This is a genomic window from Peribacillus sp. QJM3NY_7, assembly GCF_056173225.1.
In genome coordinates this window covers 4,640,438-4,755,780 of sequence record NZ_CM149663.1, presented here as the reverse complement: position 1 = coordinate 4,755,780, position 115,343 = coordinate 4,640,438, and the positions used below count along the sequence as shown (strand labels likewise).

Genomic DNA, 115,343 nt, shown 5'->3' with positions numbered 1-115,343 from the left:
ACCAGCATCATCATTGATGATGGCGATAGGTAATTTATCGACATTTCCTGGAATGGCTGTATACCCAGGCAAGAAGATGCCTAGCATGGCAACTGCATAGAAAATCCCCATAAAGATTGCCGCTGTTGCACCTCTTGTTTTTAAGAATGCAGTAAATTTCATATGTTGAATCCATCCTTTTTTGTTTTAAAGTATATTACTCAATTTTAAGTACTCAGGTTAGAGTAGTTTAAATGAAGTACTTAGAATTTTATTTTATTTTTTTCATAAAGTCAATCGGAAAATTTTATTCAAAAGAAAAACCCCCGAGATTTTGTTGGGGGGAATTTGTTATTTAGATTCCTTCGGCAACCTTGTGTGCAAAAAAAATCCTTCTCTGACCAGCATATAGGATCTTGTTTTCATTCCATTATGACACCCATTTTCTCGGTGTTACTAAACGAGTTTAATACAACCTACACTAAAGCCTCTACTGAAGGAGAGTGTCATTTTCACAAATAATGACATTAGTGCAGGGTGTTTTTCATACGATATATTTGGGGTGAAAAAATGCCAAGAGTAAATTATCGAAGTTCAGACGTGGATTTAATGGCAAGGATGATGAGAGCTGAAGCCGAAGGTGAAGGACTGCAAGGAATGTTGTATGTTGGAAATGTAATTGTTAATCGCCTTAAGGCAAATTGTTTAGACTTTAAAGAGTTAAGAACAATTCCACAAGTCATTTTTCATGTACAAGGAGGAAATTATTCTTTTGAAGCTGTTCAAAAAGGGAATGTATTTTATCAAAGAGCGAGAACTGCTGAAAAAAGATTAGCAAAACAGAATTTGGATTATTGGAGGCAACACCCAGGGAAATATGCACTTTGGTATTTTAATCCATATGCTCCATGCCCACCGACTTGGTACGATCAACCTTTTGCCGGTCAATTTAAAAATCATTGTTATTATGAACCAAAACCTGGAACATGTGAAAGTGTTTATACAGGAGGTTAGGCCGTTAATTCATTTCAAGGAGCTGATTAGCAGCTCCTTTTTTTTAGGCAATAATCGGGCATTCCAACAAGGTTTTTTTGGTAAAATAAAGGGGGAAATGAGTTGTTGTTTGGGGGACTTTTAGTGAAGGCTATAATATTTTAAATTGTTGGGGTATTCATTCTCTATATAGTTATTGCAACAGCAGTGAGAAGAGGAATTAACCATTCAAATATTGGTCAATTTCTTGAAAAAAAGTATGGAATGAAGGAAGATAAAAAGTCTTTTCTTGATGATGATTTGGATAATGAAAATAAGACGGATTATTAAAACAAGGGAGGCTGCTGCAGCAACCTTTTTTTAGAGGGGAAGTTAATGTACGACCTCTTTTTATAAGACAAATTCAACAAGACAACAATGATTTTCCTCAAACAGGCTTCAGTTTGTCGGATAGCACACTTATTCAGCATCTTTCCGAGGGCGACGAAATTCGGCGTAGTAGACCTTTCTTTTTTTGGGTTCTGATTCAATATTTTCGATGAATGCTGCTTTGGCTTTCTCCAGTAACAACCCCTTTAATTCCTGAAGCTTCATTGGTCCCACTCCTTGCATCTTATCAGGTATATGTACTTCGAAATCCCTCTGGCGTTTATAAAAGCGGATGCTTGCAAGCCCCGTTCTTTCGGCTTTCCCCAAGGTATATGCAAATTCAAATCGCTGCTGAATGAATGAAGATAACTCAGGCAGCCCTAAACCTTCATAGAGGGGAGGGAATTCATGATAAACGGGAGGTTCTATGAATGATATTGAAGAAATCCTCAAATGGATACTCCTCCTTTGGCGGACAGACATACGTTGACTATATTATTGTGCTTTGGACCAATTTTTTAAACATCCATACAGCGGTCTTGCTTTCCGGTAACAAGGAACTGTCCAGCTTTTTATTAGGGCTCCTCAGCACTTTTCCTATACTGCAATATCAACATATAAAACACGATCGTTATAAATTCTATTAAATTAATTGGGTGCTAAAGCTCAATAAGTACGATCTGGGTGAAATAGCCATTATTTTGCATAGTAATTCGAAAGTATTTAATAAAAAAGGCTGTTTTCGCATACTTTGTTGCTATTTACCAAGTAGTGCGGTGTGGTTAATTTCCCCTTCAGATGCTCGCTTTCCTTGGTGCGGGCGGTGAGCCTCCTCGGCGTAAACGTCTGTGGGGTCTCACCTGTCCCGCTGCTCCCGCAGGAGTCTCGCACTTCAGCTCCAATCAACCTTAAATAGTTTCGTTTTAAAAACATCAATCTTTATGAAAAGAGCCATAAAAAAAAGCCAGGAAACCCTGCCTTTATGTTTAATTCGTTAAAGTTATTCCTTGTAAAACATGATCCCAAATGGCATTATCACTGGGATTACTGCGAGGAACATGTACAAAGCAAATCCCATCATGGGGCCAGTTCATGTCTTTAACTCCTGTTAAACCACCATCTACTGGCTGCATGATCAACAGGATAAACTTACCCGTTGTAAGTTGAGATAAAATAGATTGTAATTCGATAATATCTTCATAGTTCGCCGTTGTCCACTCATATCTGATGAATAATGTATTTTTACTTTGCTGGATTTTTGTAAGGAAATTTTGGATGCGGTGATTCAGCTTATTTTTAAATGCTGGATATTGAACAGTCCAATCTTGATTTGGTATCTTCGGAAAATCATGGACGGAATCTATCTTATAGTGGCTATCATGAATAAAATGTGCTTTTGATGGTTGAGTACCCCCTGGTTCAAGAACAACATTTCCTTCATCAACAAAATGAGCGAGTATATTTTTCTCATGCATATTTTCTAACTCCATATATCCCTCAAATTTATTCTTTAATAATCTATTTACTTCAGGGAGGAAACCAGATTGAACCCAATCCAAAGGAAATGAATTCCTTCTTAAATCATACCTCTTTGTATGGAGGGCAGGTCCGCACCAGCTGCCCAAACCAGCGATCAATTCATAAGATCCTTTTATCTCCGATAACTTCAAATAATCACTCCTCTGCTTTTTAATATTCTATAACAGAGCCAGTCTATTTGATTGGACAATTTATAAATGTGTGTAAATAAGATGTCAACTTAAATAAAAAGGTTATAAGGTTTCTACGGAAGCCTTTTTTTCATTGTTGAACTATAGGAGTAAGATACCAAACTTTCCTTCTGCCGAAGGCTTATTTGTAAAATATTGTACTTAAACTAAAGGGCACTTTATTTTTGAACACCTGGAACTGGTCGGCAATTCCTTTATTTATTGGATCAGTTATTTTAGTACAAATAATGGAAGGGAAATGGGAGCCTTTCTAAACAACACAGTTGCTGGTTGTCTAAATGTTTAGCCGTATGAGTTTTTTAAAAAAGATATGCATGTACGGGGTTCATTTAATAATTATTATATAAAACATAACAAAAAATCACGGTCCCTTTATACGGATATAAAACTCTAGAGTTATTCTTAATTTACATCTAGAGGGAGGGATCCGAAGTTGTCAAAATTTCAGGCCATAACTTCTTTGTTCATCTTGTTATTTATCATCATTTTCGTAACTTATAAAATCACAGCATTCTCATCCAATCATTCCTCAACGAATCATTCCACATCCAACCGCTACATTCAACTACAATTAATAGGCGTTAATGATTTTCACGGCCAACTAAACAAATATCAAATGGTTTCAGAAAACATGGCAGGCGGTGCTGAATACTTGGCTGCCTATTTAAAAAAGTATAAACAAGAAAACCCAAATACATTACTCGTTCATGCTGGCGATATGGTAGGAGGAAGCCCTCCAATCTCTTCTCAATTTCAAGACGAACCCACGATCGAATTTTTAAACCTCCTGCATTTTGATGTCGGGACACCTGGAAATCATGAATTGGACGAAGGCGTAAATGAAATGAAACGTCTTATTCATGGGGGATTCAATAAAAAAACAGGGTATTTTCAAGGTGCCAATACTGCTTACAGTTCTACAAATATCATCGACAGAAAGTCGGGCATTCCCTTGTTACCACCGTATGTTATTAAACAAATGGACGGAATTGATATTGGATTTATCGGTGTGGTCACAAAAGAGACCAATATGTATGTGTCCACTGAAAATCGAAAAGAAGTAGAAATTACGGATGAAGTTTCAGCTATTAACCGAACCGTAAAGCTTTTAAAGAAAAAAGGGATCAAAGTGATTATTGTACTGGCACATGATTCAGCTAAATCAGATAAGGCAGGTGCAAATTCCACTGGGGCTTTAGTGGAGATGGCTCCAAAAATCGATGATGAGGTCGATGTCATTTTTGCGGGTCACAGCCATGAATATGCCAATACGGTTGCAGCCGGTAAACTGATCGTTCAAGCTTATTCTAATGGGAAAGCCTTTTCTCAAGTAAAGCTTGAAATTGACCCGCATTCTAAAATGATTGTTAAGAAACAAGCAAAGATCATTGCCACTTCACATCACCATATAAAACCGGATGAAGAAACGGTCGCCCTTCTAAATAAATATAGAAAAAGATTGGGGAGCAATTTTAATCAGGTAATAGGGGAAATGCCGGAAGAAATCAGACGAAATCAAGATGCAAACGGTGAATCGCCATTAGCGAAAATGATTGCAGAATCTGAGCGCGAAGCCATGGGGGTAGATATTGCTTTTGTCCATCAAGGCGAAATGCGGAAAAGCTTAAAAAAAGGGAAGATTACTGTAGAAGACCTTTATACAAACGTGCCTATGGGTCATAGTGTCAGTAAGTTAATTTTAACAGGAGAGCAGATAAAACTTGCTTTAGAACAGCAGTGGACGAAAGATTATGAAAATAGGTTACAAACGGTTGGCTTATCGTATGACTGGGAAGCCAAAGCTCCAATTGGCAGCCGCGTCGTTCTGCTGAAAGACAAGAAGGGTCAAGAGATTCAGCCAAACAACGAATATGAAGTAGCTGTTAGTAATTATTTAGCTTCAGGCGGTGATAACTTCACTGCATTTGAACAAGGCAGACCCGTAGAATCCGGTCCGCAAGTTGTCACTGCACTTATACGCCATATCCAACAGAAGTATCCTCCCCATTCATTGAAAGAATGAAGGGGAAACATGACGTGTGCGTTTCTGTATTAAGCAGGAACGCCCTTTCCCTAATGTAAGCGCGTCAGTTCAACAACAAGGAATTTGCCTTCATCCTAGGGGGATATAGTAATGAACTAGAGGGGCAGTATAGTTGAAGAAGGAACTTAAAATGTAAATCTCGAATATCTAATGTAATCGGATAGATGAAAATTGGATGACAGACAGGAGTTAGATACGATGATAAAAGGTTTCGGAGGAATATTTTGGAGAACTAAGAATCTTGAATCTGTAAAAAAGTGGTACAGTGAAGTGCTGAAGCTTGAAATAGAAAATTGGAATGGGACTGTGATAAAACCGCAATTAGGAAATGAGACGATCTTTTCTTTCTTTACCGAGAATGACAGTTATTTTCCAACAGAACAACAAGTGATGTTAAATTTCGAAGTACATAATCTAAACGAGACTATTAAGCATCTTGAACATATTGGTGTCCCTCTTGCAAAGAAAAAAGAGATTAGTGAATTTGGAAAGTTCATTTGGATTGAAGATCCTGAAGGTCGACTGATCGAGCTCTGGGAGAAATAACGAGTTGTCATTCACTTGAAAGGAGTTCTACTAGATGACCGAACAGCTAATTGTAAGGGATGAGATACTCATTGAAGCAAATTCTCAGAAAGTCTGGGAAGTGCTTACTAAACCCAAGTACGTTGCAGAATGGGATGAACTACCAGAAAATTATCCTAATGAAGATATGACCGAGGGAAGTAAGGTGATTTGGGAGCTTCCTAATGGTGGGCAGTCAATCACTAAAATCATTAGAGCAGTTGTACAGAAAGAATTAAAAATCGCTTTGCACGTTTCAAATTGGGAAGTAAAGCCGAATGAAGGTGATGTCGCATATAATTATCAATTAAAAGAAAAAGGCGATAGTACTCTGCTAAAAATCGAGATTGGTGATTTCTCCCTGATTAAAGACGGAAAAATGTATTATGATGCATCTGTGGAATTTGCCTCTGATTCTAAACAAATAATTAAGAAGTTATCCGAAAATCTTGATTGAATATTTATTATAATGATTGAGACACACCTGGATTTCCTTCATGAACACACGGGTGCTTTAATTCATAAGGAGTTGCTTCGGCAGCTCTTTTTCTTATGGAGCTAAAGGCAGAATAGTTCAACAAGGGTATGTGTATATATGGTAAAGTTATACAAAGAAAGCGGAAATTGGAGGAAATAAGATTGGGAGACTTAAATATTCTTTTATCTTTTGGTGCAGGGATACTATCTTTTATATCTCCTTGCTGTTTACCCTTATACCCGGCGTTTTTATCTTATATTACAGGATTATCAATAAGTGAATTAAAAGGAGATAATAACAAATTAAACCGTAAACCAATGCTTCATACCTTATTCTTTTTGATCGGTTTTTCTATTATCTTTGTAATATTAGGGTTATCGACTTCTTTTATTTACGATCTCTTTTATGAATATATTGATTTAATTAGACAAGTAGGGGCTATTTTGATAATTATTTTTGGTTTAATGATTGTTGGGGTTTTTCAACCTAAATTCTTGATGATGGACAGAAAAATAAATTTTAAAAATCGCCCATCTGGTTATATAGGTTCTATTTTAATTGGGATAGGATATGCTGCTGGTTGGACTCCTTGCATTGGTCCCATATTAGGTGCCATCGTAACCCTTGGTTTATCGACTGGACAAGGTTTATTATATATGATTGCTTATATTCTTGGGTTTTCCATACCTTTCTTAACAATGTCATTTTATATAGGAAAATCAGGATGGATAAAAAAATATAACCACAAAATAACTCAATTTGGTGGCTATATAACAATTATTATGGGGATTGTCTTATTTTTTGATTGGATGACCAAGATTACAACTTTTTTAACAAATAATGTATTTGGTGGCTTTACGGGTTTCTAATGCTTATAGAACTAATGGGTGCTTTACTTCAATAAGGTGGGGTGCTAATGAATTACTTGTATACTTTTAATTACTTTTCATGAAATAATATGTAAATGTGGAAATGATACTGAAAAAAATCGTATAACAAAAAAAGATAACATTTTAAGCCTTTTTTAATTGGTTATCCTCCATGCTTTTAGTTAAAAAAATTACATTTTCAGTAAAATTAAGTTGAGTTATAAGATAATATTTACAAGGGGAAAAAATGAAAAATTCAAAGTTGGATTACAACCTGATTACACTTTTACTTTTACTATTTATAACAAGTTGTATAGCTATATTAAATGCTCAAGATTTTGGTCAATATGAAGGGAATTTTTTATTTAGACAAATAACCTGGTATATCGTGGGGATCGGGATAATTGCAGGAATTATGTATTTAGATTCTGAACAGATCTTTCGCTTGAATTGGTTTATATACTCATTTAGCATCATTCTATTAATCGCCTTAATTTTGGCACCTGAATCAATAGCTCGTGAAATAAATGGAGCCAAAAGCTGGTTTCAACTTCCGGGAATCGGATCACTGCAACCAGCTGAATTCACAAAAATATCTTTAATAATTTGTTTAAGTTTCTTAGTGCAAAAACATCATGAAAAATATTTGGATAAAACTTTAAAAACAGATTTGTTACTGCTAATTAAGATGGGAGCTGCTACAGCTCTTCCTATACTTTTAATTATGCTACAACCAGATTTAGGTACGTCTTTAGTATTAATATGTATTTTTACAGGGATTTTTATTATTTCGGGAATATCATGGAAAATTATCAGTGTTATTTTTATTATCATTTCCTTAATTTCTGGCATTCTTATATACTTAGTCTTTTTTAACCCTGAAATGCTTCAATCAATGGGTTTCGCAACCTATCAATTAGGAAGAATTTATGCTTGGATCGATCCAGAATCTTATGCATCAGGTGAAGGCTATAACCTGACCAAAGCATTATTAGCCATTGGTTCAGGAGGGGTATATGGTTATCTGGAAAAAGGTATATATGTTCCAGAAGCACATACGGATTTTATATTTAGCGTTATTTCTTCTAAATATGGTTTCTTTGGAGCTAGTATTTTAGTAACCATTTATTTTCTCCTTATTTCGAGTATAGTGAAGTTGGCTCTAGACGTAAAAAATAGTTTTGAATCTTACATATGCACCGGTGTTACCTCCATGATTTTTTTCCATGTTTTTGAGAATATCGGGATGAATATAGGCCTAGTACCCATAACAGGAATACCATTACCTTTTATAAGTTATGGAGGAAGCTCATTAATTGGTAATATGTTAGCGATGGGGTTAGTCTTTTCAATAAGCTATCGAAAAAAAACCTTTATGTTTGATTAAGGTGGCTAAAAATTCCAGGATTAATTAAGAAAGCTATTTATTAGACGGTAAAACCGTCTTTTTTTTATGTCTCAATCTTTGTCAACTCAATAAAGTCTTATGCAACTAAAAGGGCAGATTAGTTGAAGTAGGTATTTTATAATTGAAAATTGAATAATTAGTTACATATACAAAAAATATAAAAGTTTTAGACTTTGAGTTAAATAATATAATGGAGGAATTAAATTGAGTGAACTTAAACTAATTAATACTTACAAAAACGAGCTTCAAAATTACTCTTTGGAACAGCTAAGATATAAATCTGAAGAAACGGTTTGGTCTATTGGGCAAATGTATGACCATTTAATCCTTGTTGCCCATGAGTATCTCGATAATATGGATACATGTTTCACCTTAAATGATGAACAACCCCTTGGGAAAACGGAGTTTGGTAAGCATTTATATAAGATTGGAAGGTTTCCGCCAATTAAAATTAAATTACCGGATGAACTAAATACTCCACCTAATAATTCAGATAGCAAGGAGGATCTTATCAGCAGAATGGATCAAGTAATTCTAAGGTTAAGCCAATGGGCATCGAAAGTCGATAATATAAACCCAAATTATAAAGTCGAGCATGGAGGGTTCGGATGGCTGAATGCAAGGGAATGGTATGATTTGGTTGGTATGCATTTTCGTCATCACTTGCGCCAAAAAGATGGGTTAGAACAAAGGCTTGTTAAGTGACGGGTGATTAAGGATAGGATTGTTTTGGCGAGCTTGTTTTCTTATTCAAATAACGGGTGCGTTAGCTCAAAATCGGAACTGTCTTTAAGACAGCTTTTTTTATGCAACTAACGGGGCAGGTTAGTTGCATAAGAAATAACCTACCATCCTTAGGTACGTCTTTATGTGCTTCACTGTTAATCATTTGGTAACAACTTTTGATTTGGATAGATCATCTTGTTCATTTAACCTGCTTCATCTATAGTAGATGGATATAAAAGGTGTAGAGGTGAAGAGATGTCATTGCGGCTATTACGGTATTTTATTTTTTTTCTTGGATTAACTCTCTTTGGATTAGGGAATGCAATTGCGGTGAATGTTCAATCCTTGGGGCTCCATCCTTGGGAGGTTTTAAACGTCGCCCTGTTCGAGAGGTTCGGTTTCACAATTGGAACGTGGAGTGTCATGTGTGGTTTAGTACTTGTGTTGATCGTCTTTGTCGTGGATAGGAAGTATATTAATATTGGTACCTTTATAAATGCCTTGTCAATTGGCCCGATCATGGATTTCTTTTTGCATCTCAACATTCTTCCTCATGAAAAGGAGCATTGGTGGTTGAATATACTCATATTGTTGACGGGTATCATCATAACCGGAATTGGCGGAGGGATTTATGTGGCTGCGGGAATTGGGGCAGGTCCCAGGGATGGTTTCATGCTTTCCGTTTCGGAAAAAACCGGGTTATCGGTCAGTTGGGCAAGAATCGTTGTCGAGAGCATCATCTTGATTATCGGTTTCATCCTTGGAGGTCCAGTGTTTATTATGACGTTTGCATATACCTTTATTCAAAGCCCGGTCTTTCAGTTTTCCATGAAGCTGATGCGTTCCTTTATCGTTAGTTTGGAGAAGAAGCGTAAGGGACAATTTGAGGTTCCGTTATAATGGGAAGGAGGATGTCCATTGGTTACCTCATTTCTTGCTCTATTCCACTAACGGGTGCATTAACTGAAGATCAGAGCTGTCTTTAAGGCAGCTTTTTCTTATGCAACTAAAGGAGCAGGTTAGGAGGGAGATAGTTTAATATAAATGGAGGATTAAACCGCCACGTTGATGATGGACTTTCTGTCTGAAAGATGTAAAATATAGGTTTGATTGAAGTTCATCTTATTTACATAATGGAGCATAATGAAGGTTTAAGTGATAATACAATCAGGAGGAATTTTTCAATGGCTTTGTCCGAAATGAATAGTAATTTGTTTAGAATGATTAATAATCTAGGTAAACAATACACGGATTTAAATCCTTTCTTTGTATTCATCGCTGAGTACATGATTTTTTTCTTAGTATTGGCAGTCCTGATGTTTTTGTTTTCTCGAAGTAATAAAAATAGAATCATGGTAATCTGTGCATTTATTGCATTAGTTATCTCAGAAATATTGGCGAAAATAGCAGGGCAATTCCACTCGAATTACCAACCTTTTGCTGAGTTGCCCAACGTTAATAAGTTAGTTGAAAAAGCAGTCAATAATTCATTTCCAAGCGACCATACGATCATATTTTTTTCATTTTGCATAACCTTCTGGTTGTTCAAAAGGGGTTGGGGATTTTTATGGGGAATTTTGGCCGTTCTTGTAGGCATTTCGCGAATTTGGGTAGGTGTCCATTATCCAGCAGATGTTCTTGTCGGAGCCATCATCAGTATCGTTTCAGCGATGATCGTTTACAAAATTGTTCTTAAGTTAAGTCTGACCAAGAAATTTTTGAGAAATCAAGGGGTGGGCGAACACTCCATTCTATCTGTCCTGTCCAAACAAAAGAAAGGTCAGTCAAAGGACTATTAAAAAAGGGTTAAATAATATACAAATTAGCGGACCGTATCGGTCATTGCTTCACTTGCATTTGTTGTTTTAAGTCTTGTTTCAAGAACCGAACGGAGCAGGACAAAAAATATGTATTTATCAAAAGCTGATTTACTTCTTGAAATGTAATAATGATTAAACAGTAAGTTTTAAACAACGGTTTTTCAAATAAAAGGTCGAAAGTATAACAAAAGGTTGCTAAGGCAGCCTTTTTCTTATGGCACAAAAGGGCAGGTTAGTTGAATTAAGGGAAAAAAGAATGCAATAGTTTTCATTTTACCTAAAAGCTGTAAGTCATTATAACTAAGCATTTAAATTACATAAATAATGACATGACTGTAGGCTATTTTTCATACAATATTTTTGAGGTGGAAAAATGACAAGAGCAAAATACACAAGTTCAGACGTTGACTTAATGGCAAGGATGATGAGAGCAGAAGCCGAAGGTGAAGGGCGACTAGGAATGTTATTTGTTGGAAATGTAATTGTGAATCGTCTTGTAGCTAATTGTTTAGACTTTAAAGGTTTAAGAACAATTCCACAAGTCATTTATCAAGTACAAGGAGGAAATTATTCTTTTGAAGCTGTTCAAAAAGGGAATGTATTTTATCAAAGAGCGAGAGGTATTGAAAGAAGATTAGCAGAACAGAATTTGAAGCACTGGAGACAGCATCCGGCTAGATATGCTCTTTGGTATTTTAATCCATATGCTCCATGCCCTCCAACATGGTATGATCAACCACATACTGGTCAATTTAAAGACCATTGTTTTTATGAACCAAAGCCTGGAACATGTGATAGTGTTTATAGAGGTTAAGCTTACTCTTTGAGTAAGCTTTTTAACATATATAAAATATTTATACAAAATAAAACTTTTAGTAATAGTGTTATCTAAAAAAGTAAGATAGTGAATTATTGTACTTAAGCTAATGGTTGCGTTAGCTGAAGATCGGGGCTGTCTTTAAGGCAGCTTTTTCTTTATGGAACTAACGGGGCAGGTTAGATTAGGTACATTTCTTCGCAAAAAAGGCTGCCAATTGGCGGCCTTTTGAAAATACGGTTCTTAGCATTATCATACGGTCGCATTTAAATGAAAAACTACCCAGTTTGTGTCCACCGTTTATTCGTACTGTGACACAATCGTTATGTATTTCTCGGGTTTGTGTCTACCCTCAAATGGCATCGCTTCTGGAATAATTTCTTTAATGTAGCAAATTCTATTCATAACGTGTTGTTGGGGCCCCTTAGCAACAATTCTGGTGACCCGTGACAATTGGAATACTTGGCGTGTTTTAAATCCTAAAAACTCAGACCATACTATCTATAAGAGGTGAATTTACTTAAATGAATTTCCCTGAAATACATACAAACTTTTGGGACGCCGTGATAGCAATACCTGTTATAATGCTCCTAACTCAAATAATTAAAGTTTACTTTAATGTTTCAAAAAAAATTGTACCTTCCATAGCACTGGCACTTGGCCTGATGATTTCCATTTTCATTAGTCATAGGCACAGCTTAGTAGCAGGTATCTTTATGGGTTGGTTTTATGGTTATGCTGCGATTGGAAATTATGCTGCCCTAAAAACGGCCATAATAGCTTATAGAAATAAAGAATAAGACTACTTTCCCACAATAAGCTGTTTGAATAAAATGTCTTAAACTTAATAAATGTCCATTTTCAGGCCATCCTTTTAAAGGATGGTTTTTAGCTTTGAAAATTGTTGCACAATTTGTGTCAACTCCGCGAAAAGTTTTATAGAACTATCAGGGCAAGACAATTGGAATGGTGAATATGGTAAAATAATGTAATGGTTGGTGACGATATTGAAAAAGTATCTTGTGTTTTTAATTAGTTTCGTAATGATATATATGGTATTTCAATTAGGATCAGGTTTGATTCTTACTGCTTCTTATACTCCCGATTTTTCTTTGATAGAGGGTATTTTAAGTCAAGAAGTAGTGTTTGGTAAGACTTCAATTCCATTACTGGTTACATTGCTAACTGCTACATTAGCTTATTTTCTTTCTCAAACGAAATTTAGAATCTCAAAAAATTAAATAAATAACGGGTACGTTAGCTTAAGATCGGAGCTTTCTTTAAGGCAGCTTTTTCTTTATGGAACTAAAGGGGCTTTTTAGATAAACAAAGGTTTGGAATTTTATGGTAGTATTTTCAGAGAGGGAAGATTTTAATGGAGAATCTATACCAAAAATTTCTCTTATTTTTCAAGGTGGGACAACAACCACTAAAATAAGCCCGGGGGGTTAAAAAATATGAAACAATTGGGGACGCTATACTTTTTCTGTGGAAAAATGGGCGCAGGAAAATCAACTAAATCAAAACAATTGGCAATAGATAAACTTGCGGTACTGTTGTCTGAGGATGAATGGCTTTCATCTCTTTATCCCGATCAGATCGCATCATTTGAGGACTATCTAAAATACTCAGCGCAGCTCAAGCCGTTGGTGAAAAAGCATGTCCAAAACATATTAAGTGTCGGTACAGATGTAGTGATGGATTTTCCAGCTAACACTCAAAAACTGCGAAAGTGGTTTTTGGATATGGCGTCAGGGGCCAATGCAAACCATCAACTAATTTTCCTTAATCTAAACAACGAGCAATGCTTACGTCAAATTGCACAAAGGCGAAACGAACAACCCGAAAGAGCAGCTTTTGACACGGAAGCGGTGTTTATTCATGTTAATAAATTTTTTGAAGCACCAGAAGCATCCGAAGGTTTTAATATTTTAGAGTTTAGTGGAAAAGAATAACAAGGAGTTCAACACAGCGTTAAATGAGATGATTCGTGTGTAAAGAGTACCTTCTGTTCTTGGAGGTACTCTTTATGATATAAAATGAAATGTGAGTAAGAAAAGTTTTAATATATATATTAAAATCGATGTAACTTTGTGAAGTGTACACTTCTCGTTACCCCGTTTAAAGTTACCTGTAATTTTAGCTAACAATAACTGTAGTTCTGTTATATTATCTTCAACTTATTGATTCTTTCTATAAGACGCAGAGCCTCCCTATCCTTTAAAAATTTAATTTGTTTACCTTTGTGATAGATTACTACTGTTCCATTTTTCGTTATTCGATAAGTAAATGGTTCTTCACTTAATCTGTTTCGCTTGTCTACATCGCTCACTGCACCGTCTCCCTACTTATTATAGTTCAAAGATTATATTCAAAAAGCCAGCTGATTTTCCTGTTTTCTTTAAATATTTTTATTCACAGTCTGTGTCCAATCTGCGATAAGTCTTATAGAACTAACGGGTGTGTTCGTTAATTAGTGAGCTGTGACGATCGGCCCTTTTCTTACAGGATAGATTGAATAAGATATGAGTAATCAGCATAATTCTTATTTCAAAATAGATATATATCCGTTTCGGATCTATTCATTAGTTCATATCCTATTAAGACTAGGGAGGAGATGAATAGATTGGCATCTAATGATGAATTGATTTGTCAAAAGTTTGCTAAGATTATCGGCGGCCAAGAAGGATTTGCGGGTGGCAAATGTGTGGCAACCATAAATCGAAATGATCTCAAAGTGAAAATTTTAGGGAAACGTTTTGGAGTAACTTCTTCTTTCTCATTTGAATCTAGAGATAATCATACTGGACGGGCATTGTGCCTAGGCAGGGTAGCACTCTTGCAAAAAGAAGTCGAGAATTTTGTTGCTTCCATTCTTAAACAAGGAATAATAGTTTCATCCATACACAATGAGTGGCTTTTCGATAAACCGAATTTGGTTTACGTTAATATCGAAGCTGTTGATGATCCTTTAGTTTTTGCAAGGAAAGTCAGAAAAGCGCTACGGAACTAATTAATTTCCTTAAATTGGTAAAATGGAGCTGGCATAAACACGGTAAAAAACGAGTTTTGTTGAACGAAGGGTGTGTTAGCTGCAGGCTGGGGCTGTCTTTAAGACAGCCTTTTGTTATGGAACCATCGGGGCAGCATTCCTGTAATAACTGAAAATGCGGTTTGAATGAAAAAAGACCTCTTGATAAGATGAATATGTCCTGAGCTGGCCAGCTAAAAGGGACAAAACATCTACTCGGAGGTCTTACTATGAATTATAACCAAAATCATAAAATAGCTCAAATTACACCTAAAACCTTAGTAATTGGTATTGATATTGCCAAACATCATCACGTGGCTAGAGCACAGGATTATCGTGGTATGGAGTTAGGATCTACTTGCTTTTTTGATAATACCCAAGAAGGGTTTAGCGCATTTATTAATTGGATTAATCAAATAAAAGAGTCATGCGAAATGGAGTCTGTCATTACTGGAATGGAGCCAACAGGTCATTATTGGCTTAATTTAGCTCATATCCTAAAGGAAAAACAGATTAAATTCGTAACGGTCAACCCTTTACACGTCAAGCATAGTAAGGAGTTAGACGATAACTCTCCAACAAAAAATGATGTTAAAGACGCAAAAGTCATTGCACAACTAGTTAAAGATGGTAGATACGCTGAACCAACAATACCACAAGGGGTTTTCGCGGAACTGCGTGTGGCTAAGAAATTACGCGATTTATTAAATGTAGACTTACAAATTGTGCAGGGACAAGTACACAACTGGATTGATCGATACTTTCCAGAGTTCTTTACCGTGTTTAAAAGTTGGGAAGGAAAGGCAGCTCTTCATTTATTAAAGCTTGAAGCATTACCGGATGAACTTGTGAGATATACAGACGAAGAATTACTAGAATACCTTAGGCAGGCAGTGAAACGTAGTATAGGGATAAAGAAGATTCAGGCCTTAAAGGAAGCAGCCAATCGCTCGATTGGCATTCGTCAGGGCGCCATGATGGCTAAAATGGAATTGAGAGCGTTAATTCAAAAGTATGAACTCATTCAAGCCAAGTTCGAAGAGCTTGACCAAATTCTGGATACACTGCTTCAAGATATTCCAGGCGTTGATCAAATGTTAGAGATAACAGGAATCGGACGCGATACAGTGGCGGGTTTCTTCGCTGAAGTAGGCGATTTGAGTGAATATAATCATCCTCGTCAAATAACCAAACTGGCAGGACTCAGCTTAAAAGAAAATACATCAGGTAAGCATAAAGGGAGGACCAAAATAACGAAACGTGGTCGTAAAAAATTACGAGCCTTATTATTTCGGGCATCTATGATTCTAGTAGCGAAGAACAAAGCCTTTAAAGCCTTACATCATTATTACACAACGAGACCTGACAATCCGTTGAAAAAGATGCAGTCTTTAATTGCTTTATGTAATAAGCTCATACGCATTCTCTTTTCTATCGGGAAAAAACAGTTTGTATTCCAGGAAGAGAAAATGTTAAAGGATATCCCCCATATGCATGCATTTATTCAAGAACCAATAGCAGCTTAATCAATATAAAACTGACTTTTGACAAATATATTTAGACAGATCAACAGACAAAATCAGCATGGGATTAGTTGGCAACGAAACTAATGTAAGGACATAGATCCTGTAGGGCAGCATGACCGACATCCACCTTATGGAAAGGTTGAACGAAGGAATGTAGGAGCGTAGACTCTGTGAGACTTGGGAGGGTAGACCCCCCGTAAGATATGTGGACATCCATTGGTGCGTACATACCTAATTATCCAACTTTTTGAAATTAACCGAAGGTTGGCTGGTTTCTTGCGCTTATTTTCTTCGTAAACAGCTTGATTGTGTTCTTTTCGCTCTAACCAAATCTGTAAAGTTAAACAAGTTAGATAGCAATATTGAGAAAAACTGCGTATTTAAGAGATAAGTGTTTGTTTATTGAGGGAGGTTAGTGGAAGAAGGAATTTATTGATCAGCTAAAGAATAGTATTCGGTTAAGGTTGATTTTAATGATTAAACAAACTTAATATCAGGAGGGAAAAATGGTTGATAATAGTTATGAGAAACAACATCTGAAAAAACTCAGGATTTTTATTTATATCACGATAGCATTAATATTTTCAATGATATTTCTATTTATTAGCATTTTTCTTTTGTTTTTTTCTATGTCAGGCATTTTAGACTTTGTGTATTTTACACCCCAAATAGCCATTTTCTCATTCTTGATTTCTATTGTATTTTCTGTTTTAGCTATAAAAAATCTCTTTGGTAAGATATTGTTAGCATTAAACATATTTCTCATGCTATTTATGATTTTTTATGGTCCATAACTAGATACCATTAAATGAGGACTGCACATTTTAGATATGACTAATATGTGTAGTCCTTTTTCTATCAATTGTGGAAAAATGTTTGTTTTTTGAAGGTGATTCTCTTATTTTGTTGTATTTTTACTAAGTGATGGATTAATTAAAAATACAGCAAAAAACGGAGGGAAATCACATGTTTAACAATTGGAAAAAAACACTGATGGCTGGAGTGATCAGCTTATCCTTGTTAGGGACTGGGTATGTCAGTCATGACCTGATCTCCTCGCAGAACGTCTCGGCTGAACCGGCAGCTAATAATGCACCAGGGCATTTGAAAAAAGCGGAGTCTTCCCAGCTTGATGAAATTATCAAACGTGGATACATCCGGGTAGGAATGACGGGGGACTACAAACCATTTACCTATTTGAACCCGGAAACGAATGAGTATGAAGGCTTTGACGCGGACGCTGCCAAAGAGCTTGGCAAAGATCTTGGTGTAGAGGTGAAATTTGTCGCTACCACATGGCCTACGATGATGAAAGACCTGCAAGCGGACAAATTTGATATCGCTGTGGGCGGTGTGACCCGCAACACTGCCAGACAAAAAAGCGCTTATGTATCCCAAGGTTACCTTTCATTCGGTAAGGTGCCTTTGATTCGCAAGGAAGATAAAGACAAGTATCTGACCATTGAAGATATCAACAAGCCTTCTGTGCGCATTGGCGTAAATCCAGGCGGAACAAACGAAGAATTTGTCCGTCAGTATCTAAGCGATGCTAACGTAACGGTTGTAGAAAACAACCTTGATATCCCACATCTTGTAGCAGAAGGTACGTATGATGTTATGATCACTGACACAGTAGAAGCAATGCTGTATGCAAAAGCTGATTCAAGATTGTATGCGGCTCAAACCGACAAGCCTTTTACAAACAGCGAAAAAGGTTATATGATCCCAAGAGGTGATTTCATTTATGCAAGCTTCCTGGAAATGTGGATGGATGAAATGAAGCTCCAGGGTAAATTTGATGCCCTCTACAAAAAGTGGGTGGAATAGAATATTGAGGTGTTGCCCATTTATTGCAACACCTGTGTTAGTACCTTAAAAAAGGCCATCATTTGAAAACAAGCGTAACCCCGTTCAAAATTTGGGCGGGGTTACGCTTGTTTAATTTAACCATTATGGTAAATATAATACTTGAATTGAAAATGGGTAATCAATAATATTAAATAACAAATTAATATTATTGATTTTTTTGGTTTAATAATTTAATTTATGTATTTATATTTTTAATTTATTGTTATATAATCGAATCAACTAAAAGGGAGGAATTGCATTCCATTATGGCTTATAAAGTAATCACAGAGTGTCCTGTCTGCAGTAAAACATTGAAAATTACAAAGTTGCAGTGCTCTCATTGCCACACTACGATTGAAAATGAGTTTGAATTATCTAAGCTGGCATCCTTATCAAAGGATCAGCTTCATTTTGTGGAAGTATTTTTAACATGCAGAGGGAATATCAAAGAAGTTGAAAAGGAGCTGGGGATTTCGTATCCCACGGTTCGAGGCAAGCTAACAGACATCATTTCATCCCTTGGATATGTGCAGAAGAAGAAAAATGAAGTAGACGAGAAAAAGGTTGTCACCATGTTGGAAAATGGCGAAATCACACCAGAAGAAGCCATTAAGCTCTTAAAAGAGGAATAGGGAGGAATTTATCATGAAAGAGGAAATTACAAGAGTGTTAACAATGGTTCAAGAAGGGAAAATTGACGCAGATAAGGGATCTGAACTGATTCAAGTCTTAAAAGAGAAAGAAGAGACAGGTAATAAGCTTTTGGAAAAACCGACAAAATATTTAGATAAAACATTAAAAATTCGTGTAGTATCAGCCGAAAATGATAACGTCACGGTCAACTTGCCTATAAAACTGGTCAAGGTAGTATTAATGGCTGGACACAGCATCGCAGCGAGTATTCCTCAATCGGAAAAGTACGTTAAAGATGTAGACATAAGCCTTATCATGGAAGCAATCGAAAACGAATTAGATGGCCAAATTGTTGATATTAAATCGGCAAACGGGGATACCGTTTCAGTCATCATTGATTAGTGAGTTGTTTATGATGCATGTAAAAGTGAAAGCAAAAGACGTTCGGTTTACCATCCCAGTTCCATATGCCATTTTAAATATTGTTATTTCCATTTTATCTTCAAAATTTCTTCAGAAAAATGTAAACAAATGGACAAAAGAGCACTTCGAAAGAAAAAAACTGGACTTTACCTTTCCGCATATAGACAAAAATATGGTAAAGCCTATCGTCAAGGAACTGAAAAATTATAAAGGGATCGTGCTAGTTGATGTCAGAGCTAAGGACGGTACTGAGGTTAAGGTTAGACTATAATTTATTATAGAATACACCGACCACTGCCTGGCATTTTGAAGGGAAATCCTAATTTCTCACAAAGTTATTTAATTTTAAGGCTCTTTTCGTAAAGATTGTTGTTTTTAAAACAAAACTATTTAAGGTTGATTGGAGCGGAAGTGCGAGACTCCTGCGGGAGCAGCGGGACAGGTGAGATCCCACAGGCGTTTACGCCGAGGAGGCTCACCGCCCGCACCAAGGAAAGCGAGCACCTGGAGGGGAAATCAACCACACTGCACTACTTCGTAAATAGCAACAAAGTATGCGAAAACAGCCAATTTTAAAAGCTTAAACAAGCATAACCCCGTTCTATAGGACGGGGTTAAAAATATGTTGTTGCGCCCGATTGTTGACGGGCGCTTTTTTAATCGCGCATGGCTCCTGCCTCTCGGGAAGTCATTGCACCTTGTCCTTCGCTTACATCTTTTTGAATTTGTTGTTTTACTTTTTGTGCATCAGTTCCGGCAAATTCCGGTTTCATAATGGAGCCCGAGTTCCCTTTAGCTGGTTGATTCTGCTGCATACAATTCCTCCTCAATTTATGTTTAACACTCTTATTATTTACAAAAAGGTTCAAGAGTACTAATTGATTTTAAATGAAGTTCCCAAACTAACACCTTCAGCTCATCAGGTATGGTTTCTATATAAATGCTCTAACAAAGTTGATTGGAGAGAAAGGTGCGAGACTCCCGTGGAAAGCGAGTGCCTGTAGCGGAGATCCGCTGCAAATTGTACAAGCCATAAAAAAAACGGGAGGCAAACTCGATTTCTTCAAATTTGTCTACAGTCTCAGCAATTCCTTAATAAGAAATGCTTTTCTTAATGAACTAACAGATGCTTTAGCTGCATACGAAAAGGAGCTGTCATCAGCTCCTTTTCGTATGCAGCTAAAGGGGCAGTGCCTGCAAACAATCAATCAATAAGTGAGATTACAAAAGCAACAATGAGTTAGGTTGGGATATGTAGGTAAAAATAGAATAAATTTACTCGAAATGATAATTATGATTTAATCAGAATGTCAGTACGTTTTATAGATGACTTACTTAATAATTAGATATACAAGGAAGGTGTTATTATCAATGGAAATTAAATCGATTGTTTTACAGACTAAAAATTTAATTCAAATGAAAAATTTCTATATTGGAACGTTAGGTTTTTCTTTAATTAATGAAGATAAGAATAGCTTCCGAATGGGTATTGGTACAGGTGAAATGGAGTTTACAACAAAAGAAGTAAAAGGTGCCCCCTATTATCACTTTGCTTTTAACATACCGGCTAACAAATTTAATGAGGCAAAATCATGGGCAAAAGAAAGAGTGAGTTTACTTGTTGAAGATGGGGAAGATGAAGCTAATTTTACTCATTTACCTGCCCATGCTCTATATTTCTATGATCCTTCTGGTAATATAGTAGAATTTATTTCAAGATATGGAATTGCTGAAGATAGTATGGAGCCTTTTTCGGTTAAAAGCATTTTAAACATAAGTGAAATAGGTTTAATTGTAGAAGACACTATAAGTGTGAGCGAAAAATTAAAGGAAATTGGTGTCTACGAGCGCGACAATCATACAATAAGTAAAAAATCCCTTAATTTCATGGGTGAAAGAAGGAATGGAGTATTTATTATATTAGCCCAACCTGGGAGAAGGTGGATATTCTCCGATAAAACATCTGCCATATTTCCTCTTGAGATTACATTAAAAAATAACAATAAAATAATCATCAATTCCGATAATGAATTTCAGATATATTGAGACAGTTAAAATTTCTTGATTTAGTGAGTGTATGGTTTTGATTCTTTGAGGGGGAAAGGCAATGATGAAAAAAGTTTGTATGATATTTATATTTGTTTCTGTTTCTGTACTTTTATTTGGGTGTAGTAATGAAAAAAAAGATCTGAAAGGAGACCCTGGGCTTGATAAATCCGAAAAGATAGAAGTATCGTCAGAAGAAAATCCAGAATTGGTTTTAAGCGTTATAGACAATCAAGATGAAGTAAATGAATTTGTTAATACACTTGAAATTAATAAATGGCGTATTGTAGATACTCCTTCAACTTCAACTAAGGAGTATATTTATAAGATGTACCAAGAAGATACAGTCAAACTTGGAGAGCCAAATACAGATGAAAAGGGACTTAAACAAATCGCTACAATTATTACATATAAAGATAGCCCTTATATCGAACTTAGAACCAAGAAACTGCATTTGTATTTTAAAGTTCCAAAAGATGTAGCAGAATACCTATCCAATAAAGAGAACCAAAAACATTGACCATACAACAATTTCGTCAACAGAATGTTATTTCAGCTTAATGAACCAGCTGGTAGTTTCTGAAGAATAGTACTAAATTAACGGGGCCGTTAGCTGAAGGTGGAGCTGTCTAAAAAGGCAGCTTTTTTGTATGAAAATATATTCGTGAAAGGCCATACAAAATAAGCCCACCATATTCTAATTTTTTGAAGGACGTAAATGTACCATGTCGTTATTTTAATGGTTATGCAGTTTGTTGTTCAGATGGAGCGATTGTATAGCCTTTCTTTTTTAGGTATTCGATCATTTTTAATTCTTTGTTCATTTGTTTTTCTTCAAGGTAATTTGAACCTAGTTCATGATAGGGTTCTCCTGTTTTTAAGATGTTGTAAGCAATCGTTAATAGTAAATGGGCAGAAGCGATTCGTCCCTTCATTTTTCCCTGCCGTTTGGTAATCCTTTTTCGATGTGAAGCAATTCGGTTATTTTGCCTTGATGTCGCTAATACACACTCTACGGCCATCGTTTTTAATGCTTTATTTCCTTGTGTGGTTTTACTCGTTTTTTTTTTACCAGCACTTTCGTAATTTCCGGGACTCACACCAGCCCAAGATGCAAGATGTTTAGCCGACTTAAATACGGACATATCAACGCCCATCTCCGCAATAAAAGTAGCTGCGGCAGCTTTGTTCACACCAGGTATACCATCCAATAATTCTACTTCCTTACGATAGGGGGACAGGAGTTGATCGATTTGTTTTTCCAATTCTTCTATGGCTTTTTCTAAATAACTCATATGATCCCAATGGTAACGCAACATATCACGGTGATGACGGCGAATACGACCATTAATTGCATGGGCAATGTCAGTAATACTTGCTTTTGTTCGCCAATCCACCATTTTTCGAAGACCATCGGTCTCTATTTTTTCACCGTTTAGAATCGCTTCAAGGATACGGCGTCCCGATACACCAAAAATGTCTGATAGCACGGATGTTAGCTTGATATTAGCATCTTGAAGAATTTTGTGAATGCGATTCTGCTCTGAGGTGCGATGATGAATCAATTTTTTTCGATAACGAGTAAGATCTCGTAAATCACGAATATCCTCTGGTGGGACAAAATTGCTTTCAATAAGTCCGCATCTTAGAAGCTTGGCAAGCCATTCGGCATCTTTCACATCAGTTTTACGCCCTGGAACATTTTTGACATGCCTGGCATTGGCAAGAACAAGGTGAAAAGATCCTTCGAGTATATTCCATATTGGTTTCCAGTAGACTCCAGTACTTTCCATCACAACATCGGATACCTGAAGGGTAGCGAGCCAATCACTTAAAGCCAAGAGTCCCGTTGTTGTAGTTGAAAAAGTTTCAATAGAGGTTTTTGGCTTTTTATCTAATGGACCAAATAACACACAGGCTACTACTGTTTCTTGGTGTACATCTAAGCCAGCACACCGTTCAATCATTGCTTCCATAGGAGAATCACCTCAAAAAAAGATTAACAATACATATGACAGGAGATTTGTTACAAAAATTTTTGTATACGTACTAGTAGCACACTAAATGGTTCTTCCATCCTGTCACAACCAGTTTCTTATACAGGGTATCTTCCTTAAGATCCACCAAAAAAAGCTCAGCCTGGTTGTATTGTTATCATCCATTATCGTCAAGGGGTTAATGGGTTAGACTCTATTTTTGAGTTTGGATTTTCGTAGTAGATGGTGGCGGCGAGGTTGGCCGCCATAGAAGTTTCTTATGAAACTGTAACTTACGGGACAGGTTAGTTGAGCAATAAAGATAAAAATCATTCTATATTGAATGATTTTTATCTTTATCATAATTCGGTGATGTACTAGGGTGTGTTAATATGCGGTTTAATACTTTTTCAGTAAATGGCATAAAGCAATTGAGTATCAGCCCCCCTAAACAAACGGTTAATAAAGTTCCAACGCCAATTGGTCCATTTGATATCATTGCCATTATCAAGAATGCGAGGTAAATGGCTGTTCTCGAAAAAAATATATTCGTTTTCGTTAATTCTTGTATGATTAATGTTAATCGGTCAACTGGAATCGGTGCAAAATTTGTGTGTAAATATGTTGCCGTTCCTAATCCTATAACAACCAAGCCGATTCCAAAACAAATAACTTTGCTGTACCATAGTTCAGGTGTTATCAAATTGTGCAATATAAAAAGCCACATATCAATCCCGATACCCGTTATAAATGCTGTTAACAACCCCAAAACTTCTGGTCTTTGCCTTTTTAAAAATGAATTAATACATATCAAGATCAAAGCTATTATGATTTCCCAACTTCCCACAGTAAGCCCCGCATTTATGGATAGTCCCACCAAAAGTGCATCAAAAGGTGAAGTCCCAAGATCTGATTGTATAGTGAAAGAAATACCAAAAGTTAATATTAAAATTCCTAATACATAAAAAACATATTTCACTATACCGCCCCCTTTTTTTGTTGCAAACGCAACAAAATTACGTTAAATTTAATATAGGTCATTTTTATTGCATTTGCAACAAAAATACGTGTTAAGGAGTTCATTATGAAGGAAATTCTTCGTGAAATTGGAATGATAGCAAGAGCATTAGATTCCATAAGCAATATCGAATTTAAAGAACATGACCTTACAAAAGGGCAGTATTTGTACCTTGTGCGAATATGTGAAAATCCAGGAATGATTCAGGAAAAGTTAGCTGAGATGATAAAAGTAGATCGAACATCAGCAGCTCGTGCTATAAAAAAACTTGAAATCAATGGCTTTATTGAAAAGAAAGAAGATAAACACAACAAAAAAATTAAAAAGCTCTTTCCAACGGAGAAAGGAAAAAGTATTTATCCTTTTATAAAAAGAGAAAATGATTATTCCAATACCGTTGCATTAGAGGGACTTTCGGAAAGAGAAGTAGAAACCATTTCCGATCTTCTTCAAAGAGTAAGAAAAAATGTAGAGAAAGACTGGGAATTTGTAAAAAAGGGAAACAAGAGAAATTATTGATTATATAAAGGAGCGGCATATTTAAATGACTATAAATATGAAAAAGTGTACCCTAGACGATTCACGCATTCTTCAAGAAATTAGTTATGAAACATTTAATGAGACATTTAAGCATCAGAATTCACCCGAAAATATGGATGCCTATTTGGAAAGGGCATTTAACTTAAACCAGATAGAAAAAGAATTATCCAATACTTCTTCGCAATTCTTTTTTGTTTATTTTAATAATGAAGTCGCTGGATATTTAAAGGTCAATACCAATGATGCTCAGACTGAAGAAATGGGTGATGATTCACTTGAAGTCGAGCGGATTTATATAAAGAACAAATACCAAAAACATGGGCTTGGTAAATATCTGCTAAATAAAGCAATGGACATGGCGATGGAACGTAATAAAAAGAAAATCTGGCTGGGCGTATGGGAAAAAAATGAAAATGCCATTGGTTTTTATAAGAAAATTGGGTTTGTTCAAACTGGAGCCCACTCTTTTTATATGGGTGATGAAGAACAAACGGACTTTATAATGACCAAAACACTCATATAACTTATCTTGAAAGGTGCATCATTGATAAATAATGAAGGAAATCAGCCAAATACGAAACAAATGGCAGAAATGATGAAAAGAATTAAAAAAATCACATATAAGGCCATTTTATTATTTTTGGATGGTACTGCACGAACGGTTAAAAACGAACTCATTATTCACTTTATTATTTACCCGAATTACATGACGGATTCATGCTACTGCCGGTTTTATTCGGAGTATATTTCTTCTTTCAGATCTCATACTAAAGATAAGAAGGAGGGGTATACATGGCAAAACGAACAAAGAAAAATGATGCAGATCAAAAAAACAAACAAGGGTTTGATTCAAGCAAAACTGATTCTGAATTCTCTAAAGAATTCGGCAGTGCAAATGCCAATCAAGCACATAAAAATAAAGCAAAAAAAGAAAAAGCATCTAAAAATCAAGGTGAGTGGAAAGGCATGCATTGATGCCTGCTTGAGTACGCTGTGCTTCAAACTTTTTACTTAACTTTATGTAAAGGAGCTTATTTAGATGACTCAATCTAAGCGACAACAAGAACGCCAATGGAAAGATCGTAAAAAATCTCAGAATCCACATGGTAAGGTCCCTTCATTTGAACAATTAGCTGAAGATACGGGCAAAAATGAATCTGAAACTAAGTAAAACGGTTCTCTTTTCGTTACTTAAAGGCCATAATCATCGATGATTATGGTCTTTTTGGTATATATACGAGCTGGCTTTTTTATGGGGTGTCATCCCCTTAAGTAGATACTGTAAAAGACAAAGACTACATAAAAATGCGGAGTATTACAAAACCTTTCAGTAAGGAGTTTTTTGGAAGGGGGGAAAGATCAGATATATGTTTTCATTACGGGGAGATGCTCATAAAATTTATCTTCAATTAAAAAAAGCTTCATACAAAGACCGATCTTTCAAAGGGATGAAGAAACTGATTGAAGTGGAAGAAATTCAAAATTTTTATAGTTCGATTGATAGCGATACGTTAAAAAAAGTTTATTATTGTATGATAAAAGAGAAAAACGGATCGGGGATCATTCCTATTATAATATCCTCTGGACCTTGGCTTTTTCTTCTGTTTTCAAATCAATTGCAAGATTTCCTTTTTAAAGATGGGAGTTTGCTTTGGGTCGTCTTTAGTATAATATATATTTCCATTCTTTCCATAAGTGTGTTTCTTCACTTTCATGAAAGATCATGGTCTTTTGTTCATATTGAAATCATTCAAGAAATTTTACATGATCGAAAAGGGATAAGGGATAAGGGATAAGGGATAAGGGATAAGGCCTGAGGTTCCCTCAATTTTTCGGATGATAGTTATCTACAAACCCAGCGATTCTTTAAAATAAGAATCGCTTTTATTATTGAACTAATAGGACAGCATTCCTGTAATAACTGAAAATGAGGTTTGAATGAAAAAAGACCTCTTGATAAGATGAATGTGTCCTAAGCTGGCCAGCTAAAAAAGGACAAAAACATCTATCTGGAGGTCTCACAATGAATTATAACCAAAATCATAAAATCACTCAAATTACTTCTGAAACCTTAATTGTCGGAGTAGATATAGCCAAGCACAATCATGTCGCGAGAGCACAGGATTTTAGAGGATTGGAACTGGGTAAAACGTGTTTCTTTGAAAATACGAAAGCAGGATTTCATTCGTTTCTAGATTGGATTAACCAACTTGTTAAAGTGTGTAAGTTAAATAAAGTGATTGTAGGCATGGAGCCAACCGGTCACTACTGGTTAAATCTAGCTCATCTTCTAAAAGAGAATAATATTAAGTTCGTATCTGTCAATCCACTACATGTTAAACGAAGTAAAGAATTAGACGATAATTCACCTACTAAGAATGACGTGAAAGATGCAAAAGTCATCGCACAGTTAGTCAAAGACGGAAGATACGCCGAACCAACAATTCCACGTGGAATTTATGCAGAACTCCGAGTGGCCAAAAAACTTCGCGATCTTCTCAACGTTGATTTACAGGTTGTTCAGGGACAAGTTCATAACTGGCTTGATCGTTACTTTCCTGAATTTTTGACAGTGTTCAAAAGTTGGGAAGGCAAGGCAGCTATTCATTTTCTAAAGCTAGAATCCTTGCCACATGAACTTGTTAAGTATACGGATGAAGAGCTCTTACTTTCCTTAAGACAAGTGGTAAAACGCAGCATAGGCTTAAAGAAGATACGAGCCTTAAAAGAAGCAGCCAATCGTTCGATTGGTATTCGTCAAGGGGCAGCTATGGCGAAATTAGAGTTGAGAGCTTTACTTGAGAAGTATGATTTTATTCAAATGAAATTCGAAGAATTAGATCATCAATTAGATCAGTTATTAGACCATATCCCAGGTGTCACACAGATGTTAGAGGTGTCAGGAATCGGTCGAGATACAGTAGCAGGGTTTTTCGCGGAGGTCGGCGACCTCAGAGACTATCAACATCCTCGCCAAATCGTGAAATTAGCAGGTTTAAGTTTAAAAGAAAACACATCCGGAAAGCACAAAGGTCAGACCAAGATTACCAAACGGGGACGAAAGAAATTGAGGGCTCTCTTATTCCGGGCAGCCATGGTACTGGTGGCAAAGAACAAGGCTTTTAAAGCTCTTCATATATATTACACAACACGTTCCCATAATCCCTTAAAGAAAATGCAATCTCTGATAGCCTTGTGTAACAAGCTTATTCGAATTCTGTTTTCAATCGGTAAAAAACAATTTACGTTTCAAGAAGACAAGATGTTAAAGGATATCCCTCATATGGCAACATTTGTAGCACATCAAACAGTCGCATAGTTCATCGGATTTTAAGGTTACACGGTCATTTAATTAACACTCATTAAAAGTGAAGCACGGATTAGTCGGCAAAGCAACTAACGTGAGGACTTAGATCCTGTGGGGCAGCATGACCGACATCCACCTCATGGAAAGGTTGAACGAAGGAATGTAGGAGCATCGACTCTGTGAGACATGGGAGGGTTGACCTCCATGAGACATGTGGATATCCAAAAGTGCGATCATAACATTGCCTATGCCAATTTTTTCCTGTAATTGGCTAGTTTAGTATACACTTTTTTCGATAAATCCCTATCCTTGAGGAGTAATGCCTAGCTTACATAAATAACAGTTAATGATATGACTATGAAATCCTAAGAATTCTAGAGCAATCGTGAGATTGTGTTCAGTTTATTGAGGGAGGTTACTTTAACAAAAGTCATGTAAAATATAATAAAAAAGCGTGTAGTAGAGGAGTCAGAAAATAATATGGAATGTTTTTGTGAACAAAAAGAAACATATGAGTTGAAAGTTGAAGGGGATGTTGGGGCGGACCCTATATGGTGCAATCAATGTGGTTGTAACTGGGATATAGGTCTAATTTCAAATACGTTAACAAATGAATTGATTGAATGGGTAAATAGGTATGGTGAATGGATTGATTGGGATGAAGATAAATTGCTTCCTAATGGGATTGAACTTGAAGAAGAACACAATAAACAAGGCTTAACTTTAACGGATAAAATTAAGAAAGAACTTGAAGGGAAATATAGTATTAAATTTTCACCTTCGGCAATGGCAAGAATGTATGCAAATAAAAATCATTAACCCTTATTCCATGGAGCTGTCTTTAACGCAGCTTTTTCTTTATGCAACTAATGGTGGCAGGGGAGTTCATGAAGGACAAATGGAAGTTTATATCGAAATTAATGAAGTAAGAGCTTAATAAATGGTAAAAGAGGGATAACAATGACTGTTTCATTCAACCCCGTTTCCAAAGATGAAAAGCATATTCTTCAGAATTTATATTCGCTTTATTTACATGACCTTTCGGAGTTTACCGAGGGTTTAGACATATCAACAGATGGCTCATTTGAATTTGATTCATTTGAATTAATTTGGAAGGAGGAAGGATTAACCCCATACTTTTTGAAAAAAGATATGAAAATTGCAGGGTTTTTATTACTGTTAGAAAGGCCGTTTTTAAATAAGGACTATGATTACAGCATTAATGATATTTTCATTTTAAAAAAATATAGAAGAAAAGGTACTGCAATATCATTATTAAAGGAATTGTTTAAACAAAAAAAGGTAGTTACTTTGTTGTTCAATTATCCAATAATATCCCTGCTGTTATATTTTGGAGAAAGATTTTCAGTGAGCTAAATATAGATTTTGAAGAAAAAAAGCAAATTGTCGATAATGAAGAATGTTTGGTTCAATCCTTTCAAATTTAAAGAGATAAACAACGGTGCGTTGGCTGAAGATCAGAGCTGTCTTTAAGGCAGCTTTTTCTTATGGCAACTATTGGGGCAGTTTGGTTGAGTAAGGGCTCAGATGTTTTTTCTAATTGCTGTTTCTTGTTTATTTGGTATGAGTGCATGTGAAAGAGTTTGATCCATTAATTGTACAGTGGAAGAAAACAATCCTGAAGAAACTAAACGGATAAAGAAATGCTTGGCGGTACCCCTAGGTGAAAGTTAAAGGATAACATTGTGGTATGCAGCAAATGTGTTGGGGATTATTGGGTATTTATAATTCTTTACTAATCGTTCTAAAAAGGGTAATATTTAATCACGGTTTGAAATTCATGTGTTTATTTTAGAACGTTCATTCTATAATGGATTATGACGTTTGTTTTTGTTAGTATTGGTTCATGGATTTTTTAAAGGAGAAATAAAATGGCTAGAAGTAAAGAGTTTGACGAAAAAGCAGTATTAAGAAAAGCAATGGAGCTTTTCTGGGAACAGGGTTATGAAAAAACATCCATGCAAGATTTGGTGGATCATATGGGAATACACCGCAGGAGTATATATGATACATTTGGTGACAAGCGTTCATTGTTTTTAGCTTCCCTTAATCACTATGAAGAGCTCATCGTCAATGAGATGGAAAGGATAATTAGTAGCACTTCATCCATTAAACAGACGATACGTGATGTTTTTATTTTCGTACTGAATTCCATTGAACAATACCCAAAAGGTTGTCTATCAGTAAATGCAGCCATAGAATTATCTTTGCTGGACAAAGAAATTGGACGCATAGTTACAAAAATGTTTAACCGTACTGAAGATATGTTTAATAACCTTATAAAACGGGGCCAGACTAGTGGAGAGCTATCAAAAGAAATCGATTCTGATAACACGTCTCGTTTCTTACACAACAATTTGGTAGGTATAAGAGTACTAATAAAAACTAATTACAATAAAAAAGAATTAGAAGGCATCATCACTCTAGCACTTTCAGTGTTGGACTAGCTTTCTTTTTTTTACCCTTTTTAGAACGTTCATTCTAAAAATGAACATGAAACAAACCATCATAATGCATACTTATAAAATCGTTTTTTAATTTCTAAGGAGGAACACAATAATGACTAACTTTAAAATACCAACAGAATCAGAATTTATTGAAGCAGATGGAACTCGTTACGCATATAGAAAATTTGGTACACAAGATGGTATACCAGTAGTATTTCTTGTTCACTTTAGAGGAACGATGGAAAACTGGGATCCAAACATGCTTGAAGCTATTGCAAATACACGCCCAGTAATCTTGTTTGACAATAAAGGGGTTGGTGAGACCGATGGACTAACGCCTACTACAATTGCTGATATGGCAAAAGATACAGCAACATTTATAAAAGCTCTTGGATTAGAACAAGTTGACATTCTTGGTTTTTCCATTGGTGGCATGGTTGCACAAGAGCTAGCTTTACAAGAGGGAGATTTAGTAAGAAAAATTATTATGGCAGGTACTTCGCCTGAATCTGGTATTAATCCAAGTCCAGAAATTTTGGAAAGAATGAATCGTCACGGCGGAACGGAAGAAGATGGAATAAATGATTTTATGTTCTTTTTCTACGGACAAACCGAAACAAGTAAATCTGCAGGAATGGCTTCACTACAAAGAATTTTTAATCAGAAAAAAGTAAACAGTTCGGAACAAGTAAAAGAGGCACAATTACAAGCCATTGCAAAATGGGCTAAACAAAAATCCAATCATGATTATGAATGGTTACAAAACATTAAACACCCTGTACTTGTTACTAATGGTGTCAATGATGTGATGGTACCGACTAAAAACAGTTATATCTTAACAGAGAAATTACCGAAAGCACAGCTGATTATATATCCTGACTCTGGCCACGGGCACCTGTTTCAATTTCCAGAACTATTTGCAGAACACGTAAATTCATTCCTTGATTCTAATTCTTATTAAAAAGGAGTATTCATATGAGCAGATTATTTGAAACAGTTCGTATCGGAAACATTGACTTGAAAAATCGTATAGGAATGGCTCCGATGACTAGAAGTAGAGCTTTACCAGATGGTACACCGAGCGATTTAATAGCAGAGTACTATGGTCAGCGTGCTTCAGTCGGTTTAATTATAAGCGAAGGAACCCAGCCTTCAGATGATGGGCAAGGTTACACTAATACACCTGGAATTTATACAGAAAATCATATTAAAGGGTGGAAAAAAGTAACTTCTAAAGTTCATGGTGAAGGCGGTCATATTTTTGTTCAGCTTATGCATGTGGGACGTGTATCACACCCTGATAACACACCTCACCACCGCCAAGCAGTTGCACCGTCAGCTATTGCACCTGGTGTAGAAATCTTCACGGCAGAAGGAATGAAAGAAATTCCAACACCAAGAGAATTGAGTGAGCTTGAGATAAAAGATGTTATCAATGAGTTTCGTTTAGCAGCACGTTCAGCAATTGAAGCTGGTGCAGATGGAGTTGAAATTCACGGAGCAAATGGTTATCTGATCCAACAATTCCTTAGTGAAAACTCCAATCATCGTCAAGATGCATACGGTGGTACGATTGAGGGGCGTTCTCGATTCGCTATTGAAGTAGCTAAAGCAGTTGTTGATGAAATAGGAGCAGAAAGAACAGGCATCCGTTTTTCTCCTCAAGGATCACTGCAAGGCATTGATGAGGGGGAAAATAGCCTTGAGATGTATCGCTATTTAATAAGTGAATTAAATAAGCTTAACCTTGCATATCTGCATTTAATGCACTTCGGAAACGAGCAATTCCTAAAAGATGTGCGTCAACTTTGGGATCAATCACTTCTTGTTAACCGTCCAGGTCGTCCTCTAGATCAACTTTCGTCTGATGTAGATAATAATTTTGCAGATGTTGTCACAGTAGGCACTTGGGTACTAGCTAATCCAGACTTTGCAGAACGGATTCAATCAGGTGCTCGCCTAAACGAACCTGATAAAAACACGCTCTATGCAGGGGGAAAAGAAGGTTATACAGATTATCCTTTCTTAAAATAATTTATTTAATATGAATATCCCATCCAGGGATATTCATAATCTTTTTTCTTAGGTTCGTTATGAAAAGATACATGTGCGTTAAATAAAAAAGTGGAGGATTGTAATGAAAGCTTTAGCAATTGAAAACTACGGTAAAAATCCAAATTTTTTAGACTTCCCTATGCCCAAAATAAATAATGACGAGGTGTTAGTTGAGATATATGCGGCAAGTATAAATCCTCTTGATACAAAAATTCGTAAGGGTGAATTAAAATTATTATTGAAATACAAGATGCCTTTAATTTTAGGAAACGATTTTTCTGGAAAAATTGTTGAAGTAGGTACTAGTGTCACGAAGTTTAAAGTCGGTGATGAGGTATATGGTCGACCTAGAGCAAATAAAATGGGAACTTTTACTGAATATCTCTCTGTTAACCAAGAAGATATTGCATTAAAACCTAAAAATTTAAGTTTTGAAGAAGCCGCCTCCATCCCTCTAGTCGGATTGACATCCTACCAAGCTTTACATGATATTCTGCGAATTGAAAAAGGACATAAAATATTAATACATGCAGGTTCAGGGGGAGTAGGAACATTTGCTATCCAACTTGCAAAACATATGGGTGCTTTTGTCGCAACTACAGCTAGTGAGGGTACTGATTTGGTGAAATCTCTTGGCGCTGACGAAGTTATTAATTACAAGAAAGAAAAGTTCGAACATTCGATTCGTGACTACAACGCAGTTCTTGATACCATTGGGGGGGCGACATTAGAGAAATCATTTGTAACATTAAAAAAAGGAGGAAAGATTGTTTCTATATCTGGAATCCCGAATGGTGGCTTTGCTAAAGAAAACGGATTTAGCTCATTTAAAAAAACCTTATTTTCCATTGCAAGTTATAAGCTTACGAAGTTAGAAAAAAAGCATAATGTCCAATACACGTTTCTTTTTATGAAGCATAGTGGAGAGCAGTTAAAAATTTTAACAGAAATGTTAGAGTCAGAAGTAATTAAGCCTACACTTGATAAAATTTTTATTTTCGAAGATGCCCAAAAAGCATTGGAGTATGCAGAGACTGGAAGAGCAAAGGGGAAAATAATACTTAAATTGAAATAATCAGTGTTATCTAACAAACCTTTCCTTAGGTAGAAAGGTTTATTTTTTTAACTTATCGAGGTTGCTAATAGAACTAACGGGGCAGGTTAGTTGAAGAAGGATTTTCATTCGCCTTTACAGAAGGTAATGTATGTGCATTTCCTTATGAAAGAAGGTTGTATTATGGAGTTTTATCCTTCTGAAATTGATTTCATTTCTCTATTTGAATGTCTTCCAGTAAAGAAAGATGATGATGAACTGTTCGAATATAATGAATCAACCTTCAGGTTCAAGGTTAAAAAGTATAAATATGAGGTTATCGTTTGCCCGTTTTATAATCAATTTGGGTTATTAGTACAAGAGGGAAGTATGGTTATTGGAAGATATAACTTTCAAACGGTAAGTAAAATCGAAATACTTACCGATAAAGAGGATGAATCTTCTATACGGTTATTTTTAGATGATGATAGAGAAAGGTTTTTAATGATTGTAGAAATTACCTTCAAACCGAACTTTAAGATTGAAATAAAAGAAACGTTTGCTTGATTACATTTAAGAACTGGCTGCCCAAACCGGTAGCCTTTTTATTGAACTCTTTTTATGGAACTAAGGAGCAGTATTCCTGTAATGAATGTTCTTAATGAACAAACGGGGCAGGTTAGTTGAAGATTACTGTTTAATCTTTGTTCAACAATTGGGCCAGATTATGGAGTAATCTATTGTATAAATGGTAGAAATTTGAAATAATTGTTATTAAGCTAAATGGCAGTTATCGCTAATGAACCTCCTCCAGACAAAAAGGGAATCTTGTTGTTTGTCCCAAGAAAATAAAGTTTTTAGACAATAAAATTTAGCTGCGGCGTTAATTTGACGCGTAGGTCTCACCTCTTGACTAATTCGCCAGAATATTCATTAATAGTTCGAGGGTAGCCCCTCTTCCAAAACAAGGAGGATTCTCATGAATAACACACCAAATCAACAGTTTGCAATATTCACGCGCGTATTCGAAGCACCTCGCGAGCTCATTTTTAAAATGTGGACGGAGTCCGGACATTTCTCAAATTGGTGGGGGCCCAAGGGTTTCTCCCTCCAAGTCGCCAAAATGGATGTTCGACCAGGCGGCATGTTTTTAGGCTGTCAGACGTCCCCCGATGGGAACCTTGTCATATGGGGGAAATTTGCATATCAAGAGGTAGTCGCACCTGAGAAAGTGGTTTTTGTCCGTTCCTTTTCTGATGAGGAAGGAAACACGATCCGAGCACCTTTTAAAAATTGGCCTCTTGAAATTATGAATAGCATCACACTCGAAGAAAACGAAGGGAAAACTACCCTGACATTGAAAAGCTGCCCACTAAACGCATCCGTTGAAGAGAAAGCCGCCTATGACGGTATGACGCCCAGGCTCCAACAAGACCTCGAAGGTACATTCGATAAACTCGCCGACTACTTGGCTTTCCAGAAGTAATTTGCAATTAAAAAAATATTAGGCCGACGAGAATATAATACTTTGATGGACGTTACGTGTTTTGTAATGGTGATTCAACGAACGGTGACTTTACTTGAATATCACTGCAGCAATAATGATCTGAATGATCTTCCATTAAAGGGCGCGATTCTTGAAGAAGTTTCGCTTTTCTTCTTGAACTAAAGGGTGCGTTAGCATTCCTGTAGTTCGTTATTTTTGAACTTTGATAAAAATAGGGCTCCTCAGTAAGATATGAGTAAGACGCGACTCTAACTCAAAACCTTAGGAGGAACCCATACTATGAAGTTTAAAATGCAGGACAAACAAAATCAACTAATAGAAAGAATTACTGATAAGCATCTCGTTGTTGGGGTGGATATTGCACAACAATTTCACGTTGCTCGAGCCGTAAATTATCGAGGGATCGTAGTAGGGGAGCCTCTTAACTTTGAAAATAACGAAGAAGGCTTTAACAGATTTCTAGAATGGATCAATAAACTAAAAGGTAAAAACAGCTTAGACACAACTATAGTCGGTATGGAACCTACAGGTCATTACTGGATTAATCTATCGAAATGGTTATCTAACGAAAAGATTGATGTCGTAACAGTCAATCCTCACCTTGTAAAAAGAAATAAAGAAAATCGAGATAACACTCAGTCCAAAAGTGATAAAAAAGACGCTCTCGTGATTGCGGATATGGTGAAGAATGGATACTATGCCTTTGTTCGTTCAACTCCAGAGTCTTTCGAAAAACTTCGAGTCCTTATGTCTAACCGTGACGTAATCGTTAAACGTCTCGTTAGTTCTATTAACCAATTAAATCGTTGGGTAGATGTTGTTTTTCCTGAGCTACGGCAATTGTTTAAAGATGTGAAAGGCAAAGGGGCTATCGCAACTCTACGATTATTTCCGACACCAATCGAGTTACGTTCGATGGAACCTCAAGATATTGTGGCCAAATGGAAATCCGTAATGAAGCGTCAGCCTGGGCTGAAAAAAGCTTATCAACTTATAGATTTAGCTAAGCGTTCTATCGGATCGCACCAAGCACATGATGCTTACAAGCTACATTTAGAACAACTACTGGAAGAGTATGATCTAGCTACAAAGCAACTCGAAAGAGTGGAACAAGAAGTCACTAACGTGCTTCAACGAATTCCTTTCGCAAAGAAACTGCTCGCTATAAAAGGGATCAGTGAAATCTCTTTAGCTGGCATTTTAGGGGAAGCTGGAGATTTAAGTGGATTCGACCACGGTAATTCTCTACTTCGACATGCAGGGTTACATCTTTCCGAGGCGAGCTCTGGTAAATGGAAAGGACAAATTGTCATTTCTAAACGAGGGAGATCCAGACTGCGGCGTTTCTTATACTTAGCGACGATGAGCCTTGTCATGAATAACCCTGAGTTTAAAGCGTTGCACGCCAATAATGTTAAGGTGAAAAATATAAAGAAAATGAAATCAATTATGAAATTGGTTGGTAAACTGGCTCGAGTATTTGTAAGCATAGCCAAACGAAATGAATCGTATTCTCCAGAAAAATTACAACTTTTTTCAGCTCTGGCAGCGTAGTTTTTATTGAATAAATGATGCTTTTCAGGTTCTCGAAGGGAACCACTTAAAAATCATTAACATGATTTTCAGCTTATCTTTTGTCGAATGTTTTCTTATTCGTAGGATTTTAAAGATGCACGGAGTACCAGATTTATTGAACAAAAGGGCACTGACCCATTAGGTTAGCATAACTGGCCTCCACCCCTTGGATAGGCATGACGAAGGAATGAGAGGGCATATTTTTTTATGACCCGTTGAGACATGGGAGGGAAAGCCTCCAGGGGCGGCGTGGAGATTACGTGCATTATATGGTAAAATATGGAGTTATTTATTACTCCTTTATTTAACTATGTCTCCACGAAGTCATAATAATCTAAGCTCAATGCTTTTAACCGTTAATGTATTTTCAAGGGTTATGAAATCCTGCGAATAAGTGAGCATTCGAGAGATATAGCTATCATACTGAGGGAGTTCAATAAGGGAAGTTACTGAAGCAACCTTTTTGTTATGCAACTAAAGGGGCAGTAAAAAAAAGAAGCTGCCTCATTGGCAGCTTGATAATGTTATATTTTACCTATTTTATCCTTAATTCCCCTTCGGTCTGTTACATATTTTTACTTTTAGGTTGCTGAATAGATACTTGTTTTGGTCGTTCTGGATATGGTCTCTTTCCCTCATCGTCAGGACCAGTCAGGTCATTTCTTTTATCTAAGACTTTCCCCGTATACTCAATAGGATTTCTATTTTCCATAATTCTCACCTCAATAAATAGGATGGATTAAATACAAAAATCAATAACAGGTAATTTCTTCTTAAAAAAGAACCTCAATCATTCGACCATTTATACTTAATGGCATATAAGGAGGGTTCAATAAAGAAAGATCGCCTTTTCCTTATTCAAGTAAATGGCAGGATAGTCGAATAAGAAATTTATGGGAATATACTGGTTCCAAATTTTAGGTAAATCCCAAATAACGGATTTGACTACAGTTTGCTTTCATTATTTTGAAGCATACTATACAAAGCACTATGATTTAATTAACGTTTAAGATGAAAAAGGGATGGTGTAAGATGAAAAAGCAACTTCCACCTGGCCAATTCGAAACAGAAAAATGGCCAATACTGCACACAGGGGATGTTCCAGAGTTTAATGAAATCACATGGGATTTCAGACTTTTTGGTGAGGTGAAGGAAGAAAAGTCCTTATCCTATAAGGAAATCATGGAGCTTCCCAAGACCATATCAAACGTTAACATGCATTGTGTTACCACCTGGTCTAAATTTGATACAACTTTTGAAGGAATTGCACTTAGAGAGTTATTGAAATTTGTTGAAATTAATGAAGGTGTAAAATACATTAAAATTTACGGTTACTACAATGGGGACAGATTTGGTTATTCTGCAAACCTGTCGCTAGAGCCTTTATTAGGGGACGATTCTTTGTTTGTATACCGTTGGAAGGATAAAAATCATGATTGGCATGATATTGATCCAAAACATGGTTATCCACTAAGGTTTATTCCACCAGAAGTATTTTATTTATGGAAAGGCTCAAAGTGGGTTTCAGGGATTGAGTTTATGAAAGTAGACGAGGCTGGTTTTTGGGAAGAGCTTGGCTATTCGATGACAGCAAATCCATTTAAAGAAGAGCGGTACCGTTAACACAGATTCGTCTATGAAACAAAAAGGAGGAAAAAGCTAACGGGTTCTTGTATTCATTAGTTAACTGTTTGGACAGTCTTTTCCTATTTCGAAGTAAGTTTGTGAAAGCATTCACTTAAACTAACGGGGCAGTTTAGTTCAACAAGAAAATTGACTCATAAATGTCACATTAGACGAAAATTGCGACAAAAAGAAGTACAATTAATCAGCAGTATATTTAGTTAATTCATCAAATTCTTTACCAGAGACATACCGATGCTTATAGGAAATTACACTATATTTACTATATTTCTCACCCGGTATACGAATAGTCATACGAATTAACTTATAGAATATGTAGAGTGTAGGTTCATTTGAAGGAAATGAGGTGGCTATCATAAAGAAAATTCTTAGTTTATTGTTTTTGTTTGTATTGTTTATTGGTGTAGTTGCTTGTAACAAGGGTGTGGCCAAAGAAGACGTGGCGAAAGAGGCTGATATAGAAAAATTCGTTAAAGATTACAGTACGGAACGATATAACGTTAAAGACCCCTCTAATCCTCCGTCTTCAGATGAAATTGCAAACAAGGTTAAAGAATATTTATCAAAAGATGAATATGATGCTCAAATAGCTAACCGTTATTATTCAATACCATCAATGGTAGCCAAGGAAGTTAATAAAAGTATTGAGGTACAAAACCTTAACCTTGAAGAACAAAGTAAAAATGATGATAGTACAATTGATTATAAATACACTTTAAAATTTAAGCTTTATGACGAGGAGTCATCTAAAGTTTATGATAAAGAAGGAGAGCTAACTATCTCTACTAAAGATAATGAATTAAAAATCACTCGTGATTGGAGTAGAGGGGTGAAAATTGACGGTTTAGATGGTGGACTTTAATAAGAGCTTATAGAACTAACGGGTGCGATTCTTCATTAAGAAGGATTGCTTTTTCTTATGCAGCTAAAGGGTCAGGTTAGTAGAATAAGGTTTTTGGAACTTTTTAAAGTAATATCCTCTAAAAATAAGGGGGAGGGCGATAAAAATGTGGTGTGTTTTTATTGGTATAACACTTCTTCTTTTGGTAATTGCAGGATGTCAATCAAATAATATTGAGGAAGTAGAACTTATTTATCGTTTAAAGTTATTCCCCCATGGAAAAAATGTTTTAAAAAAGAGGTGATTTATTATAGCTACTATTAAAGTTAATGATAATGGTTCATTACGTGTATCAGGAAATGTAGAGCTAGTCGATGGTGAAGGGAATAAAATTGAAACAAAAGAAGCCTTTTCCCTATGCAGATGTGGACTTTCCGATAATAAACCTTTTTGTGACGGATCCCACAAAAGTAATTTCGAAAGCGTAGTTAGGGCAGAATAAAGCTAGTAGGACAGAAGCTTTAGGGCACTCTTTTGGGAAATCGAACCCCAAAAAGCCGCCCGATTCATTTTTCTTTTACGCAAGAGTATGTTGTTGAACTATCGGGTGCGTAAGTTGAGAACCGGGGCTGCCATTTGGTGGCCTTTTTGCTTAATGAACTAAAGGGGCAGCATTCCTGTTAGAAGGATGTTCGAGGTCTTGAAAGAAAAAGAGCCCTCTTGTATGATGCATGAGTGTCAACGACCATTGACCCAGTATCATACAAGGAGGACTTCTCTATGCAGTTTAAATGGAATGAAAAAATTAATCAAGTTACTGAAAATACACTCGTTGTTGGTATGGATATTGCCAAGCGTGTTCATTATGCTTGTTTTGTTGATGAACGAGGGCGCGTGATAGAAAAAGCCTTCGCAGTACATCAATCATAAGAGGGCTTTGAACACCTGTATAAAAAGATTCGTCAAATAATGAAGGAAGCTAAGAAAACAGAAGTAATTGTTGGAATTGAGCCAACAGGCCACTACTGGATGAACTTAGCCAATTTCTTAGATCATTACGGCATACCACTAGTCATGGTGAATCCAATGCATGTCAAACGATCGAAAGAACTGTACGATAATTTACCGACAAAGAATGATAAAAAAGATGCATTAGTCATCGCTCGTTTATTGAAAGATGGACGTTTTAGCTATCCACGTTTATTAAAAGAAGTAGAAGCAGAACTTCGTATCGGATCTACTCTTCGTTCAAAGTTAACGGAAGATTTAGCGAGTATTAAAAACCGAATCATTCGTTGGCTTGATCGATATTTTCCCGAGTTTACTCCAGTCTTTCCGGCTTTCGGAAAGATGGCTCTAGCTACATTGGAAATGACTCCGTTGCCACAGGATATCGATGGAAAAAGTGCTGAGGAGCTTGTCTTTCTTTACCGTAAGGTAAAGGGAATGAGAGCCCCACAGCTACCAAAAGCAAAGCTACTCATTGAAGCAGCGACAAACTCCATTGGACTGACAGAAGGGACACAGATGGCCCGACATGAAATTGCCACACTCCTGCGTCAGTATCGCTTACTAGAAAACGAAATTGAATCTGTGAATAGTCAATTATCCGAAATGGCCCAAAGAACTATGGAATATGAGCTGCTTGCTTCAGTTCCTGGATTAGGAGATGCAACCATTGTTGTTTTGCTTTTAGAAGTTGGAAGATTTTCACTTTATGAAAATCCACGCCAATTGATTAAACTAGCGGGATTAACATTACGGGAAAACTCATCTGGTCAACATAAGGGACAAAAACATATCTCCAAACGAGGAAGAAAGCGACTTAGATATATTCTTTTCAAAGTAATAGTACCACTCATTCGTCACAACAAGGGGTTTAAACAGCTTCATGAATATTACACAACACGCCAACAAAATCCCTTACGCGGAAAGCAATCGATGGTGGTACTCTGTGGTAAATTGTTGAAAGTATTGCATGGTATATGTAAAAAGAAAGTCCATTTTAATGAGCAGAATATGATGAAGGATCTCTACTGCCTCTCAAAGGCAGCGTAAGCATTTCTAACTATCGATTTATAACAAGACGGATGACACGGAGAAGCCAGCAACATTACTAAACTAAGACCAAGAGTCCCCGGGGCAGCTTAGCATTAGCAGGCCTCTGCCTTATGAATAGACCGAACGAAGGAATGTAAGCGCAAATGACGCTAAGAGACATGGGAGGGTACGTCATCATAAGTTTCGCAGAGATCTATTGTGCATCACATAGTGGAGAAAATAGCTAATGATTTCCATTAGTTTTAGCGAAGCGTACGCTCAATTTAGTAATAAAAACTAGAATTTCAATACTCTGTTTAAAAGGAGATTTAAAAAATAAATTCCCTCATATACCGAGTGATGCAAACCGTTGATACATCAATGTTTATAGAGGGAGGATAGTTTACAAACACAAAATGCGTTATTGTATAGTAAAACCATAAAAAAATGGTCAACCAGAAATATCTGATTAACCTTACTAATATCTTTAGCAATTTATTTAAAAAAGAAAGCTAAATAAAGGCAATGAGTTATTATGACCTTTATATATATAAGTTTATACTTTTAGCTTCTGCAATAATATTTTTAATTAATATTTCAACGGTTTGACTTTTGGCTAATCTTGGACTCTGCCCAGACCAGAGGGACATGAAATCCTGATTATTTTGTCCACTGCACGTTTTTCTAATTACTTGAGTTAATAGGTTTTGAACAGGGAAATCGGGTACAACCAATTCATGCTCCAACATATCTACAATAAATTTGTTTTTAATACCTCTTGCCCATTTACCAGAAAAGGCACGAGTAAAGGTTGTCTGGTCTTCACCAGCATTCAAAATGGCTTCTTTATGTACCTTATGTGCCCCACTTTCTATACAAGTCAAGAAAGCTGTACCCATTTGTACACCTTGTGCTCCTAAGAAGAGTGAAGCCATTAATCCTCTTCCATCCATAATTCCTCCTGCAGCTATAACAGGTATGCTTACATTGTCAACAACCTGCGGAATAAGTGACATTAAACCTACTAGGCTCTCCTGATGACCATCAATAAAGTTCCCGCGGTGCCCGCCAGCTTCACTGCCCTGCACAACAACCATATCCATTCCTGCTTTTTCATTTTCAATGGCTTCCCTCACCGTTGTAGCTGTTCCTATAAGAGTGATGTTATGTTGTTTTAACTCATCCATCACTTCCTGTGGAGGAATACCAAATGTAAAGGAACAAATAGATACATTCTCTTCAATGACAACCTTAACTTGTTCAATAAAGCTTTCAAAAATTGTTTTATACTCAGGAATGTCAAAGCTGTCTTTTGGTTCTAAATTTAATTGCTTACGAATGGTGTGTAACAGCTGGTTAGCTGATTGGACTGCTTCAGGCGTTACGTTAAACTCGTTTGGCACGAAAAGATTGATGCCAAAAGGGTGTGATGTTAACTGCTTAATTTCTCTAATCTGCTCTCTTGATTGTATGGGTGTCTGATAGCCTGCTCCAATCATTCCAAGGCCCCCATTATTGGATACCTCGGCTACTAAATTCGAAGTGGTGATCCCGCCAGCCATAGGAGCTTGTATAATAGGATTCTTAATCTTCAAATGCTTCATCATTTCATTATTTAACATCAATTAATCCCCCGATTTTGTATTTTAACCCCAATTAATTCTCTTCTATTTTTTGTATTGGACGGTTGAATTTCTTATGTTGGGGTTGTTCTCGAAATGAATCCCACTTAAAAGCAAAATTGCCCCAAAGAAGACAACACATGCTGCGCCAATAAAAGCAGCATTAAAATCATGTGTGAATGATGATAAGACTCCAGCAAGAGTTGGTCCTATCAACTGTCCTAAAGCATAAATGGCAGAAAGAATACCAATAGTCCGACTGCTATCAGATGGGTTCATTTCTCGTCCCACTGTTGTAGCCAGGGTGGTGATACCCATAAAAGTGGCTCCAAATAATAAAGCACTTATGACAAAACTAGTTTTTGACATCCAAAAGACTGGCATCGCAATACCCAAGGATTGCAGAGCCATTGCAAGCACTAAAGATTTAATGTATCCCCACTTTTTAGCTAGTAAAGACCAAATGAGACAGGATGGAATCGCAGCCAATCCCACCATCATCCAAACTAAGGTGGCACCATTATGAAAGTATGAGGTCTTTTCAGCGATAGATACGATAAACGTTCCTGTAACAATGTAACCCAATCCTTCTAAACCATACGCAATAATCAACCATATAAGCCATTTAGTGGGGGGCACTTTTACAATCATATCTTGTTTATTTTTCTTCTTAACAACGTTGGGGGTTTCATCGAGCCAGATCCATACAAAGATAGCAAGGATTCCACTCACAACAGCTAGTCCTATCCATGTTCCTTCCCACCGAAATAAATGGTTTAAACTCGGAATCATTAGACTGGATAAAAAGATTCCCAAACCTACTCCCCCATAAAACAACCCCGACCAACTGGTTTTTCTTATAGCCGCAAGTTTATCTAACACGATACCAGAGGCTAAGACCAAAACAAATGCACTGGCAAACCCTGATAGAAAGCGAAGTACATTCCATAGTAAATGAGAGTATGTGAGACCCATTAGGGCAGTGGTTAAGATACTGATGATAAGACTTACTCTTAATAAATTGTTTCTATACTTCTTAAACGGAATGGCACCAGCTAAAATTGCTCCAAGCAAATATCCTGCGTAATTACTAGATGCTATATAACCAGCTGTTGTATTTGATAAAGAAAGGTCTTTTTGCATAAGTGGAAGAATGGGAGTATATGCAAATCTTCCAATCCCCATTGCAATGATTAAAGAAAAGATTCCCCCTATTAAAAAAAGATAAGTTTGCTTCTTCATAGATGCACCTCAATAAAATTGTATATTATAACCATATCTTATTTAGTTATAATGAACCTGTTAGAAACTGTGCTTCTCCTTGCCCAAAACTCCAATCAGCATCGCTGTTTTCTGTTATAGAAACCATCAAGTCTTGTGGAGAAATCCCACATTCTGATTCAAGTTTAAGTGCAAGGAGTGTGTATAATGTTTCTTTCTGTTTTTCAGTTCTTTTTTTACTAACAATACTAATAATTACTAAGTCTCTGCTCCTTTTAAACCCCAGTCCAGTATCCTCGATTATTAGCTCATGCGGTGGGTGCTGATGAACTATTTGATAACGATCACTTTCAGGCACTTGGAAAGCCTCCACCATCGCACGATGAGCTGAATCCAATAATTTTTTAAGAGTTTCCTCGTTTCTTCCTTCTACTAAGTCAAAACGTAATAATGGCATTTTTGTGTGTCTCCCCTCAAAAAGTAATGATGTCTTTAGAGTATCCAGTTAAATGTAGGATATTATAAGCATATCTTTTCTTTGCTATATGGTATAATACATAAAAATGATATTTGGTATCACTTTTAACGATGGCTAAAAGGTATATCAACTAAGGAGAGATCATTTTGGATTTGCATACATTAAAAATTTTCCAGAGTGTTGCTAAGATGGGGAGTATTTCTCAAGCAGCAAGGGAACTTCAATATGCACAGTCAAATATCACGATGAAAATACAGCAGTTGGAATCGGATCTTCAAACAACTCTTTTTTATAGACATAATCGTGGCACTGCATTAACTGACAAAGGAATCATGTTGCTAACATATACAGAAAAAATATTCGATCTTATAGAAGAAACCAAAAGTATGATGAATGATGACCAAACACCTAGAGGTCCGTTAATTATTGGTTCAATGGAAACAACCGCAGCAATTCGTTTACCAGTCTTATTTTCAAAGTATCATAAAGACTTTCCAGAGGTTGATTTAACTTTAAAAACAGGTTCTACAGAACAAAATATTCAAGCAGTTCTTCAGAATGAACTTGATGGAGCATTTGTATCTGGCCCTATTAATCATCCTGATCTCATTCAGAAAGAAGTATTCGAAGAGGAACTAATGCTTATCACAGATACAGTTCATTCTCCAATATCTTCTTCTATCAAAGAAATTCAAACAAGGACGTTGCTTGTATTTCATTCAGGATGTGCATATCGTGAAAAGTTTGAACAATGGTTATCCCAAGAGAAGATGATACCCAATAAGATAATGGAATTTGGCACTATAGATGGAATCATCGGTTGTGTAGCAGCTGGTCTAGGTATAAGTATGCTTCCACAAAGTGTGATTACAAAGCATGTACAAGACGGAATCATTAGACAACATTCAATTCCGAATCTATACGGAAAAGTCAAAACAGTATTCATTTATCGAAAAGATAAGTATGTACCTGCGTCTTTAATTAAATTTATCAATATGATATGTGATGAGGAGGAATTGTTAGATAATAAAAGGTTAATTTAAGTGGAGTGATATTTTCTTCAATTTACAAAGATTGTGAAGGAATGTACTTAAACTAAACCAGCCAATAGTTTGTCAACATTTTTCAATAAACACTTAAAATGTTTCATGTTATACTAAATTTGCGTATGCCAAATAACCTTCCAAGGTTCTCTATTTGGAAAGTTTTGGACTGTTTAGTTATACTTTAAAACTAGGCTAGATCTTGGAAAGTTGATTTGCTTTTTAAAAGTGCATAAATCCAATGTAAGAATTTATTGGCACATGCTATCACAGCTACTTTAAAGGGCTTTCCTTCCTCACGTTTCTTATCATAAAACTCTCGTAATCTCTTGTTACGAGGAATGATTTCATCTGTCGTTTTCTTTTTGCGACAATCACGAATGGCACATTTTACAGCCATATACAAGGCGTGTCGTAGCCTACTAGAACCTCTTTTGGTAATCCGATTTAAAGTACCTTTGAATGTACCAGATTCAAAAAAAACTTGGATCGATTCCGGCAAATGCAACCAGTTTCTTAGGGTGATTAAACCGATCAATTTCCCCAATTTCAGAAATTATCGTGGCAGCGATTTTTTCACCGATACCAGGGATCGATTGGATAATCTTACACTCTTCAATACCTTTTGCTAAAGCATCTATCTCATCTTCAAGCTTGGATAGATGCTTTTTGTATTCTAGAAGCATATTAATATACATATCCAGGCTTAAGGTCAGACTATGATATAGGTTTTTCTGAAATGGATTTTGAGCTGCGGCGGCCATCAATTTTTCTGTCTGACTGTCTGCCCATTTTTGCGAACGACTTTTACATAATTCCTTTATTTTCTTGGCGACTGTCTCTTCACCAGTATCCAGGATTTTTTGTGATGTAGGAAATGTTTGTAAGGTTAGTAAAGAAACATATGAATGTAAGTCACCAAAAACCCCACGGTATTCAGGAAACACTTGATCCAGAATTTCTTGAAATTGTAATTTAGTTTGTACAAACAGGCCTGTAATATTTTCGTGTTGTCTTGTAAGGTTACGTAGGTTTAAGAGTTGGATTCCTCGCTGTTTATACGGCTCCAAGTCCTCTTTATAATACAGCTCGCAGAGATGACGAGCGTCAATAACATCTGTCTTTACCTTGCGTAAACTAGAACTTTTAGCTCGATACGATATGAGTGGATTTACGATAATCAATAAGTACCCTATATCCTCGAAAAACTGGACAACTGGTGTATGATAATGTCCAGTGGATTCTAATACAATGGGAGGCCGTCCCCGGATACATTTTCTACTTCTCTAATAAAGTCTAGAAGACTAGCTAATCCTTCAAGAGTATGTGCTACTTTAAAGCTTTTTTTGTAAGGCTGCTTTTTATCCAAGAAAGCTAGAACCTGACTTTCCCCTTTTGCCACATCCAGACCAACAACTGGATTCATAAATTATCTCCTCCTCATATAAAGTCACCGGTACCCCATTTCCTTCTTGTAGTATCATAGCTTCGCTTGTTATACGAGATCATAGTCCCAACCAGCCTCAATCATGTTTCTACAAGTAGGGGGCGAACTGTTTAGTTGACGGGATCAAGTCCCACGGGTGCGGACGTTCTACCCCGGCTACGGTTATCATATATCGATATAAAAAATGGTCAACCAGAAATATTTTCTGGATGACCTTATAATACGAACGGGTGCGTTAGCTGAAGATCGGAGCTGTCTTTAAGGCAGCTTTTTCTTATGGAACTATAGGGGCTGGTTAGTGCAATAAAGCGTCCAGGGGTTATAATTAAGGATGCAGCTTTATTAAAAAACTGACAAGTTATTATGTTAGAGAAGAGGTTAACAATGAAAAATAGAGAGGGAGCTATCGGTTACTGTTTGGGAATGGGTAATACATATGAAGATTATCCATTTCGTGATAAGAATTGGACGTTAATGCGACATATAGATAACAAGAAAGTGTTTGCGTGGATATTTGAAAAAGATGGCCATATTTGGATTAATGTGAAATGTGAACCCGGTTTGTTGGATTATTGGCGTCAGATTTACCATTCGGTAGTTCCGGCATTTCACCTTAATAAGGACCATTGGAATTCGATAATTCTTGACGGTACTGTTCCAAAGGAAGACATTTACGAAATGATAAAACAAAGCTATATGTTAACTAAAAAAAATAATAGTAAAGTTAATTTCAAAAAGTGAAGGCATTGATTCAGCGGGCAGGTTAGTTTAATAAGAATCATCAAATTGGTAGGAGGAAAATATGAAGAAGAAATCCCTTTGCAAGAAGGTAAAGTGATTTTTTTTAAGAATCGGATTTTTGGGATGATTGGTTAGCAAGATGCCATCAAAACGGCGACAAACAATTTTAATTTAAAAAATGTTTTTATCAGAAGTCATCACACCTCGCGGATAGGGAAGAATTATATATTGATAAAACAAGAGAGGTAATACCAGAATTACCTCAAAAGACCTTTCTACACATGGGTAGAAAGGTTGGTTAAACAATCCTAATTTAATTTTCTTTCGTTAATCGACTCATTCGGAATGGAGTAATGATGAGAACGATAATAAGGACAATTCCCATATAGCCAAAGATTGGATAGAGAGAGGAAACAAGTTTAGTGAAGCCAAAGAAGCTTGCTATAAATCCGATCAATAGTGATGAAATAACGATCACTTTAAATTTTGTGGTCTGCGGATTTGAAAAGCGTGTTCCAAATGAGTAGAACATGCTGACTGCCGTATTGAAAATCATAGCGAACAGAACGAGAGAGTACAGAATACCTAGGAGAGGTGAAATACTGTTGGCGATTCCCAGCATGGGCATATCCAAGCCCGATACAGTATTAATATTTGAGAAAATAGTAAGGTGACTAATTATAAGAAGTAGACCTAAAGCGATCCCTCCTGTAAGCCCTCCAATGGATGATATCCTTTCATCGGGTTCATTTCCACCCATAACAAGTGTCATGGAAGCCCCCATTGCAATGGTTATTGAAATATAGTTTATTGTAGATATAAGCCAATGTCCCGCAGCTGAATTTTGTTCCAGCGCATGTGGTTCAAGTGACGAAAAAGATGAATTCATTGTAAACATACTATAAATGAATAGAAAAAGTACGACAAGAATCAGAAATGGTGTGACGGATGCAATTACCTTAATCACACGGTCGACTTTCAGCATAACTGTTATCATAACAAGAACAGTCATAAGGATGGTTCCAATATAGGAAGGTAATCCGAATTGCTGATCAAAGATCGAGCCTGACCCCGCAATCATGACAATTCCTATACCAAATAGGATGGCGTTCAGAACATAATCAATGATACAGCCGAGAAAGCGACCACAAATCTTATAAATTACTTCCTGATGCGAATCTGTTTGTGTACGACTGCCAAGCTTCATCAGAATCATTCCAAGGTATGCAAAAATAGCGACTGAAATGATAGCTCCAATTGTGCCCAAGTTCCCGAAGCTTACAAAATAAAGCATGGTTTCTTGTCCTGAGGCGAACCCTGCTCCGACTAGAATTCCGATAAAAGCGCTAGCGATCTTAAGGATTCTCTTCATGTTGTCCTCCGTTTTTCTTACGTTTATATTTTTTTCTTAATTATTTGATAGGAGTGTTATTTGATAACCACATCTTTTGATACATATAATTTCCTAAGGAGGCTCCATGGTGTATTTATGGAGATGATTAACTTAGACACCGTCCTTTTATGGTACTGAAGTTCCCCAGTATTCTCGGGGGATTAGTCGATTTCCCGTGCGCTACTGCCATCTCTTCATTCAGCTCTTTCGAACGTTTCGCTGCATGATGAATCGCCTGTGAAATGGCTCTGCCACCATTATTTTTCCGTAACGCATCAAGTCCGGATGCTGTCGTTCCATTTGGTGAAGTGACTTTCTCCCTGAGACTTGCCGGTGTCTCGTCGTTCACCATAATCATCTTGGCTGCGCCTAAAATCGTTTGGGCGACAATCTCACGGACCATCGCTTCATCCATCCCCTTTTTAACGCCAGCGTGTTCCATATGCTCCATTAAATAATAGAAGTAAGCAGGTCCGCTTCCTGCAATTCCTGTAAAAATATCCATATGCTCTTCTTCAATTAAGAACACTTTTCCCATACAGCCTAACAGTTCTTTCACTGCTATCACATTGTCCATCGCTGTATGTCTTCCCGGACATAACGCGGTTGCCGACTCCCGGATCATGCTCGACGTATTCGGCATCAGCCGCACAACCTGCTGTCCAAGCTGTAGATGATTTTCCATGAATTCAGTGGAAATGCCCGCTAAAACAGAAATTACAACTTGATCCACTCTTATTTTATCTTTGAGTGCATCAAGAGCATCTGCTGCTCCCTGGGGCTTCATTGCCAAAATGAAGAAATCAACTTCTTCATATGGTAATGCATCCTGATGGACCGCATGGACTCCATACACGTGATTCATTTCCTCGAGTCGTAATTGATTGCTGCGATTTGTCACATAAATTCTTTCTGCTGGTATGCTCCCAATCTGCACAATTCCTGAAATCATCGACTCTGCCATCGAACCGGCTCCTAAAAATGCAACAGTTTTATCTCTCAACATTATGCCCTCCTAAAAGTTCATTGTTCGTAATTCCGTTCGTATTTTTTAACCTTGTTATCGTAACATGCTGAGATTTAGATTCAAGGGAAGAGAGGACATTCACAAGGAAAAGGCCGAGATAGTGAAGGGAAGCGTTATCATTTGGGGCTTACATGCCAGTCAGGTCATTTAATCAAGGATAATCGGCTGTAATCGGGGTATTTGCGGATATTTTAGGAAGAAAAACGAAATAAAATTATTGAACTATATGGAGCTGAGTTGAACAATCCAGGTAACTGCGGCACCCCTTTTTCCTATTCCAAAGTTATTTTGTGAAGGGTTGTACTTAAATTAACGGGTGTGTTAGCAAATGATCGGTGCTGTCTTTAAAGGCAGCTTTTTCTTTATACAACAAACTAGTCAGGATAGTTTAGGAATAAATGATATAATTTGTAATATTGATTTAATTGAAAGGAGTTTGCTGCATATGCCAACCTGTTAACAATGTGGCTATAAATGGGGTTGGATAGAGGCCTTTTTTAAAATGTTTACCTTTAAAAAGAAGTTAAGATGTTCATCCTGTGATTCATCCCAAAACGTTTCCAAGAAAACAAGAATGCTATTAAGCCGATTTATATTTATATCTTTATTGATTGTACCGTTAATATCATATGGTGTACCTAAAGGTTGTGTCTTAGCTTTTGAAATAGTTCCGTATGCTTTAGTGATTATTTTGATGCCATTTATATATAAGCTAAGTAACAAGGACGAACAGATGTGATAGTCATGCATTAACAAAAGATCGGAGCTGTCTTTAAGGCAGCTTTTTATTAATGCAACTATAAGGGCAGGGGAATGAATTTAAAGCAAAAGAACAGGGAGGAGTTAACATGAATCAGAATATTGGTACAGAAGAAGCGATTAGAAGGTGGGATAGTTTCGCGGATACATATTCTGAAAATCATACCGAGCAAGGAGATCTTCATAAAGAAGTTTTTTTAAATCCAACTTTATTATCACTTATGGAAACGGTAAGGAATAAAAACGTTTTAGATGCCGGGTGTGGCGAGGGGTATTTAAGTCGAATGTTAGCGAGGTCCGAAGCGACTGTAACGGCTGTGGATTATTCATCACGGATGATAGAAATTGCTAAAGAAAGAACCCCGAATGACTTGTTGATTGATTATAGGCAGGCTAATTGTGAGGACTTGAATTGTTTAGAGGACAAAAGTTTCGATTTAATAGTATCCAATATGGTCATTCAAGATCTTGCAGATTACGAAAAAGCATTTCAGGAAATGTATCGTCTATTAGTAGATGGAGGCTGTTTTATATTTTCGATTTTACATCCTTGTTTTGTTACTCCAGAAAGTGGTTGGGAAAAAACAAAGGGCGGTAAAAAACTGCATTGGAACGTAGATAAATATTTTTATGAAGGTGTGTATGAACAACGTTTAGGTGATAAAGAAAAAATGCTATTCTTTCATAGAACATTAACAAGTTATATAAACACTTTAATCAAAACAGGTTTTATTTTAGAAAGCATAATAGAACCTAAGCCATCAAAAGAGATATTAGAAAAATATCCTTCATTTGAAGAAGATTTCAGATGTGCTGATTTTATAGTTTTTAAACTAAAAAAGTAAAGGTTATAAAAATATTATAAAATCAACAAGAGGAAGGTGTACACGGTGGGGGGAAATTACAGAATGATGAATGAGGTCTTAGCAAATGTCCAGTAAAACATATCAAATGAACCAGAGTTATGCTGATTCTCAAGAAAAACAAAAAATGTTATACAAACGTACATTAATTATTATAAGTATTTCACAAATTTTTGGCGGTGCCGGGTTAGCGGCTGGAGTTACGGTGGGGGCACTTCTTGCACAACAAATGCTTGGCACAGATGCATTTGCTGGAGTTCCATCGGGTTTATTTACTTTAGGATCTGCCGGGGCTGCTTTAATCGTAGGGAGACTTTCTCAACGTTACGGTCGCCGTACAGGTCTAACTGCTGGTTTTTTGATAGGTGGGCTTGGAGCGATAGGAGTCATAACGGCAGCCATCATAAATAGCGTTTTCCTTTTATTTGCTTCCCTGCTCATCTATGGTGCAGGAACTGCGACAAATTTACAAGCTCGTTACGCTGGTACGGACTTGGCTAACAATAAACAGCGAGCCACTGCCATCAGTATTACCATGGTGTTTACAACATTTGGTGCAGTTGCTGGTCCGAATTTAGTGAATATAATGGGGGATTTTGCTCTTTCTATTGGCGTTCCTTCACTCGCTGGTCCTTTCATTTTATCAGCGGCAGCATTTATCTTGGCAGGTCTTGTCCTTTTCGTTTTACTTCGCCCAGACCCATTAGTTATAGCAAGAACAATAGAAGCGTCCAAACAAGAAAGTAATCGATTAGGATTTTCGGCTGATACTGAACAAATGGTAAACAAAAGAGGAATCATTGTTGGTGCGGCAATTATGGTTCTTACTCAAATTGTAATGGTGGCCATTATGACCATGACGCCAGTTCATATGAGACATCATGGACATGACTTGGGTGAAATAGGTCTCGTTATAGGATTTCATATAGCTGCCATGTATCTTCCTTCACTGGTTACAGGTGTCCTTGTTGATAAGTTTGGCCGTACTGCCATGGCTATTGCCTCTGGAGCTACGCTGCTTCTGGCCGGTTTAATATCGGCGATTGCACCAGGCGATTCTATGATTCTCCTAGTTATTGCCCTTTCTTTACTTGGATTAGGATGGAATTTCGGTTTAATAAGTGGGACGGCTCTTATTGTTGATTCAACTGACACTTCGAATCGGGCTAAAACCCAAGGTACGGTGGATGTTTTAATTGCATTATCAGGAGCCTCTGGTGGAGCCTTATCTGGAATGATTGTGGCCGGCTCAAGTTATACAGCATTATCATTTATCGGAGGGTTATTATCTTTATTATTGATTCCAGTGGTCATCTGGTCTCGGGGAAGTGAAAAATAATAAGAAGCCAAATAATAAGTAAAAAAAGTCATTTCCTATCGTACAGGAAATGGCTTTTGAAGGTCATTTTGGAACGCTTGAAACGTTTCCCCCTTTTTTGCCATACAAAAAATCCCCTCCATCCTCGAAGGGGTGCTCTGTTTTGTGCAATAGCATTGGAGAAATGAACAAAGTTAGTATAAAAATTGTTTCTTTTTCATTTAGGTGAATTTTGACATTGTGAGGGGAGGGGTGAAGTTTTGGAAAATACAAGAAAATTAAACAAACAAGAAGCAAATACCTTTGATATTGACTGTTGTTTTAGTTATAGCTGCAATACTGGTTTTTTTATCGGCAGATCGATACCGAATATAGATTTAAGGATATCGATTTTTTTATTTTGATATTGGATTTTTAGTGGCTTTGATTTTGGGAACCAAGGCAAAGCAATTTGGTATAAGAGTAATCAGCGTTTTATTAAAGCTTTCGGGACCATAAAGCAGGTTTTAGCCATAATAAATCCAAATGATTAATTTTAGGTGCTTTAGGAGCTGTCTTTAAGGCAGCTTTTTCTTACGGAACTAACGGGGCAGCATTCCTGTTAGAAGGATGTTCGAGGTCTTGAAAGAAAAAGAGCCCTCTTGTATGATGCATGAGTGTCAGCGACCATTGACCCAGCATCAAACAAGGAGGACTTCTCTATGCAGTTTAAATGGAATGAAAAAATTAATCAAGTTACTGAAAATACACTCGTTGTTGGTATGGATATTGCCAAGCGTGTTCATTATGCTTGTTTTGTTGATGAACGAGGGCGCGTGATAGAAAAAGCCTTCGCAGTTCATCAATCAAAAGAGGGCTTTGAACACCTGTATGAAAAGATTCGTCAAACGATGAAGGAAGCTAAGAAAACAGAAGTAATTGTTGGAATTGAGCCAACAGGCCACTACTGGATGAACTTAGCCAATTTCTTAGATCATTATGGCATACCACTAGTCATGGTGAATCCAATGCATGTCAAACGATCGAAGGAACTGGACGATAATTTACCGACAAAGAACGATAAAAAAGATGCATTAGTCATCGCTCGTTTATTCGTACGCTTCGCTAAAACTAATGGAAATTATAAGCTATTTTCTCCACTATATGATGCACAATAAATCTCTGCGAAGCTTATGATGACGTACCCTCCCATGTCTCTTAGCGTCATTTGCGCTTACATTCCTTCGTTCGGTCTATTCATAACAATTACCCGAAATGGCCCAAACAACTATGGAATATGATTAAAAAAATAAATTTCCTAATATACCGAGTGTGCAAACCGTTGATACACCAATGTTTATAGAGGGAGGATAGTTGAAGAAGGAATTGAAGAAACAAAAAGAGAATAGGTACTGTTAGTTAAAATTTTATAGAAAGAAGGATTAATATGGCATATTGCAAAGTTCGCCAAGCAGAAATTTATTATGAAGATTTAGGGGAAGGAAAACCAATTTTAATGATACACGGTTATTCTCCGGACCATCGATTAATGAGTGGTTGTATGGAACCAATATTTACTAAGAGGGAGGGGTGGCGACGTATTTATATCGACCTGCCTGGGATGGGATTAACAAAAGAATATAACGAAATAAGTAGTTCTGATGAAATGCTGGATGCTGTTTTAGAGTTTATTCAAGCTGTAATTCCTAACCAAGAGTACGTAATTGCTGGGGAATCTTACGGTGGCTATATAGCTAGGGGCATTATTGAAAAGCATCAAGAACAAATACTTGGTGCAGCATTTATATGTCCTCTTATTATTCCTCTTCCAGAAAATAGAACAGTTGAGATACATAAAATAATGAGAACGGATGAGAAGTTTATTGAAAGCCTATCAAAGGGTGAATTAGAAGATTTTAGAAATAACAACATTGTACTTGATGAGTACACATGGTTAAGGTACAACAAAGAAATTGTAAGTGGTTGTAAAATTGGAGATGAAAGGTTCCTAAATAAGGTTAAGAATAAATATGGGTTTTCTTTTAAGATTGACCAGTCTGATTTTATTAAACCCAGTGTATTCCTGTTAGGAAGACAAGACTCTTCGGTGGGATATAAAGATGCTCTTGACATAGCAAACAAGTATCCGCGAGGAACATTTGCTGTATTGGATATGGCAGGTCACAATTTACAAATTGAACAACCACAACTTTTTAGCACTCTATTAAATGAATGGTTGGATAGAATTGAAGAGTTCCAAAACTAATATTTAACGCAGTAATTGAAGTTTGTGAAATAATAGTGCTTAAACTAAAGGTAGCTTTAGCATAGGATCGAAGGCAGCTATTTCATATGGAACGGGGAGGTTAGTGAAATAACAATCCTTTGTAAATCTTATATTGTTATAATAGAAATAAAAGCTTAATTATAGGAGATAAAAATGTTTGATAAAATTAAGATTTGGGCGAGGAGTCTAAAACGGCAAATTTTTATCCTTTACTTTGCTTGTAAAGATGAACGGGTGCCTTGGCATGCAAAGGTATTTACGGCTTGTGTTGTGGCTTATGCATTCAGTCCGATAGACATAATACCCGATTTTATACCCATTCTTGGCTACTTAGACGATGTAATTCTCGTTCCAATAGGGATAATGATCGCATTAAAGATGATACCAAAGAGTGTATTAACCGACTGTGAAGTTAAGGCAGAAGAAATGATGAAAAATGGTAAGCCGAAGAATTGGATAGTCGGCTCACTAATAGTAATGATTTGGGTCTTAATTATAATATGGGCTATTATATATATTTATCGTTTAATGAACTAACGGGTGCTTTACTCACTAGGATGCACAAGAAGACCACTTATAGGTGGTCTCTTTTATTTGTTCAAAAATCAACATTAATCTTTAACAAAGCCATGGTTAAAAAGCGATCTTAATATAGTCAATGGAATCATTCTATTATAAAAAGTGATATTCACTCCATTAATTTGTGGTACAAGAATCGGATTCTCTGTAGTTGATGCATTGTCATCTTTTATTTTTTAAGATTCTTAGGTTTTCCATATCCCCATTTACTATCACATCAATATGAGCAGAGATGATATGAATGTCTAAATCCCACCATTTAATTTCCAGCAATTCGTTAATGATTTCTTTTGAGAAGCGGGTTTTAAGTTTCCTTTCGGGATTCCCTCCAACGATGGTGTAAGGTTCCACATCTTTGGTAATAACCGATTTGGCGGCTACAATTGCACCATCCCCGATTTTTATTCCAGGCATGATGACAGTATCCATTCCTATCCAAACATCATTTCCAATTATGGTATCACCTTTAAACGGCAACTGATCTAACGTTGGCGTATACTTTTCCCATTCGTGTCCAAAAATGTTGAAGTTGCAGGGCCTACCTCCATTACCCCCTAATAAGCTAAGAAAGTTAAGCTTAAAGCTCTCTAGAACCACCCCGAATTTCAATTTTTTTATGCGGAAAATTTGTCGATGACACCCCACGGAATCAGACTTTGTAGAAAAAATAAAATTTAAGGGACCCCTTGAATGTAGATTCGAAAAAGGTCGGGAATTTCGGGATTGACTTCAAACTTTGGAGGGTTAAATCGCTCTCTTTTCAAATGAAACAAGTTGAAGAGCCATAATTGAGTAAAAAAAAGCACCCTGCTTACCTATTAAATAGGCTGTTCAAGGTGCTTGTATTATTTGTTTGAAAATTCCCTGAATAAGGTTATAATTAAAAGTGTTGGAGAACCTAGCCAACTAGACACCCTTAGAGAATTGCCTTGTCCGCTACTTTCTAAGGGTGGATATTAATATTCTGGCTCATGCTTGGTTGAATTTCGGGTATGGAATGATGGTGTGTAATGGATGGATTTGTTTTTCCATTCAGGATGGCATTTAACACAACCAGTGTTATTGTACCCATCACCACTCCGTTTCCACATATTAATTGGACTGTTTCCGGGAATTTATCGAATGCTTCCGGGACCCCCTTGATTGCAAGACCGACTCCTATTCCAAGTGCAATCGTCAATTGATTGGAAGGTTTGCTTAAATCCGCTTTGGCTACCATCCCCAAAGCTGCAGAAAGAAGCATCCCGAACATTGGTATCATGGCCCCGCCCAGAACGGGTAAAGGGATCATCGTCGTAAGTCCGGCAACCTTAGGCACAAAAGCTAGAAAGATTAGGATACAGCCTGCCGTGATTACTACCGAGCGCTGAGTTACCTTTGTCAGCAAGACCAAGCCAACATTTTGTGAGAAGGTAGAATGGTTGAAAGAGTTGAAGATACCGCTTATGAAGCTCCCTATTCCTTCTGCACGAAGGCCCTTTTCCACATCTTTTTCGGTTATTTCCTTCCCGCATACTTCCCCGAGTGTCAAAAAGACGCCTATACTTTCCACAGCTATGATTAAAGATATGATTGTCATGGTGATAATAGATGAAAGGTCGAAGGTAGGTACCCCAAAATAAAAAGGAGTCACCATTGTAAACCAGCTGGCCTCTGTAAAGCCAGAGGTATCGACCATACCTAAAAAACCAGCCAATATAGTGCCGAGAATCATGGCGAAAAGAACTGAAACCGCTTTCAAGAAACCTTTGGTAAGTGTATTCAATAAAAGGAAACTCACTAGTGTAAAACAGGCTAGCATTAGATTCATAGGATCTCCAAAGGTGGGGGAACCGGCTCCGCCCGCTGCATTTTTCATGGCAACTGGCATTAATGACACGCCTATGATTAATATGACGGACCCTGCAACAATTGGTGGGAAATAGGGTATCAATTTACCGATTACTCCTGATAAAAGGGCAACAATTATTCCGGATACCATAACTGCGCCTAAAACCCCGGTTATACTATGGACCGATCCTATGGCTATTACTGGCTCGACCACGATAAAAGAAACAGCCATTAAAGCAGGTAATCTTATACCAAATCCTTTACCGCCAATAACTTGAAGCAAGGTGACTATCCCGCAGGCGAGTAAATCAAACGAGATCAGGTATATGATCTGTCCTTGTGTCAACCCGATTGCAGGACCGACGATTAGTGGAACAGCTACCGCTCCTCCATACATTACACAAACATGCTGTAAACCTAACAATAACGTGTTTAGTTTGCTCAATTTTTCCATGTTTGCCCCCTTTTAATTAGTCACGACTTTCCAATTATATGAATGTAACGAAATCGCCTCCTTGTGATTTTGTAAATACTTCCTTATGGATGGTTTTGCTGTTGCTTATTAAGAAACGCTATTTACAAAATCGGTGTATTTTTATATTATCACCGCCATAATGCTAAATCAAGACTATTTTTTGGAAAAATATGAATATTCATTCTAGTTCATTCTGTATATAATTAAGAAGAATAGGGGGAGAAATATGTATTTAACGATCGAAAAAGCTTTGAAACTTCCTGCCCTAAACCAAGTGGAAGTTATTGGAGGAAGTCAAGGGTTAACTCGGGTAATTAATTCAGTAAGTATAATGGATCATCCGGATATATCATGGATTAAACGAGGGGAACTCCTGCTGACAACCGGTTATGTGTTTAAGGATGACCTGAATGCTCAAATCAATCTTGTTAGGGAATTGTCGAAAAGAGGAAGTGCTGGATTAGCTATCAAGATTAAGCGGTTTCTTTCTACGATTCCTCCTGGAATGGTGGAAGAAGCGAACAAGTACAATTTCCCACTGCTGGAGATTCCTTATGAAATGCCTTTATCCGACTTATTATTCAGCTTTACATATGAACTTGTTAATAAGGAGAAAGTGAAAAACAATGGAAAAGGAAGTGTTGAAGTTTTTCATTCTCTTTTGAATGGGGATAATAGGAGTTCATCTTTTATCCCCCAATTACAGGAATTTGGCTTTAATCCCGATAGGCCATATATTCTGCTCTTAATAAACGGAACGAAAGAAGAAGCGGATTCATTCTTTCCAATTGGCAGAATGTTGGAGAAATTAAGCCAAACGGAAAGGGAAGATTTCAAGTATTGGAATATCGACTTCGATGGTCAATTGATTATCCTGCAAGGGAAAGGGATGGTGACTGATGAACACCTGTTTATGCAGGCTCAAAGAATTGCCATCCTTTTAGAAGGTCTTATATCCAAAGATAATCCTGGCACTTCACTATCCATGGGGTTAAGCAAGGTGAAAAAAGAATTCTACAATATGAAAGAAGGGTTTATTGAAGCTAAAAAGGCCATTCAACTTGGCCCGAGGATCAACCCGACTAATATCAATGATTACGCAAGCGTTGAAGTTGAAGATCTAATAAACCAAATCCCTAAGGATGCCATAACTCAATACGTGCTATCCATGATTCAGCCGATTATTGTATATGATAGGGAAAATGAGGGGGAGTTGTTAAAAACGCTGGAAACCTATCTATTTTCAAGAGGGAGAATAGAAGATGCGGCACGGGCTTTGTTTGTGCATCGAAATACTGTAAAGTTCCGTTTGTCTAGAATTGAAGACTTATTGGGAGTTGATTTAAAATCGAGGGATATTGCTTTTAAATTGCAGTTTAGTATAAAGGCTGCGAAGTTATTATTACATGACTAGGTAAAGGAAGCATGATTTGAAGGAATCGGGAATCAAGTGTTACTGCCCATGAAAAACTGCCAGGGAATGAAGGATCCCTGGCAGTTTTTCATTTGTATCGGCCATTTCTTATCAATTATCCAGCAGACGTTTTGCATATAGGGCAAGTTTTAAAGTGAACAGATCATCATTGCTTAATTCCATTCCTAATCGTTTTTTTATGCTTTTAATTCGAAAATGGATAGTGTTTCGGTGTACCCCCATTTTTCTGGCCGTTTCAGCTGGTCGAAGATTGCATTGCAAATATGCCTCCAAGGTTTTGATCAGATCAGACTGGGTTTCATCATCATGGTCCTTAAGCGGTGCTAAATTACCTGTAACAATATCCATGAGCACATTTTTTGGAGCATACTGCAGAATTTTAAATGTTATTAATTCTTTGTAGCCGTAAATTTCCTTTCCTGGGTTCAATCGTTTTCCCAAATCAATAGATTGTAAAGCTTCCTGTAAGCTATTGGCCAGGTTATTAATGCCTGTATGATAGTTACCGACTCCCAGTGTAAGTTCCATTGGCAGGTGTGTAGACAAAGTAGAGATAATCTGTTGGCTTATCTGGGTGACTTGTGAATAAAAGCGGGTGTTCCCTAGGGGGATGGTATCCAGATAAATGATAACTAGACTGCCCTTGATATTCCTTATGAGCTTATCGATTTTATATTGCTCGGTTAATGTTTCAATTGTCTTGATAAGCTGTTTATAAGTATTGGAATCATTCCTTTGATTCCATTGCAGCGTTAAAGGTAAAACCGTACATATGAAGCCCCCAGTAATTTGTTGGAAGCTGGATTTGTCCTCCGTCATTCCTAAAATCCCGTAACTTAAATTTTCGGCACCAACTCCGGAAATATCCTCCATGCTATAACTTTGCCCTTTTTGTTCATTCTGTCTCGTCACTATTTCACGAAGCAGGGGAGACATGATATCTGATAGCGAAAACTCAGGGGGGATTTTGAGAATAGGCAAATTGGCCATATTGGCAATGCTGATGGTGGTTTGCGGAATTTCTTCCAGTTTGATGAACAATCCTGAACAATTCATTTTTGCCAATTCGATTACGAATTGGTCTAATTGTTGCGGATTATCTTGAAATAAGTATCCGGTTGTTAGAATCAATTCATTTGGCTTTAACCAGGAAAGCACATCAGGAGCATCAAAGCTATTGATGGATTCTATTTCTCTATTAAGTCCCTGCATGCCAGCTGCCACTTGGCATTGTTTGATCTGTGGTAATTTTAATGCATCAATCATCGTTAAATGCATGATAGGTCCCCTTCGCTGTGCCTTTTTTCTCTAATTTAACTAATTTTTTGAATATTGGCAACTGGATCTAAGCTATTAAGATGGCCTGTTCTTTAAAAGGTGAGTGCGGTAAGCACAAAGGGGTTGGAAAAATATTAGCTTTTTCAGCTAATGACCTATAAATGAACGCACGTATATAATTCAATTAAGTTAAGAATGTTTTGAATTATAAAAAAATAACCGGAAGAAGGGAGGGCCCGTTTTGATATCTGACCTTAATAGCATTAATGAGTTGAACAAGGCGGAATTCATCGAAAAGTTAGGTTGGGTATATGAACATTCTCCATGGATAGCAGAGCGTTCATGGGAGTACAAGCCATTCATTTCCGTAGAGGACCTAAAACAGAAAATGGAAGTGGTTGTGCAAAATGCCTCATTATCGGAACAGCTCCAATTAATCAAGTCTCACCCGGACTTAGCAGCCCGGATTGATATGGCTGAAGCATCAGTTAAAGAACAATCCGCAGCCGGTTTGAATTCGCTTTCTCCGGATGAATATGAAGAATTTCATGCGCTAAATAATCAGTATAAAGAAAAGTTTGGATTTCCGTTCATATTTGCTGTCCGTGGCAGCGATAAAACGGTGATAAAGGCAGAGATGAAAAGAAGGATTGGTTTGGATCAGGAAAATGAACTTAAGGAAGCCATCAAGCAAATCCACTTAATCGCCAGCCACAGGTTATCTGATTTTATAAACTAGGAGGAGGAATAATATGACAGCTCAAAATGAAAACAGAACGATGTATTACGGTAAAGGGGATGTATTTGTATACAGGACTTTTGTGCAGCCTCTTACAGGTTTGAGGAAAATACCGGAATCAAGTTTCACAGAAAGAGATAATACTATTTTCGGATTCAATTGCCAGATTTCTCTAAAAGGGGAAGCTTTTTTATCTTCTTTTACGGAAGGAGATAATAGCTTGGTGGTTGCAACGGATTCCATGAAAAACATCATTCATCGCCAGGCGGCCAATTATCAAGGAAATACGGCGGAAGGATTTTTAAAGTTCATATGTGAAGTTTTCCTTGATAAGTATAGCCACATAGATGCAGTGGAACTGACAGCAACTGAAGTTCCCTTCGATCATGTACTCGTTCCAAAAGGGGAAGGACATGAAAATAGTGATGTTGTCTATCGATGTTCCAGAAATGAAAGGGCTACCACTACAATCGAAGTCAAAAGGACACCTACCGGAAGCAAAATCGTTAAGCATTCAAGTGGAATAGTTGATGTCCATTTAATCAAGGTTAAAGGAAGCTCTTTTTATGGATTTATTCAAGATGAATACACCACACTGCCAGAAGCTCAGGATCGTCCACTATTTATCTACTTGGATTTCGATTGGGAATATAGCCGCTGGGAGGATGGCACTGGAGCGGATCCAGAAAAATATGTAGCAGCAGAACAAATTTGTGATATTGCAAACACAGTGTTCCATGAACTGAATAACCGTTCGATACAGCAGCTCATTTATCATATTGGCATTAGGATTCTGGAACGTTTCCCTCAGCTGGCGAATGTTCAATTTAAAACCAATAATCGTACCTGGGAAACCGTTGTGGAAACCATTCCGAATTCAGAAGGAAGTGTTTATCAGGAACCACGTCCTCCGTTTGGCTTCCAAGGCTTTGTCGTTACACAAGAAGACGTTAAACAAAAAAAGGCAGCTGATTCAACTGTAGGGGCTTCCCGATAATGGACAGTAAGCTGACCACACATGTTTTAGACCTCTCTAAAGGTCTGCCGGCAAAAGGGATGAAGATAGAACTTTGGGCCATAGCAGAACAGGGAGACCATTCTTTCATAAAAGAGGTCTGTACAAACAAAGATGGGCGAGTGGATGATCCGCTTCTTCAAGGGGATGATCTCAAACCAGGTGAGTATGAGCTTGTCTTTTATGTCGGGGAATATTTCAATGATGGTGCGAATGATCCAAATATAAGGCCATTTTTAAATAAGGTCCCACTTCGTTTTGGAATAAGAAGTAATGAAGAACATTATCATGTTCCTCTGCTTGTTGCTCCGGGAGGATATAGCACCTACCGAGGAAGCTAATAAATCAGTAAGAGAGTTGGAGGGTTCAATTTGGCACATGAGCGTACTGGTGCAGTGACTTTAGGCGGGAATCCAGTGACCTTGATTGGTCCTGAACTAAGAGTAGGGGATATGGCCCCTGACTTCACACTATTAACAAATGACCGCCGTAAAGTACATTTAACAGACTATAAAAATAAGACATGCATCATCACGACTGTTCCTTCGCTTGATACTGGTGTATGTGACTTACAAACAAGGCTCTTAAATGAAGAAGCAAGCAAAATGGGTGATGATGTAGCGGTGTTGGCTATCAGCGCAGACCTTCCCTTTGCTCAAGCAAGATGGTGCAAAGAAAGTAATGTCGAAGCTATAACCATTCTCTCTGATCACTTTGATTTGTCATTTGGTACTGCATATGGAACGTATATGAAAGAACAACGATTGGAATGCAGGGCAGTATTTGTAATAAATCAAGAAGGAACCATTAAGTATGTGGAATATGTACCGGAAGTCACGGATCACGCAGATTATGAATCCGCATTGCAGGTAGCGAAGGAAGTGATAAATAAAGCTGGTGCAGCTAAATAAAGATTTTCCCTCACGAAGGATAGTAAAAGTACAATCTATTTTCCGCAAGGCCGTCCGATTTTCAAAAGCTGGACGGTCTTTTGTTGATACTGAATTAAATTAGTAGTTTTCCAGTGACTTATCCAGGTCTCTTTCTAATGTCAAAATATAGTTACTATAATTAAACATTAATTCCTTTTATTTGAATGGTAATCATGCTATAATGAAAGTCCAATAGCTTTATATAATATGGAAGCGCTTCCTTATTTGAGGAAGTGCTCTTTTTATGTTTTTCTCTTACTAATTAATATAACAATGCTAGAAACACCTGAAATAGAAATAAGTATACGTGTAAACTCCTGAAATCCGTCATCTCAGCTCCTGCCACTTCAATTTCTTGATGATACAACAAACAGCCCCTGCAATGATATTTTCTACATCAGCGAATGGAAAAATCTATCGAGGGTACCATTTTCTTTTAAAAAAACTCTTCTGGTCATATCCATTCCCACTTAAGAATGATCAGTGGTTTAATAAATAAAAGTTAAAAAGCCCTTGCCTTCTTTTATTTCTTGTTGAAGGTGAGAGCCTTTCATTGTTCCCATATCAATTTATCAATCTAAGCATCTTTAGTACATGTATCATAATACTCTACAAAAATCCCTTCAGAACAAAACCTGAAGGGATTTTCATGTTCATATAACCTAGATTATTAGAAGTTGAGGATTTTAAACTAATATCCTCATAAAAGCTGAATATAATAATCGTGAATTTAGCATGTGGAAAATTTTTTTTGAAAGGGGATTTTTCATGAGTTCGGAAAAACGAAGAAGATTATGTCAGGAATTTGCAAGAATTTTAGGCGGAGACGGAATGATTACTCCAGAAGGAGTATGCTTGGTGCAAAAGTTTCGTAATATTAGATTCACAATACTTGATCGCAGAACGCAATCTCCACTAGTCAATCCGCAATTTTTTACGTTTGAAAATGTTGATAGTAGGGGGAATGCGTTAAATTTAGGGGAAACAGTTCTTTTACAAGAAGAAGTTAACCCGTTATTAACTGAACTTAGAAAAAGGGACATTTTAGTTACTTCTCTTCATAATCACTGGTTATTTGAAGAACCTCGGGCAATGTATATGCACTTTGAATCGATTGAACCACCACTAGATTTTGCTAAAAAAGTTAGAGATGCATTTAGAGTATTAAAAGTGTAGTCAGACTATAAGAGGCAAGCCTTACATCAGTGAGATTATCAATCCCACTGATGTTTTCTTTTTTGTATATCATGTCTTTTATTTTTCTTCGGAGCAGGCCGCATGGCATCTTGTGTAGTTTTTAAGTTACCGGATTAGGGATATCAAAAGTACATATTAGAACATCATTACTAGCATGTCTGAGCCTTTTTAGCTTAATTTGAAGAATTTCCAAATTTTCAAAGGTATTCAATTTATTATGTCCTGAAATAATAAGAAAAAATGCAGGAGAGGTCAAATGAAAAACAATACATTATATCAAGTAATTATCGCTATTTTTATATTTGTCTTAATGGTCGATCAGTCGGTCTATGCCATGGAATGGGAAGATGAAGAAGGACCCATAAGCTTTAAAATTGAGATGTTACCTTGGGAGATTGTAAACAACATTATTCCTGATAAAACAAATTTCACCATAATCGATATTGAAACTGGTTTATCATTTAAGGTACAACGAAGGGCAGGCAGCCATCATGCCGATGTACAGCCATTAACCAAAGAAGATACTCAAATCATGAAGAAAATTTATAATAATAAATGGAGTTGGAATAGAAGAGCCATTATTGTATTAATCAATAATCAAATGATTGCTGCATCCATGCACGGAATGCCACATGGTGCTGGTGCTCTTCCAAATGGTTTTTCAGGTCATTTTTGTGTTCATTTCTCTGGAAGTATTACGCATCGTTTGAAAAACGAAGATCTTTCTCATAAATTAATGATATTGAAAGCCGCTGGTAAGCTTGATGATTATATACAAACGGTAAATCCTTATGAACTTATACGTATTTTTACCATTGCCATTAATCAAGGAAATCAGGAATTATTAGCAATGACCTTATCAAATCCGAGTCACCCTAACCGTGTCAATAAACTTGTTAAAGATATTACATATTTTGGAGTGGTTGACCCTTTAAGACAACCGCCTGAACAGCTAAATGGTCTATTTCTCGTGGATGTACCCGTTCAAGTGGCTATTTATAAGAAAAAAGATGGCAAAGAAAAAAAGGTTATGCATTTTATGATCCGCAAGGAGAGTTTGCCTGATCGTTGGTTTATTGATCAAGATGCAATTTATGAAGACTTGAGGTGAAAATTGTGAATGTTCAAGGAAACCAACCCAGGAGGTGCATTCAATGAGATTAACATGGATTGCCGGACTTTTGCTATTCGTTCAACCAGTGAATATTTCAGAAAGCTTATTGGTAACCCACCAAGGACAAACGATTGCCAGTGTCAACCATGCTGATATTACGATGCCCTACCTGGATGCTCCTATGTTGGACGTGGATAAATACAATCAATTTGTCGAAAAAATAGACCGGCAAGTTTACCAAAAACCTGTAAATGCCACAATGGACAAGCAAGGTAATATTCTACCTGGGCGGGTGGGTTACAAGCTATACCATCAAGCCTTTAAAGAACAATTTCATTCCTTTTTGTACAGTAGTAGATCATACAAACTAGAAGTACCTTTGCTTGCTATTCATCCAAAGGTTGACAGCGAAATACTTGCGGAAATTCGTGAAAAAAAGATAGGTGAATATAGAACCTATTTTAATGTGAACAATAAAAATCGTTCAAATAATATCTCACTTGCTACAGAAGCCATTAATAATTATGTCGTGTTTCCAGGAGAGGTCTTTTCTTTTAACCAAGTTGTTGGCAAGAGGTCAGTAGAAAAAGGATATTTGCTCGCTCGGGTTATCGTTAAAGGAGAGTTTACTGAAGGGATTGGCGGAGGGATTTGCCAGGTTTCATCCACCTTGTTTAATGCTATCGACAATGCAGGGTTGCAAACGGTTCAACGCTATTCCCATACAAGGAGCGTTCCGTATGTTCCATCTGGCCGCGATGCTACAGTAAGCTGGTATGGGCCTGATTTTAGTTTTAAAAACAAATACAATCAACCAATCCTGATCAGGGCTACAATCCAAGGAGGAATGGTGAGTATCATGGTTTACTCTTCAGATATGATCAATTATAAAATACGAAAGATTCCTGATGCTTCAAAGCAGATATCCAAAGAACAAATTATTCGTTCGTAAAAGTACCGTATACGAATGGGGGCACCTTAGGCAAATTTTTTGGTTTATATTATAGAAGAAACTCGTAAAAATTGCCTTTGCTCATTGGAGCAAGGGCTTGTTTAGAGATGGGGGAGGAAACAGCTTTTTCTTTTTCGGGACAGATTACTTGAACAAGCCAATCCATGACCATGCTACAATCATTACAAGCATGGCCATTAATATAAGTTGATGTTTGGGAGACCATTATGGGAAAAATAAAAATAGCTTTACTGCACCTATTGCCCATCGCTGGTGATGTGGAGCATAACCAAAAACTAATTGAACAAGCCATTCATAGTGCATCAAATAAAAATGCCGAATGGATTATAACACCCGAACTATGTGTCAGCGGACTTCAATTCAATCATAAGGTTGGGACTGGATGGATTAACAAGCAACCTGATGCTTGGATGAATAATTTGGGCAGTAAACTAAAGAATTTGAAAAGCACTGTATTTTTGGGCTGCCCTGAAAAAGGCAGTGACGGAGAGTTGTATAATTCTGTGTTTGTCATAGATAAAAAAGGTCATTTAATAGGTAAACAGAGAAAAATCAGTGTTATTGATGATTGGTCAGCTTCAGGGGAAGTATTGGAGCCAATAAAAACAGACAATGTTGAGGTTGGTATTATGATTTGTGCAGACGCATATAACAAAGATATTGCTTGCACCTTATCTGAAAAAGGAGCAGAAATATTACTTGCACCGTCTTCTTGGGGTCCCGGATTACATGGTCCGGAGGGAGAATGGGAACAAAGGTCACTAGAAACAGGGCTGCCCGTAATAGTCTGTAATCGTACTGGCGAAGACGAAACGGTCCGTTTTTGGGATGCAGAAAGCATGATCATAAAAAATGGTGTACCCCTCCTGACTCATAAATCAAAACAATCAGCCATACTTACCTTTGAATGGGATTTACAAAGCATGGATTTACTATCGACTCATTTCGACATCGATTACATATAATGAGAACTACACCAACTCTTGTTGATAAAGGGTGCGCCAGTTTCTTATGGAACGATACATGAGGAGATAACAAATGGATGGTGGTACAGCCACACGGTAACTCCATCGAAAAAAGCCTATCTCTTGTGAGGGTTTTTGATTTGTAAGAGGGAGATAAGGCTAAACAAATGAAAATCCACTTTCAATAATCCTTGAAAAAAATCAAATTATTCACTTTTAGTTTGTAGGCCGCTTTCCTCTGTTGAAGAATGCGGCCTTTTCAACAAATAATTGCAAGCAAATAACAACAATTCTAATTGGGTTTAATACCCTCGGTTCCGATCTACCATTCCACTTAATGGTTGTTCACTTGAAAATCGACTTAAATTTTCTATGAAAAAGCTGCTCACTTCGTTAATCGTACTTGGCCCTGACAGGTGAGAAGTGACAAACATATTCGGCATGGACCAGAAGGCATGTTCTTTTGGCAGCGGTTCTGTCTCAAATACATCGAGGACCGCTCCTTGAAGATGTCCTTCCCGCATGACAGATAATAAATCCCCTTCATCTATCAATGCTCCGCGGCCAACGTTGATAAGGTAAGCGTTGGACTTCATAGCTAAAAGAAGGTCCTGGTTAATGATATGATAAGTGGAATCCGTTAAAGGAAGGGTCAGGACCAAATAATCCAGATCTTTTACAAATTCACCCCATTGATCTGGAGTAAAGTGGAGATCCACGAGTGTTGCTTGTTTTCCACTAAAGCTTAACCCATGCACATTCATATCAAATGCCCGGGCTTTACGTACAAGTTCAGCGCCAATCGATCCAAGTCCAGCCACCCCGATTGTTTTCCCCTTTAGAGTTTCAGAAATGAAAGGATCCCATCTCCGCTCCAATTGCGATTGTCTCATCCGAGGACCGTCTTTCACTATGTCCAAGAGAAACGAAAATACATATTCAGAGATGTAAGCACCAAATTGGTCAATAATTCGAGTTATTGTAATGTTTTGAGGTATTGATTTATCTGCAATCAAATCATTGACCCCGGCTCCCATTGATTGAAACCAGCGAACAGATGAGGCAACTGGTTTACTTAGTAATTGCGTCGGGAAATTCCATCCCAAAATAACTTCAGTGCCTGGTAAATATTTTTCTGCTTCCTCCAAAGTTTTCGCTGTCTTTACCGATGTAAACCCACTATTTCGGATATGATCAGCATAAGCATCGACCTCTGACTGAATAGGACTAAATACAAGAATGTTCGGTTTGTGTGTACCCCCCATTGGCTCTCTCCTTATTGATTCTTTATATATAGTATAAATTCTTTCTCCTGAGTCGTAAAAAAAACAGTGCATTTCTTTCGAGTATGCACTGCTTTTTAAAATTTCTCCAGAATCATTAGTTTTATTTATTTAATAAAATGGCTTCTGCGTTACTAGGCTGCAGAACTATTTGCAGTGCTCTTTCTTCTTCATCGTTTAAAGGGATCAATGGTAAGCGGACACCTCCAACATGTAACCCCCGCATATTTAATGCTGATTTTACTGGTCCCGGGCTTGGTGCAGCAAATAATGCTTTCATGATTGGAAGAAGTGTACGATGTGCAGCGGCAGCGCCAAGGACATCACCATTTTTAAAGCTATTGATCATTTCTTGCATTTCATTACCAATTATGTGTGAAGAAACCGAAACAACGCCTGTTCCACCGATGGCTAAAACCGGTAATGTCAACCCATCATCGCCGCTGTACAAAGTAAAATCACTAGTTGTTTTGCTTATGATTTGTGCCATGGCATCCAAGTCACCGCTTGCTTCTTTTACTGCCACGATATTGTTGATTTTTGAGAGGCTGACAATCGTCTTCACTGACATGTTTACAACACTTCGACCTGGAATATTATAAAGCATTACCGGTAATGATGTTGAATGGGCTATAGCGCTAAAGTGCTGAAATAGTCCTTCTTGAGAAGGCTTGTTATAGTAGGGGGTGACGAGCATGATTCCGTCGACTCCTGCTGCCTCTGCTTGCTTTGTTAAGCTGATGGAAGCTCTCGTGTTATTTGAGCCGGTTCCAGCTATGACTGGAACTCTTCCATCAACAACTTCTACAACAAATTTGAATAAATCTATTTTCTCTTCTTGAGTTAAGGTAGGGGACTCTCCAGTTGTACCAGCTATTACTAATCCATCAGAACCATTAGCAATCAAATGGTTTACTAAAGTTCTCGTAGCATTAAAATCAACCTCTTCATTATGATTGAACGGGGTAACCATTGCGGTTAAAACATGGCCAAAATTCATAACTTCACACCCTTTTGTATAGTTTTTAAAAATATTCAGAGGTGGTTAGGGCCATTCAGGAGTAAACGCAAAAAAGCAACAACGAGGATTCGCTGCTGCAGTAGAAACAATATTTACCAAAAAATGTTTCCGCGCATAAGATAGCCCTCCATATAGTTTCCTATATGACAGTCCTGTATTTATTCAATAGCAGAACCAGCTTCAAGAACATGAGATTCTTTCCGCTTCGGCAAATTCCCCTTTCCACAATAGTCATAGGATCTCATTCTCCTCAAAATGTGTACTAATGGTCTTTGCTCCTCTATCCTCACTTCAAAAAAAATTGAAGTAAGAAAATATTTAATTGATTGTAATATAACAGGGAATCCATTCTGTTGCAAGCCTAATTATAAAGTTTTTTAAGAATGCTAGAAATCTATGGGAATGGCTAGAGTATGGGGGTGGATTCATCTTTATTCGTTATAGGCTGAACAAATATTCAATGGACGAGGGAGTAGTAGACATTACAACTCCCTTTAATGATTCCTTTTCATTTTATCCGATTAAAAATCACTAATAAATGTATTGAGAATTACAGTTGGCCACTAATTTTAATCGGTAATTTCAACTAAGTATTCATGCGTATAAAATCCTACCATTCGTTAATAATATCCATATCTTACAATCAAAGGAGTGAAGTCTATTGAAAGGATATTCATTCTTTAAAAGGCATGGAATTCATAAATCTACAGACTTCAAAAAGCAAGAAAATCATAAATCTACAGACTTCACTGATGTACTCGAACATCTGCAAAAGTCCAAGGACTTCACAAGCTTTACACTCAAATTTGAAAATGAAATATACTGTGTATCTTTTTTCGATACATTAATTGATAAAGATATAATGCATAGAGACCTCCTTCCTTTTTTACATACAAATTCTTCAACTCTGGAGGAGCTTGTACACAACTTGCCAATAGAGGGGCTTGTTTTCACAAAAAATCCTTCTGAACTACAAAGTCAGCTGTTAATGGGTTATATAGCCATAACATTAAATAATCAATCTGATCAAGCAGTTTTAGTTAAAGCAGCAAATAACACTTCGAGGCAAGTTACACTTCCAGAGGTGGAGTTCAGTGTTGTCGGTCCGAAAGAGGCACTGGTCGAATCACTTGATACGAATTTATATTTAATCCGAAAACGGCTTCCAATTGCAGAACTTGCTGTTGAAGAAATTATTGTTGGGAAGTTATCCAAAACAAGAGTAGCTGTGCTTCATATAGAAGGAATTGCAAATAAGGAGAATGTAGAAACCGTCATACAGCGCATATCTGATTTAAGGGTTAACCAAATAATTGATAGCTCCTATATTTCACAAATGATTGAAGATAATAAAAATTCTCCTTTTCCTCAATTTATCGATACGGAACGACCTGATCGATTGGCTGCGGTACTAGGAGAAGGCAAAGTAGTGATCTTGGTGGATGGAGCTCCACATGGCTTACTTGGGCCCTCCACATTCTTTGAATACTTTGCGGCATTCGAAGATTATTTTCTCAACTGGACGATAGCCTCATTCTTTAGGCTTATTCGTTTTTTTGCTGTATTGTTTTCCATCCTAATGACCCCCATATATGTCGCAGTTCTCACTTATCATTATGAGTTGATCCCAAAGGATTTAGTAAGTACGCTTGTAATTTCTCGTAGCGGAATTCCATTTCCACCGATTTTAGAAGCATTAATCTTGGAATTAGCCATCGAACTTCTCAGGGAGGCAGGAGCTAGACTGCCGACTAAAGTAGGTCAAACAATAGGTATCGTAGGTGGTATTGTAATTGGGACGGCATCTGTTGAGGCAGGGCTAACGAGTAATGTACTATTAATTCTTGTTGCATTGTCGGCTCTTGGTTCTTTTACTACACCTGTTTATCAAATGGGTAATACCATTCGCTTAATTCGATTTCCTCTCCTGCTCATGGCTTATTTTTTAGGATTATTGGGTATAGCTATCAGTTTTTGTTTTTTGCTTGTGCATTTACTGAGGATAAGTTCCTTAGGGAGGCCATTTCTTGAACCATTATATCCGCCAAGGATTTATGATATGCGGGATGCCTTGATTCGTTTACCATTTTTTCTTCAGGCTAAACGTCCAATTGAGGTTCAGACGGAAGACACTGTTCGGTTAGAACCCAAGGAAGATTCTAAAGACTAAGTGAGAGTGGAGGTTTCTTACATGAACGATAAAAGTGATCAAATCTCACCATTTCTAGTCTATTTTTTAATCGTTAAAATTCAGATAGGTGTAGGGGTCCTGGGATTTCAAAGGATAATTATTCAATCTGCTGGCCATGATGCTTGGATGGCGGTCATTATAAGCGGTGTAGTCTTTTCATTGGGTATTTGGGGCATGTACAAGCTATTAAATCGCCACGATATGGACTTAATAGGCATACAGAAACGACTTTTTGGAAAGTGGCTTGGCGGTTTACTAAATATCATCTGGATACTGTATTGGCTGATGGTGGGTATTTCTGTTTTAAGATCCTATCTTGAAATCGTTCAATCATGGGTATTCCCCCAAATTAACACATGGATGGTGACCTCCATATTTGCTTTATTAATTTATTATGTGGTTTTAGGTGGGTTTAGAGTGGTCGCCGGTATTTGCTTTTTAGGGATCAGTATCCCTTCTTATTTAATTCTAACTTTTTATTTCCCGCTGGAATTCACACATTTTCGCAACCTATTGCCCATTTGGGATCATTCTCTTAAAGACATGGCCCTTGCATCTAAGCAAATGTCATATAGCTATTTAGGCGTTTCCACTTTAATGATGTATTATCCATTAGTTAAGCATCGTAAAAGTACACAAAAGTGGGCGCAACTAGGAAATCTTACTTCTGTTTTCCTTTATTTATGCGTAACGATCCTGACAATAGGGTATTACAGTGAAGGCCAAATCAGTAGATATATTTGGGCAACATTGTCCTTTTGGGGAATTGTACAAATGCCTTTTGTTGAACGGTTTGAGTACATAGGAATCGCTACATGGATCTTAGTTTTAGTACCTAGTGTATGTCTCTATATGTGGGCTTCTGCAAGAGGGATTTCACAATACTTTAAAATGAAGCAGAAAACAATTTATGCTTTACTATTGATTTTATTGGTTGTGATGACAAATCTGATTAAAGGCAGGGGAATGATTAATCAATTTGTGGATTACATTTCAAATTTAGGTTTGGTTTTGGAAATTCCTTATGTCTTATTTCTGGTTTGTTTATCTACTGTCATGTCAAATAAAAAGGAAGATAAGAAATGAGAGTTTTATTCGCGAAATTGGCCCTGATACTTCTTTTAATTAGTGTTCTCTCAGGCTGCATGGGGGTGGATAGCAAAGTTCTCGATGAAATAAATTTGGCAACAGCCATCGGATATGATTATGTCGATAAGACTCATTTCGAAGCTATCGCTGTAACACCTCTTTATTATCCTGATAAAACCATTAAAAATATTACCTATAGTTCGAAATCATCACTTAGTAAAGACGTGCGAGATGAGATGAATCAGCAATCTGAAAGACCTATCTTTAGTGGGAAATTAGAGGTGGTCTTATACGAAAAAAGGCATGCGAAACAAGGGGTATTCTATCTAATCGATACATTAATCAGAGACCCTTCAATTGGAACTACTTTAAAACTCGGCATTGTCGAAGGAAGTTCAAAGGATGTGTTAAGCCCCCAGTTTGGCAACATAGATAAAGGAATTTATTTATCTAATACAATTGAGCAAAATATAAAAACGGGTATGCTGCCTAGAACTAACCTCCATCTTTTTTTGTATGCTCATTACTCTGAAGGAATGGACCCATTCTTACCTATCGTAAAAGCATTGGATGGGAAAGTTTATATTAAAGGAAATGCCATGTTTAATAGTAAAGGGGAATACGTGTATCAGACTACGAGCCGTGAAAATGTTATTTTCAAAATGCTATATGAAAATACAACAAGCAAGGAAGGGTTCTCTACAAAAATTGAAGGGAGAGAATTTGCTTCCGTCAACAATATAAAAACTAAAAGGTCTTATAAGATTTCAAAGCCGATGACAGATACTCCTATAACGATCGATCTTGAGATAAAGGCACTATTGCGAGAATATACCGGTGATGAAGTAACTCCTAAAATGATTAAAATTATAGAAGATAAAATGTCCAAAGATGTGAAGGAACGCTCGGAAAAATTAGTGAGGAATTTTCAAAAACTACATGTTGATCCCCTGGGGATTGGCGAACAAGTACGCACGAGGACTAGAAGCTGGGATAAGAAAAAATGGGATGAAATTTATACTTCTATCCCGATAAATGTGAATGCTAAAGTTGAAATTTTAGAATCGGGCGTTGTGGAATAGGAGTAAACGGAGTTGCGGTTTATTAGGGAAAATAAAGCGACAGGAGTTCTTCTTAATAGGGAGTTGATTTTTAAAAAATCAGCATCATTTACAGGATGCTTTTTTTTTGTGCTGAAAATTATTTTATAAATTTCCATCTGCAGTCTATGTATCTAATTATTCTAAAAATCCCTTGAAACACCCCTGGATTTTGCTGAAAAAGTAAGAATCAATTTGAGTATTGAGAGTGAAGTCAATGGCAGCCTCCATTTTACGAACCAAATGGTTCGGTGGCACCAGTTGGTCTAAAGTAATCACTTCAAGTTGATCTCGCTGAATAGAATCATGTTTAGAAAGCATCCTCATCACCTCAAGTTTTAAGACTTCTATTTTAAAACAAAAATGACTCCAGGCAAAAATGTTCTATCAAAAAGGTAAGACAAAGTTGATTGGAGCGGGTGTACGAGACTCCTGCTTAGAAAAGCGCGTCTAGGGGAGACCCCGCAGGCGAAAGCCGAGGACCGACCGCACGCGGAAAGCGAGTGCCCTACGTTCCAATCAACGTCCAAATTGTACAAGCCATAAAAATAGACAAACACGATTTTCATCGGGTTTGTCTACAGTCTGAGACAATTAATAAATTAATTGCCTTTTTATACCCTGCTTGGAATAGAGAAGAATATGAAGGAGTCATTCAGAACTCCCTGACCCCCATCTCTCTTAGGGGAGTTTTTAATTTTTTCCCAATCCTCTATAAAGCCTTAAGCATTAAACATCGGTTGCGTTGTAGCGGGACAAATCGTTTTAACGGAACAAATAGATGAAAGGCTAATAGTGAAATTACCCATTGCTCTGTCAGTAACTATCACTTGCCCGGTAACAGCATCAAAACTGCGTAACTCTACAAATATAGGTGTAAATGGTTCAGCGGTTGTAGTGAATCCAATGATTGAACCTATGATGGAAGTCCTTAAAAACTCACTTATTTGTTGTCGGGTCTGACATGCTTGTCCGATTGGCGAAAATCTTTTTTGTTTATGCCCTTTGTCCTTTGCTTTATCACAGCAGGATGACTTATCACAGCAGGATGATTTATCATGGCTGGATGAATCATGACCGCAGAATGGATTGTGACGGCATAAAAAATCATTACTTAAATTCATAAAATATCACTCCTTTTCTACTATATATATGAGATAAAACAAAACATGCTTGTACAAATTTACTAAAATCCCTGCCTTTATCGTATTCGCCCATGAATATTTCTACGTAATATTTCGTGAATCGTAACTGTCTATAAGGCAGTTACAAACAGGAATTATTGTACGTGTTATAGAAAGTCATATTAGGGAGGGATCCATGGATGTCAAACCTTAATAATGAAGAAATGCTAACAGGAGGGAATGTTTCTGAAGTTTATCGTTCAGGAGATACTGTGCGACGGGAATTAAAGCCTGATAGTCCCAAGATTCATAAGCTATTAAAGCATTTGGAGAATAAAGGTTTCAGTTATGCACCAAAGTTTTTAGGTATTGATGAAAAAAGAAGAGAAATATTATCATTTATAGAAGGAGAAGCTGGTAATTATCCTTTAAAGGAATACATGTGGTCAGATGATGTCTTAAGGGAAATAGCGAAAATGCTCCGTCTTTATCATGATTCTGTCAGTGACTTTTCATTTGATGACAGCTGGCAACCGATAGATAACACCCCCCAACAACCTGAGGTGCTATGCCATAATGATTTTGCGATGTACAACATTATTTTTAACCGTAAAAAACCAATGGGTATTATTGATTTTGATGTTGCTGGACCCGGTCCAAGACTTTGGGACATAGCATACACACTTTATACTTGCGTTCCCTTAAGCAGATTTCATCTTTCTGAAGCAGGTGAGAAAGTTTATTACCATTCATTACAGCATGGTACCCGTATAAAACAAAGAATCAGATTGTTCCTTGAATCTTACGGTGAAGGAATAGAAGCAGACTATTTGGAAATGGTATTGCTGCGGTTAGAAGGGTTATGTAAAACAATTACAAGAAAAGCCAGTGAAGGGGACATTGCTTTTCAAAAGATGATAGAGGAAGGGCATCTTGAACATTATCAAAGCGATATTAACTTCATTCGGGAACATGGAAAGGATTGGATGTAAGGGTGGGCTTTTGGTTTCAAACCTACAGCATAGGCGAATAAAACCCCTTGGCCGCCAAGGGGTTTTATTTTGATGGTTTTTTAAAGAGTGATTATGCCAACAATATTATGGATCAAGAATCTTTTTTTACAACAAAATAATAAAAACAAGATATGGAAAAGATTAAAATTAAAAGAAGAAAATTTACTATAGTCAATTTATATTCACCTGTTTCTTAATTTTTTTAGGTTGTATCGGTTCTTTACCGATAACTGGATTTGCTAAAAAGATCATACTAAGCTTTTTATATTCAAATAATAGAAGGGAAATACTCATAAGTGTCAGTACAGAACTAATGCCGAGCGCTGGTATGCCAAAACAGTAATTAAGGATAGTGATATTTACTGTGATAGGCAGGTAAATAAGATTCCCTAATGTTGCTGTTCTTGGAATTAATAATAACAAGGCTGCTGTTAACTCTCCGAATGCTATAAATAAATTATAAGTATGGGAGTAACCAAAGAAATGCCAAGCTAATTGCATAGCAGAGTCCTTGGTGGAATCAAATATAAAATCCCCAGTGGAAAATTGTCCTGGATATATCTTGGCCGTCCCATAGATGAAAAAGGTTAAAGCTAAATACCATCTAAACGCAGTAATCGTACTCATTTTAAGTTTCTTAAGGGAACTTTTCTTATTCATTATTTATCTATCCTACTTTCCATTTTAGTTATTCAATAAATCTGTTTTTTATATCTTGTGTCGGTATCATACAAGCACTTTTTTTACCAAACCAGGTATAACGGTTTTTTGCAATGAAACGGTAACCTTTATCCCGAATCAATTTAGGTATCATCCATAATGGAATGAGGCATTTTATAGGTCCTTTAAGTTTATTTAAAATGTGTAAGATAGCCGTAGATTCAGTGAATATTTGATCCTTATCAATTAAGATAATAGAATCCAACTCTTTATTAGTTAGATTGTGGCTTGCCATAATTGAGCGTGCTAACTCTGATTGAAGAGACAAAAATTTAAATATGCCATTTGGATCCCTTTTTATCACAAATTGGATCCAATGATTACACAAGTTACAAATACCATCAAACATAATTATGGGATGATTGTCTTTTTGGGCTCTCATAACATTTCCTCTCTTTAAGTATTTGTAAATATTATCTATAAAAATTATAATGTGGAAGTTAATAAAGTTCACCTAACAAAATTGTGAGATATGCTAACAATTTTGTCAGGTGAACTTCATATGTTTTAAGCTCTTTTCGTAAAGATTGTTGTTTTTAAAACGAAACTATTTAAGGTTGATTGGAGCGGAAGTGCGAGACTCCTGCGGAGCAGCGGGACAGGTGAGACCCTACAGGCGTTTACGCCGAGGAGGCTCACCGCCCGCCCGCGGAAAGCGAGCATCTGAAGAGGAAATCAACCACACCGCACTACCTGGTAAATAGCAACAAAGTATGTGAAAACAGCCATGTTTTAAGAAGAGTACCTAAATAAAGTCTAATCAACATGATAAATCGAAATCACTACTTTCTTGAATAGGAGAGAAGGGATTATTTGTAAGTGAGTCGAAGTTAATAAAAAGAGAAAGAAAAATTATAAAGAAAGTGGGAGATCTATTGGATACAAAAGAGGTATTGAAGCGATTCGAACAGGTGGCTGCATACTATATTGAAGAGTTAAGTAAATATTCGCTGGATGAGTTTACGAGGAAGCCTTCTGAGGATGAATGGTCATTAGGACAAATGTACAATCATTTAATAAAGAGTACCCTTAGTCTCCATTTGAAAGCCATTGAGCAATGTGTTAATGGCACTACTTCCGATGGCGGTGAAAAAACAGAAATAGGCGAATCGATTTTCAAAGAAGGGACGTTTCCTCCAATCAGGTTAAAAGGTCCGGATACACCGGATTTCACACCGCCAAATCCTACAGGAAAAGAAGAAGTAAAGGAAGGACTGCTTCAAATCGTTGAGAAAATGCAAGAGATCGAGAGAAAGCTCTCTGACATTCCGGCCAGCCAGAAAGTGCAGCACCGGAGAATGGGATATTTAAATGCAAAGGAATATTTTCAGCTAATCGAAATGCACTTCCGTCACCACTTCCGGCAAAAAGAACGTATCGATCAGTTTCTTTTAAAAGTAAGTAAGTAATCTATATTGTTGAAGCATTTATTTGACCGTCAAGATATCAGCAGGAGCCCAGTGAGGGAGTTCCAAAGAGCTGAGAGGGTGCCATTCAAGTTAAACCAAGCAGTTTACAACGAAGGTTGATTATGAAACTGTTGAATGACGAATAGAATTATTCCGTTAAAAGTAACGAAAAAAGCCAATTTCTCAATTTTAATGCTGAGAAATTGGCTTTTTAATATCGGAATTTTCCTTAACGTTATAAATACCTCTTATAGAACTCCCTAGTTTAATAGATAATGCTCGGAAAATCGCTTATTCGCAGGATTCCAAACCACATGGTATAGGCGGAATTTGCTTTGGCTGCTCTTTTTTTGTATGAAAACACAATAGTAAAAAAGCCATGCTAAAATAAACCCTCCATATTCTCATTTTTTTGATGGGGGTAAATGTACTATTTCGTTATTTAACTGGTTATGCAGTTTGTTGTTCAGATGGAGCGATTGTATAGCCTTTCTTTTTTAGGTATTCGATCATTTTTAATTCTTTGTTATTTTGTTTTTCTTCAAGGTAATTTGAACCTAGTTCATGATAGGGTTCTCCTGTTTTTAAGATGTTGTAAGTAATCGTTAATAGTAAATGGGCAGATGCGATTCGTCCCTTCATTTTCCCCTGTCGTTTAGTAATCCTTTTTCGATGTGAAGCAATTCGATTATTTTGCCTTGATGTTGCTAATACACACTCTACGGCCATCGTTTTTAATGCTTTATTTCCTTGTGTGGTTTTACTCGTTTTTTTTTTACCAGCACTTTCGTAATTTCCGGGACTCACACCAGCCCAAGATGCAAGATGTTTAGCCGACTTAAATACGGACATATCAACGCCCATCTCCGCAATAAAAGTAGCTGCGGCAGCTTTGTTCACACCAGGTATACCATCCAATAATTCTACTTCCTTACGATAGGGGGACAGGAGTTGATCGATTTGTTTTTCCAATTCTTCTATGGCTTTTTCTAAATAACTCATATGATCCCAATGGTAACGCAACATATCACGGTGATGACGGCGAATACGACCATTAATTGCATTTGCAATGTCAGTAATACTTGCTTTTGTTCGCCAATCCACCATTTTTCGGAGACCATCGGTCTCTATTTTTTCGCCGTTTAGAATCGCTTCAAGGATACGGCGTCCCGATACACCAAAAATGTCTGATAATACGGATGTTAGCTTGATATTAGCATCTTGAAGAATTTTGTGAATGCGATTCTGCTCTGAAGTGCGATGATGAATCAATTTTTTTCGATAACGAGTAAGATCTCGTAAATCACGAATATTTTCTGGTGGAACAAAATTGCTTTCAATAAGTCCGCATCTTAAAAGCTTGGCAAGCCATTCGGCATCTTTCACATCAGTTTTACGCCCTGGAACATTTTTGACATGTCTGGCATTGGCAAGAACAAGGTGAAAAGAATCTTCGAGTATATTCCATATTGGTTTCCAGTAGACTCCAGTACTTTCCATCACAACATCGGATACCTGAAGGGTAGCGAGCCAATCACTTAAAGCCAAGAGTCCCGTTGTTGTAGTTGAAAAAGTTTCAATAGAGGTTTTTGGCTTTTTATCTAATGGACCAAATAACACACAGGCTACTACTGTTTCTTGGTGTACATCTAAGCCAGCACACCGTTCAATCATTGCTTCCATAGGAGAATCACCTCAAAAAAAGATTAACAATACATATGACAGGAGAGTTGTTACAAAAATTTTTGTATACGTACTAGTAGCACACTAAATGGTTCTTCAAACCTGTCACAACCAGTTTCTTATACAGGGTATCTTCCTTAAGATCCACCAAAAAAAGTTCAGCCTGGTTGTATTGTTATCATCCATTATCGTCAAGGGGTTAATGGGTTAGACTCTATTTTTGAGTTTGGATTTTCGTAGTAGATGGTGGCGGCGAGGTTGGCCGCCATAGAAGTTTCTTATGGAGCTAAAGGTGAATTTTAATAAGTAAAAGTTATTCTTTATAATGAATTAGAAATAAAAATATTGATATTTGATTCAATAGAAGGAAGGTTTTTGTATTGGATATTGAAAAATATAATTTGGTTAATCAAAATAATTGTAAAAAACCTAATTATAAAATAGATGATAAAGAAATATATTTTGATATTTATGTTAGCCCTGATAAAGAAGTGTGTATCATAGGCAGTTTAGACAACAATTATATTTGTTGGACTTCGATTACCATTCTTGATGAAAGTGATTTGATTGTTACGATTATCGATTACATATTGAAACGTAAACCTGTTATGGTTTCGAGTATCTCTTGCGCATTAGGATTTCGTTACGAGGAAGTAATGAAATGGCATAAATTTCGCATTTCCAAAAAACTGTATAGTGATGGTGAGTATCGTTACTACTCACAAGCCAGTCCTGCCTATTTAGGAGATAACGAAATGTATCTTGCTAAATATATGTCAGGGGAAATAAACAGATTTTATTATTTGGAGTTATCGAAGTGTAAATATCGCTTTATGGATAGCTATTATTTTAAAATATTAGAAGGTTATAAAAAACTAGTGGTCCCCACATCCAAATAAGCCCTTCTCTAAATTGAGAGGGGCATTTTTTTGTTGAAGCTCTGTTAAAGGTGTTGTTGAATTTCTTATTAAACTAAAGGGGAGTGGTCTTAAAATGCTTGGAGGACCACAAGTAGATTCAATGCTTCCATCTATAAGAATAAATAAGAAAATGAAACCTAATGACTGTTGTGTAAGGGAGCATTGTTTTAACATTCAATATAATTATCTTGGACCTTGACTAAAAATTCAGGGCTTTCTTTTATGGATAGCCTAAAAACGCTTTCAAAAGTGATAATCTATGTTTGGGTATTTTAACATTAATCTCGTTAAGAATATAAAAATTTAGCTACCTATATCTTAATTTGTCTACAGGCTTTTATCATTTATAGAAAGTTCTGTGATAAATTAAGACAAGGGACACATGATTCCTTTTTTACATTGCAGATAATTGATAAACCATCACCCCAAATCGCTTTAAATATTCAGAATTTTATAATTTTTATATTGAAACTCAGAAATTTGCATGCTATAATTTGAAATAGAAATGGTATATACCATTATATTTTTTCTGCTAAATGGTATATACCATTAATAATTTACTTAATCCATTACAAATTATTAGGGAGAGTGCTAAATGCTAAAATTTAATCACCAGAACTATTTAAAAGTAACAAATGGAGCAGTTTTATTAAGAGAAGGAATAGAGAAGAAGATGGATGAAGTTTCAAAAAAAGAATTTAAAAATTTATTCCTTATTGGATCCGGTGGTTCTATTGCGATTATGTATCCATTTGAATATATATGGAATTCTACTTCAACTATTCCAGCTTATGCCGAAATTGCTTCTGAGTTTATGTTACAAAGCCATAAACAATTTAATGAAAACTCAGTTGTTATTCTCTCTTCTCTATCAGGCACGACAGAAGAAACTGTTAAAGCAGCCCAATATTGTAAGGAAAGAGGAGCCACTACCATTGGTTTAGTAGGAGAAATGGGAACGCCATTGGCCAACATCGTAGACTATCCAATAGCTAACTATGCGGAAAATGATTATGCTGCAGATTCAATAAACCTTCAAATGTATATGGTTATCTTTAGACTAATGCATAATAATGGCGAATTCGCGAAGTACGAACAATTTGTATCAGAGTTAGAAAAAATGCCTGAAAATTTAATTTCAGTAAAAGAACAGGCGGAAGAAAAAGCTAAAGATTTCGCAAATAAATATAAAGATGAAGATTACCATATGTTAATTGGTTCAGGAACAGCTTGGGGACGAACCTATGCATATAGTATGTGCGTATTGGAAGAGATGCAATGGATTCGTACAAAATCCGTCCATGCAGCAGAGTTCTTCCACGGAACGATTGAGTTGGTTGAAAGAGACACCAGTATCATTTTGTTAAAAGGGGAAGATGCAACGAGACCTTTAGCAGATAGAGTCGAGCGATTTGCTGAGAAATATACAGATAAGCTTACGATTTTTGATACTAAAGATTATGTGCTTGAAGGAATTAGTCCGGAATTCCGCCAATATTTCCCTCCGCTAGTTTTAGGAAGTTTACTACAACGAGTGAGCGTTCATCTAGAAGATAAACGGAATCATTCATTAGATAAGAGAAGGTATTATCGTACTGTAGCTTATTAAGAAGTAGTTAAACTTGAGGAGGATACAGGAAGTAAGCATTCTCCTCAAGTAAGGCTTCTAAGCCACAGGTTGTAGTAATTAAAACGTAAGTTAATTACTACATACGTCAATACTTTTCTGGAAATTTGAGATTTTAAGCGTATGAATAGATATGTCTGATGAAAGAAAGTTTTTGGAAAAGTATTGATGGTAAAATAATTTTCCTTTTAACCTCCATTCATTAGACCTGGATCATAATTAAGTTAGAGATAATGAGAAGTTAGCAGAAGGTTCTCCGTGAGAGAGTTGAAAGGATGTTTTAATGTGGCTCGTAAGTATCAAATTACTTATGAACTATCAGGAATTACATTAGGTTGTTTCCTATTTGCTTTTGGAACCAATTGCTTGCTAACTCCTTCCAGTTTATTAGCAGGAGGACTAGGCGGAGTTTGTGCAATTTTTTATCATCTATTTGAATGGCCAATGGGAATACAATATTTTGTTTATAATATCCCATTACTGTTTTTAGGCTATATTCATGTGGGTAAAAAATTTATAATTTATACTGTATTTTCGGTCATAGTATCCTCTCTTTTTTTAGAATGGATTCCAGTCCGCTTAATATGGACTAAAGATATATTATTGTGTTGTATTTACGGAGCGATTATTTCGGGGAGTGGAGCAGCCATTATTCTTCGTCTGGGAGGGTCAGTGGGAGGGCTAGATATACTTTCCCGTGTTATAGCGAAATACACGAATTTTTCTATAGGGAAATCTGGATTAATTTTTAGCGCTTCCATTGTAACGATCTCCGCTCTAATTTTTGATATTCAGTTAGCTATGTATACAATCCTATCGTTTTTCGTGGGGACTAAAACATATGATGCCATTCTAAATATCGCAGAGAAAAATGTGATAATTATTGTTACAAACGAGGGGGAAGAACTAGCTTCATTGTTGACAGCAAAGTTAAACAGAGAAGTGAATTCATGGAAGGACATATGTGTATACAGCGAAAAGAAAAAAACGGTATTGCTATGTTTGATTATTGAATTAGAGTGGATGGAAGTAACACATGCAGTAAAGAGTATTGATCCAGGAGCCGTTATTTTATCATTACCAACCAAGAAAACGTTTGGGAAGTTTAATCTGAAGTGGTAGGCTAGATAAATTTTCATTTGGTATATACCATTTTGTTTTTTCTGTGGTATGATAGGCCTACCTTTATAATTTCTTGAATTTTCAATATTATCTAATAATAATGATTTCAGGTCATATGAAGTCAAAATGTAGGAAAATCTTTAATATAGGGGGAGCTTTTAATGAAAAGAATTCTAATAGCATGTGTGACTCTCATTTTACTCATGGGGGTAGTGGGATGTGGCAAGAACACATCAACTAGTGGGGAAGCTTCAACAAAGGATAAGGAAATTAAAGTAATAACTACAGCTGGTGGATATCCATTTAATGCAACAAATCCAAAAACTAATGAAATTGAAGGGTTTATTATTGAAATCGTTAAAGAAGTAGCTAAGAGATCAGATGAGAAAATTCAAATATCAACCGGAGAATGGAATGCGCTTATTCCTTCCTTGAAGTCAGGTAAGGCAGATATGATTGCCGATGCTATGTATATTACTGACGTAAGAAAAAAACAAATTAACTTTACGGACCCTGTTTTTGGTTTTGGTGAAGGTCTTATTGTACCGGAAGGTGACACAAAAACTAAATCGCTTAAAGACTTAAAAGGAAAAGTAATTGGTGTTCAAATGGGCACCTCATTCAAAGACATGCTACAAAAGGAAAATAAATCATTAAACATTGAAGTGAAGACTTACCAAACGTTATCTGACCTGCTAAAAGATATTCAAACTAATCGTATAGATGCAGCGTTGGCAGATGCCCCTACCTTTAGTTATTTTAAAGCTAAGAATCCTGATATGAAGTATCGAATTGTTGATGGATATGTTCCTTCTCTCACTGGGGAAGTTGGGATAGGAGTATCAAAAGATCACCCTGAACTATTAAAAAAATTCAATAAAGCCATTCAAGAAATGAAAGAAGATGGCACCCTTAAAGATATTTACAAAAAATGGGGCGTAGAGTGGGACTTTAATTAATGAAGAGGGCGGGGACTGTAAATGAATGATTTTTTCTCAAATGCTATAGAATTTGCACCCAGATTTCTAGAAGGTACCGTTATTACTATTGAATTAACCGTAATATCCTTGATTCTCTCTCTTATTATTGGTTTAGCAGTTGCTCTTGGTAAAATAACACCTAATAAATTTATAAATAAAGTATGTGGTATTTATATCAGCATAGTAAGAGGAACGCCCCTCTTAGTACAAATGATGTATGTTTACTTTGTTTTCCCGGATTTGGGGCTTTCATTAAGTGCTTTCCAAGCGGCTATTGTGGCACTTTCTATTAATGAAAGCGCCTACTTAGCTGAAACGTTTCGGGCAGGTATTAAATCAATCCCTAAGGGGCAAATGGAAGCAGCAAAGGCAATTGGAATGAATTACTCTCTTTCGATGCGTAGGATTGTCCTCCCTCAAGCAATTCGAAATGTGATTCCTGCCATCGGAAATTCAGCTATTGTATTGATTAAAAACTCTTCATTAGCAGCGGTCATTACTGTGACAGAGTTAATGCATGAAGGAAATTTGTTAGCGTCATCAACTTATCAAAACATACAGATATTCACGATGATTGCGATCATTTATTGGGTTTTACATTATCCACTTGCCATTCTTGTAGATTATCTAGAAAAGCGAGGTAATAAAAATAATGTTACAATTAGCCAATCTTAAAAAATCCTTTAATGAAAAGCAGGTTATCAAAGGGATTGACCTATCAGTAAGAAAAGGTGAAGTAGTGGTTATCGTTGGACCAAGTGGTAGTGGAAAAAGTACGCTTTTAAGAATGATGAACGCTCTCGAGTATCCTACTGAAGGAGATATTAAGCTAGAAGGGGAGTCCATTCTCTATAAAGACATAAATGGAAAGCCTATTTCACGAAATGAAAAGGAGCTAAGTAAATCTCGAGCTGAAATTGGAATGGTATTTCAAGGTTTTCATTTATTCGCACACAAAACTGTACTTGAGAACATTATTGAAGGGCCTATTCATGTAAGAAAAATCAAAAAAGAGAAAGCCATTCAGGAAGCTGAATATCTATTAAAGAAAGTCGGCTTGCTAGATAAACGCGACCAGTTTCCACATTCTCTTTCCGGTGGGCAGCAACAACGAATTGCCATTGCAAGAGCGTTAGCTATGAAGCCTAAAATGTTGCTTTTTGATGAACCAACTTCCGCTCTAGATCCTGAATTAGTGGGTGAAGTTCTTATAGTAATGAAGGAATTAGCATTGGAGGGCATGACAATGGCAGTAGTCACACATGAAATGGGCTTTGCTCGTGAAGTTGGTGACCGTGTCATATTTATTGATCAGGGAGTAATTGTTCAAGATGCTCCACCAGAAAGGTTCTTTCACTCTACGAATGGAAATGAACGCATCAGAAAATTTTTGAGTACTATATCAAGAAATGCCGTTTGATACTGAAAATAAACTTGAAGATAAAAAGGGTCTTTTAGATTGATTATAGAGTTAGGAAAAGTAAGATAACTTTAAATTAAATAATAGATTCTTCACTTTAATTGGAATTAATTTACTTATTAGATGAAATGTATATGTTGAGGTGAAGGGAAATGAAGATAGTAGGGGTAGGGGACAATGTAGTTGATTATTATCAAGACCGTGGTGAAATTTATCCAGGCGGAAACGCTCTAAATATAGCTGTTTTATGTAAAAGGTATGGTGTGGAACAAAGCTCATATATTGGAGTTATCGGAAACGATATAGCGGCTGAGCATATTGTAAATAGCTTGAAAGCTGAAGGTGTTGATATCTCTAGGATTAGAAAAGCATATGGACCAAATGGGGAATCGGTTATCTCTCTTAACGAAAATAACGACCGCACGTTTGTCGGATCAAATAATGGAGGGGTACAAGGCCTAATAAAATTAAATTTTGATGAAAACGATCTTAACTATATTTCAACTCATGATCTTATGCATACAAGCTTGTATAGCCATATAGAACAAGATTTATATAAGCTATCGAAAAAAATATCCATTTCTTTTGATTTTTCTTCACGACATGAAGAAACATATCTTAAAGAGGTTTGCCCGTATCTTGATTATGGTTTCTTTTCAGGAAGTGAATTAAACGACTCACAGTGTATTGAATTAATGCATTACGCAAAAAATTTAGGAACTAAAATCATTGGAGTTACAAGAGGAGAAAAAGGTGCTTTATTTTTAGTGGATGACCAAGTTTATAAGCAACCTATTGTGGAAGCTAAAGTGATAGACACCCTGGGAGCAGGTGATTCCTTCATTTCCATGTTTTTGGTACATTATCATCAACATCATAATGTCACTGAAGCATTGAACAAGGCAGCAATAGCAGCCGCAAAAAACTGTGAAAGCTATGGTGCATTTGGATATGGATTAAGTAAAAAAACGAACCTTTCCAAAGACTTGGTATGATTCTTTAAAGTGCATTTAACTATAAGGGGCGGGAACTTTTATATTTGAGTCCGCCTCTTATTGTATTTTATACGTACAATCATTAGATAGTTTACACAAATCTAACGTCCCAAACAGAGTTCTATTATTCATTTTGAAGGGTTATTCATTGAAATTATTGAATCCTTATTATAAAAGTTAATAAATTTATGTATAACAAGAAAATAGGATTTTATAACATATTAAAAGGTACACATTAAGTTGTTATGAGCTCTTAAAATGTACTTCATTATGGCATTATGTATAGGTAGTAAATCACTACTTATGTAAATGTGTGCGTGTATAAATCGAAATAAATTAAGGATGATGTAGAATATGGAAAAAGAAATTGATGGAATTCCTTATTATCAAAAACTAAAAACAATGTTTATAGAGGAAATTAAAACTGGGAACCTTAAGTATGGTGACAAGATCCCTTCAGAGCGAGTGTTAGCTGAAAAGTTCAAAATAAGTAGAATGACAGCCCGACACGCGCTTTCTACCTTGGAAAGAGAAGGGTTTGTTGAACGAAGAGTGGGGGTAGGTACGTTCATTTCGAATCGTAAAATTCAATGGAACTTTATTACTGTAAATAGTTTTACAAAAGGGATGGAAGATAAAGGTTTAAAGCCCTCTACCGAGACAATATTTGCAAAACTAGAGACAGCAGATGAATTTCTGGCCAATAAATTAAATATCTCTACGGGGGAAGAGATTTTTTCTCTAAAAAGATTAAGAATTGTTGATAATATCCCTGTTGCTATAGAATTAAGTCAAATCCCATACAAATTTTGCTCACAAATAGAAGAGTATATATCCACCAAGGTATCCTTGTACAAGGTATTGGATGAATTTTATGGATTAAAATTAGCAAAGCAAAAACAGTATATGCGAATATCTTTGTCGGATCCGATTGAAAGTAAATTACTCAAAATAGGAAATGAGAACCCTTGTCTATCAATTAAAGGCATCACTTATGATTCTTTCGAAAGACCTATCGAATATTATCAAATATTAGCAAGAGGAGATCTTGTTGAATTTTACTCAGAACCTACTAATCCCCTGTGAAAATAAGTTCTAAATGCTTTTATATATTTATAAATTTTCTATGCACTTATTCCGTAATTAACCAAAACCACCACAACTTCCATATATAAGTTGTGGTGGTTTTGATAAGGAAAGGAAAAAAGGAAAATCTGTTCGTGACCGCAATATCTAGGTATAATTAGACATTTTCTCCGTGTTTTAATGGAGCAATCATCATGGCAGGCTTTTCAACTTCAGTTATCAATTTATTTGTACATTACCTAAAGACGATGCAACATGTTGATAAGAAAGAGGGGAGAGTGAAAAATAACTCATCCATGCGTAAAATATCTATTTTAGCATGGATAGTGGACTATAAAACTTATTACCATTATTTTAATAAATGAAGAAATTCGTCATTCAAAATTAATCATCTTCAATTCCTTAATCAACTATCGGGGCAGGTTAGTCATAATGAACGAAAACGGCACCCATCGCTTAACGTAGATTGCACTTGGTCATAATGTTACTACCAAAAATAAAAAACCAAGTGTAGAGCTACACACGAAAAGGAGCCTATATTATGAAGGATGTTCAAAAATTTGTTGGTTTAGACGTATCTAAAGATTCAATTGCTGTTGCGGTTGCTGATTCTGGTCGTGGTGAACCTAGATTTCATGGAACTATTCAAAATAAACCAGAGGATATTCGCAGGGAAACCTGAAAGCCTATTAGTATGTTATGAAGCAGGATCTTCTGGGTATGGAATTTATCGATTTCTTCTATCTATGGACATTGATTGTATGGTTGTCGCACCCTCCCTTATTCCAAAGCGAACGGGCGATCGTGTGAAAACAGATAAAAGAGATTCTATTAGATTAGCTCAGCTACTTCGCGCTGGAGAGCTTACTTCTGTATGGGTTCCAGATGAAAATCATGAAGCATAGTAGAACTCTGTTGGTCTTATCGCCATCGACCATCTCCTAAAGGTGAATTGCTTAAACGTCAAGAAGGTCAAGATCCAGAGGCAAAAACGTATAGCTTGGAAAGCTCAACACCGTCTTCATATGAAATATCATCGCATCTCTGCTAAAGGAAAAGGTGGAAAAGTAGCTGTTGTTTCAGTAGCCAGAGAATTACTTGGTTTTATTTGGGCTATCGGTTGTGCCATTGAGGATAAGCAAGTAAGTGTATCGAATGTTGCTTAAGCAGATCGAAAGTAAGATTATGTAATAAATGATTTTATCGAATCATAATTTTGTGATTTAGAATTGAAGATTTGGCTCGAAGGCAAACCCCCGGGAAGGAGAACCCTCATGTGCAACTATGCACTAGGTCTAGGTACTGAACGTGCGCCGTTAGTCCGAGGCAGCTCCGTGACGGATGGAGTGAAATGTGGTAACCAACCCACGCATATCAGTTTGTATACCACCGTCAACGTTTTTGCCTTCGTGCCAAGTTTTTAAGGTTATCCTTGTTCAACTTTTAGAATTGTATCCATTTCGATTTAGCTTATCAAGGGAAAGTGCGCCCTTGACAAGCTAAATCCGAAAGGATATTTGGTTTATAAGTTGAACAAGGAATAACTCTATTCATAGCTGAATGAAACACCATTTAAAAACATTCGGTTGTGGTGGGTTGACAGTTTCGTTCATATCAGTTGCATAAGGCATACGTTAGAGTACTGCAAAGCTACGCTTAAAAAAATTGTGTCATTTACCTATGTGGAACATAACTTAATGTAAGTAACCCTCCTTATAAGGAGTAATTGTATGTCTCGTGTTACTGGCGATTGTGGGGGATTTGATGAAGGTTCTGCCTAGTAATCGCTTATGCGGGTGTTTATGGTTATAGCGCTGGATTTGCCACAGCCTACGGAAATAGTGCATTCTAAAAAAACGAACTCATGTTGTAGATGTTTTTTAAAGGAGTAGTTAGAGTGTCGCCTTTTGAGACACCAAGAGGGTCTTGGTGCAGTGATCTGTCAACTCTTTATCATCCCTTCGGTTCGGTACCGTTGACAGAGGCCATATTTAGCTCATTCTTAAATAAGAAGAGAACGGATAAAGTTTGATTGCAAGAAAGTGTATTACCAAAAACCCTTGAACATAAGTTTTAATTTGAACTTTTCTAACATTGTTGAATGAGGGAGCAATTGTATGAATAACACCTATTCAAAGTCAGAACAAAATGAACAATCGCCAATAAGTCCTAGTCTCAGACTTGGGCTAACAGCTGCTATTCTTACCACTATTGCAGACGGTATGGCAGCCTTAGCAATTTTAACTGCTATGGATGAAGCAATCATTGATTCAGAAAAAGAAAAACAAGATCAAAAAGAATTAGATGAGAAGCTTGAAAATATGCAACAGCAAATCGATAAATTAACAAATGTATTAACAAAAAGAGGGGTGAGAATAAAGTAAATTATCATTGTGTATATTCTTCTTCAAATGTAAAAATTACGACAGTTCAACACCGCCAAAATTCCCCTTAAAGAAGTAGGTTCAACTAAAGGGAAATTTTATAGTTGAATACTAATGTTTGGTCTTTGTTCAACAATCGGGCTATTTAATAAAACAAGTGGATTTTAGCTAATATGACCTGAATGATAAGTACATTCCCTTACCAAGTGCATAGGGTAATTTTATAAACTGTAAAGGAATTGAGAAAAATGTACTATGTTCCCTATATGTATCCGTATCAATATCTTGATTATGTTAATGTACCAATGTATAACTATGGAAGACCGTCAGTTTACTGGAATTTTCCTAATGAGTTAGAGTATGCAAACAGATATGATTCTTTTCGCTCTTCCAACAGTAATGGAAGTGTTTTTTTAACAGATTATGGACCAAATCCATTTGTCGTTAATATCAATGAAGCAACGAAGCAAAACAATACCTATCGCACTGCTTTATGGACAGGAACACATTCACAAGTTACTTTGATGAGTCTGAACGTTGGCGAAGATATCGGTTTGGAAATACATCCTAATGTTGACCAATTCTTACGCATTGAACAAGGCCAGGGCATTGTTCAAATGGGCACGAATAAAGAAAATTTAAACTTTGAAAGAAATGTCTATGATGATTCTGCAATAATGATACCTGCTGGTACATGGCATAATCTAATCAATACAGGTAATATTCCTCTTAAACTTTACGCAATATATGCTCCTCCTAACCATCCATTTGGTACTGTTCATGTTACCAAAGCAGATGCATTTGCTGCGGAAGACGGTAATGGCAATGGAAAAACAGTTGGCAGGACTCCCGATGAATGGATACAGCACACGGAATTTTTGGTAAAGGAAGGATTAGAGGATGTTAAAAGAGGAATAAATTCTACACACATTCTTCAAGAATTTATTCTAATGGGAGTTCTTGTAGGGAAAGGGTATTCTCCTGAAAGAGCATATGAAACAGTAGAAGAATGGGAACGTACAGGAGAATCCAAACTTCTTCAGCAAAGCAAAAATATGTAGAAATAGAGTGAAAACTATCATGATTGCAAGCTGAGGACAGTTCCCTTAGCCCTTTTAAAGACCACGAGTAGAATCAGAATTATCATGGTGAACCGATCACAAATAGAAATTGTTATTAATAATGAATATATCGAAAAGTTAATATGAAATATACTAATATTGAGGACAGGGAAACCTGTCTTTTTCTTATATATCAAGAAAGCGGTTAATACAATGTGAAATAAATAAAAAAATCAAGGATATAATATGACTAACAATAGATAAAATCGGGGTGGGAAAATGCCTGAACATATCGAAGTAATTTTGAGGTCAATTACCTCTTTCAGTTTATTACTAATTGGAACAAAAATATTAGGTAAACAAACAATATCTCAAATGACAATGTTTGATTTTGTTGCAACAATTTCTCTAGGAGCTATTGCAGCGAATTTAGCCTTCAATACTTCTATTAAGGTACATCATACAATTATTGCATTTACTATATATATAGCAATTATTTTCCTGATGGCACTTATTTCATTAAAAAATAGCAAAGGAAGAAAATTTCTGGCTGGAGATCCCACAATTGTGATGCAAAATGGAAAAATATTAGAAGGAAACATGAATAAAATGCGATATACATTGGATTATTTAAATCAACAACTAAGGGAAAGGGATATTTTTAACATTGAAGAGGTTCTATTTGCCATAGTTGAAACAAATGGAACGTTAACAGTACTAAAAAAGCCGCAATTTAGGAATGTTACAAAACAGGATTTGATGATTGCAGTAATGCCTGAACAGAAGTTACCTATTGAACTTATTATGGATGGAGAAATAATTAAAGAGAATTTAGAACAAAATAATATAACGTTTTCATGGTTAGAATCAGAGTTAATAAAACGTAATTTATTAAAACATGATGTTGTTTATGCAGTACTGGCTGCCAATGGTAATTTGTATGTTGATACAGTTAGGGATCATATTCATTCCCCTATTGATAAAGAATAATTATTAATAGGGATGACGGAATCGTGTGAGAATAAAAATATTTCTAGAAGGACTCTTTCAAAGCGCTGGTCTTGTATTTTATTTATTGTAACTATTTCAAAATCCCTCAATTATTCTCTCCCAGTACTATTTGATGGTTAGAAGAAACTAACAAATTATTGTTTAATAACGACTCTATTTTTAAGTACTGTTGAAAATACTCACAAGTATATTATCGTTGGATTTTTGTTGTGATTTATCTGTTAAGAAGTAGCATCACAGAGTTTGTGTCAACTCTACAATAAATCTTATAGAACTAACGGGTGCTTTACTTCCATAAGGGAGTTGCTTCAGCAGCTCTTTTCCTTATGAGCTAAAGGGACAGGCTTACAGAAGGGAATATGTGGATATCACCAAATTATATGTTTATATAAAGCTGTAAGATACAAAAATTCAAGGAGGCAATCGTATGGAAAGAACTATACTTTATACAATAGAACCCCCTGAAAATTTTAAGCAATTACTAACCTTATATGAATCGGATGGAATTCACTTAAATTAACAGTTAATGATTTGAAACAAATGTGCAATCAAAGTTGGTATGCAATTTATGCTTTTGATGAACAACAGTTAGTGGGTATGGGACGTGTTATTTCCGATGGTGTGATTACTGGAATTGTATGTGGAGTGTGTGTACTACCAAACTACCAGTCCAAAGGAATTGGCAAAGAAATGTTGAATCGAATAATTGAACATTGTGAGCAAAATCGAGTAATTCCTCAACTTATGTGTGTAGAAAGTTTGAAATCATATTATGAAACCTTTGGATATGAGAAGTTTACCATTGGAATGACAAAGAATATAAATCGTTAAATTTAATTTGCTGTCTAATTAACGTATGTTTAGTTAAATAAGGAAGGTTGCTTCGGCAACTTTTTTCACTAACGGGTGCGTTCGTATTATAAGGTTGACCAGTAAAAATTACTGGTTGACCTTTTTTTAATAGAATCTATTATATCAGTAGCCAGGGTAGGACGTACGGGTGCGTGGGACTTGATCCCGTGAACTAAACTGTTCGCCCCCTACTTGTAGAAACATGTTTGAGGCTGGTTGGGACGTGGATCTCGTATAACAAGCGAAGCTATGACACTACATGGAGGACTAGGGGTACTGGTAAATAAGTGGAGGAGGAAAAAGCAATGAATCCAGTTGTTGGTCTGGATGTAGCAAAAGGAGAGAGCCAAGTTCAGGCATTTTTAGATCAATCTAAACCGTATGGGAAGAGCTTTTCAATGAAGCATATCAAAGAGGAATTAGATCATTTATTAGACTTTTTAAAAGAGATTGAAGTGGTGACAGGGCAGATGCCTATGGTCATTTTAGAATCTACAGGGCATTACCATACTCCTGTTATTCAATACTTGGAGGAACAAGGGATTCTATATATCTTACTAAATCCGATTATTTCTTATCAGGCAAAGAAGACCAGTTTACGAAAGGTAAAAACAGACGCAATCGATGCGTACCAGTTGTGTGTGCTGTATTACAAAGAGGATTTTGAACCTCATAAAATTAGAGGAATTCAGCTTTTAGACCTTCGGAATTTGTCCAGACAACAGGAAATCGTAACGAATATGTATGTGGAAGCTAAACTTCAGTTTCACACCATTTTAGATCAAGTGTTTCCTGAATACCGGAAGGTTTTTGGGGATCTATATTCGAAGGTTTCTTTATTGATGTTAAAGGAATATCCTACTTCAGAGGCTGTATTAACAGCCGGAGAAAGTAGACTAGCAGAGAGTGTTATAGAGTTCTGTCCTAGCCGATCCGGTCAATGGGCATGGGGAAAAGCAAAAAAAATAATGGACTCCGCATCTCGGAATCCATTTCAAAAAAACGTGTATGAAAGTCACGTAATCAATCTTCGTATGTATATTGAGTTGCTTTTTCATTACCAGGGACACCTTTCTGATTTGGAAGATCGTATAGTGGCCCTGGCAAATGAACTGGAAGAATATAAGATCATCCAATCGATACCCGGTATCGGTGAAAAAATCGCAGCCACGATTATCTCTGAAATTGGTGAAATCGATCGGTTTAATCATCCGAAAAAACTGGTTGCCTTCGCTGGAGTAGATCCAAGTGTTCACTCATCGGGTAAGTTTACAGCAACCATTAATCGTATTACAAAAAGAGGTTCGAGCAGACTACGTCATTCTCTGTATCTTGCCGTACTATGCGGCATAAGAAGTTCAAGGAACAAAAAGCTTAAAGCATTCTATGATAAGAAAAAATCAGAAGGAAAACCTGCCAAAGTGTCAATCGTTGCCTGTATGAATAAGTTGCTTCATTGGATTTACGCTTTATTAAAGAGAAAAGAAATGTTCCTAGATTTAGCCTAATTAACGGTTTTGTGAAACAGAGAAAAATCCTTCCAAAAGGGTTTTGGAGGGTTATTTGTCATGAACAAAAATAGTATATCATAAGGGAAAAGAAAATTTCAGAGAAAGATATTGACATCCTATTAGCTGGTTTAGATGAAGATCGGAGCTGTTTTTAAGGCAGCTTTCTCTATGCATTTAAGGTGGGAAGATAATCCTGTAACAAAAAAATACATATATAACGATATTTGGTAAAAGAGGAGAAGGGTGCTTTAATCATCTTGGTTATTTGTTTCTTTTCTGGAATTATGGCACAAGTGATTGACCCTGGAATAACAACTTTTCGTGTATTGATGATATGTGGAATCATTATATCTTTCTCTTAGGGAGAAAGGACTTTGGAGAAAATCATCTTTAGGTCTTAATATATTTGTTGGTTTAGTTTACTTTATGGCTGTTGAATTAATGAGAATAATATTCCAGGGGAACGGATTTTAAATTGTTTATTCAACAAACAGGTGCGTACTTCATTACCAGGAGCTGATCAACAGCTCCTTTTTCTTATGGGGATACCCTATAGTTCTCACATGTCACTGCAAAATTCTATATACTAAAATTAATTAAACTAGAATACACGAAGAACCTTTAAATAGTAGTTTAATACGAGGAGGAGATATCATGCTTATTACGGAACGGCATCAATTAATTCTAAAGCTATTAAAAGAAAAGGGGAATGTTAAGATTCATGAGCTAGTAGAATTAACAAATACTTCAGAATCTACTTTGCGTCGTGATCTAGATCAATTAGAAAAGCAGAACTACTTAAAACGTGTACATGGTGGAGCTTCACTTTTACATAGTAAACGAGACGAACCAAGTGTGTTTGAGAAAATAACGCAGAACCTTGAGGAAAAAGCTAAGATAGCAAAATATGCGGCAGAACTAATTTTGGACGGCGACTGTGTTTATCTTGATGCTGGAACAACAACGTATCAGATGATCAAACATTTAAGACAAAAAGATATCGTTGTCATTACAAACGGAATTGATCATTTAGATGCATTACTTGAAAATGAAATATGTACATATTTTATTGGTGGGTTTGTTAAAAAGATTACCAAAGCAACAGTTGGACGTTATGCATACGAAAGTATAAAAAAATACAGATTTGATAAGTGTTTCATGGGTGCGAACGCTATTCATTATAATTTTGGATTGACTACCCCAGATCCAGAAGAGGCGCAAATAAAAGAAAGAGCCATCTTTTTGTCACGTGAGGCCTTTGTATTAGCAGATCATACAAAATTTGGAGAAGTATCATTTTCTAAGTTTGCAGATTTAAACCAGACGAAAGTTATTACGAATGAAGAAGGTACAATAACGCTAGGAAAATATAAGGAGAAAACGGAGATAATTATTGTGAGGGACTAAAAACTAAATTTGCTATCGTTGAAGGAAAGCTGGTATTCAAAATGTCTGATTCAGACATTTTGAATACCAGCTTTTTTGAAAATTCTGAAATTATTTTATTGGAAATTTTCCTCTTTGTTTTATCAATATAATAAAGAATGCTTGATTTATTGTAATGTGGCCAATTAACAATGAGGGAAAATCTGCTCCATGTATTAAATATTCCATTTGGAACGTTTAATATATTATGTTATCAATATATTTTTTGTAATAATTGGAACCGTTGACAATTACAAACAGCTCTAATATAATCAAAATCAATCAAAAACAATCAAAATCAATCAATTATAATTCTAATGTGTAAAGGGTAATCATATTGTTTTACAAAGGATGAAAGCGTTATCAATAAATAGTCAATGTGAAAAAACTATCAAAATCAACCATACTTCCATTGTTTCAACCAAAAATATTCATTTAAGGAGGTGATCTAGTTTAAGAGATTGGGAGCGTTAACAATTTCTCGTTCTGCAGCTAATTATTTTCATCTTCAAAAACTAGGGGGGACTTATATGGTGAAATATTTAAAAGTAATAGGAATGCTAGTTTTGGCGTTTGTAATTGCCGCGATGACGGCATGTAGTGGGGCTAGTGAATCATCAAATGGATCAACAGACGGTAACGAAGGACAAAAAGGTAACAAACAATTAACAATCGGTGTAGCGGTAGGTAGTTTAGCAAACCCTTTCTTCGTCTCCATGGCTAAAGGTGCTGAAGAAGCAGGAAAAGAATTAGGTGCTGAAGTTCTAGTTGAAAGCGCTGAATATGATTTAGCCAAACAAGCAGCTCAAATTGAAAACTTTATTACGAAAAAGGTAGATATCATTCTTTTAAATGCTGTTGATACAAAAGGAATTGCGGCAGCTGTTCAACAGGCCAAAGCGGCTGATATTCCAGTAGTTGCTGTAGATACCAATGCTGAAGGTGGTGTCGATGCCACTGTTACTTCAGACAACTATCAAGCTGGTAAACTGGCCGGAGAATATGTGATTGAACAATTAGATGGAAAAGGAAAAATAGTCATTATTGATGGACCTCCTGTTTCGGCTGTATCTGATCGTATTCAAGGATTTGAAGATGCAATAAAGGATTCCGAAATTAAAGTTATCGCGAAGCAAAATGGAGAAGGGAATCGTGAAAAGGCATTAACGGTGATGGAAAGTATTTTACAAGCTAATTCATCAGGCTCTATTGACGCTGTATTTGCGATTAATGATCCAGAAGCAATTGGTGTTGAAATTGCTCAAGAGCAAGCGAATCGTAAAGATGAATTTTTCATTGTCGGAGTGGACGGTGCTCCTGAAGCTACAGAAGCAATGGCAAAGGAAGGAAGTACAATTGCCGCAACTTCAGCTCAGTCACCGAGTAACATGATCAAAAAAGCTGTTGAAATCGGAATGAAAGTGAAAACTGGTGAAGAAGTTGAGGAGCTTATTAAAGTTCCAGTTGAGATTGTAACTCAAGATACATTAGATTCTTACCAAGGTTGGTAAGAATCTTTCAATAAATAGGCTGATAAGGATTCCTCCTTTAATCAGCCTATTCAAATCAATATAAGGGGTGAGATAAAGGTATGGCTGTGAATGAAATGTCCCTTAAAGGCCAACAAAGTCTAAAAAAGCCAGTGTTGAATATGGAAGGGATTGGTAAGACATTCTCGAGTGTAACCGTGTTGAACAATGTGAGAATTGAACTTTATCCAGGTGAAGTACATGCATTAATGGGAGAGAATGGCGCTGGAAAGTCAACTTTCATGAAAATCCTCGCAGGCATTCATACACCTGATGACAATGGTGGGAAAATCTACTTGAAAGGTCAACCAATTTTATGGAAGGACCCTACTGATGCAAGGAACAAAGGAATTAGTGTTATTCATCAGGAGTTAAACCTTTCTCCTAATTTAACAATAAGTGAAAATATCTTAATGGGCTCCACCTTTCCTAGAAATGGTTTAGGAATGGTGAAATGGGATAAGGTCCATGAACGTGCCCAAGAGGTGTTGGATTCAATGGGGTCGAATCTAAATCCACGCCGATTGGTTTCGACCTTAAGTGTTGCTCAACAACAAATGGTCGAGATCGCCCGAGCATTATCCTTTAATGCAGAGGTACTCATAATGGATGAACCAACCGCCTCTTTAACAGATAAAGAAATAAAAAAGCTGTTTGAAATTATTGATGATTTGAAAAAGCAGGGAGTTGCCATTGTATATATCTCTCACAGAATGGAAGAAATCTTTAAAATTTCTAATAGGTTCACTGTATTACGTGACGGCGAATGGATTGCAAGTGGGCCGATTGAAGAGACAAATCCTGATCATCTCGTAAAGCTGATGGTAGGACGAGATTTAAAGGACTTGTTTAATCGGTCAAAAGCCTTTGGCAAAAAAAATCCAAAGGAAGTTTCACCTGTACTTGAATTGAAAAATGTTTCTGATAACACAATTGTTAAGAATGTATCTTTAAAAATTTACCCAGGTGAAATTGTTGGTTTAGCGGGGCTTGTTGGTGCTGGCAGAACAGAATTGGTTAGGGCCATTTTCGGTTTGTCCGAGTTGAAAAGTGGCGAAATATTGGTTGATGGTCAATCTGTTAAAATCAATTCCTCAATAGATGCTATTGCTAATAGGATTGCACATGTACCTGAAAGCAGGAAAGAACAAGGGTTATTTTTATCAATGTCCGTAAAAGAAAACATCATAATGGCTGAATTGAAAAAACACGCTAAAGCAGGAATTGTTAGTTGGAAGCAAGCAAATGAAAGCGCTAACCAATATATTGAAGACTTAAATATAAAAATAGCTTCCCCAGAACAGCAAGTATCAAACTTAAGTGGTGGGAATCAACAAAAGGTAGTGATCGCTAGGTGGTTATCAATTGCACCAAAGGTATTACTACTTGATGAGCCAACACGAGGGGTTGATATAGGTGCCAAGACTGAAATCCACAAGATTGTTTCAAAGCTTGCTGATGAAGGATTGGCCGTTTTAATGATATCATCTGAACTTCCTGAAGTATTGGGGGTAAGTGATCGAATACTTGTCATGAGTGAAGGAAGGTTAACAGGCGAGCTTTCGAAGGAAGAAGCTACACAGGAAACGATTATGCGTTTAGCTACCATAGGGGGGAGAGAGAAATGAGAGGGAATACGCAAACTATTATACATTCACAACGCCTAAATATAGGAAATGTCCTTTATTCTTTATGGAATAGGCTTGGCATGATCATGATTTTATTATTATTGTGTGTAGTACTTTCATTTACAGCACCAAATTTTTTAGATACAGCCAATTTATTGAATGTATTAAAACAAGTTTCCATTATTGCTATTTTAGCTGCTGGGATGACAATCGTTATTTTAACTGGTGGTATTGATTTATCAGTTGGAGCAACAGTTGCTCTATCTGGCGTTATCTCAGTCATGGTCTCTTCTGCAGGAGTTAATCCTATTATTGCGATGTTATCAGGCGTACTAGTAGGGTATGCAGTAGGACTGATTAATGGTTTTCTTACAGCCAAAGCGAAGTTACCAGCATTTATTGTTACACTAGGCAGCTTCACATATGTTCGTGGACTCGCTTATGTCATTAGTGGCGGTTATCCAATTGTTTTACAAAACGAAACATTTAAATTCATCGGTGGTGGAAGTATTTTCGGAATCCCCACTCCTATTTATATCATGTCTTTAGTATATGTCGTGATGTTTTTTGTTCTTAAATATACGATGTTCGGTCGTCATATTTATGCGATTGGTGGCAATGAAGAGGCAGCTCGGTTAACTGGAATTAAGGTTGAAAAGTCTTTAATCAATGTGTATTCGATTAGTGGTTTACTTGCTGGTTTAGGAGGAGTCGTTTTAGCGGGAAGGTTGTTTTCTGGACAGCCAACTGCTGGTCAAATGTATGAATTAGACGCAATTGCTGCTGTTATTCTAGGAGGAACAAGTTTAACAGGTGGAAAAGGGAAAATAATAGGAACAATTATTGGGGTTTTAATTATGGGGGTAATCAGTAATGGGTTAACTCTAATGGATGTCAACTATTATTGGCAGTTAGTTGTAAAAGGTGGAGTCATTGTAGCAGCCGTTCTATTAGATCGATTGCGCGGAAATAGTCCAGCATAACGATCACATGTCATTTTAGATTTTAAAAAAGGGATGTGAAATAAAGGTGAAGAGGATTATTAGTATTCTACTAATATGTTCAACTGTCACTTGTTTACCATTTAATCGTGCATATGCAGAAGATCCTGGGTATTATAATGAACCATACCGTAATCAATTTCATTTTTCTCCTGAAGCCAACTGGATGAATGATCCGAATGGTATGGTTTTTTATAAAGGTGAATATCATTTGTTTTATCAATATCATCCGTATGGAACGACATGGGGACCGATGCATTGGGGGCATGCTGTCAGTAAAGATCTTGTTAATTGGGAGCATTTGCCGATTGCTTTATCGCCGGATGAAAACGGCCAGATTTTCTCGGGGAGTGCTGTTATTGATTGGAACAATACAGCTGGCTTTGGAAAGGAAGCAATGGTTGCCATCTTTACGCATTCAGGGGATAAGCAAGTCCAAAGTATAGCGTATAGCTTAGATAAAGGAAGAACTTGGGAAAAGTATAAAGGGAATCCCGTAATGCCAGACCCTCCTTTACAAGATTGGCGCGATCCTAAAGTATTTTGGCATGAAGAATCAAACCAATGGGTTATGTCGTTAGCGGCTAAGGATAAGATCATGTTTTATACCTCACCTAATTTAAAAGAGTGGGAGTATGCAAGTGAATTCGGCGAAGATGGTGGAATACAAGCAAATAGCTTAGACAGAACTTCTTATAGCATGTCATCCCAGACAGGTGAATCATTTAGCTATGAGGGAAATATTACGCTTAATGAGAAGAATGGGAGAGAAGGGGCAGGAGGTTTAGTTTTTCGGTCAGACAGGAGTGCAAAGAACGGCTATGTTGCGAGCTTAGATGCCAAAAACGATGTCATAACATTAAGTAAGAATGTAGATGGAACAAACGAGGAAATTGCGAGAAAACCTTTTACCCTCAAAACTTCAACTACCTACCATGTTAAGGTGGAAACAGATGGGGACCAAATTCAAGTCTCTGTAAACGATCAATCCGTTATAAAAAAAACAGATATAGAATTCGATTATGGATACTACGGATTGTCAGCGGGGAATTCAACGGCTGCCTTTCGAAATGTGGAGTTCAAGAATACATCTAACTTTGAAACCAATTTATCAAAATGGACAGATGTAAACGGTAGCTGGGAGAACACGATGGATGGAAAAAGTGGAACCTCTACGGGGGATGCTTTTGTAATGAGTGGTCAAACAGGGGATAACTTTTTTTATGAAGCAAACATTGAGATATCTGGGGAAAAAGGCGGCAATGGAGCCGGCTCGCTCGTTTTTCGTGCAGATCCTCATGCAACAAACGGTTATATGGCGAATATCGATGCTTTAAACGATACAATGAAAATCATGAAAATCGAAAATGGAGACATATCCATTCTAGCTGAAAAAACAATAAATCTAGATACAGATAAAAGGTACCATTTAAAAGCAAGCACTCATGGAAAAAATATTAAAATTTTTTTAGATGGTAATCTCATTCATGATGTAAATGATTCAACTTTTTCGTCAGGACATTTTGGCTTAAATGTTTGGAATTCATCCACGTTATTCCAAGATGTTCAAGTTGGTAAGAACATCATGACAGATGAGAAGGAAATTATTAATCATGATTTTGAGACAGGTGATCTAACTGGGTGGAGTACAATCGAAGGTAATGCTTTCACAAAAGATCATGTGACAAATGTACCATCTTACTGGGGAGGGGATTTCGGCCACCAAGGAAACTACCACTTATGGGGGTTTACTGATCTACAAAAGGGAGATGACGCAACAGGTGAACTGCACTCCTCATATTTTAAACTAGGTGGCTCTGGAGAAATCAGCTTTCTGTTGGGCGGTGGTAATGATATCAACACCCGTTATGTTTCGTTAGTGAGAGCCTCTGATGATCAAGAATTAATTCGACAAGCCAATACCAAATTTAAAGAAGAAAAATATCAAAAATACGTCTGGGATGCGTCTAAATACATTGGAGAAGTGTTATATATTAAAGCTGTAGACCAAGCTACAGGTGGTTGGGGTCATATAAACATGGATGATGTTAATGTTTATAATGAAGGGGCAATGCCAAATGAAGTAGACCAAGTTGCCAAAGAGCCTGAGAAAGACGATTCGAAAGAAAGCGGCATCCTTACAGACTGGTCTGCTGTTTCTGGAGAGTGGATACCTTCTACTCATGGTAGTAACGGAGGGATTTGGGAATGTCCTACTCTCATCGAATTACCAATTGATGGTGACCCTTCAAAAACAAAATGGGTACTACAGGTAAGCATTAATGATGGCGCTCCTGCAGGCGGGTCAGGTATGCAATATTTTGTAGGTACCTTTGACGGGAAAACGTTTAAAAATGAAAACCCTTCCGATCAAGTGTTATGGACTGACTACGGGGCAGATTATTATGCCGCAGTTGATTGGAGCGGAATTGAAGGGAAGAATGGCGAAAAATATTGGATTGGCTGGATGAGTAATTGGCTGTATGCAAATCATACACCAACTTCGACTTGGAGAAGTTCAACGACATTGCCAAGAAAGATGGAGCTAACTCAGACAGATGAAGGTTTACGTTTAAAACAAACACCGGTTTCTTTAAAAACCATTCGAGATGTGAGTGAAAAAATTTCATATAAAAATAAAGTCATATCTGGTGAAAGTAATCTCCTATCCAAACTATCAGAAGATACATTTGAAATGATAGCTGAGTTTGATGTAGATGATATAAAAGCAACTGAATTCGGCTTTCAAGTTCGTAAAGGAGCAACTGAATATACGACTATTGGCTATGATGTTGCCACCAAACAATTATTCGTAGACCGTTCAAATTCAGGAAGCTTTGATTATGGGAACAATGTGGTCGGTAAGCATGACGGACCGTTACATGCATTAAATGGGACTGTGAAAATGCATATTTTCATTGACCGATCTGCTGTAGAAGTGTTTGGAAACAAAGGTGAAACGGTTATTTCTGATCAAATTTTCCCAGATCCATCAAGTAAAGGATTACAAATTTATAGCAAGGGTGGAGAAGTTACATTAAAGTCTTTGAAAATATACCCTTTAAAGAGTATATGGAAAAGATAAAGACTACATTTCAATCCTATTAAAGATGGGTTGATAGTGAGAGTTTATGAAGGCTGTCGAAAATGTTCGATAGCCTTTCATTTTACCTAAATCACAAGAATGGAGATGTAATGTAAATGAATAAAACAAACCGCGCAGTCATATGCGTTGGGGAGCTTTTGATCGATTTTTATTGTACAGATATTGATGTTAATTTAATGGAAGGTAATCATTTTCTAAAGAAAGCCGGGGGTGCACCAGCGAATGTCGCAGCTGCTATTTCAAAGCTAGGTGGGGAAGCGAGTCTTATTGGAAAAGTAGGAAATGACCCATTTGGATTATTTTTAATAGAAACGATAAAAGAGGTGGGGGTTGATACATCTATGATTGTTACTGATGATTTGACACCAACTACTTTAGCATTTGTTTCTTTACAAGCAAATGGTGAAAGGGATTTTGTATTCAATAGAGGAGCGGATCGAAATTTAACAGAGGATAACTTATACCTAGATAGATTAAGTGGTGCAAAGATCATTCACTTTGGATCTGCAACTGCATTTCTGGAAAACCCTTTTAAAACAACTTATTTAAAGGCAATGGAATTTGCACAAAAAAGGGGGATCTTTCTATCGTTTGACCCTAACTTCCGCCATGATTTATGGAAAAATAGAGTGGCTGAATTTATTAGTTTAGCCAGAAAGGGTATATCAATGGCTGACTTTGTAAAAGTAAGCGAAGTAGAGCTTGAACTAATCACGGGAAAAATGGATAAATATGATGGAATAGCAATGCTCCATCATTTAGGGGCAAAAATAGTGGCTGTTACCCTTGGATGGGAAGGCACTCTTCTTTCAAATGGAAGTGGAATGAGTGTAATAAACAGTGTCGAAGTAAATTCAATTGACTCAACTGGTGCTGGTGATGCATTTGTCGGTGCTGCTTTATTTCAATTTGCAAATCTTGAGTCCTATGACACAATTCTTAGTGATTTTAGTAAACTTAAAGAAATCATTCTTTTTGCAAATAAAGTAGGTGCCGTCGTGTGTACGAAGGTAGGAGCGATTTCTTCTCTACCAAACGAAGAAGATATATATAAGATTTAGTCGACATCGTATTGTTTCGGATTGTGAAAAAATCGCGGTAGGAGGTCTAGGTGCATCGCGATTTTTAGAGGAATCCGAAGAGGAACTGATGCTCATGTGATTACAAAGCATATACAAGACGGAATCATTAGACAACATTCAATACCGAATCCATACGGAAAAGTCAAAACATATTCATTTACCGAAAAGGTAAGTATGTAACTGCGTCTTTAATTAAATTCATCAATATAAAATGTGATGGAGGAATTGTTAGATAATAAAAGGTTAATTTAAATGGAGTGATACTCCTTCAATTTACAAAGATGTGAAGGAATGTACTTCAACTAACGGGTGCGTTAGCTGAAGATCGGAGCTGTCTTTTAGGCAGCTTTTTCTAATGGAACTATCAGGATTGTTGAAGAAGGAAAATAGTTATAAAAGGAGGTTTTTGAAATGAAGATAAAGAGAAAAATTTTTTTTATTACATCCGTTATCATTTTATCATTTCTTGTAGTAGCTATTATTTTAAACTCTATCTCGCTTGAATACACCCAAAATGCTTGTATTGATAACAATAAGACACCAAAAATCGAGCAAGATTTTTTAACATTAAATTGGTCTGTTTCTTGTGAATAACACATACTACCTTGTTTCGTTAACGGGTGCAAGAGTTGAACAACGAAGCTGTTATTTTGGCAGCTTTTCTCATGGTGAAGCGGAGGTAAAAATTGGTTGGCAAATCTGAAGTAAATCAAAAAGGACACAAAGCTAAAAGACACCAAGTTTAAAGATACAGGGTGTCTTTTATTTTCTCAGATTGTTATCTTTGTCCCATCAAATTTTGTGAGAGAGAATCCTTTGAAAAACTCGTTATAGGTTTTTCTGTAATCCCTCATTATCCCAATGGCCATAGATTCTCCGAGCATAATTCCATCGAAATAATCGTTGCGGTAGTGAATACCACCGAACGACCGGCCGATGGAAATATTTGATGCAAGTTTATTTAGTTCCCCGCCTATCGTAAGCGGCGGACCTTCGTAAGGTATGAGGGAAAGACCATCGGAACTGGCAACAACCGGATTGGGGATTACAAACGATTCATTAAAGTAGGCCTTCAGTATTGTTACCATTGCTCCAATAAGTGCTGAATGACCGGAAACATAGGATGGATGCGCAGGAGCTCCTTCTGCATATGCCTGAGGTAGCAAATAGGTGCCGAATTTATTAAAAGTTTCGGCAAGTGCTTCCGAATTCAGAATTACCGGATTGATCGGGTAATCAACACCCGATTTCTGATTTTGAATTCGGCCGCCGAATTCCTCCGGACGGAGACTGCGATGGACCAGCCATTTTTGGAACCAAACTGCCTCAAGAGCCGGACGCGAAGCTCTTGTCACAAAGTCCAAGATATGCGGTGGTCCAAAGGTAGTGAAACCAACCTGGGTTGCAGAGTTAAAGTAAGGATTGGACGGATCCAAAGCTTGTCTGCCAAAACTGAGCAAAATGTAACAAGCAATTAACCCGCCATCAATGGAACTATCCCTGTGTATCCATTCTCCCAAATCCCGGCCATTTCGAATATAGCGAGGTAGGGGGTCAAAACGATTTGGGGTAGGAGGACTGGAGCCGTTTTGTACAGTCAGCCAGTCGTCGTAAGAAGTTAGATGGTCGTCCCCAGGAACAGTGGTACGGTATCGCTGGATAATTTTAGTTGAAACAAAAGGGACATCTTTCCATAAAAATTGTGAAATATATGGCCCTGTTAAGTCGCCTTGAAGGTTCCCTCGGAATAAGGTACCTGTCGTGACTAGTCCATTCTTTTTCGGTCCCCGAAAAACAGGCAGGCTGGAAAGTTCTTTTGCAGCATCATTTGTTAATGGGTCTTGATTATATATATTGAAAGGAAAATCCCGTGCCAATGCTTGCCAATAAAGCTCAACCATCTCTCCAGCTATTTCAGCACTGCTAAAGGCTGGTGGTGCAGGAATAACCAATTGGTGACTATCAAGTCCGACTAATTCGAATGCATAAGCACCCTGTGGATTTACTAGTTTAACAACGCCACCCAGTGGAATCTTCTCAAAGTCGTTAGGGTCTCCTGTTTCCAATGCTTTTAAATATTTATTATAAGCTTGGATGTTTACCTCGCCTAACTGATTATGCGGAAATGCTTTTGTATAACTGGCAATTTTATTTGGATACCTATCTTCATCCCCATTACAGGGATGGTGAACTAATGGCTGATTTTTATAGAATCTCGCAGCATCCTTACGAATATCAAATGCCTCCTCGCGTCTTTCAGCAGGAGATAAGGGACCGAGAAGACACGAATTTTTGTCCTTAGCACTTTTGTCATTTTTCATTTTACATTCATCCATACTTTCTTCGTTATCCATTTTTAACACCTCCATTTGATAACTTATTCAAAAGTTAAATGGAGGATTGGACAAACTAACAAATAGATTGGATATGATTTGGAGTGGTTTTTGAATCATCTTGTGAATAAAAATACTTAAACTATAGGGTGCTTTAGTTCATTAACAAGGGTTGCTGCGGCAGCCTTTTTCTTATGGCACTAACGGGGCAGGATAGTTTAGTAATCCATTGGGTTAATTGGTAAAATGCTATTATAGATTGGAGGCAATTATATTGTGAAAATAGTTACATTAGAAGAAAATATTGCGAAGTTGAAAAACATATACAAAATGTCAGATGATGTAATAAATAAGATTTTCTATACTAATCACAAAATGTATCACACTCATCCAATAGAAATGAGTGCCTTTTTAACAGCTGTTGATTTTGATGAAGAACAAAGATTATGTAGTATTATAGAGGGATTGCATAGAGACATAGGATTAAGTTATGAGACGTTGGCTGCATATTGTGAAATAACTACGGAAGAGTTGGAAGAATTCTTGAGAAATCAAGAATCCTTAACCGATAAGAAAAAGTTTAAAATAGCTGTTAGAATAATGTTTCTGCATCATGTTTTGAAAGAAAAATATCCGACTGAGGGTAATATAGAAGATTAAACTTCTCTGTCCTTATAGGAGAAGTTATTAATGAACTAACGGGTGCGTTAGTTTAATAAATTTAATTCAGGTCGATTCCTTAACTTAGAAATCGGCTTTTTTGATTTCGGATAGTGTCATAACTTAATAGATAGGGTAACGCTTGTCCAAACACTTGCATAATATATAAATAAGACGTGAGGAAGCACCTGACGTCACCTTAGACTGACTATTGTCAGTCTTTTTTTTGGAAGAAAACTTACCCAAAACTTAAAAGTTATGGAGTGTTTCTTGTTCAACTATAGGGGCAGGTTAGTTCATTAACTTCCAGTTGTTAAGAAACTTTCTCTTGTGTCTATTCGTATAGTTATTTAAGCATTATGAAAAATGGGGGGGAAGAGTTTGGTTTCAAAAAAGGAAATTACTTCAAGAACAGTGCTAAATATATATGGGGTTTTCGCTGTTCTTGCATTAATATTATCAATTTTTACGACTCCTATTTCTATAAACGAAAACATGCAACTTTTTTACAATGAAGATTTAAAGCTGGAAGCGAAAAAGGTAAAGGAGTTCTTATTTTTTATTTTTGGTTCTGCTTTAGTTTACTTTTCCTTAGTAAATCTTTATTACAAATATATGAAGTGATAGAGATTCTCTAACTAACGGTGCTTTACTTCATTGACCTGGAGCTGATCAGTAGCTCCTTTTCTTATGGAACTAAAGGGGCAGTTAGTGGAATAAGTCACAAATAAGAGAGCATAATTATATGCTCTTTTAATTAACATTTATCCAATTAAGATTTTTTCTTCTGCATAACGAATTTTTGATTTATCATTTGAATGAATAGCAATTGCAAACGCCATTGTCAGAGGTCCAATCCTACCCACCAACATCATAATTGTAACCAAAATACGACCAATAGGGCTCAGTTCCCCAGTAAAACCAGCACTTAATCCAACTGTACCAAAAGCAGAGACCGTTTCAAATAATATCTTGGACATGTCAGCCCCTTTTTCTGTTATCGTGAGTAAAAAGAAGATTATAAAAATAAATATTACCCCTGAAACAGCAATTGATAAAGCTCTAAAGACCTGAGATTTTGGAATTCTTCGTTCAAAAACACTTATATCTTCCTTATTGGTTATGACTGACCATAGGGCAAAAAGTAACAAAGCAAATGTCGTTACTTTTATTCCACCCCCTGTTGATCCTGAAGCTGCCCCGATAAACATTAATCCCATCATATATACTTGAGAACTTAATGTAAGTTGGCTTATATCGACTGTATTGAAGCCAGCCGTACGGGGGACAACACCTTGAAAGTAAGCTGCCCACCATTTATCCACTATATCCAACGTTCCTAATGTAGCAGAATTATTGAATTCTAAGCCAAAAATGATAAAGGTACTTACCACATTTATCAGTAAGGTAAATAATAACGTAATTTTGGTGTGTAGAGATAACCTTTTTATTTTTGAATTTTTCTGTCCATATATATCTGTGATTACAAAAAATCCGATTCCCCCAAGCATAAACAACAAAGTAATAGTAAGATTTATAGTTGGGTCCCCTACCCACTTACTCAAGCTATCAGGTTCTAAGCCGAATCCTGCGTTGTTAAAAGCCGAGATAGAATGAAATATTCCATAATAAACTGATTTTCCCCAACTCATTTCCTGTGACCAGCGAATGGCGAGAGCAACAGCACCTATGGTTTCAACAATTAAAGTAATGATAATAATTCGTTGAACTAGTTTGATTACCCCTTGTACGGTAAACGTGTTCAAAGACTCTTGAAGCAATAACCTTTGTTTCAAGCCAATCTTTTTCCCTAAGATAATAAACATCAGTATACTACTGGTCATAAACCCCCAGCCACCCAATTGAATAAGAATGAGCAAAACAATCTGTCCAAACAATGTAAAAGTGGTACCAGTATCCACAACTGCTAATCCCGTTACACAAACAGCAGAAGTAGCTTCAAAAAGGGCGTCAATTAAACTAAGATGATGCCTGTCTTTAGTAGCCGCAGGGATCATTAATAAACACGTTCCAATAAAAATTAACCCTGAAAAACCAAACAATAGAATGTGTGCTGGGTGAAGTTTAATAATGTTAAACCGACGGTGTTTTTTACTTGTATGTAACATAGTCATCTCCATTTTCTAAGGAATTATATCGTCCAATCTAATTTAATTTATCCCTTGGCACTTGAACTTGAATTAAAGGGGTAGGGTTAAGTAAAGATCATAATAGAAAGGATATATAACCCTTGTAGCCTACTGACAACAAAATCTTAATGTGTTCAGCAGGACAACTGTTATTCTATACTTGAAAATCTGGCTAGATCCTCTTTGTCCCCAATCAACACTAATAAATCTCCTTTAAGAATAATCTGATCTGGAGATGGGGATATGATAATATCTGCTCCTCTTAAGATGGCAATGGCACTGATATTATATTTAGCACGAATATCAAGTTCCCGCAGACTTTTTTCAGCCATTCTTGAAGGGATTACTATTTCCTCTATATTGTACTCTTTTGACAGTTCAATATAATTCAACAAATTTGGTGATAAGAGCTGATTTGCAACGCGTTCTCCCATATCTCTTTCAGGATAGATAATCCAATCGGCCCCTACTTTGTCTAAAACCTGTCCATGTTGCTTACCTAGAGCTTTCGCGATTACTTTTTTTACACCCAGCTCCTTAAGAAGTAAAACGGTTAAAATACTGGACTGCATATCGCTCCCAATTGCTACGATTACACAATCAAAATTGCGAATTCCGACATCTTTAAGTGTTTGCTCTTCTGTTGTATCCGCCACGACTGCATGAGTGACGTATAATCCAGCATCTTCTACTCGTTCTTCATTAACATCAATTCCTAAAACATCCTGTCCGGCCTCTTGTAATCTTCGAGCTACACTAGTACCAAATCTTCCTAAACCAATTACTGCATACTGTTTTTTTGCCACTTTTATCTCACTCCCTACATAAGATTACCCAATCATTACTTTTCCTTTTGGATGACGGATAGCATCCGGTTAATACCTCATAGTAATTCCAAATGCAACTGAATGTAACTGTTAAAAGTCCTAATCTCCCTCAAACATCTTGAAAATAATGAGTTCGCGACGAATAGGGGGAAATTTTTATTTCACGCCGACAAAAGCGACTACTTTTTTTAGTGTCGTTCCCTGAACTAATAGAGAAAATACAACATTGCTAAATGTCATTGCTAAAAGCAATTCTCGCCCTTCAAACCCCGGTGTAACACTTAATATAAGAGCAATAGAAAGAGAACCTTTTAATCCTCCCCAGGCAATTACATGCTTCCAGGAAGTAGGGATGTTTTTATCAAAAGCAAGACTGATATATACGGCAATAAATCGAGCCAAGAGTACGATTAAAATACTCCCAATAATTAACCATCCTTTATCTAGAAAATTAATACTACTGACTTCTAACCCCACCAATAAGAAAATGAGTGCATTCGAGAGGAAGGCAACAATTTCCCAAAAGGAATCCATTTTCTCGTGTGTCAGGTCAGACATCCCGATATTTTTCCCATATGTCCCGAGGATTAAACCAGCTGTCACGACTGCGATCACACCTGAAACATGAAAATGTTCCCCAAGATCAAAAGCACCGTAAAAGAGAACCATCGAAAGTCCGATTTCCACCAAATAATTGTCGATTTTGGACGTAATACGGGAAGCAATAAATCCGCATACTCCACCGATAAGGATACCTCCAATGACTACTTTTACGAACTCAATAGAAGCCTCAAAAGTGCCTGTTAGACTTAAAACGGTGGTCACAAGTGCAATTTTAAATAATACAACGGCTACTCCGTCATTCGCTAAACTTTCTCCTTCAACAATAATGGTTAACCGTTTATTCAAGCCCATAGCCTTGAAAATACTAAGGACTGAAACAGGATCGGTGGCAGCCATCAATGCTCCAAAGATTAGTGCTTGCTGTAGAGAAAGGTTCAGCAGAAAGTACATTAGAAAAGAAACGATTAAAAACGTCAAGAATGTTCCAACAAATGATAATAATAGGATAGGCTTCTTATTCCGGTTTAGTTCCTCAATCGGAAGTTTAAGCGATGCATCTCCTAATAGAGCTGATAAAAAGATTAAAATGACTGTAGTTTGGAATACAGAATCAGTTGCAGCATAACTCTTGACCTCAGACAAGCCTGGAATAGGTAGGATTCCTATTATCAATCCAACAATAACAAGAAATGTAGGATACGGTTGTTTCATTTTTTCTGCGATAAAAACAATCCCTACCGCGATAGCCAATAAAATGATCCAGTATGTAATCAGATACTTATTCTCCCTTCAAATGATGCATATTACACCCAATGACGGCCGTATAACATACCCTTTATTTACATTACTCAGGTTTCGTATAATAAAACCCAACTGTTTTATTATGTTTTATACAAATCAAGTTTGGGATAATTGTTAATAAGGGACATAAAAAAAAATAAAGTGTCCGGAAAAGGTCACGTCCTGAACTAAATAAATGCATTTCAATTAGACGGTAATTTTTTAAAAGACTATTTTTTAGGGGCATTTTCTTTAGGGTTCTTAATTTTATTATGCACACACCTACCACTACCACAGGGAACATCCAAGTATTGATAAGATGCGAGTAAATCCAATCATACATAATTCCCACCTCTGTATTTGTTGTTTTCTATAGTATCTTTTTTTATAACGTTATCAATACTCATATACATGAGTAGAGTACCCAGGAGATACCGCAAGAATGCAGGATGGTTGGCCAAGAAAAGATTGTTACGGAATAAATCCAAAAGTACTAAATAAAACTTTCTTAATGAACTCCCTCAGTTAAATAGATAATGCTCACGAATACCTTTTCTTACTCCGCATTTACAGCAAATCCTTTTGTATCTTTTTAAATTTATAATTTTTTTAATGCACACTTGACACCCTCTCTACATAGTATTACAATATACCAGTACTTAGCAATACTGAATATCTATATAACTTATTAGCTTAGGAGGTGTATGCTATGGAAAATTTAACAGAAATGCTCAAAGGTGTGTTGGAAGGTTGTGTGCTGGAAATTATCAGCCGGGGAGATACTTACGGCTACGAGATTACCCGCCGCCTCAATGAAATGGGCTTTACAGAGGTTGTTGAGGGTACGGTCTACACCATTTTGGTACGACTGGAAAAGAAAGAATTGGTGAATATCGAGAAAAAGCGTTCTGAAATGGGTCCTCCTCGCAAATTTTATTCATTAAATAATGCGGGACACAAGGAACTCGAACACTTTTGGGAAAAATGGAATTTTGTCTCATTAAAAATTAATATCCTAAAGGGGGAGAAATAATATGAAGAAATTTATAGACCTAATCATTGGCGATTTAGAAAGCAAGAAGGAATACAAAGCATTTATGAAAAAAGTAAATTCCCTACCGAAAGATTACGCCTTTGTGTTCAAAAAGATTCAAAAGTATATGTGGAATTTCGGATATGGATTTGGTGAAGAAATTATCAATTTGTATGAATTGTTTGAAGCTAGTGCAGCAGAAGGCAAGCATGTGCTAGATGTTACCGGTGAAGACGTGGCGGCATTTGCCGACGAATTGATGGCTCTCTCAAAACTAGATGGAGAATCGGTGAGTATATTAGGAGGGCAAGTAGATTTGAAAAAAGAAATTGAGAGTAGAGTTGAAGAGCAAGTAAAAATATGGACGAATAAAAAATAAGGTAGGAGGTTAAATACCATGGTAAATTTCATCAAAAAGATACTTGACGACAAAAAAGAATACAAAGAAATGATGGCGCGTGTGGAAGCTTTGCCAGGCGACTACCCAGAAACCTATAAAAAAATCTGCAACTATATGTGGGGTTTCGCCTCTGGAAGTGGCATGGATATGCTGAGAATCCAGTACGATCTCATTGATTTGTTTGAAGCTGGTGCGGCAGATGGCAAAGACGTATTGGAAGTGACAGGTGAAGACGTGATAGCATTCGCCAATGGACTTACCGACCAAGCGAAAAGATGGGATGATAAGTTACGCAATAATTTGAACAAAAGCATTCTGAATCGTGTGGGTAAGAAAAAATAAGCGTTGAACAACCCAACTGAATAGCTTTTTTGAAAACAGGTTGTTCAGTTATATTTTGAACAAGTAAGTAGTATAACTGATTATCTGTCAGGCTAATAGATAAACCCAGTTGCAGGCGCTACTGCGCTGTGAGCACGTGCCCTCAGCTTTATATATAGGGGTCCTGCCGACAAAAGCCGATAATATACGTTAAGCAAATTCCAACCTAAAAAAGTCGAATTCCTGTACGCTAAGGAACCGACTTTTTAATGTGGCTTGTTAAGCTAACGCTACCGGTTACTTAAGTACAGTAATTCACGATCTAGTTAAAAAATACTGTTTATCAATATGGTTTGTTGATAATCCTATCTCCTGGCTTATTGGCTACTTTCTTATTTCATTAAGTTTTCGTGCTTTCATGGAATGGAAATATAAAAGAGAAGAAAAAGAATATATCTTAATTTTATACTCTATGTTTATTTACCTTTTTGTTTTGGTCCCAGGCTTTTATTTAATTTAATATTATATAAAAAAAACAGCCTCAATAAGGACTTTTTTTACTGTGTCCTTAATGAACTAACGGGTGCTTAGCTCAATAACAGGGGTTGCTGAGGCAGCCTTTTTCTTATGGCACTATCGGGGCAGGATAGTTTAATAAGGGTGATGGTTTTTTGTGGTAAAATAAGTAGTAAAAGGATAATTGGGAGGGTGACTATGGAGGGGTTGGAAATATACGATTTTTTAAGATTAGTTTTTATTACTTTTATAATTAGTTTAATTGTAATTTCTAGTATTTTATTGGTTCAAAAGGAACGAAGTAACCTAGTTAATGGATTCACAGTTAGTATTACTTCGATAATTTCAATAATTGTTTCTGGTATTAA

At 36.6% G+C, this 115,343-nt stretch carries 109 protein-coding genes, 10 pseudogenes and 1 riboswitch (2 of these 120 running past the window's edge); of the genes and pseudogenes, 91 read left to right on the top strand and 28 right to left on the bottom strand.

All coding sequences use genetic code 11. From position 1 onward, the window contains the following. Positions 1-162, bottom strand: the start of a protein-coding gene (locus AC0VX1_RS22925) for a YhgE/Pip domain-containing protein (RefSeq protein WP_475469191.1). It extends 1,020 nt beyond the left edge of the window; only the first 162 of its 1,182 coding nucleotides appear in the window; the start codon lies at positions 160-162; its stop codon lies beyond the left edge, outside the window. A 387-nt stretch (positions 163-549) separates the two neighbouring features. On the opposite strand from AC0VX1_RS22925, the gene AC0VX1_RS22920 reads away from it, so the two are divergent. Continuing rightward, the gene (locus AC0VX1_RS22920) at positions 550-993 is read left to right on the top strand and encodes a cell wall hydrolase (RefSeq protein ID WP_096341135.1); all 444 of its coding nucleotides are present in this window, start codon (positions 550-552) and stop codon (positions 991-993) included. A gap of 438 nt (positions 994-1,431) precedes the next feature. Here the strand turns inward: AC0VX1_RS22920 and AC0VX1_RS22915 are convergent, their stop codons facing one another. Both AC0VX1_RS22915 and AC0VX1_RS22910 read right to left on the bottom strand, forming a co-directional pair. After that, positions 1,432-1,794 carry a hypothetical protein gene (locus AC0VX1_RS22915; protein ID WP_475469189.1) on the bottom strand — a complete coding sequence of 121 codons (363 nt, stop codon included), beginning with the start codon at positions 1,792-1,794 and terminating at the stop codon, positions 1,432-1,434. A gap of 533 nt (positions 1,795-2,327) precedes the next feature. Continuing rightward, positions 2,328-2,966, bottom strand: a complete 639-nt coding sequence (locus tag AC0VX1_RS22910; protein WP_475471863.1) for a DUF1796 family putative cysteine peptidase — start codon at positions 2,964-2,966, stop codon at positions 2,328-2,330. 538 nt (positions 2,967-3,504) lie between these two features. On the opposite strand from AC0VX1_RS22910, the gene AC0VX1_RS22905 reads away from it, so the two are divergent. From AC0VX1_RS22905 to AC0VX1_RS22855, 11 genes are all read left to right on the top strand, one after another. Next, positions 3,505-5,094, top strand: a complete 1,590-nt coding sequence (locus AC0VX1_RS22905; protein ID WP_475469187.1) for a bifunctional metallophosphatase/5'-nucleotidase — start codon at positions 3,505-3,507, stop codon at positions 5,092-5,094. A gap of 219 nt (positions 5,095-5,313) precedes the next feature. Then, positions 5,314-5,661, top strand: coding sequence for a VOC family protein (locus AC0VX1_RS22900; RefSeq protein WP_034310877.1), 348 nt, complete (start codon positions 5,314-5,316; stop codon positions 5,659-5,661). A gap of 34 nt (positions 5,662-5,695) precedes the next feature. After that, positions 5,696-6,136 carry an SRPBCC domain-containing protein gene (locus AC0VX1_RS22895; protein ID WP_475469185.1) on the top strand — a complete coding sequence of 147 codons (441 nt, stop codon included), beginning with the start codon at positions 5,696-5,698 and terminating at the stop codon, positions 6,134-6,136. Between the two features lie 182 nt (positions 6,137-6,318). Further along, on the top strand, positions 6,319-7,026 hold the full coding sequence (locus AC0VX1_RS22890; RefSeq protein WP_475469183.1) for a cytochrome c biogenesis CcdA family protein: 708 nt from the start codon (positions 6,319-6,321) through the stop codon (positions 7,024-7,026). Between the two features lie 247 nt (positions 7,027-7,273). Further along, on the top strand, positions 7,274-8,413 hold the full coding sequence (locus AC0VX1_RS22885) for an FtsW/RodA/SpoVE family cell cycle protein (RefSeq protein WP_440970251.1): 1,140 nt from the start codon (positions 7,274-7,276) through the stop codon (positions 8,411-8,413). A 225-nt stretch (positions 8,414-8,638) separates the two neighbouring features. Further along, positions 8,639-9,139 (top strand): DinB family protein, encoded by a 501-nt coding sequence (locus AC0VX1_RS22880; RefSeq protein WP_475469180.1) that lies wholly within the window; start codon positions 8,639-8,641, stop codon positions 9,137-9,139. A 276-nt stretch (positions 9,140-9,415) separates the two neighbouring features. Beyond that, positions 9,416-10,060 (top strand): YczE/YyaS/YitT family protein, encoded by a 645-nt coding sequence (locus AC0VX1_RS22875; RefSeq protein WP_413011811.1) that lies wholly within the window; start codon positions 9,416-9,418, stop codon positions 10,058-10,060. 284 nt (positions 10,061-10,344) lie between these two features. Then, positions 10,345-10,959, top strand: coding sequence for an undecaprenyl-diphosphatase (locus AC0VX1_RS22870; protein ID WP_063574948.1), 615 nt, complete (start codon positions 10,345-10,347; stop codon positions 10,957-10,959). A 394-nt stretch (positions 10,960-11,353) separates the two neighbouring features. After that, positions 11,354-11,794, top strand: a complete 441-nt coding sequence (locus tag AC0VX1_RS22865; protein WP_098186141.1) for a cell wall hydrolase — start codon at positions 11,354-11,356, stop codon at positions 11,792-11,794. 527 nt (positions 11,795-12,321) lie between these two features. Beyond that, positions 12,322-12,597 carry a hypothetical protein gene (locus AC0VX1_RS22860; RefSeq protein WP_475469178.1) on the top strand — a complete coding sequence of 92 codons (276 nt, stop codon included), beginning with the start codon at positions 12,322-12,324 and terminating at the stop codon, positions 12,595-12,597. A gap of 657 nt (positions 12,598-13,254) precedes the next feature. Beyond that, positions 13,255-13,752: a P-loop nucleotide/nucleoside kinase family protein gene (locus tag AC0VX1_RS22855; RefSeq protein WP_475469176.1), complete on the top strand. Its 498-nt coding sequence runs from the start codon at positions 13,255-13,257 to the stop codon at positions 13,750-13,752. A 72-nt stretch (positions 13,753-13,824) separates the two neighbouring features. Here the strand turns inward: AC0VX1_RS22855 and AC0VX1_RS22850 are convergent. Then, a pseudogene (locus AC0VX1_RS22850) lies at positions 13,825-14,129 on the bottom strand (hypothetical protein). Between the two features lie 294 nt (positions 14,130-14,423). Between AC0VX1_RS22850 and AC0VX1_RS22845 the strand changes: the two are divergent. From AC0VX1_RS22845 to AC0VX1_RS22820, 6 genes are all read left to right on the top strand, one after another. Beyond that, the gene (locus tag AC0VX1_RS22845) at positions 14,424-14,810 is read left to right on the top strand and encodes a DUF1259 domain-containing protein (RefSeq protein WP_475469174.1); all 387 of its coding nucleotides are present in this window, start codon (positions 14,424-14,426) and stop codon (positions 14,808-14,810) included. A gap of 248 nt (positions 14,811-15,058) precedes the next feature. Next, a complete protein-coding gene (locus AC0VX1_RS22840) occupies positions 15,059-16,354 on the top strand; it encodes an IS110 family RNA-guided transposase (RefSeq protein WP_475469172.1) in 1,296 nt (431 codons plus the stop codon). 966 nt (positions 16,355-17,320) lie between these two features. Next, the gene (locus AC0VX1_RS22835; RefSeq protein ID WP_475469170.1) at positions 17,321-18,181 is read left to right on the top strand and encodes a transporter substrate-binding domain-containing protein; all 861 of its coding nucleotides are present in this window, start codon (positions 17,321-17,323) and stop codon (positions 18,179-18,181) included. A gap of 287 nt (positions 18,182-18,468) precedes the next feature. Further along, positions 18,469-18,834, top strand: coding sequence for a DUF2089 domain-containing protein (locus AC0VX1_RS22830; RefSeq protein ID WP_034310939.1), 366 nt, complete (start codon positions 18,469-18,471; stop codon positions 18,832-18,834). Positions 18,835-18,847: 13 nt separating this feature from the next. Next, positions 18,848-19,237 carry an SHOCT-like domain-containing protein gene (locus AC0VX1_RS22825; protein WP_034310941.1) on the top strand — a complete coding sequence of 130 codons (390 nt, stop codon included), beginning with the start codon at positions 18,848-18,850 and terminating at the stop codon, positions 19,235-19,237. Between the two features lie 10 nt (positions 19,238-19,247). Continuing rightward, complete coding sequence (locus AC0VX1_RS22820) at positions 19,248-19,529, top strand: hypothetical protein (protein ID WP_413024674.1); 282 nt, start codon at positions 19,248-19,250, stop codon at positions 19,527-19,529. Between the two features lie 385 nt (positions 19,530-19,914). Here AC0VX1_RS22820 and AC0VX1_RS22815 read toward each other — a convergent pair whose 3' ends face one another. Then, a complete protein-coding gene (locus AC0VX1_RS22815; protein WP_164468811.1) occupies positions 19,915-20,073 on the bottom strand; it encodes a hypothetical protein in 159 nt (52 codons plus the stop codon). 556 nt (positions 20,074-20,629) lie between these two features. On the opposite strand from AC0VX1_RS22815, the gene AC0VX1_RS22810 reads away from it, so the two are divergent. Both AC0VX1_RS22810 and AC0VX1_RS22805 read left to right on the top strand, forming a co-directional pair. Next, positions 20,630-21,304 carry a VOC family protein gene (locus tag AC0VX1_RS22810; RefSeq protein WP_475469166.1) on the top strand — a complete coding sequence of 225 codons (675 nt, stop codon included), beginning with the start codon at positions 20,630-20,632 and terminating at the stop codon, positions 21,302-21,304. 61 nt (positions 21,305-21,365) lie between these two features. After that, entirely contained in the window at positions 21,366-21,824 is a 459-nt protein-coding gene (locus tag AC0VX1_RS22805) for a hypothetical protein (RefSeq protein ID WP_413010340.1), read from the top strand. 223 nt (positions 21,825-22,047) lie between these two features. On the opposite strand, the gene AC0VX1_RS22800 is transcribed toward AC0VX1_RS22805, so the two are convergent. Together AC0VX1_RS22800 and AC0VX1_RS22795 are read right to left on the bottom strand one after the other, a co-directional pair. Beyond that, positions 22,048-23,280 (bottom strand): IS110 family RNA-guided transposase, encoded by a 1,233-nt coding sequence (locus AC0VX1_RS22800; RefSeq protein ID WP_475469163.1) that lies wholly within the window; start codon positions 23,278-23,280, stop codon positions 22,048-22,050. Positions 23,281-23,614: 334 nt separating this feature from the next. Continuing rightward, positions 23,615-24,259, bottom strand: a complete 645-nt coding sequence (locus AC0VX1_RS22795; protein ID WP_475469161.1) for a YczE/YyaS/YitT family protein — start codon at positions 24,257-24,259, stop codon at positions 23,615-23,617. A 105-nt stretch (positions 24,260-24,364) separates the two neighbouring features. On the opposite strand from AC0VX1_RS22795, the gene AC0VX1_RS22790 reads away from it, so the two are divergent. The 15 genes and pseudogenes from AC0VX1_RS22790 (at position 24,365) to AC0VX1_RS22720 (ending at position 36,762) form a co-directional block, all read left to right on the top strand. Then, the gene (locus AC0VX1_RS22790; protein ID WP_475469159.1) at positions 24,365-24,817 is read left to right on the top strand and encodes a MarR family winged helix-turn-helix transcriptional regulator; all 453 of its coding nucleotides are present in this window, start codon (positions 24,365-24,367) and stop codon (positions 24,815-24,817) included. A 25-nt stretch (positions 24,818-24,842) separates the two neighbouring features. Then, entirely contained in the window at positions 24,843-25,361 is a 519-nt protein-coding gene (paiA, locus tag AC0VX1_RS22785) for a spermidine/spermine N(1)-acetyltransferase (RefSeq protein WP_413024681.1), read from the top strand. Between the two features lie 269 nt (positions 25,362-25,630). Continuing rightward, positions 25,631-25,813 carry a hypothetical protein gene (locus tag AC0VX1_RS22780; RefSeq protein ID WP_034310968.1) on the top strand — a complete coding sequence of 61 codons (183 nt, stop codon included), beginning with the start codon at positions 25,631-25,633 and terminating at the stop codon, positions 25,811-25,813. 64 nt (positions 25,814-25,877) lie between these two features. Then, on the top strand, positions 25,878-26,009 hold the full coding sequence (locus AC0VX1_RS22775) for a DUF6254 family protein (RefSeq protein WP_475469156.1): 132 nt from the start codon (positions 25,878-25,880) through the stop codon (positions 26,007-26,009). A gap of 196 nt (positions 26,010-26,205) precedes the next feature. Next, on the top strand, positions 26,206-26,634 hold the full coding sequence (locus AC0VX1_RS22770; protein ID WP_063589960.1) for a hypothetical protein: 429 nt from the start codon (positions 26,206-26,208) through the stop codon (positions 26,632-26,634). 227 nt (positions 26,635-26,861) lie between these two features. Further along, positions 26,862-28,157 carry an IS110 family RNA-guided transposase gene (locus tag AC0VX1_RS22765; protein ID WP_475469056.1) on the top strand — a complete coding sequence of 432 codons (1,296 nt, stop codon included), beginning with the start codon at positions 26,862-26,864 and terminating at the stop codon, positions 28,155-28,157. A 468-nt stretch (positions 28,158-28,625) separates the two neighbouring features. Next, on the top strand, positions 28,626-28,964 hold the full coding sequence (locus tag AC0VX1_RS22760; RefSeq protein WP_475469154.1) for a hypothetical protein: 339 nt from the start codon (positions 28,626-28,628) through the stop codon (positions 28,962-28,964). A gap of 141 nt (positions 28,965-29,105) precedes the next feature. Further along, positions 29,106-29,593, top strand: a pseudogene (locus AC0VX1_RS22755) (GNAT family N-acetyltransferase). A 444-nt stretch (positions 29,594-30,037) separates the two neighbouring features. Continuing rightward, positions 30,038-30,613 (top strand): TetR/AcrR family transcriptional regulator, encoded by a 576-nt coding sequence (locus tag AC0VX1_RS22750; RefSeq protein WP_057279053.1) that lies wholly within the window; start codon positions 30,038-30,040, stop codon positions 30,611-30,613. A 112-nt stretch (positions 30,614-30,725) separates the two neighbouring features. After that, on the top strand, positions 30,726-31,574 hold the full coding sequence (locus AC0VX1_RS22745; RefSeq protein ID WP_475469151.1) for an alpha/beta fold hydrolase: 849 nt from the start codon (positions 30,726-30,728) through the stop codon (positions 31,572-31,574). A 14-nt stretch (positions 31,575-31,588) separates the two neighbouring features. Continuing rightward, on the top strand, positions 31,589-32,647 hold the full coding sequence (locus AC0VX1_RS22740) for an alkene reductase (RefSeq protein WP_475469150.1): 1,059 nt from the start codon (positions 31,589-31,591) through the stop codon (positions 32,645-32,647). 103 nt (positions 32,648-32,750) lie between these two features. Further along, positions 32,751-33,743 carry an NADP-dependent oxidoreductase gene (locus AC0VX1_RS22735; RefSeq protein ID WP_475469148.1) on the top strand — a complete coding sequence of 331 codons (993 nt, stop codon included), beginning with the start codon at positions 32,751-32,753 and terminating at the stop codon, positions 33,741-33,743. A 162-nt stretch (positions 33,744-33,905) separates the two neighbouring features. Further along, entirely contained in the window at positions 33,906-34,268 is a 363-nt protein-coding gene (locus AC0VX1_RS22730; protein WP_289336562.1) for a hypothetical protein, read from the top strand. Between the two features lie 412 nt (positions 34,269-34,680). Further along, the gene (locus AC0VX1_RS22725; protein ID WP_413010322.1) at positions 34,681-35,187 is read left to right on the top strand and encodes an SRPBCC family protein; all 507 of its coding nucleotides are present in this window, start codon (positions 34,681-34,683) and stop codon (positions 35,185-35,187) included. A 300-nt stretch (positions 35,188-35,487) separates the two neighbouring features. Further along, positions 35,488-36,762 carry an IS110 family RNA-guided transposase gene (locus tag AC0VX1_RS22720; protein WP_475469146.1) on the top strand — a complete coding sequence of 425 codons (1,275 nt, stop codon included), beginning with the start codon at positions 35,488-35,490 and terminating at the stop codon, positions 36,760-36,762. Between the two features lie 586 nt (positions 36,763-37,348). On the opposite strand, the gene AC0VX1_RS22715 is transcribed toward AC0VX1_RS22720, so the two are convergent. After that, positions 37,349-37,495 carry a hypothetical protein gene (locus tag AC0VX1_RS22715; RefSeq protein ID WP_413010320.1) on the bottom strand — a complete coding sequence of 49 codons (147 nt, stop codon included), beginning with the start codon at positions 37,493-37,495 and terminating at the stop codon, positions 37,349-37,351. 320 nt (positions 37,496-37,815) lie between these two features. Here AC0VX1_RS22715 and AC0VX1_RS22710 point away from each other — a divergent pair, with 320 nt between their 5' ends. The 4 genes and pseudogenes from AC0VX1_RS22710 to AC0VX1_RS22695 all read left to right on the top strand — a co-directional run bounded on the left by AC0VX1_RS22710 (position 37,816) and on the right by AC0VX1_RS22695 (position 41,326). After that, on the top strand, positions 37,816-38,406 hold the full coding sequence (locus tag AC0VX1_RS22710) for a molybdopterin-dependent oxidoreductase (RefSeq protein ID WP_413010319.1): 591 nt from the start codon (positions 37,816-37,818) through the stop codon (positions 38,404-38,406). Between the two features lie 367 nt (positions 38,407-38,773). Next, a complete protein-coding gene (locus AC0VX1_RS22705) occupies positions 38,774-39,289 on the top strand; it encodes a hypothetical protein (RefSeq protein WP_413010318.1) in 516 nt (171 codons plus the stop codon). A gap of 286 nt (positions 39,290-39,575) precedes the next feature. Further along, on the top strand, positions 39,576-39,770 hold the full coding sequence (locus tag AC0VX1_RS22700; RefSeq protein ID WP_081109037.1) for a CDGSH iron-sulfur domain-containing protein: 195 nt from the start codon (positions 39,576-39,578) through the stop codon (positions 39,768-39,770). Between the two features lie 278 nt (positions 39,771-40,048). Further along, a pseudogene (locus AC0VX1_RS22695) lies at positions 40,049-41,326 on the top strand (IS110 family RNA-guided transposase). A 524-nt stretch (positions 41,327-41,850) separates the two neighbouring features. On the opposite strand, the gene AC0VX1_RS22690 reads toward AC0VX1_RS22695, so the two are convergent. From AC0VX1_RS22690 to AC0VX1_RS22680, 3 genes are read right to left on the bottom strand one after another with little or no spacing between them, the layout of a single operon-like run. Continuing rightward, complete coding sequence (locus tag AC0VX1_RS22690) at positions 41,851-42,930, bottom strand: NAD(P)H-dependent flavin oxidoreductase (RefSeq protein WP_413024661.1); 1,080 nt, start codon at positions 42,928-42,930, stop codon at positions 41,851-41,853. Between the two features lie 45 nt (positions 42,931-42,975). Continuing rightward, the gene (locus AC0VX1_RS22685; protein WP_475469143.1) at positions 42,976-44,172 is read right to left on the bottom strand and encodes a YbfB/YjiJ family MFS transporter; all 1,197 of its coding nucleotides are present in this window, start codon (positions 44,170-44,172) and stop codon (positions 42,976-42,978) included. Between the two features lie 46 nt (positions 44,173-44,218). Beyond that, complete coding sequence (locus AC0VX1_RS22680) at positions 44,219-44,608, bottom strand: tautomerase family protein (protein WP_034304408.1); 390 nt, start codon at positions 44,606-44,608, stop codon at positions 44,219-44,221. 167 nt (positions 44,609-44,775) lie between these two features. Between AC0VX1_RS22680 and AC0VX1_RS22675 the strand changes: the two genes are divergently transcribed. Further along, positions 44,776-45,672 (top strand): LysR family transcriptional regulator, encoded by an 897-nt coding sequence (locus tag AC0VX1_RS22675; RefSeq protein WP_475469141.1) that lies wholly within the window; start codon positions 44,776-44,778, stop codon positions 45,670-45,672. Between the two features lie 190 nt (positions 45,673-45,862). Here AC0VX1_RS22675 and AC0VX1_RS22670 read toward each other — a convergent pair. Next, a pseudogene (locus AC0VX1_RS22670) lies at positions 45,863-47,098 on the bottom strand (IS110 family RNA-guided transposase). A gap of 405 nt (positions 47,099-47,503) precedes the next feature. Between AC0VX1_RS22670 and AC0VX1_RS22665 the strand changes: the two are divergent. Beyond that, positions 47,504-47,860: an MmcQ/YjbR family DNA-binding protein gene (locus AC0VX1_RS22665; protein ID WP_095396301.1), complete on the top strand. Its 357-nt coding sequence runs from the start codon at positions 47,504-47,506 to the stop codon at positions 47,858-47,860. 313 nt (positions 47,861-48,173) lie between these two features. Here AC0VX1_RS22665 and AC0VX1_RS22660 read toward each other — a convergent pair whose 3' ends face one another. After that, a complete protein-coding gene (locus AC0VX1_RS22660; protein WP_413024658.1) occupies positions 48,174-49,232 on the bottom strand; it encodes a YkvI family membrane protein in 1,059 nt (352 codons plus the stop codon). Positions 49,233-49,359: 127 nt separating this feature from the next. Next, a complete protein-coding gene (proC, locus tag AC0VX1_RS22655; RefSeq protein WP_475469139.1) occupies positions 49,360-50,259 on the bottom strand; it encodes a pyrroline-5-carboxylate reductase in 900 nt (299 codons plus the stop codon). Between the two features lie 493 nt (positions 50,260-50,752). Between proC and AC0VX1_RS22650 the strand changes: the two are divergent. From AC0VX1_RS22650 to AC0VX1_RS22625, 6 genes and pseudogenes are all read left to right on the top strand, one after another. Further along, a pseudogene (locus AC0VX1_RS22650) lies at positions 50,753-51,019 on the top strand (TIGR04104 family putative zinc finger protein); the annotation flags it as partial. Between the two features lie 109 nt (positions 51,020-51,128). Continuing rightward, positions 51,129-51,884: a class I SAM-dependent methyltransferase gene (locus AC0VX1_RS22645; protein ID WP_475469137.1), complete on the top strand. Its 756-nt coding sequence runs from the start codon at positions 51,129-51,131 to the stop codon at positions 51,882-51,884. A gap of 85 nt (positions 51,885-51,969) precedes the next feature. Next, positions 51,970-53,241 carry an MFS transporter gene (locus AC0VX1_RS22640; RefSeq protein ID WP_413024655.1) on the top strand — a complete coding sequence of 424 codons (1,272 nt, stop codon included), beginning with the start codon at positions 51,970-51,972 and terminating at the stop codon, positions 53,239-53,241. 680 nt (positions 53,242-53,921) lie between these two features. Next, positions 53,922-54,311, top strand: a pseudogene (locus AC0VX1_RS22635) (IS110 family transposase); the annotation flags it as partial. Positions 54,312-54,646: 335 nt separating this feature from the next. After that, positions 54,647-55,465, top strand: a complete 819-nt coding sequence (locus AC0VX1_RS22630; protein ID WP_413010310.1) for an alpha/beta fold hydrolase — start codon at positions 54,647-54,649, stop codon at positions 55,463-55,465. Positions 55,466-55,639: 174 nt separating this feature from the next. Further along, positions 55,640-56,023 (top strand): YkvA family protein, encoded by a 384-nt coding sequence (locus tag AC0VX1_RS22625; protein ID WP_328118549.1) that lies wholly within the window; start codon positions 55,640-55,642, stop codon positions 56,021-56,023. A 204-nt stretch (positions 56,024-56,227) separates the two neighbouring features. Here AC0VX1_RS22625 and AC0VX1_RS22620 read toward each other — a convergent pair. After that, a pseudogene (locus tag AC0VX1_RS22620) lies at positions 56,228-56,593 on the bottom strand (CatB-related O-acetyltransferase); the annotation flags it as partial. 415 nt (positions 56,594-57,008) lie between these two features. Then, a complete protein-coding gene (locus tag AC0VX1_RS22615) occupies positions 57,009-58,349 on the bottom strand; it encodes a nucleobase:cation symporter-2 family protein (RefSeq protein WP_413023877.1) in 1,341 nt (446 codons plus the stop codon). Positions 58,350-58,596: 247 nt separating this feature from the next. On the opposite strand from AC0VX1_RS22615, the gene AC0VX1_RS22610 reads away from it, so the two are divergent. Next, positions 58,597-59,784 (top strand): PucR family transcriptional regulator, encoded by a 1,188-nt coding sequence (locus tag AC0VX1_RS22610; RefSeq protein WP_475469134.1) that lies wholly within the window; start codon positions 58,597-58,599, stop codon positions 59,782-59,784. Between the two features lie 111 nt (positions 59,785-59,895). Here the strand turns inward: AC0VX1_RS22610 and AC0VX1_RS22605 are convergent, their stop codons facing one another. Next, positions 59,896-61,083: a PucR family transcriptional regulator gene (locus AC0VX1_RS22605; RefSeq protein ID WP_413023874.1), complete on the bottom strand. Its 1,188-nt coding sequence runs from the start codon at positions 61,081-61,083 to the stop codon at positions 59,896-59,898. Between the two features lie 241 nt (positions 61,084-61,324). On the opposite strand from AC0VX1_RS22605, the gene uraD reads away from it, so the two are divergent. The 8 genes from uraD (at position 61,325) to AC0VX1_RS22565 (ending at position 68,018) form a co-directional block, all read left to right on the top strand. Next, positions 61,325-61,822, top strand: a complete 498-nt coding sequence (gene uraD / locus AC0VX1_RS22600) for a 2-oxo-4-hydroxy-4-carboxy-5-ureidoimidazoline decarboxylase (RefSeq protein ID WP_191929488.1) — start codon at positions 61,325-61,327, stop codon at positions 61,820-61,822. A 13-nt stretch (positions 61,823-61,835) separates the two neighbouring features. Continuing rightward, positions 61,836-62,819 carry a factor-independent urate hydroxylase gene (gene pucL, locus AC0VX1_RS22595; protein WP_053536436.1) on the top strand — a complete coding sequence of 328 codons (984 nt, stop codon included), beginning with the start codon at positions 61,836-61,838 and terminating at the stop codon, positions 62,817-62,819. Next, complete coding sequence (gene uraH / locus AC0VX1_RS22590; protein WP_034304629.1) at positions 62,819-63,178, top strand: hydroxyisourate hydrolase; 360 nt, start codon at positions 62,819-62,821, stop codon at positions 63,176-63,178. Before pucL ends, uraH begins: the two co-directional genes overlap by 1 nt. Positions 63,179-63,208: 30 nt before the next feature. Beyond that, positions 63,209-63,748: a thiol peroxidase gene (tpx, locus tag AC0VX1_RS22585; protein WP_063575047.1), complete on the top strand. Its 540-nt coding sequence runs from the start codon at positions 63,209-63,211 to the stop codon at positions 63,746-63,748. Between the two features lie 789 nt (positions 63,749-64,537). Continuing rightward, a complete protein-coding gene (locus tag AC0VX1_RS22580) occupies positions 64,538-64,945 on the top strand; it encodes a DUF1259 domain-containing protein (RefSeq protein WP_413010304.1) in 408 nt (135 codons plus the stop codon). A gap of 277 nt (positions 64,946-65,222) precedes the next feature. Continuing rightward, positions 65,223-66,077 (top strand): hypothetical protein, encoded by an 855-nt coding sequence (locus tag AC0VX1_RS22575; RefSeq protein WP_330501704.1) that lies wholly within the window; start codon positions 65,223-65,225, stop codon positions 66,075-66,077. 43 nt (positions 66,078-66,120) lie between these two features. Next, positions 66,121-67,032, top strand: coding sequence for a VanW family protein (locus AC0VX1_RS22570; RefSeq protein ID WP_475469130.1), 912 nt, complete (start codon positions 66,121-66,123; stop codon positions 67,030-67,032). A 227-nt stretch (positions 67,033-67,259) separates the two neighbouring features. Continuing rightward, a complete protein-coding gene (locus AC0VX1_RS22565; RefSeq protein ID WP_328111046.1) occupies positions 67,260-68,018 on the top strand; it encodes a carbon-nitrogen hydrolase family protein in 759 nt (252 codons plus the stop codon). Positions 68,019-68,320: 302 nt separating this feature from the next. Here AC0VX1_RS22565 and AC0VX1_RS22560 read toward each other — a convergent pair whose 3' ends face one another. Both AC0VX1_RS22560 and dapA read right to left on the bottom strand, forming a co-directional pair. Continuing rightward, positions 68,321-69,283, bottom strand: a complete 963-nt coding sequence (locus AC0VX1_RS22560; protein ID WP_413023870.1) for a D-2-hydroxyacid dehydrogenase — start codon at positions 69,281-69,283, stop codon at positions 68,321-68,323. A gap of 121 nt (positions 69,284-69,404) precedes the next feature. Then, complete coding sequence (gene dapA / locus AC0VX1_RS22555) at positions 69,405-70,301, bottom strand: 4-hydroxy-tetrahydrodipicolinate synthase (protein WP_475469127.1); 897 nt, start codon at positions 70,299-70,301, stop codon at positions 69,405-69,407. Between the two features lie 133 nt (positions 70,302-70,434). Then, positions 70,435-70,613, bottom strand: a riboswitch (Lysine riboswitch). A gap of 370 nt (positions 70,614-70,983) precedes the next feature. Between dapA and AC0VX1_RS22550 the strand changes: the two genes are divergently transcribed. Genes AC0VX1_RS22550 through AC0VX1_RS22540 form a run of 3 tightly spaced genes read left to right on the top strand, consistent with a single transcriptional unit; the run spans position 70,984 to position 74,684 of the window. Continuing rightward, positions 70,984-72,492: a spore germination protein gene (locus AC0VX1_RS22550; RefSeq protein ID WP_475469126.1), complete on the top strand. Its 1,509-nt coding sequence runs from the start codon at positions 70,984-70,986 to the stop codon at positions 72,490-72,492. Between the two features lie 21 nt (positions 72,493-72,513). Then, positions 72,514-73,599, top strand: coding sequence for a GerAB/ArcD/ProY family transporter (locus tag AC0VX1_RS22545; protein WP_475469125.1), 1,086 nt, complete (start codon positions 72,514-72,516; stop codon positions 73,597-73,599). After that, on the top strand, positions 73,596-74,684 hold the full coding sequence (locus tag AC0VX1_RS22540; RefSeq protein WP_475469123.1) for a Ger(x)C family spore germination protein: 1,089 nt from the start codon (positions 73,596-73,598) through the stop codon (positions 74,682-74,684). Before AC0VX1_RS22545 ends, AC0VX1_RS22540 begins: the two co-directional genes overlap by 4 nt. Positions 74,685-74,840: 156 nt before the next feature. Here AC0VX1_RS22540 and AC0VX1_RS22535 read toward each other — a convergent pair whose 3' ends face one another. Together AC0VX1_RS22535 and AC0VX1_RS22530 are read right to left on the bottom strand one after the other, a co-directional pair. Next, positions 74,841-75,023, bottom strand: a complete 183-nt coding sequence (locus AC0VX1_RS22535; protein ID WP_475471900.1) for a hypothetical protein — start codon at positions 75,021-75,023, stop codon at positions 74,841-74,843. A 401-nt stretch (positions 75,024-75,424) separates the two neighbouring features. After that, complete coding sequence (locus AC0VX1_RS22530; protein ID WP_475469121.1) at positions 75,425-75,826, bottom strand: hypothetical protein; 402 nt, start codon at positions 75,824-75,826, stop codon at positions 75,425-75,427. A gap of 200 nt (positions 75,827-76,026) precedes the next feature. On the opposite strand from AC0VX1_RS22530, the gene AC0VX1_RS22525 reads away from it, so the two are divergent. Beyond that, on the top strand, positions 76,027-76,818 hold the full coding sequence (locus AC0VX1_RS22525) for a phosphotransferase (protein WP_475469119.1): 792 nt from the start codon (positions 76,027-76,029) through the stop codon (positions 76,816-76,818). A 192-nt stretch (positions 76,819-77,010) separates the two neighbouring features. Here the strand turns inward: AC0VX1_RS22525 and AC0VX1_RS22520 are convergent, their stop codons facing one another. Next, a complete protein-coding gene (locus AC0VX1_RS22520; protein ID WP_475469117.1) occupies positions 77,011-77,499 on the bottom strand; it encodes a hypothetical protein in 489 nt (162 codons plus the stop codon). A 28-nt stretch (positions 77,500-77,527) separates the two neighbouring features. After that, complete coding sequence (locus AC0VX1_RS22515) at positions 77,528-77,941, bottom strand: thiol-disulfide oxidoreductase DCC family protein (RefSeq protein WP_252296611.1); 414 nt, start codon at positions 77,939-77,941, stop codon at positions 77,528-77,530. 493 nt (positions 77,942-78,434) lie between these two features. Here AC0VX1_RS22515 and AC0VX1_RS22510 point away from each other — a divergent pair, with 493 nt between their 5' ends. After that, positions 78,435-78,968 (top strand): DinB family protein, encoded by a 534-nt coding sequence (locus tag AC0VX1_RS22510; RefSeq protein ID WP_034304791.1) that lies wholly within the window; start codon positions 78,435-78,437, stop codon positions 78,966-78,968. Positions 78,969-79,418: 450 nt separating this feature from the next. On the opposite strand, the gene AC0VX1_RS22505 is transcribed toward AC0VX1_RS22510, so the two are convergent. Then, positions 79,419-80,651: an IS110 family RNA-guided transposase gene (locus tag AC0VX1_RS22505; protein ID WP_475469115.1), complete on the bottom strand. Its 1,233-nt coding sequence runs from the start codon at positions 80,649-80,651 to the stop codon at positions 79,419-79,421. 380 nt (positions 80,652-81,031) lie between these two features. Between AC0VX1_RS22505 and AC0VX1_RS22500 the strand changes: the two genes are divergently transcribed. The 23 genes and pseudogenes from AC0VX1_RS22500 to AC0VX1_RS22390 all read left to right on the top strand — a co-directional run bounded on the left by AC0VX1_RS22500 (position 81,032) and on the right by AC0VX1_RS22390 (position 105,985). After that, on the top strand, positions 81,032-81,550 hold the full coding sequence (locus tag AC0VX1_RS22500; RefSeq protein ID WP_475469113.1) for a hypothetical protein: 519 nt from the start codon (positions 81,032-81,034) through the stop codon (positions 81,548-81,550). A gap of 616 nt (positions 81,551-82,166) precedes the next feature. Continuing rightward, entirely contained in the window at positions 82,167-83,180 is a 1,014-nt protein-coding gene (locus AC0VX1_RS22495; RefSeq protein ID WP_413023847.1) for an SIS domain-containing protein, read from the top strand. 303 nt (positions 83,181-83,483) lie between these two features. Continuing rightward, positions 83,484-84,320, top strand: coding sequence for a YitT family protein (locus tag AC0VX1_RS22490; protein WP_413023845.1), 837 nt, complete (start codon positions 83,484-83,486; stop codon positions 84,318-84,320). 161 nt (positions 84,321-84,481) lie between these two features. After that, positions 84,482-85,279: a substrate-binding periplasmic protein gene (locus tag AC0VX1_RS22485; RefSeq protein ID WP_475469111.1), complete on the top strand. Its 798-nt coding sequence runs from the start codon at positions 84,482-84,484 to the stop codon at positions 85,277-85,279. A 21-nt stretch (positions 85,280-85,300) separates the two neighbouring features. Continuing rightward, positions 85,301-85,975 carry an amino acid ABC transporter permease gene (locus AC0VX1_RS22480; protein ID WP_413023841.1) on the top strand — a complete coding sequence of 225 codons (675 nt, stop codon included), beginning with the start codon at positions 85,301-85,303 and terminating at the stop codon, positions 85,973-85,975. Beyond that, positions 85,953-86,720 carry an amino acid ABC transporter ATP-binding protein gene (locus AC0VX1_RS22475; RefSeq protein WP_475469108.1) on the top strand — a complete coding sequence of 256 codons (768 nt, stop codon included), beginning with the start codon at positions 85,953-85,955 and terminating at the stop codon, positions 86,718-86,720. Before AC0VX1_RS22480 ends, AC0VX1_RS22475 begins: the two co-directional genes overlap by 23 nt. A gap of 152 nt (positions 86,721-86,872) precedes the next feature. After that, on the top strand, positions 86,873-87,715 hold the full coding sequence (locus tag AC0VX1_RS22470; protein ID WP_475469106.1) for a PfkB family carbohydrate kinase: 843 nt from the start codon (positions 86,873-86,875) through the stop codon (positions 87,713-87,715). Positions 87,716-88,069: 354 nt separating this feature from the next. After that, positions 88,070-88,801, top strand: coding sequence for a GntR family transcriptional regulator (locus AC0VX1_RS22465; RefSeq protein ID WP_475469105.1), 732 nt, complete (start codon positions 88,070-88,072; stop codon positions 88,799-88,801). Between the two features lie 541 nt (positions 88,802-89,342). Beyond that, entirely contained in the window at positions 89,343-89,483 is a 141-nt protein-coding gene (locus AC0VX1_RS22460; RefSeq protein WP_475469103.1) for a hypothetical protein, read from the top strand. 10 nt (positions 89,484-89,493) lie between these two features. Beyond that, positions 89,494-89,703, top strand: a pseudogene (locus AC0VX1_RS22455) (IS110 family transposase); the annotation flags it as partial. Between the two features lie 1,215 nt (positions 89,704-90,918). After that, entirely contained in the window at positions 90,919-91,185 is a 267-nt protein-coding gene (locus AC0VX1_RS22450) for a hypothetical protein (RefSeq protein ID WP_475469101.1), read from the top strand. Between the two features lie 248 nt (positions 91,186-91,433). Continuing rightward, positions 91,434-92,246, top strand: a complete 813-nt coding sequence (locus AC0VX1_RS22445) for a cupin domain-containing protein (RefSeq protein WP_475469099.1) — start codon at positions 91,434-91,436, stop codon at positions 92,244-92,246. Positions 92,247-92,525: 279 nt separating this feature from the next. Continuing rightward, complete coding sequence (locus tag AC0VX1_RS22440; protein WP_475469097.1) at positions 92,526-93,236, top strand: DUF421 domain-containing protein; 711 nt, start codon at positions 92,526-92,528, stop codon at positions 93,234-93,236. Positions 93,237-93,684: 448 nt separating this feature from the next. Then, a pseudogene (locus AC0VX1_RS22435) lies at positions 93,685-94,088 on the top strand (GNAT family N-acetyltransferase). A gap of 326 nt (positions 94,089-94,414) precedes the next feature. Continuing rightward, a complete protein-coding gene (locus AC0VX1_RS22430; protein ID WP_475469038.1) occupies positions 94,415-95,617 on the top strand; it encodes an IS110 family RNA-guided transposase in 1,203 nt (400 codons plus the stop codon). 657 nt (positions 95,618-96,274) lie between these two features. Then, positions 96,275-97,027, top strand: a complete 753-nt coding sequence (locus tag AC0VX1_RS22425; RefSeq protein ID WP_264639536.1) for a DeoR/GlpR family DNA-binding transcription regulator — start codon at positions 96,275-96,277, stop codon at positions 97,025-97,027. Between the two features lie 548 nt (positions 97,028-97,575). Then, on the top strand, positions 97,576-98,556 hold the full coding sequence (locus AC0VX1_RS22420) for a substrate-binding domain-containing protein (protein ID WP_413010289.1): 981 nt from the start codon (positions 97,576-97,578) through the stop codon (positions 98,554-98,556). Positions 98,557-98,636: 80 nt separating this feature from the next. Continuing rightward, the gene (locus AC0VX1_RS22415) at positions 98,637-100,202 is read left to right on the top strand and encodes a sugar ABC transporter ATP-binding protein (RefSeq protein WP_475469094.1); all 1,566 of its coding nucleotides are present in this window, start codon (positions 98,637-98,639) and stop codon (positions 100,200-100,202) included. Positions 100,203-100,282: 80 nt separating this feature from the next. Further along, on the top strand, positions 100,283-101,185 hold the full coding sequence (locus tag AC0VX1_RS22410) for an ABC transporter permease (RefSeq protein ID WP_225988884.1): 903 nt from the start codon (positions 100,283-100,285) through the stop codon (positions 101,183-101,185). Positions 101,186-101,240: 55 nt separating this feature from the next. Further along, a pseudogene (locus AC0VX1_RS22405) lies at positions 101,241-101,867 on the top strand (glycoside hydrolase family 32 protein); the annotation flags it as partial. Positions 101,868-101,903: 36 nt separating this feature from the next. After that, entirely contained in the window at positions 101,904-104,288 is a 2,385-nt protein-coding gene (locus tag AC0VX1_RS22400) for a glycoside hydrolase family 32 protein (RefSeq protein WP_475471860.1), read from the top strand. Positions 104,289-104,404: 116 nt separating this feature from the next. After that, entirely contained in the window at positions 104,405-105,370 is a 966-nt protein-coding gene (locus AC0VX1_RS22395; RefSeq protein WP_475469092.1) for a carbohydrate kinase family protein, read from the top strand. 432 nt (positions 105,371-105,802) lie between these two features. Continuing rightward, positions 105,803-105,985 carry a hypothetical protein gene (locus tag AC0VX1_RS22390; RefSeq protein ID WP_475469090.1) on the top strand — a complete coding sequence of 61 codons (183 nt, stop codon included), beginning with the start codon at positions 105,803-105,805 and terminating at the stop codon, positions 105,983-105,985. A gap of 176 nt (positions 105,986-106,161) precedes the next feature. Here AC0VX1_RS22390 and AC0VX1_RS22385 read toward each other — a convergent pair whose 3' ends face one another. Further along, entirely contained in the window at positions 106,162-107,745 is a 1,584-nt protein-coding gene (locus AC0VX1_RS22385; protein ID WP_475469088.1) for a vanadium-dependent haloperoxidase, read from the bottom strand. Between the two features lie 255 nt (positions 107,746-108,000). Here AC0VX1_RS22385 and AC0VX1_RS22380 point away from each other — a divergent pair, with 255 nt between their 5' ends. Together AC0VX1_RS22380 and AC0VX1_RS22375 are read left to right on the top strand one after the other, a co-directional pair. Continuing rightward, complete coding sequence (locus AC0VX1_RS22380) at positions 108,001-108,384, top strand: HTH domain-containing protein (protein WP_471798705.1); 384 nt, start codon at positions 108,001-108,003, stop codon at positions 108,382-108,384. 381 nt (positions 108,385-108,765) lie between these two features. Beyond that, a complete protein-coding gene (locus AC0VX1_RS22375) occupies positions 108,766-109,008 on the top strand; it encodes a hypothetical protein (RefSeq protein WP_475469086.1) in 243 nt (80 codons plus the stop codon). Between the two features lie 140 nt (positions 109,009-109,148). On the opposite strand, the gene AC0VX1_RS22370 is transcribed toward AC0VX1_RS22375, so the two are convergent. The 3 genes from AC0VX1_RS22370 to AC0VX1_RS22360 form a co-directional block, all read right to left on the bottom strand. After that, on the bottom strand, positions 109,149-110,513 hold the full coding sequence (locus AC0VX1_RS22370) for a TrkH family potassium uptake protein (protein ID WP_475469084.1): 1,365 nt from the start codon (positions 110,511-110,513) through the stop codon (positions 109,149-109,151). A gap of 170 nt (positions 110,514-110,683) precedes the next feature. Beyond that, on the bottom strand, positions 110,684-111,340 hold the full coding sequence (locus tag AC0VX1_RS22365; RefSeq protein ID WP_137019625.1) for a potassium channel family protein: 657 nt from the start codon (positions 111,338-111,340) through the stop codon (positions 110,684-110,686). Positions 111,341-111,517: 177 nt separating this feature from the next. Then, the gene (locus tag AC0VX1_RS22360) at positions 111,518-112,675 is read right to left on the bottom strand and encodes a cation:proton antiporter (RefSeq protein WP_475469082.1); all 1,158 of its coding nucleotides are present in this window, start codon (positions 112,673-112,675) and stop codon (positions 111,518-111,520) included. A gap of 739 nt (positions 112,676-113,414) precedes the next feature. On the opposite strand from AC0VX1_RS22360, the gene AC0VX1_RS22355 reads away from it, so the two are divergent. From AC0VX1_RS22355 to AC0VX1_RS22335, 5 genes are all read left to right on the top strand, one after another. After that, the gene (locus AC0VX1_RS22355; RefSeq protein WP_230162721.1) at positions 113,415-113,738 is read left to right on the top strand and encodes a PadR family transcriptional regulator; all 324 of its coding nucleotides are present in this window, start codon (positions 113,415-113,417) and stop codon (positions 113,736-113,738) included. Between the two features lies 1 nt (position 113,739). Then, on the top strand, positions 113,740-114,117 hold the full coding sequence (locus AC0VX1_RS22350) for a DUF1048 domain-containing protein (protein WP_475469079.1): 378 nt from the start codon (positions 113,740-113,742) through the stop codon (positions 114,115-114,117). An 18-nt stretch (positions 114,118-114,135) separates the two neighbouring features. Next, positions 114,136-114,480 (top strand): DUF1048 domain-containing protein, encoded by a 345-nt coding sequence (locus AC0VX1_RS22345; RefSeq protein WP_475469078.1) that lies wholly within the window; start codon positions 114,136-114,138, stop codon positions 114,478-114,480. Between the two features lie 292 nt (positions 114,481-114,772). Further along, entirely contained in the window at positions 114,773-114,979 is a 207-nt protein-coding gene (locus AC0VX1_RS22340; protein ID WP_475471859.1) for a DUF4181 domain-containing protein, read from the top strand. Positions 114,980-115,173: 194 nt separating this feature from the next. Beyond that, positions 115,174-115,343, top strand: the 5' portion of a protein-coding gene (locus AC0VX1_RS22335; protein ID WP_475469076.1) for a hypothetical protein. 145 nt of this gene lie beyond the right edge of the window; only the first 170 of its 315 coding nucleotides appear in the window; its start codon is at positions 115,174-115,176; the stop codon falls past the right edge of the window.

Excerpts from the sequence above, each read along its gene's own strand:
- AC0VX1_RS22920 (WP_096341135.1), top strand. The coding sequence starts at position 550 with ATGCCAAGAGTAAATTATCGAAGTTCAGACGTGGATTTAATGGCAAGG.
- AC0VX1_RS22900 (WP_034310877.1), top strand. The coding sequence starts at position 5,314 with ATGATAAAAGGTTTCGGAGGAATATTTTGGAGAACTAAGAATCTTGAA.
- AC0VX1_RS22895 (WP_475469185.1), top strand. The coding sequence starts at position 5,696 with ATGACCGAACAGCTAATTGTAAGGGATGAGATACTCATTGAAGCAAAT.
- AC0VX1_RS22885 (WP_440970251.1), top strand. The coding sequence starts at position 7,274 with ATGAAAAATTCAAAGTTGGATTACAACCTGATTACACTTTTACTTTTA.
- AC0VX1_RS22875 (WP_413011811.1), top strand. The coding sequence starts at position 9,416 with ATGTCATTGCGGCTATTACGGTATTTTATTTTTTTTCTTGGATTAACT.
- AC0VX1_RS22870 (WP_063574948.1), top strand. The coding sequence starts at position 10,345 with ATGGCTTTGTCCGAAATGAATAGTAATTTGTTTAGAATGATTAATAAT.
- AC0VX1_RS22865 (WP_098186141.1), top strand. The coding sequence starts at position 11,354 with ATGACAAGAGCAAAATACACAAGTTCAGACGTTGACTTAATGGCAAGG.
- AC0VX1_RS22860 (WP_475469178.1), top strand. The coding sequence starts at position 12,322 with ATGAATTTCCCTGAAATACATACAAACTTTTGGGACGCCGTGATAGCA.
- AC0VX1_RS22855 (WP_475469176.1), top strand. The coding sequence starts at position 13,255 with ATGAAACAATTGGGGACGCTATACTTTTTCTGTGGAAAAATGGGCGCA.
- AC0VX1_RS22840 (WP_475469172.1), top strand. The coding sequence starts at position 15,059 with ATGAATTATAACCAAAATCATAAAATAGCTCAAATTACACCTAAAACC.
- AC0VX1_RS22835 (WP_475469170.1), top strand. The coding sequence starts at position 17,321 with ATGTTTAACAATTGGAAAAAAACACTGATGGCTGGAGTGATCAGCTTA.
- AC0VX1_RS22830 (WP_034310939.1), top strand. The coding sequence starts at position 18,469 with ATGGCTTATAAAGTAATCACAGAGTGTCCTGTCTGCAGTAAAACATTG.
- AC0VX1_RS22825 (WP_034310941.1), top strand. The coding sequence starts at position 18,848 with ATGAAAGAGGAAATTACAAGAGTGTTAACAATGGTTCAAGAAGGGAAA.
- AC0VX1_RS22820 (WP_413024674.1), top strand. The coding sequence starts at position 19,248 with ATGATGCATGTAAAAGTGAAAGCAAAAGACGTTCGGTTTACCATCCCA.
- AC0VX1_RS22815 (WP_164468811.1), bottom strand. The coding sequence starts at position 20,073 with ATGCAGCAGAATCAACCAGCTAAAGGGAACTCGGGCTCCATTATGAAA.
- AC0VX1_RS22810 (WP_475469166.1), top strand. The coding sequence starts at position 20,630 with ATGGAAATTAAATCGATTGTTTTACAGACTAAAAATTTAATTCAAATG.
- AC0VX1_RS22805 (WP_413010340.1), top strand. The coding sequence starts at position 21,366 with ATGATGAAAAAAGTTTGTATGATATTTATATTTGTTTCTGTTTCTGTA.
- AC0VX1_RS22800 (WP_475469163.1), bottom strand. The coding sequence starts at position 23,280 with ATGGAAGCAATGATTGAACGGTGTGCTGGCTTAGATGTACACCAAGAA.
- AC0VX1_RS22790 (WP_475469159.1), top strand. The coding sequence starts at position 24,365 with ATGAAGGAAATTCTTCGTGAAATTGGAATGATAGCAAGAGCATTAGAT.
- paiA (WP_413024681.1), top strand. The coding sequence starts at position 24,843 with ATGACTATAAATATGAAAAAGTGTACCCTAGACGATTCACGCATTCTT.
- AC0VX1_RS22780 (WP_034310968.1), top strand. The coding sequence starts at position 25,631 with ATGGCAAAACGAACAAAGAAAAATGATGCAGATCAAAAAAACAAACAA.
- AC0VX1_RS22775 (WP_475469156.1), top strand. The coding sequence starts at position 25,878 with ATGACTCAATCTAAGCGACAACAAGAACGCCAATGGAAAGATCGTAAA.
- AC0VX1_RS22770 (WP_063589960.1), top strand. The coding sequence starts at position 26,206 with ATGTTTTCATTACGGGGAGATGCTCATAAAATTTATCTTCAATTAAAA.
- AC0VX1_RS22765 (WP_475469056.1), top strand. The coding sequence starts at position 26,862 with ATGAATTATAACCAAAATCATAAAATCACTCAAATTACTTCTGAAACC.
- AC0VX1_RS22760 (WP_475469154.1), top strand. The coding sequence starts at position 28,626 with ATGGAATGTTTTTGTGAACAAAAAGAAACATATGAGTTGAAAGTTGAA.
- AC0VX1_RS22750 (WP_057279053.1), top strand. The coding sequence starts at position 30,038 with ATGGCTAGAAGTAAAGAGTTTGACGAAAAAGCAGTATTAAGAAAAGCA.
- AC0VX1_RS22745 (WP_475469151.1), top strand. The coding sequence starts at position 30,726 with ATGACTAACTTTAAAATACCAACAGAATCAGAATTTATTGAAGCAGAT.
- AC0VX1_RS22740 (WP_475469150.1), top strand. The coding sequence starts at position 31,589 with ATGAGCAGATTATTTGAAACAGTTCGTATCGGAAACATTGACTTGAAA.
- AC0VX1_RS22735 (WP_475469148.1), top strand. The coding sequence starts at position 32,751 with ATGAAAGCTTTAGCAATTGAAAACTACGGTAAAAATCCAAATTTTTTA.
- AC0VX1_RS22730 (WP_289336562.1), top strand. The coding sequence starts at position 33,906 with ATGGAGTTTTATCCTTCTGAAATTGATTTCATTTCTCTATTTGAATGT.
- AC0VX1_RS22725 (WP_413010322.1), top strand. The coding sequence starts at position 34,681 with ATGAATAACACACCAAATCAACAGTTTGCAATATTCACGCGCGTATTC.
- AC0VX1_RS22720 (WP_475469146.1), top strand. The coding sequence starts at position 35,488 with ATGAAGTTTAAAATGCAGGACAAACAAAATCAACTAATAGAAAGAATT.
- AC0VX1_RS22715 (WP_413010320.1), bottom strand. The coding sequence starts at position 37,495 with ATGGAAAATAGAAATCCTATTGAGTATACGGGGAAAGTCTTAGATAAA.
- AC0VX1_RS22710 (WP_413010319.1), top strand. The coding sequence starts at position 37,816 with ATGAAAAAGCAACTTCCACCTGGCCAATTCGAAACAGAAAAATGGCCA.
- AC0VX1_RS22690 (WP_413024661.1), bottom strand. The coding sequence starts at position 42,930 with ATGTTAAATAATGAAATGATGAAGCATTTGAAGATTAAGAATCCTATT.
- AC0VX1_RS22685 (WP_475469143.1), bottom strand. The coding sequence starts at position 44,172 with ATGAAGAAGCAAACTTATCTTTTTTTAATAGGGGGAATCTTTTCTTTA.
- AC0VX1_RS22680 (WP_034304408.1), bottom strand. The coding sequence starts at position 44,608 with ATGCCATTATTACGTTTTGACTTAGTAGAAGGAAGAAACGAGGAAACT.
- AC0VX1_RS22665 (WP_095396301.1), top strand. The coding sequence starts at position 47,504 with ATGAAAAATAGAGAGGGAGCTATCGGTTACTGTTTGGGAATGGGTAAT.
- AC0VX1_RS22660 (WP_413024658.1), bottom strand. The coding sequence starts at position 49,232 with ATGAAGAGAATCCTTAAGATCGCTAGCGCTTTTATCGGAATTCTAGTC.
- proC (WP_475469139.1), bottom strand. The coding sequence starts at position 50,259 with ATGTTGAGAGATAAAACTGTTGCATTTTTAGGAGCCGGTTCGATGGCA.
- AC0VX1_RS22645 (WP_475469137.1), top strand. The coding sequence starts at position 51,129 with ATGAATCAGAATATTGGTACAGAAGAAGCGATTAGAAGGTGGGATAGT.
- AC0VX1_RS22640 (WP_413024655.1), top strand. The coding sequence starts at position 51,970 with ATGTCCAGTAAAACATATCAAATGAACCAGAGTTATGCTGATTCTCAA.
- AC0VX1_RS22630 (WP_413010310.1), top strand. The coding sequence starts at position 54,647 with ATGGCATATTGCAAAGTTCGCCAAGCAGAAATTTATTATGAAGATTTA.
- AC0VX1_RS22625 (WP_328118549.1), top strand. The coding sequence starts at position 55,640 with ATGTTTGATAAAATTAAGATTTGGGCGAGGAGTCTAAAACGGCAAATT.
- AC0VX1_RS22615 (WP_413023877.1), bottom strand. The coding sequence starts at position 58,349 with ATGGAAAAATTGAGCAAACTAAACACGTTATTGTTAGGTTTACAGCAT.
- AC0VX1_RS22610 (WP_475469134.1), top strand. The coding sequence starts at position 58,597 with ATGTATTTAACGATCGAAAAAGCTTTGAAACTTCCTGCCCTAAACCAA.
- AC0VX1_RS22605 (WP_413023874.1), bottom strand. The coding sequence starts at position 61,083 with ATGCATTTAACGATGATTGATGCATTAAAATTACCACAGATCAAACAA.
- pucL (WP_053536436.1), top strand. The coding sequence starts at position 61,836 with ATGACAGCTCAAAATGAAAACAGAACGATGTATTACGGTAAAGGGGAT.
- uraH (WP_034304629.1), top strand. The coding sequence starts at position 62,819 with ATGGACAGTAAGCTGACCACACATGTTTTAGACCTCTCTAAAGGTCTG.
- AC0VX1_RS22580 (WP_413010304.1), top strand. The coding sequence starts at position 64,538 with ATGAGTTCGGAAAAACGAAGAAGATTATGTCAGGAATTTGCAAGAATT.
- AC0VX1_RS22575 (WP_330501704.1), top strand. The coding sequence starts at position 65,223 with ATGAAAAACAATACATTATATCAAGTAATTATCGCTATTTTTATATTT.
- AC0VX1_RS22570 (WP_475469130.1), top strand. The coding sequence starts at position 66,121 with ATGAGATTAACATGGATTGCCGGACTTTTGCTATTCGTTCAACCAGTG.
- AC0VX1_RS22565 (WP_328111046.1), top strand. The coding sequence starts at position 67,260 with ATGGGAAAAATAAAAATAGCTTTACTGCACCTATTGCCCATCGCTGGT.
- AC0VX1_RS22560 (WP_413023870.1), bottom strand. The coding sequence starts at position 69,283 with ATGGGGGGTACACACAAACCGAACATTCTTGTATTTAGTCCTATTCAG.
- dapA (WP_475469127.1), bottom strand. The coding sequence starts at position 70,301 with ATGAATTTTGGCCATGTTTTAACCGCAATGGTTACCCCGTTCAATCAT.
- AC0VX1_RS22545 (WP_475469125.1), top strand. The coding sequence starts at position 72,514 with ATGAACGATAAAAGTGATCAAATCTCACCATTTCTAGTCTATTTTTTA.
- AC0VX1_RS22540 (WP_475469123.1), top strand. The coding sequence starts at position 73,596 with ATGAGAGTTTTATTCGCGAAATTGGCCCTGATACTTCTTTTAATTAGT.
- AC0VX1_RS22535 (WP_475471900.1), bottom strand. The coding sequence starts at position 75,023 with ATGCTTTCTAAACATGATTCTATTCAGCGAGATCAACTTGAAGTGATT.
- AC0VX1_RS22530 (WP_475469121.1), bottom strand. The coding sequence starts at position 75,826 with ATGAATTTAAGTAATGATTTTTTATGCCGTCACAATCCATTCTGCGGT.
- AC0VX1_RS22525 (WP_475469119.1), top strand. The coding sequence starts at position 76,027 with ATGTCAAACCTTAATAATGAAGAAATGCTAACAGGAGGGAATGTTTCT.
- AC0VX1_RS22520 (WP_475469117.1), bottom strand. The coding sequence starts at position 77,499 with ATGAATAAGAAAAGTTCCCTTAAGAAACTTAAAATGAGTACGATTACT.
- AC0VX1_RS22515 (WP_252296611.1), bottom strand. The coding sequence starts at position 77,941 with ATGAGAGCCCAAAAAGACAATCATCCCATAATTATGTTTGATGGTATT.
- AC0VX1_RS22505 (WP_475469115.1), bottom strand. The coding sequence starts at position 80,651 with ATGGAAGCAATGATTGAACGGTGTGCTGGCTTAGATGTACACCAAGAA.
- AC0VX1_RS22495 (WP_413023847.1), top strand. The coding sequence starts at position 82,167 with ATGCTAAAATTTAATCACCAGAACTATTTAAAAGTAACAAATGGAGCA.
- AC0VX1_RS22485 (WP_475469111.1), top strand. The coding sequence starts at position 84,482 with ATGAAAAGAATTCTAATAGCATGTGTGACTCTCATTTTACTCATGGGG.
- AC0VX1_RS22480 (WP_413023841.1), top strand. The coding sequence starts at position 85,301 with ATGAATGATTTTTTCTCAAATGCTATAGAATTTGCACCCAGATTTCTA.
- AC0VX1_RS22475 (WP_475469108.1), top strand. The coding sequence starts at position 85,953 with ATGTTACAATTAGCCAATCTTAAAAAATCCTTTAATGAAAAGCAGGTT.
- AC0VX1_RS22470 (WP_475469106.1), top strand. The coding sequence starts at position 86,873 with ATGAAGATAGTAGGGGTAGGGGACAATGTAGTTGATTATTATCAAGAC.
- AC0VX1_RS22465 (WP_475469105.1), top strand. The coding sequence starts at position 88,070 with ATGGAAAAAGAAATTGATGGAATTCCTTATTATCAAAAACTAAAAACA.
- AC0VX1_RS22460 (WP_475469103.1), top strand. The coding sequence starts at position 89,343 with ATGAAGGATGTTCAAAAATTTGTTGGTTTAGACGTATCTAAAGATTCA.
- AC0VX1_RS22450 (WP_475469101.1), top strand. The coding sequence starts at position 90,919 with ATGAATAACACCTATTCAAAGTCAGAACAAAATGAACAATCGCCAATA.
- AC0VX1_RS22445 (WP_475469099.1), top strand. The coding sequence starts at position 91,434 with ATGTACTATGTTCCCTATATGTATCCGTATCAATATCTTGATTATGTT.
- AC0VX1_RS22440 (WP_475469097.1), top strand. The coding sequence starts at position 92,526 with ATGCCTGAACATATCGAAGTAATTTTGAGGTCAATTACCTCTTTCAGT.
- AC0VX1_RS22430 (WP_475469038.1), top strand. The coding sequence starts at position 94,415 with ATGAATCCAGTTGTTGGTCTGGATGTAGCAAAAGGAGAGAGCCAAGTT.
- AC0VX1_RS22425 (WP_264639536.1), top strand. The coding sequence starts at position 96,275 with ATGCTTATTACGGAACGGCATCAATTAATTCTAAAGCTATTAAAAGAA.
- AC0VX1_RS22420 (WP_413010289.1), top strand. The coding sequence starts at position 97,576 with ATGGTGAAATATTTAAAAGTAATAGGAATGCTAGTTTTGGCGTTTGTA.
- AC0VX1_RS22415 (WP_475469094.1), top strand. The coding sequence starts at position 98,637 with ATGGCTGTGAATGAAATGTCCCTTAAAGGCCAACAAAGTCTAAAAAAG.
- AC0VX1_RS22410 (WP_225988884.1), top strand. The coding sequence starts at position 100,283 with ATGATCATGATTTTATTATTATTGTGTGTAGTACTTTCATTTACAGCA.
- AC0VX1_RS22400 (WP_475471860.1), top strand. The coding sequence starts at position 101,904 with ATGTCATCCCAGACAGGTGAATCATTTAGCTATGAGGGAAATATTACG.
- AC0VX1_RS22395 (WP_475469092.1), top strand. The coding sequence starts at position 104,405 with ATGAATAAAACAAACCGCGCAGTCATATGCGTTGGGGAGCTTTTGATC.
- AC0VX1_RS22390 (WP_475469090.1), top strand. The coding sequence starts at position 105,803 with ATGAAGATAAAGAGAAAAATTTTTTTTATTACATCCGTTATCATTTTA.
- AC0VX1_RS22385 (WP_475469088.1), bottom strand. The coding sequence starts at position 107,745 with ATGGATAACGAAGAAAGTATGGATGAATGTAAAATGAAAAATGACAAA.
- AC0VX1_RS22370 (WP_475469084.1), bottom strand. The coding sequence starts at position 110,513 with ATGTTACATACAAGTAAAAAACACCGTCGGTTTAACATTATTAAACTT.
- AC0VX1_RS22355 (WP_230162721.1), top strand. The coding sequence starts at position 113,415 with ATGGAAAATTTAACAGAAATGCTCAAAGGTGTGTTGGAAGGTTGTGTG.
- AC0VX1_RS22350 (WP_475469079.1), top strand. The coding sequence starts at position 113,740 with ATGAAGAAATTTATAGACCTAATCATTGGCGATTTAGAAAGCAAGAAG.
- AC0VX1_RS22345 (WP_475469078.1), top strand. The coding sequence starts at position 114,136 with ATGGTAAATTTCATCAAAAAGATACTTGACGACAAAAAAGAATACAAA.